Source organism: Streptomyces sp. NPDC008238 (assembly GCF_042956445.1).
Classification (GTDB): domain Bacteria; phylum Actinomycetota; class Actinomycetes; order Streptomycetales; family Streptomycetaceae; genus Actinacidiphila.
The window spans coordinates 517,512-632,371 of record NZ_JBIBGK010000001.1 but is presented as its reverse complement, the minus strand read 5'-3'; the positions used below and the strand labels follow the sequence as shown (position 1 = coordinate 632,371).

Annotated in this window: 94 protein-coding genes and 1 pseudogene (1 of these 95 only partly in view); 30 read left to right on the top strand and 65 right to left on the bottom strand. The window is 73.1% G+C overall.

Features of this window, described 5'->3' with window-relative positions:
- Both tap and ACFZAU_RS02860 read right to left on the bottom strand, forming a co-directional pair.
- Positions 1-2,007, bottom strand: the 5' portion of a protein-coding gene (gene tap, locus ACFZAU_RS02865; protein ID WP_500550769.1) for a telomere-associated protein Tap. It extends 75 nt beyond the left edge of the window; 2,007 of the gene's 2,082 nt are visible here — the first part of the coding sequence; the start codon lies at positions 2,005-2,007; its stop codon lies off the left edge, out of view.
- Positions 2,008-2,031: 24 nt separating this feature from the next.
- Complete coding sequence (locus tag ACFZAU_RS02860; RefSeq protein ID WP_500550768.1) at positions 2,032-2,388, bottom strand: hypothetical protein; 357 nt, start codon at positions 2,386-2,388, stop codon at positions 2,032-2,034.
- A 133-nt stretch (positions 2,389-2,521) separates the two neighbouring features.
- Between ACFZAU_RS02860 and ACFZAU_RS02855 the strand changes: the two genes are divergently transcribed.
- A complete protein-coding gene (locus ACFZAU_RS02855) occupies positions 2,522-2,845 on the top strand; it encodes a hypothetical protein (protein WP_500550767.1) in 324 nt (107 codons plus the stop codon).
- Between the two features lie 4 nt (positions 2,846-2,849).
- Here ACFZAU_RS02855 and ACFZAU_RS02850 read toward each other — a convergent pair whose 3' ends face one another.
- Complete coding sequence (locus ACFZAU_RS02850; RefSeq protein WP_500550766.1) at positions 2,850-3,827, bottom strand: AraC family transcriptional regulator; 978 nt, start codon at positions 3,825-3,827, stop codon at positions 2,850-2,852.
- Between the two features lie 71 nt (positions 3,828-3,898).
- On the opposite strand from ACFZAU_RS02850, the gene ACFZAU_RS02845 reads away from it, so the two are divergent.
- Both ACFZAU_RS02845 and ACFZAU_RS02840 read left to right on the top strand, forming a co-directional pair.
- Positions 3,899-5,272: an FAD-dependent oxidoreductase gene (locus ACFZAU_RS02845; protein WP_500550765.1), complete on the top strand. Its 1,374-nt coding sequence runs from the start codon at positions 3,899-3,901 to the stop codon at positions 5,270-5,272.
- Positions 5,273-5,393: 121 nt separating this feature from the next.
- Positions 5,394-6,251, top strand: a complete 858-nt coding sequence (locus ACFZAU_RS02840; RefSeq protein WP_500550764.1) for an alpha/beta fold hydrolase — start codon at positions 5,394-5,396, stop codon at positions 6,249-6,251.
- Positions 6,252-6,283: 32 nt separating this feature from the next.
- On the opposite strand, the gene ACFZAU_RS02835 is transcribed toward ACFZAU_RS02840, so the two are convergent.
- Entirely contained in the window at positions 6,284-7,378 is a 1,095-nt protein-coding gene (locus ACFZAU_RS02835; RefSeq protein ID WP_500550763.1) for a TDT family transporter, read from the bottom strand.
- 200 nt (positions 7,379-7,578) lie between these two features.
- On the opposite strand from ACFZAU_RS02835, the gene ACFZAU_RS02830 reads away from it, so the two are divergent.
- Positions 7,579-9,711 (top strand): SpoIIE family protein phosphatase, encoded by a 2,133-nt coding sequence (locus tag ACFZAU_RS02830; protein ID WP_500550762.1) that lies wholly within the window; start codon positions 7,579-7,581, stop codon positions 9,709-9,711.
- 20 nt (positions 9,712-9,731) lie between these two features.
- Here ACFZAU_RS02830 and ACFZAU_RS02825 read toward each other — a convergent pair whose 3' ends face one another.
- Entirely contained in the window at positions 9,732-10,082 is a 351-nt protein-coding gene (locus ACFZAU_RS02825) for a hypothetical protein (protein WP_500550761.1), read from the bottom strand.
- A 100-nt stretch (positions 10,083-10,182) separates the two neighbouring features.
- Entirely contained in the window at positions 10,183-11,019 is an 837-nt protein-coding gene (locus ACFZAU_RS02820) for a polysaccharide deacetylase family protein (RefSeq protein ID WP_500550760.1), read from the bottom strand.
- Between the two features lie 117 nt (positions 11,020-11,136).
- On the opposite strand from ACFZAU_RS02820, the gene ACFZAU_RS02815 reads away from it, so the two are divergent.
- Together ACFZAU_RS02815 and ACFZAU_RS02810 are read left to right on the top strand one after the other, a co-directional pair.
- Positions 11,137-11,661 (top strand): PadR family transcriptional regulator, encoded by a 525-nt coding sequence (locus tag ACFZAU_RS02815; RefSeq protein WP_499605278.1) that lies wholly within the window; start codon positions 11,137-11,139, stop codon positions 11,659-11,661.
- Complete coding sequence (locus ACFZAU_RS02810) at positions 11,658-12,344, top strand: ABC transporter ATP-binding protein (RefSeq protein ID WP_500550759.1); 687 nt, start codon at positions 11,658-11,660, stop codon at positions 12,342-12,344. The genes ACFZAU_RS02815 and ACFZAU_RS02810 overlap by 4 nt, the downstream gene beginning before the upstream one ends.
- Positions 12,345-12,411: 67 nt before the next feature.
- Here the strand turns inward: ACFZAU_RS02810 and ACFZAU_RS02805 are convergent, their stop codons facing one another.
- The 5 genes from ACFZAU_RS02805 to ACFZAU_RS02785 all read right to left on the bottom strand — a co-directional run bounded on the left by ACFZAU_RS02805 (position 12,412) and on the right by ACFZAU_RS02785 (position 18,939).
- The gene (locus tag ACFZAU_RS02805; protein ID WP_500550758.1) at positions 12,412-13,431 is read right to left on the bottom strand and encodes a LacI family DNA-binding transcriptional regulator; all 1,020 of its coding nucleotides are present in this window, start codon (positions 13,429-13,431) and stop codon (positions 12,412-12,414) included.
- A gap of 41 nt (positions 13,432-13,472) precedes the next feature.
- Entirely contained in the window at positions 13,473-15,749 is a 2,277-nt protein-coding gene (gene yicI / locus ACFZAU_RS02800; protein WP_500550757.1) for an alpha-xylosidase, read from the bottom strand.
- 177 nt (positions 15,750-15,926) lie between these two features.
- On the bottom strand, positions 15,927-16,712 hold the full coding sequence (locus tag ACFZAU_RS02795) for a carbohydrate ABC transporter permease (RefSeq protein WP_499605600.1): 786 nt from the start codon (positions 16,710-16,712) through the stop codon (positions 15,927-15,929).
- A gap of 32 nt (positions 16,713-16,744) precedes the next feature.
- Positions 16,745-17,647, bottom strand: coding sequence for a carbohydrate ABC transporter permease (locus ACFZAU_RS02790; RefSeq protein WP_499605287.1), 903 nt, complete (start codon positions 17,645-17,647; stop codon positions 16,745-16,747).
- Positions 17,644-18,939, bottom strand: coding sequence for an ABC transporter substrate-binding protein (locus tag ACFZAU_RS02785; protein ID WP_499605289.1), 1,296 nt, complete (start codon positions 18,937-18,939; stop codon positions 17,644-17,646). The genes ACFZAU_RS02790 and ACFZAU_RS02785 overlap by 4 nt, the downstream gene beginning before the upstream one ends.
- A gap of 719 nt (positions 18,940-19,658) precedes the next feature.
- Here ACFZAU_RS02785 and ACFZAU_RS02780 point away from each other — a divergent pair.
- Entirely contained in the window at positions 19,659-19,964 is a 306-nt protein-coding gene (locus ACFZAU_RS02780; protein WP_499605291.1) for a hypothetical protein, read from the top strand.
- Positions 19,965-20,244: 280 nt separating this feature from the next.
- On the opposite strand, the gene ACFZAU_RS02775 is transcribed toward ACFZAU_RS02780, so the two are convergent.
- Positions 20,245-20,712 (bottom strand): hypothetical protein, encoded by a 468-nt coding sequence (locus ACFZAU_RS02775; protein ID WP_500550756.1) that lies wholly within the window; start codon positions 20,710-20,712, stop codon positions 20,245-20,247.
- Between the two features lie 429 nt (positions 20,713-21,141).
- Between ACFZAU_RS02775 and ACFZAU_RS02770 the strand changes: the two genes are divergently transcribed.
- From ACFZAU_RS02770 to ACFZAU_RS02760, 3 genes are all read left to right on the top strand, one after another.
- The gene (locus ACFZAU_RS02770) at positions 21,142-21,474 is read left to right on the top strand and encodes a tetratricopeptide repeat protein (protein ID WP_179279764.1); all 333 of its coding nucleotides are present in this window, start codon (positions 21,142-21,144) and stop codon (positions 21,472-21,474) included.
- Between the two features lie 139 nt (positions 21,475-21,613).
- Positions 21,614-22,759 carry an alpha/beta hydrolase gene (locus ACFZAU_RS02765; RefSeq protein WP_500550755.1) on the top strand — a complete coding sequence of 382 codons (1,146 nt, stop codon included), beginning with the start codon at positions 21,614-21,616 and terminating at the stop codon, positions 22,757-22,759.
- A 114-nt stretch (positions 22,760-22,873) separates the two neighbouring features.
- The gene (locus ACFZAU_RS02760; RefSeq protein ID WP_500550754.1) at positions 22,874-23,578 is read left to right on the top strand and encodes a TetR/AcrR family transcriptional regulator; all 705 of its coding nucleotides are present in this window, start codon (positions 22,874-22,876) and stop codon (positions 23,576-23,578) included.
- A 116-nt stretch (positions 23,579-23,694) separates the two neighbouring features.
- Here the strand turns inward: ACFZAU_RS02760 and ACFZAU_RS02755 are convergent, their stop codons facing one another.
- From ACFZAU_RS02755 to ACFZAU_RS02660, 20 genes are all read right to left on the bottom strand, one after another.
- Positions 23,695-24,030 (bottom strand): nuclear transport factor 2 family protein, encoded by a 336-nt coding sequence (locus ACFZAU_RS02755; RefSeq protein WP_500550753.1) that lies wholly within the window; start codon positions 24,028-24,030, stop codon positions 23,695-23,697.
- A gap of 162 nt (positions 24,031-24,192) precedes the next feature.
- Positions 24,193-25,098 carry an SDR family NAD(P)-dependent oxidoreductase gene (locus ACFZAU_RS02750; protein ID WP_500550752.1) on the bottom strand — a complete coding sequence of 302 codons (906 nt, stop codon included), beginning with the start codon at positions 25,096-25,098 and terminating at the stop codon, positions 24,193-24,195.
- A gap of 225 nt (positions 25,099-25,323) precedes the next feature.
- Complete coding sequence (locus ACFZAU_RS02745; protein WP_500550751.1) at positions 25,324-26,070, bottom strand: SDR family oxidoreductase; 747 nt, start codon at positions 26,068-26,070, stop codon at positions 25,324-25,326.
- A gap of 237 nt (positions 26,071-26,307) precedes the next feature.
- Complete coding sequence (locus ACFZAU_RS02740) at positions 26,308-26,544, bottom strand: hypothetical protein (RefSeq protein WP_499605304.1); 237 nt, start codon at positions 26,542-26,544, stop codon at positions 26,308-26,310.
- A gap of 568 nt (positions 26,545-27,112) precedes the next feature.
- On the bottom strand, positions 27,113-28,108 hold the full coding sequence (locus ACFZAU_RS02735; RefSeq protein WP_500551112.1) for a sugar phosphate isomerase/epimerase family protein: 996 nt from the start codon (positions 28,106-28,108) through the stop codon (positions 27,113-27,115).
- A 100-nt stretch (positions 28,109-28,208) separates the two neighbouring features.
- Entirely contained in the window at positions 28,209-29,597 is a 1,389-nt protein-coding gene (locus ACFZAU_RS02730) for an alkaline phosphatase family protein (protein ID WP_500550750.1), read from the bottom strand.
- On the bottom strand, positions 29,594-30,763 hold the full coding sequence (eboE, locus tag ACFZAU_RS02725; protein WP_500550749.1) for a metabolite traffic protein EboE: 1,170 nt from the start codon (positions 30,761-30,763) through the stop codon (positions 29,594-29,596). Before eboE ends, ACFZAU_RS02730 begins: the two co-directional genes overlap by 4 nt.
- A 13-nt stretch (positions 30,764-30,776) precedes the next feature.
- Positions 30,777-31,625, bottom strand: coding sequence for a TatD family hydrolase (locus tag ACFZAU_RS02720; RefSeq protein WP_500550748.1), 849 nt, complete (start codon positions 31,623-31,625; stop codon positions 30,777-30,779).
- Entirely contained in the window at positions 31,625-32,260 is a 636-nt protein-coding gene (locus ACFZAU_RS02715; RefSeq protein ID WP_500550747.1) for an EboA domain-containing protein, read from the bottom strand. Before ACFZAU_RS02715 ends, ACFZAU_RS02720 begins: the two co-directional genes overlap by 1 nt.
- A complete protein-coding gene (locus ACFZAU_RS02710) occupies positions 32,257-33,114 on the bottom strand; it encodes a sugar phosphate isomerase/epimerase family protein (RefSeq protein WP_500550746.1) in 858 nt (285 codons plus the stop codon). Before ACFZAU_RS02710 ends, ACFZAU_RS02715 begins: the two co-directional genes overlap by 4 nt.
- Complete coding sequence (locus ACFZAU_RS02705) at positions 33,111-34,241, bottom strand: SCO3242 family prenyltransferase (RefSeq protein ID WP_500551111.1); 1,131 nt, start codon at positions 34,239-34,241, stop codon at positions 33,111-33,113. Before ACFZAU_RS02705 ends, ACFZAU_RS02710 begins: the two co-directional genes overlap by 4 nt.
- Before the next feature lie 113 nt (positions 34,242-34,354).
- Positions 34,355-35,509, bottom strand: a complete 1,155-nt coding sequence (locus tag ACFZAU_RS02700; protein WP_499605317.1) for an inositol-3-phosphate synthase — start codon at positions 35,507-35,509, stop codon at positions 34,355-34,357.
- A gap of 94 nt (positions 35,510-35,603) precedes the next feature.
- The gene (locus ACFZAU_RS02695; protein ID WP_500550745.1) at positions 35,604-39,323 is read right to left on the bottom strand and encodes a ThuA domain-containing protein; all 3,720 of its coding nucleotides are present in this window, start codon (positions 39,321-39,323) and stop codon (positions 35,604-35,606) included.
- Positions 39,324-39,622: 299 nt separating this feature from the next.
- Positions 39,623-40,627 (bottom strand): sugar phosphate isomerase/epimerase family protein, encoded by a 1,005-nt coding sequence (locus tag ACFZAU_RS02690; RefSeq protein WP_500550744.1) that lies wholly within the window; start codon positions 40,625-40,627, stop codon positions 39,623-39,625.
- A 28-nt stretch (positions 40,628-40,655) separates the two neighbouring features.
- Complete coding sequence (locus tag ACFZAU_RS02685; RefSeq protein WP_500550743.1) at positions 40,656-41,882, bottom strand: Gfo/Idh/MocA family protein; 1,227 nt, start codon at positions 41,880-41,882, stop codon at positions 40,656-40,658.
- Positions 41,883-41,931: 49 nt separating this feature from the next.
- A complete protein-coding gene (locus tag ACFZAU_RS02680; protein ID WP_499605322.1) occupies positions 41,932-42,978 on the bottom strand; it encodes a substrate-binding domain-containing protein in 1,047 nt (348 codons plus the stop codon).
- Positions 42,979-43,055: 77 nt separating this feature from the next.
- On the bottom strand, positions 43,056-44,093 hold the full coding sequence (locus ACFZAU_RS02675) for an ABC transporter permease (protein WP_499605324.1): 1,038 nt from the start codon (positions 44,091-44,093) through the stop codon (positions 43,056-43,058).
- Positions 44,090-45,637, bottom strand: a complete 1,548-nt coding sequence (locus ACFZAU_RS02670; RefSeq protein WP_500550742.1) for a sugar ABC transporter ATP-binding protein — start codon at positions 45,635-45,637, stop codon at positions 44,090-44,092. The genes ACFZAU_RS02675 and ACFZAU_RS02670 overlap by 4 nt, the downstream gene beginning before the upstream one ends.
- A gap of 102 nt (positions 45,638-45,739) precedes the next feature.
- Positions 45,740-46,921, bottom strand: a complete 1,182-nt coding sequence (locus ACFZAU_RS02665) for an ROK family protein (protein WP_500465746.1) — start codon at positions 46,919-46,921, stop codon at positions 45,740-45,742.
- 292 nt (positions 46,922-47,213) lie between these two features.
- Positions 47,214-48,395, bottom strand: coding sequence for an ROK family protein (locus ACFZAU_RS02660; RefSeq protein WP_500551110.1), 1,182 nt, complete (start codon positions 48,393-48,395; stop codon positions 47,214-47,216).
- Positions 48,396-48,616: 221 nt separating this feature from the next.
- On the opposite strand from ACFZAU_RS02660, the gene ACFZAU_RS02655 reads away from it, so the two are divergent.
- Positions 48,617-49,792, top strand: coding sequence for an alpha/beta fold hydrolase (locus ACFZAU_RS02655; RefSeq protein ID WP_500550741.1), 1,176 nt, complete (start codon positions 48,617-48,619; stop codon positions 49,790-49,792).
- A gap of 19 nt (positions 49,793-49,811) precedes the next feature.
- Positions 49,812-50,237, top strand: a complete 426-nt coding sequence (locus ACFZAU_RS02650; protein ID WP_500550740.1) for a nuclear transport factor 2 family protein — start codon at positions 49,812-49,814, stop codon at positions 50,235-50,237.
- 132 nt (positions 50,238-50,369) lie between these two features.
- Here the strand turns inward: ACFZAU_RS02650 and ACFZAU_RS02645 are convergent, their stop codons facing one another.
- From ACFZAU_RS02645 to ACFZAU_RS02600, 10 genes are all read right to left on the bottom strand, one after another.
- The gene (locus ACFZAU_RS02645; protein ID WP_500550739.1) at positions 50,370-50,726 is read right to left on the bottom strand and encodes a hypothetical protein; all 357 of its coding nucleotides are present in this window, start codon (positions 50,724-50,726) and stop codon (positions 50,370-50,372) included.
- Between the two features lie 64 nt (positions 50,727-50,790).
- Positions 50,791-51,483, bottom strand: coding sequence for a hypothetical protein (locus ACFZAU_RS02640; protein ID WP_500550738.1), 693 nt, complete (start codon positions 51,481-51,483; stop codon positions 50,791-50,793).
- A 70-nt stretch (positions 51,484-51,553) separates the two neighbouring features.
- Complete coding sequence (locus tag ACFZAU_RS02635; RefSeq protein ID WP_499605340.1) at positions 51,554-51,907, bottom strand: WhiB family transcriptional regulator; 354 nt, start codon at positions 51,905-51,907, stop codon at positions 51,554-51,556.
- A gap of 104 nt (positions 51,908-52,011) precedes the next feature.
- A complete protein-coding gene (locus ACFZAU_RS02630) occupies positions 52,012-52,887 on the bottom strand; it encodes a LysR family transcriptional regulator (protein ID WP_500550737.1) in 876 nt (291 codons plus the stop codon).
- Positions 52,888-52,964: 77 nt separating this feature from the next.
- Positions 52,965-53,831 carry an NAD-dependent epimerase/dehydratase family protein gene (locus ACFZAU_RS02625; RefSeq protein ID WP_500550736.1) on the bottom strand — a complete coding sequence of 289 codons (867 nt, stop codon included), beginning with the start codon at positions 53,829-53,831 and terminating at the stop codon, positions 52,965-52,967.
- 142 nt (positions 53,832-53,973) lie between these two features.
- Positions 53,974-54,786, bottom strand: a complete 813-nt coding sequence (locus ACFZAU_RS02620) for a Gfo/Idh/MocA family protein (protein ID WP_500551109.1) — start codon at positions 54,784-54,786, stop codon at positions 53,974-53,976.
- A 75-nt stretch (positions 54,787-54,861) separates the two neighbouring features.
- Positions 54,862-56,058, bottom strand: a complete 1,197-nt coding sequence (locus ACFZAU_RS02615) for an ROK family transcriptional regulator (RefSeq protein ID WP_500550735.1) — start codon at positions 56,056-56,058, stop codon at positions 54,862-54,864.
- A 35-nt stretch (positions 56,059-56,093) separates the two neighbouring features.
- Complete coding sequence (locus ACFZAU_RS02610; RefSeq protein ID WP_499605348.1) at positions 56,094-56,963, bottom strand: carbohydrate ABC transporter permease; 870 nt, start codon at positions 56,961-56,963, stop codon at positions 56,094-56,096.
- Positions 56,963-57,970 carry a carbohydrate ABC transporter permease gene (locus ACFZAU_RS02605; RefSeq protein ID WP_500550734.1) on the bottom strand — a complete coding sequence of 336 codons (1,008 nt, stop codon included), beginning with the start codon at positions 57,968-57,970 and terminating at the stop codon, positions 56,963-56,965. The genes ACFZAU_RS02610 and ACFZAU_RS02605 overlap by 1 nt, the downstream gene beginning before the upstream one ends.
- Before the next feature lie 34 nt (positions 57,971-58,004).
- A complete protein-coding gene (locus ACFZAU_RS02600; RefSeq protein ID WP_500550733.1) occupies positions 58,005-59,405 on the bottom strand; it encodes an ABC transporter substrate-binding protein in 1,401 nt (466 codons plus the stop codon).
- A gap of 152 nt (positions 59,406-59,557) precedes the next feature.
- Between ACFZAU_RS02600 and ACFZAU_RS02595 the strand changes: the two genes are divergently transcribed.
- Genes ACFZAU_RS02595 through ACFZAU_RS02580 form a run of 4 tightly spaced genes read left to right on the top strand, consistent with a single transcriptional unit; the run spans position 59,558 to position 64,738 of the window.
- The gene (locus tag ACFZAU_RS02595) at positions 59,558-60,604 is read left to right on the top strand and encodes a zinc-dependent alcohol dehydrogenase (RefSeq protein ID WP_500465758.1); all 1,047 of its coding nucleotides are present in this window, start codon (positions 59,558-59,560) and stop codon (positions 60,602-60,604) included.
- Positions 60,605-60,618: 14 nt separating this feature from the next.
- Complete coding sequence (locus ACFZAU_RS02590) at positions 60,619-61,419, top strand: sugar phosphate isomerase/epimerase family protein (protein WP_500550732.1); 801 nt, start codon at positions 60,619-60,621, stop codon at positions 61,417-61,419.
- Positions 61,416-62,786 (top strand): MGH1-like glycoside hydrolase domain-containing protein, encoded by a 1,371-nt coding sequence (locus ACFZAU_RS02585; protein WP_500550731.1) that lies wholly within the window; start codon positions 61,416-61,418, stop codon positions 62,784-62,786. The genes ACFZAU_RS02590 and ACFZAU_RS02585 overlap by 4 nt, the downstream gene beginning before the upstream one ends.
- The gene (locus ACFZAU_RS02580) at positions 62,783-64,738 is read left to right on the top strand and encodes an amylo-alpha-1,6-glucosidase (protein WP_500550730.1); all 1,956 of its coding nucleotides are present in this window, start codon (positions 62,783-62,785) and stop codon (positions 64,736-64,738) included. Before ACFZAU_RS02585 ends, ACFZAU_RS02580 begins: the two co-directional genes overlap by 4 nt.
- 96 nt (positions 64,739-64,834) lie before the next feature.
- Here ACFZAU_RS02580 and ACFZAU_RS02575 read toward each other — a convergent pair whose 3' ends face one another.
- The 8 genes and pseudogenes from ACFZAU_RS02575 to ACFZAU_RS02540 form a co-directional block, all read right to left on the bottom strand.
- Positions 64,835-65,668, bottom strand: a complete 834-nt coding sequence (locus ACFZAU_RS02575; protein WP_499605361.1) for an oxidoreductase — start codon at positions 65,666-65,668, stop codon at positions 64,835-64,837.
- A gap of 135 nt (positions 65,669-65,803) precedes the next feature.
- Positions 65,804-66,664 (bottom strand): helix-turn-helix transcriptional regulator, encoded by an 861-nt coding sequence (locus ACFZAU_RS02570; RefSeq protein WP_500550729.1) that lies wholly within the window; start codon positions 66,662-66,664, stop codon positions 65,804-65,806.
- Between the two features lie 166 nt (positions 66,665-66,830).
- Positions 66,831-69,194, bottom strand: coding sequence for a M4 family metallopeptidase (locus ACFZAU_RS02565; protein ID WP_500550728.1), 2,364 nt, complete (start codon positions 69,192-69,194; stop codon positions 66,831-66,833).
- A 599-nt stretch (positions 69,195-69,793) separates the two neighbouring features.
- On the bottom strand, positions 69,794-70,405 hold the full coding sequence (locus ACFZAU_RS02560; protein WP_500550727.1) for a DUF6461 domain-containing protein: 612 nt from the start codon (positions 70,403-70,405) through the stop codon (positions 69,794-69,796).
- A gap of 144 nt (positions 70,406-70,549) precedes the next feature.
- Positions 70,550-70,927, bottom strand: coding sequence for a cupin domain-containing protein (locus tag ACFZAU_RS02555; protein ID WP_499605368.1), 378 nt, complete (start codon positions 70,925-70,927; stop codon positions 70,550-70,552).
- Between the two features lie 67 nt (positions 70,928-70,994).
- Positions 70,995-71,555 (bottom strand): GNAT family N-acetyltransferase, encoded by a 561-nt coding sequence (locus ACFZAU_RS02550; protein ID WP_500550726.1) that lies wholly within the window; start codon positions 71,553-71,555, stop codon positions 70,995-70,997.
- A 94-nt stretch (positions 71,556-71,649) separates the two neighbouring features.
- Positions 71,650-72,245 (bottom strand): annotated as a pseudogene (locus ACFZAU_RS02545) (MBL fold metallo-hydrolase).
- Positions 72,246-72,399: 154 nt separating this feature from the next.
- The gene (locus ACFZAU_RS02540) at positions 72,400-73,611 is read right to left on the bottom strand and encodes a glycosyltransferase (RefSeq protein ID WP_500550725.1); all 1,212 of its coding nucleotides are present in this window, start codon (positions 73,609-73,611) and stop codon (positions 72,400-72,402) included.
- A gap of 211 nt (positions 73,612-73,822) precedes the next feature.
- Between ACFZAU_RS02540 and ACFZAU_RS02535 the strand changes: the two genes are divergently transcribed.
- The 5 genes from ACFZAU_RS02535 to ACFZAU_RS02515 all read left to right on the top strand — a co-directional run bounded on the left by ACFZAU_RS02535 (position 73,823) and on the right by ACFZAU_RS02515 (position 79,054).
- Positions 73,823-73,957: a hypothetical protein gene (locus ACFZAU_RS02535; RefSeq protein WP_500550724.1), complete on the top strand. Its 135-nt coding sequence runs from the start codon at positions 73,823-73,825 to the stop codon at positions 73,955-73,957.
- Between the two features lie 108 nt (positions 73,958-74,065).
- Positions 74,066-77,107 (top strand): glycosyl hydrolase, encoded by a 3,042-nt coding sequence (locus tag ACFZAU_RS02530; RefSeq protein WP_500550723.1) that lies wholly within the window; start codon positions 74,066-74,068, stop codon positions 77,105-77,107.
- 97 nt (positions 77,108-77,204) lie between these two features.
- Entirely contained in the window at positions 77,205-77,849 is a 645-nt protein-coding gene (locus ACFZAU_RS02525; protein WP_499605378.1) for a LysE family translocator, read from the top strand.
- Positions 77,850-78,049: 200 nt separating this feature from the next.
- The gene (locus tag ACFZAU_RS02520; protein WP_500550722.1) at positions 78,050-78,427 is read left to right on the top strand and encodes a VOC family protein; all 378 of its coding nucleotides are present in this window, start codon (positions 78,050-78,052) and stop codon (positions 78,425-78,427) included.
- Positions 78,428-78,478: 51 nt separating this feature from the next.
- Positions 78,479-79,054, top strand: a complete 576-nt coding sequence (locus ACFZAU_RS02515) for a class I SAM-dependent methyltransferase (RefSeq protein ID WP_500550721.1) — start codon at positions 78,479-78,481, stop codon at positions 79,052-79,054.
- A 12-nt stretch (positions 79,055-79,066) separates the two neighbouring features.
- On the opposite strand, the gene ACFZAU_RS02510 is transcribed toward ACFZAU_RS02515, so the two are convergent.
- A complete protein-coding gene (locus ACFZAU_RS02510; RefSeq protein WP_500550720.1) occupies positions 79,067-79,999 on the bottom strand; it encodes an aminoglycoside phosphotransferase family protein in 933 nt (310 codons plus the stop codon).
- A gap of 369 nt (positions 80,000-80,368) precedes the next feature.
- A complete protein-coding gene (locus tag ACFZAU_RS02505; protein WP_500550719.1) occupies positions 80,369-82,153 on the bottom strand; it encodes an FAD-binding dehydrogenase in 1,785 nt (594 codons plus the stop codon).
- Between the two features lie 183 nt (positions 82,154-82,336).
- Here ACFZAU_RS02505 and ACFZAU_RS02500 point away from each other — a divergent pair, with 183 nt between their 5' ends.
- A complete protein-coding gene (locus tag ACFZAU_RS02500; protein ID WP_500550718.1) occupies positions 82,337-83,509 on the top strand; it encodes a helix-turn-helix domain-containing protein in 1,173 nt (390 codons plus the stop codon).
- Here the strand turns inward: ACFZAU_RS02500 and ACFZAU_RS02495 are convergent.
- Positions 83,499-83,720: a DUF1427 family protein gene (locus ACFZAU_RS02495; protein ID WP_500550717.1), complete on the bottom strand. Its 222-nt coding sequence runs from the start codon at positions 83,718-83,720 to the stop codon at positions 83,499-83,501. The two genes, ACFZAU_RS02500 and ACFZAU_RS02495, sit on opposite strands and share 11 nt — an antisense overlap.
- Positions 83,717-83,866 (bottom strand): DUF1427 family protein, encoded by a 150-nt coding sequence (locus ACFZAU_RS02490; RefSeq protein ID WP_500550716.1) that lies wholly within the window; start codon positions 83,864-83,866, stop codon positions 83,717-83,719. Before ACFZAU_RS02490 ends, ACFZAU_RS02495 begins: the two co-directional genes overlap by 4 nt.
- 401 nt (positions 83,867-84,267) lie before the next feature.
- Between ACFZAU_RS02490 and ACFZAU_RS02485 the strand changes: the two genes are divergently transcribed.
- On the top strand, positions 84,268-87,975 hold the full coding sequence (locus ACFZAU_RS02485; RefSeq protein WP_500550715.1) for a S8 family serine peptidase: 3,708 nt from the start codon (positions 84,268-84,270) through the stop codon (positions 87,973-87,975).
- 59 nt (positions 87,976-88,034) lie between these two features.
- Here ACFZAU_RS02485 and ACFZAU_RS02480 read toward each other — a convergent pair whose 3' ends face one another.
- Positions 88,035-88,271: a hypothetical protein gene (locus ACFZAU_RS02480; protein WP_500550714.1), complete on the bottom strand. Its 237-nt coding sequence runs from the start codon at positions 88,269-88,271 to the stop codon at positions 88,035-88,037.
- A 347-nt stretch (positions 88,272-88,618) separates the two neighbouring features.
- Complete coding sequence (locus tag ACFZAU_RS02475) at positions 88,619-89,173, bottom strand: NAD(P)H-dependent oxidoreductase (protein WP_500461857.1); 555 nt, start codon at positions 89,171-89,173, stop codon at positions 88,619-88,621.
- Between the two features lie 104 nt (positions 89,174-89,277).
- Between ACFZAU_RS02475 and ACFZAU_RS02470 the strand changes: the two genes are divergently transcribed.
- Complete coding sequence (locus ACFZAU_RS02470; RefSeq protein WP_500550713.1) at positions 89,278-89,928, top strand: TetR/AcrR family transcriptional regulator; 651 nt, start codon at positions 89,278-89,280, stop codon at positions 89,926-89,928.
- Positions 89,929-89,993: 65 nt separating this feature from the next.
- On the opposite strand, the gene ACFZAU_RS02465 is transcribed toward ACFZAU_RS02470, so the two are convergent.
- Positions 89,994-90,476 (bottom strand): calcium-binding protein, encoded by a 483-nt coding sequence (locus tag ACFZAU_RS02465; RefSeq protein WP_500550712.1) that lies wholly within the window; start codon positions 90,474-90,476, stop codon positions 89,994-89,996.
- A 368-nt stretch (positions 90,477-90,844) separates the two neighbouring features.
- Here ACFZAU_RS02465 and ACFZAU_RS02460 point away from each other — a divergent pair, with 368 nt between their 5' ends.
- Complete coding sequence (locus tag ACFZAU_RS02460; protein WP_500550711.1) at positions 90,845-94,585, top strand: S8 family serine peptidase; 3,741 nt, start codon at positions 90,845-90,847, stop codon at positions 94,583-94,585.
- Between the two features lie 227 nt (positions 94,586-94,812).
- Positions 94,813-95,598, top strand: coding sequence for a hypothetical protein (locus ACFZAU_RS02455; protein WP_500550710.1), 786 nt, complete (start codon positions 94,813-94,815; stop codon positions 95,596-95,598).
- 77 nt (positions 95,599-95,675) lie between these two features.
- On the opposite strand, the gene ACFZAU_RS02450 is transcribed toward ACFZAU_RS02455, so the two are convergent.
- Positions 95,676-98,675, bottom strand: coding sequence for a S8 family peptidase (locus ACFZAU_RS02450; RefSeq protein WP_500550709.1), 3,000 nt, complete (start codon positions 98,673-98,675; stop codon positions 95,676-95,678).
- A gap of 206 nt (positions 98,676-98,881) precedes the next feature.
- Between ACFZAU_RS02450 and ACFZAU_RS02445 the strand changes: the two genes are divergently transcribed.
- The 3 genes from ACFZAU_RS02445 to ACFZAU_RS02435 all read left to right on the top strand — a co-directional run bounded on the left by ACFZAU_RS02445 (position 98,882) and on the right by ACFZAU_RS02435 (position 101,290).
- Positions 98,882-99,868: a LuxR C-terminal-related transcriptional regulator gene (locus ACFZAU_RS02445; RefSeq protein ID WP_500550708.1), complete on the top strand. Its 987-nt coding sequence runs from the start codon at positions 98,882-98,884 to the stop codon at positions 99,866-99,868.
- 85 nt (positions 99,869-99,953) lie between these two features.
- A complete protein-coding gene (locus ACFZAU_RS02440; protein WP_500550707.1) occupies positions 99,954-100,586 on the top strand; it encodes a hypothetical protein in 633 nt (210 codons plus the stop codon).
- A gap of 68 nt (positions 100,587-100,654) precedes the next feature.
- Entirely contained in the window at positions 100,655-101,290 is a 636-nt protein-coding gene (locus tag ACFZAU_RS02435; protein WP_500550706.1) for a DUF7003 family protein, read from the top strand.
- A 22-nt stretch (positions 101,291-101,312) separates the two neighbouring features.
- Here the strand turns inward: ACFZAU_RS02435 and ACFZAU_RS02430 are convergent, their stop codons facing one another.
- From ACFZAU_RS02430 to ACFZAU_RS02400, 7 genes are all read right to left on the bottom strand, one after another.
- The gene (locus tag ACFZAU_RS02430; protein WP_500550705.1) at positions 101,313-103,493 is read right to left on the bottom strand and encodes an alpha-galactosidase; all 2,181 of its coding nucleotides are present in this window, start codon (positions 103,491-103,493) and stop codon (positions 101,313-101,315) included.
- A 91-nt stretch (positions 103,494-103,584) separates the two neighbouring features.
- On the bottom strand, positions 103,585-104,934 hold the full coding sequence (locus ACFZAU_RS02425; RefSeq protein ID WP_500550704.1) for an ABC transporter substrate-binding protein: 1,350 nt from the start codon (positions 104,932-104,934) through the stop codon (positions 103,585-103,587).
- Positions 104,931-105,944 (bottom strand): acetylxylan esterase, encoded by a 1,014-nt coding sequence (locus tag ACFZAU_RS02420; protein WP_500550703.1) that lies wholly within the window; start codon positions 105,942-105,944, stop codon positions 104,931-104,933. Before ACFZAU_RS02420 ends, ACFZAU_RS02425 begins: the two co-directional genes overlap by 4 nt.
- Positions 105,938-108,367 carry a glycosyl hydrolase family 95 catalytic domain-containing protein gene (locus ACFZAU_RS02415; RefSeq protein ID WP_500550702.1) on the bottom strand — a complete coding sequence of 810 codons (2,430 nt, stop codon included), beginning with the start codon at positions 108,365-108,367 and terminating at the stop codon, positions 105,938-105,940. Before ACFZAU_RS02415 ends, ACFZAU_RS02420 begins: the two co-directional genes overlap by 7 nt.
- Positions 108,368-108,395: 28 nt before the next feature.
- Entirely contained in the window at positions 108,396-109,322 is a 927-nt protein-coding gene (locus ACFZAU_RS02410; protein WP_500550701.1) for a carbohydrate ABC transporter permease, read from the bottom strand.
- Between the two features lie 12 nt (positions 109,323-109,334).
- Entirely contained in the window at positions 109,335-110,378 is a 1,044-nt protein-coding gene (locus tag ACFZAU_RS02405; RefSeq protein WP_500550700.1) for a carbohydrate ABC transporter permease, read from the bottom strand.
- Between the two features lie 127 nt (positions 110,379-110,505).
- Entirely contained in the window at positions 110,506-112,599 is a 2,094-nt protein-coding gene (locus ACFZAU_RS02400; RefSeq protein WP_500551108.1) for a fibronectin type III domain-containing protein, read from the bottom strand.
- A gap of 433 nt (positions 112,600-113,032) precedes the next feature.
- Between ACFZAU_RS02400 and ACFZAU_RS02395 the strand changes: the two genes are divergently transcribed.
- Positions 113,033-114,187, top strand: coding sequence for an ROK family protein (locus ACFZAU_RS02395; protein WP_500550699.1), 1,155 nt, complete (start codon positions 113,033-113,035; stop codon positions 114,185-114,187).
- The last annotated feature ends 673 nt before the right edge of the window (positions 114,188-114,860 follow it).

Sequence of the window (114,860 nt, the reverse complement as noted above, 5' to 3'; positions counted from 1 at the left end):
GGCCCACATCAGGGACTGGGTGCCCTCGTGCTTGACCATGCCGGGTGAGACGCCGAGGCGGAAACCGCCCGGCAGCGGCTTGTCCTCCGGTGTGCGCGGCAGGAAGTCCAGCGGTCCCGGGCCGTCGGACAGGTACACGGCGCAGTCGGACAGCACGGCGACCGGGAAGAGGCCCGCGGCGGCGAACCTCACCATCTTGCGGTGCATGTTGACGCGCGCGGTCGCGATGACGGCGGCGCGGATGTCGGGACGCCACGTGGGCCGCTCGAGGGCGGGCCAGCGCTCCCCCGGACGGTAACCGGCGCCCTGGGGACGCTCGCGGAGCTTGCCGATGCCGCCCTTGACGGTGGCCTTGACGGCCGAGAGGAGGGCGGCGCGGGTCGGATCGGTCTCCTTGTGGTTTTCCATCGCGGCGAGGAAGTCGGCCTCCGGCATGCCGGCGACGACGCCGAGTTCGGCCATCGTGGCCAGGTAGGCGTCGCGCAGCCGGCCGTACCAGGCGTCGAGGTAGGCGCCGTGTTCGGGGCGGACGTACGCCTCGGCCGGACGCACCTCGTGCCCGAGTTCGACGGCGTAGGCCACGGTCGGGGTGGCGTACCAGGCGGGGCCCTCGGGGCGGGTGCCGGCCGGGGTGAACGGGTTCGGCAGCCGCGGGTCGACGTCGACGTGCGAGAGGTCGACGAGCCAGGAGCCGGGCAGCGACGTGTCGAACGCCGGGGCGCGTACGTGGACGGCGGCGCCCAGGCCGACGTTCAGCCGGTTCGCGGCCGCGGCGAACGCCATGTTGACGTCGATCCCGACCGCGTACTTCCGGGCGCACTCGTCGTCGGTGAGCAGTTGCGGGTCCCGGATCCACTCGAAGGCCTCCTCGTCGAGGACCTCCTCCGGGGTGCGGCGGTGCCCGCGCACGAACCGCGAGGCGACGACCGGGTGTTCGTCGGGGGCCTCGGGAGGTGCCGGGTCGACGGGCTCCACCAGCGCGCCGGGGTTCCGTCCGGAGACCCAGGCGCCGGTCGACTGGTCCCTGACGGCCCGGGTCGGCGGACGCAGGGCCGTCATCAGCTCCAGGCCGCTCACGGCGGTGGAGCCCCTGGGGGTGATGACGCGGTGCGCGTAGTCCGTGAGCAGCTGCGCCAGTTCGGGGGGCGGCAGGTGTTCCGCGTCGCCCCAGGAGCGGCTGTCGAGGGCGCCCCAGGGGAGGACGGCGAACTGCACGCACTGGCGCGTGCCGTCCTGCGCCGGGCGGTAGACGCGGGCCCATGGGCCGAATCCGCGGCGGGTGAGCTGCCATTTGGCGCGGGTGATCTGGCGGACGACCTTGTGGTCGGCCGGCAGGCGCAGGGCCCGGCGGTCCTCCAGGACGGCGGGCAGGCCGAGGCGTTCGGCGGCCTGGGCCGTCAGGACGACCAGCGGGTCGGCGTCCTTGCCGTTGCGGTGCAGCCGCGGCGCGCCGAGCTTCGCCTCGGCGAGTGTCCAGGTGACGAGCGACGGGAGGTCGGTCGCCGGGCACGGCAGCAGGAGGCCGCCCGCGCAGTGGGCGGTGCCGTCGCCGTCCAGCACGGCGAGCGGGCCGTGGGCGAAACGCGGATCCGGCGCGGCGGGTTCGGGCGCCGCTTCCCTGCGGGCGCGGGCCGGCGCCGGCCGCACGGGCGCGGGAGCCTGCACGGGCGCGGGGGCAGGGGCAGGGGCGGGCTCCGGCACGGGCGCTGGGGCGGGCGCAGGCCCGGGGGCGGGAGCCGAGACGGGGACAGGTTCCGGGGCCCCGAGTTGCGCGGCGATGCCGTCCAGCAGCTTGGCGTACGCCGCACGGGTGGCACCCTGCGGTTCGCTGCGGCCGGCCTCCCACCCGGCCACGGTCGTCCGGGTCACGTCCAGCGCCTCGGCGACCTCGGCCTGGGTCAGGCCGTACTCGGTGCGCAGCCGGGCGCGTTCGGCGGGCTCGGGCAGGCGGGTCCGCCGCGGCCCCGACTTCAGGAGGGCGTCGACGGGATCGGACGTGCTGGCCATGCGGCGGTGGGCTCCTTCGCTGCTTCAGTCCCGGCCGGTTCCGGCGGCGCGGTGGGGTTCCGCGTCGAGGAACTCGCGCAGGTGCTGCCCCGTGAGGATACGGGCCGGGTTGCGCCCCGGGGGCAGGGGCAGCCTGCGGCCCAGGGCCCAGCGGAAGCGCCGTGCGGGTGCCAGGTCGAAGACGTACCTGCCCCCGCTCAGGTCGTCGGAGCGGCTGCCGCGGATCTCGAAAGCGCCCACGCAGACCCCGCCGTCGACGAACGCCAGCAGAAAGTCCCCGTGCTGGGCGACCGTCCGGGCCGAAAAGCGCCACGCCCGGGCCGCGCTCTCCTCGACGGTGCGCCCGTCGCGCAGCGCCTGCCGTACGTCCACCGCCAGCACCCCCGGCCCCCCTTCCGCGCGTCCGTCCGCCCGCCGGCCCGTTCCTTCCCGGCTTCGACGCACTTTATCGGCCGATAAAACAACCGGCCGTGAGCGACGCGCCGGTGAGGGCGGCCGACGTACGCTGTGGCCCGTGGACGACCTCCTGGGCTGCCTGGCCCTCGCCGCCGTACTGGCCGTGGTCATGGGCGCGTTCGCCTGGCTCGCGCGGATGATCCGGCGCCGCGGAGTCGCCGGGCACGCGGTGACCGCCGCGCTCGCCTCCTACGAGGAGGCGTTCCGCGTCACGTCCTACGAGGCGCACCAGGAGATCCGCACCCAGGCCGAGCGCAAGCTGCCCGTGGAGTCGCCGGACGACCCGTGGCGCCCTGCCCGGGCGACCCTCGCGGCCCGCCCGGCCGCCCGCTCCGCGCGGGGCCCGCGCGGGTGGGTCCGCCGCCTGCGGCGCCGCCGCTGACCGGTCACGGCCCCTGCGCCGCCACGCCGTCGGCGTCGCGCAGACGCAGGACGGAGACGCCTTCGCCGGGTACGCCCTGGCGGGCCGCCCGGCGGAGCCGGGCAGGGGTGTCGCCCGCCGCGAGCCGGAAGGAGCGGCCGAAGGCGGACTCGGAGGCGTAGCCCACGGAGGCGGCGACGGCTGAGACCGGTTGCTCGGTCTCCGTGAGGAGTTCCGCGGCGAGGAGCATGCGCAGCCGCATCAGGAACTCCCCGGCGTTCATCCCGGTCTCCCGGCCGAAGTGCCGGATGAAGGTGGCCCGCGACATGGAGTTGAGCGCGGCGAACTTCTCGATGCCCCAGGCGTGGGCGGGGTCGCGCAGGACGGCGTCGGTGACGGTCCGTACGACACCCCGGGTGGAGGCGAGCCACGCCACCCGGCCCACGCCGGACACCCCGCGCAGGGCCAGCGTCAGCAGCACGTCGCAGAGGGAGTCGAGGACGGCCTCCGTGCCCGGCCCCGCCGTGCGGGCCTCGTCGCGCATGAAGGCGCTGAGCAGCGCCAGGGGGCTGCCCGGCCCGGCGCCGAGCGGCACGTGCAGCACCTCGGGCAGCATGCCCATGAGCACCTGGCCCGCGCCTCGCTCCCACGTGTAGTGGCCGCAGAAGAGGTCGACGGGCACCACGTCGCCGACCGGACCGGTCCCGCTCAGCAGGGCGTACGGGCCGACGTCGCGGTGCTCGACGGAGATCGCCGGGCCGGGGCCGTGCGTGTGGACGCGGTGCGCCGTGCCGTGCGGCAGGAGCACCATGTCGCCCGCCCGCAGGTCGATGCTCCGGTCCGGCAGTTCGAGGGTGCACTCCCCTTCCAGCAGCAGGTGGAAGGGGGAGCTGCCGGTGCCGCCCGCGGGGTTGTCCATGGTGTGGCTCCCGGCGATCAGGCAGCGGATGTCGACGCTGCCTCGCAGCCGGGCGAGGTGGACCACGCGGCTCAGGGTGTCCATGAGACTTTCTCGATAGAAATCGGTACTCACTGATCTTGGCATCTCGAACGGCGGGCGGCAAGGTGGTCGCCATGGAAAACATGCATGTCGATCTTCTCGTGATCGGATTCGGCAAGGGCGGCAAGACCCTGGCGGGGCGGATGGGCCGTCTCGGCCGGCGCGTCGCGATCGTCGAGCAGTCGGACTCGATGTACGGCGGCACCTGCATCAACGTGGGGTGCGTACCGACCAAGGCACTGATCCACCGGGCCGGCGAGCGCCGCCCGGACGATCCGCCGGAGGAGGGTTTCCGTGACGCCGTGCACAGCACGACCCGGCTGACGGACGCCCTCCGCGCGAAGAACTTCGAGATGCTCGACACCGTCGACTCCGTCACGGTCGTCACGGGCCGGGCCCGGTTCGTGGACGCGAAGACGGTGGAGGTCAGCGCCGGCGCCGACCGGCTGCTCGTCACCGCGGACACCGTCGTCGTCAACACCGGCGCCGAGCCGGTCGTCCCCGACGTCCCGGGGCTGCGCACCAGCGCGTACACCAGGACCAGCACCGACCTGGTGCGCGACCCGCGGCGTCCGGCCCGCATGCTGATCCTCGGCGCTGGCTACCTGGGACTGGAGTTCGCCGGGATGTACCGCGCGTTCGGCACCGAGGTGACCGTCCTGGAGGCGGGTGCCCGCGTGCTGCCGCGTGAGGACGAGGACGTCGCGGGCGCCGTGGCGTCCGTCCTGACCGAGGAGGGCGTCACCATCGTGACCGGCGCGACGGTCACGGGCGTCACGGACGCGGCGGACCACGCCACCGTGCACTACCGCGTCGACGGGCAGGAGCGGACGGCCGACGTCGACGCCGTGCTGGTCGCGGCCGGGCGCAGGCCCGCCACCGCGGGGCTCGGCCTCGAGGAGGCCGGCATCCTGACCACGGCGTCGGGTGCCGTCGCCGTGGACGAGTACCTGCGCTCCAGCCAGCCGCACGTCTTCGCCGTCGGTGACGTCAACGGCGGGCCCCAGTTCACCTACATCTCGCTCGACGACAGCCGGATCGTCCACGACCAGCTGGCCGGCGCCGGCACGCGCACCACCCGGGACCGCGAGGCCGTGCCGTACACCGTCTTCACCACGCCCCCGCTGTCCCGCGTCGGGCTCACGGAGCAGCAGGCACGCGAGCAGGGCTACGCGGTCGCGATCGCCGAGAAGGCGGTCGCCGAGATCGGCGCGATGCCCCGGGCCAAGATCGTCGGGGAGACGCGGGGGGTGATGAAGTTCGTCCTGGACACGGCGACGGACCGGGTGCTCGGCGCCGCCCTGTTCAGCGTGGACTCCCAGGAGCTGATCAACACCGTCGCGCTGGCGATGCGGCACGGGGTCACGGCGACCGAGCTGCGCGACGCGATCTACACGCACCCGAGCTCGACCGAGGCCTTCAACGAGGTGCTGGCCACCCTCCGGTGAGCCGGTGGGGCCCCGCCGTCGCCGGCGCCTTTTGAGGCGAACCGCACATTGCCGGACAATATCGGCAGGACGCGGTCACCGCACCGGCGGCAGCGGGGCCCACCGACCACGGGAGGGCGTCATGCCTTCGTACGTGCACACCACGGCACCCACCCGGTACGTCGAGGTGGACGGGGAGCGGTACGCCCACCGCCGGTTCGGCGCCGGGAGCGGCACGCCCCTGCTGATGCTGCCGCACTTCCGCGCGGGCATGGACCACTGGGACCCGCTCGTCACGGACGGTCTCGCCGCGGATCGACCGGTGATCCTCTTCGACAACGCCGGGGTGGGGAACTCCGGCGGCCGGACGCCGGAATCGGCGGAGGGCTTCGCCACGAACACCGCGGCCTTCCTGCGGGCGCTCGGCGTCCCCCGCGTCGACCTGCTGGGCTTCTCGCTGGGCGGCTACGTGGCCCAGGCGCTCGTCCTGGCCCGTCCCGAACTGGTGCGCCGACTGGTCCTGGCCGGGACGAAGCCGCGCGCGGGCGAGACGGCGGGCGTCGGCGAACGCGTCGCGGAGGTGTCCGCCCACGGGCTCCTGACGGAGGAGGACTACCTGTACCTCTTCTTCGACGACTCCCCCGGCAGCCGGCGGGCGGGCCGGGAGTTCTGGGCGCGCCGTCACGAACGGACCGTGGACGCCGACGCCGAGTCGGGACCGGAGAGCGTGCGGGCACAGCAGGCGGTACGGGCGGACTGGAACACCCCGCGGGGCGAGCGGTTCTCGGAGCTGCGACGCGTCACGCAGCCCACGCTCGTGGTCAACGGCAGCGACGACATCATGGTCCCGACCGTCAACTCATGGATCCTCGCGCGGACCATCCCGCACGCGCAGCTCGTCGTCTACCCGGACTCGGGTCACGGGGCGCTGTTCCAGTACCCCCGGCTCTTCTGCGCCCACGTCGCGCGCTTCCTGGACAGCGAGCCGCCCTTCACCTGAGGTCCCCGCGGACCCGGCGCCTTCGGCCGCGGCTACGCCTCGGCGACCGCCCGGTGCCGGCCGGCGGCGCGGACGGCGTAGCGGACGGTCGCCGCGTAGAGGGCGAGGAACGCCGCGCTGACCAGGGCGACGACCAGCCAGGCCAGCACCCGCCCGCCCGGGACGGCGGCGCCGTGCAGCCAGCGCACGAGGAAGTTGCCGCTGGCCGCCGCCGGGAAGGAGAAGACCCAGTAGCCGAGGTGGAAACCGTCCTGGCGGACGTGCGGCACCAGGAAGAGCACGATCAGGACGGTGAAGAGCACCAGCCCGGCGAAGCCCTGGCCCACGGCGTCGACCCGTCCGCCGTGCGCGGCGGTCCAGGCGAGGCCGCCCACGGCGGGCGGGATCGTGAGGACGGTCAGCGTGGGACGGGCGGGACCGGGCAGGCCGTTCGTGACGAGGCCGCCGAGGACGACGGCACCGAAGGCGAGCCAGTACACGACCCCGACCGCGAAGGCGGCCTCGGCCGCGGCCGGGAGCCGGACCGCGGAGCCGGTGGTGCCGGCGATGAAGGGCCCGGAGACCACCGGAAGCAGGTAACCGGGGTGGAGCGGCGCGGAACCGAGGCCGCCCGTCACCCAGTGGGCGAGCAGCCGGGCGGCGATCACGGCGGAGGCGAGGGCGAACAGCGCGTAGGGCCAGCGGGCGGCCTCGACGCCGAAGCGTGCGAAGTGGCCGGTGGCGAGCATGCCGATGATCGGGACGTACGCGAGGGCGAAGCCCTGACGGGGGTGGTGGAGATCGTCCAGGACGTTGCGCCGGCGGGTTCCGCCGTGCCGCAGGTACTGCGCCAGCAGCACCACCCACACCAGGCCGCTGACCACGAACAGGACGTCACTGACCCCGATCGGCGCGGACACCGTGGCCGCCGCCGACTGCCAGAGCCCGCCGAGCCCCGCCGTGCCGAGGGACACCGACATCAGCCCGATGCGGGTCGCCCGCCGGGCGGCTCCGCCGTTGCCGCCGACGGCGTGCGCGGGCCGCGACGACGTGACCGAAGGGGCCTCCGCCGGGACCTCCGAGGGGGTGCCCGGGAACGCTTCCGGGAGCGTGACGGTCACGGGTGCGTCCGGTGCGGCCGACTGCATGCGGGGTTCTCCTCCGGTTGGGTGGTTTCAACTTTAAACCAGATGACGCCGCTCCGGCACCGGCCGGGGCCGTGCCCGGCCGAGATGCCCCCACGTGTCGGCGGGGACTATGGTCCACATATGGGAGCGCCCCGCCCCGGACGGAACGGCGTTCCCCGGCGGCGACCGGCCCGTTGGGCACCGCGCGGGGCCGGTGGGTGATGGGCGGGAGCGCAGCGCCAGGCGCCGCGCCGCAGGAGGAGGCCGCACTCGACCAGGCTCTGGCGGAGGTGGCGAGAACCACCGGGTCCCATGCCGCCGGCGTCTTCCTGCTGGTGCCGCACGCCCAGGCGTTGCGGCTGGCGGTGGTGACGGGCCTGTCCGCCGGTGTGGTGCGGCCGTGGTCGCGGCTGGCGCTGGCCACCCCGGCCCCCGTCTCCACGGTGGCGCGTGACGGGCATCCGGTCTGGGTGCACGGGCACGACGAACTGGCCCGGCGGTTCCCGCGGACCGCCTTCGCCCTGCCCTACCGGGTGGCGATGTACGTCGTCCCGCTGCTCACCGGCACCACCGTGTCGGGCGTGCTGCAACTGCTGTGGCCCGACACGCGCCCCGACCGCCTCTCCCCGGACGAACGGGCCGCGGTCACCCGCTCTGCCGAGCGGATGAACGGGCTGCTGACGCAGGCCGCCGCCCGGGGGCGGCCGCTGCGGCCGGGCCCCGTACCGCGGGTGCTCGCGCCCGACCCTCCGCCACCCCTGCCGCCCGCCGAGGCCCAGGCCGCGGCGCAGCTGGCCGAGCGCCTGGACGAGGGGGTGCTCGCGCTCGACCTGGAGGGACGGGTGACCTTCCTCAACGGCAGGGCGGCCGAGCTGCTGGGCCAGGACAAACAGCGGCTGATGCACAACCGCCTCTGGGAGTGCCTTCCCTGGCTGATCGACCCGGCCTACGAGGACCCGTACCTGGCCGCCCTGTTCAGCCGCCTCCCGGCGGACTTCACCGCCCTGCGCCCCCCGGACGACTGGCTGTCCTTCCGGCTCTACCCGGACACCACCGGGATCAGCATCCGCCTGCGGCCCGCCCCCGCGCCGGCGGGCAACCGCCTCCCGCCCAGCACTCCCTCCGGGACGGCGCCGACCCGCGCCGGCGCGCTGTACCACCTGCTCTACATCGCCTCGTCCCTGACCGAGGCGGTCGGCGTCCGGGACGTGGCCGCGTCCGTCACGGAGCAGATCATGCCCGTCCTCGGGGCCGACGGCCTGTCGTTGCTGATCACGGACGAGGGACGGTTCCAGGACGTCGCCTCCCGCGGCTTCCCGCCGGCCCACAAGGACTTCTTCCGGGGCCTGTCGCTGACGGTCGACACGGCGGGCTCGCGCACCGTCGCCACGGGTACTCCGATGTTCTTCAGCGACGTCGACGCGATACGGCAGGCGTTCCCCCTCGTCACTTCGTACACGCGCATGGGCGCCTGGGCCTTCCTCCCGCTCAACGCCTCGGGCCGCACGATCGGCTGCCTCGTCCTGGCCTTCGCGCTCCCCCGCGCCTTCCCGCCCGACGAGCGCGCCGCCCTGACCTCGCTGGCCGGCATGATCGCCCAGGCGCTGGAGCGCGCCCGGCTGTACGACACCAAGAGCCAGGTCGCGCGCACCCTCCAGACGGCGCTGCTGCCGCACTCCCTGCCGCAGGTGCCCGGCCTGCGCGTCGCCGCCCGCTACCTCCCGGCCGCCAGCGGCATGGACATCGGCGGCGACTTCTACGACCTGATCCGCCTCGACGGCTCCGGGGCCGCGGCCGCGGTGATCGGCGACGTCCAGGGGCACAGCGTCAACGCGGCGGCGCTGATGGGCCAGATCCGCACGGCGGTGCACACCCACGCGAGCACCGGCGCGTCCCCGGACGACGTCCTCACCCGGATCAACCGCCTGTTCAGCGACTTCGACACGGACCTGTTCACCAGTTGCCTGTACGCACAGCTGGACGTGCCAGGGCACCGCGCGCTGCTGGCGAGCGCCGGCCACCTGCCGGCGCTGCTGCGCCACTCGTCGGGCCGGACGGAGATCCTCGAGGTGCCGCCGGGGCTCCTGCTCGGGGTGGACGTGGCCGCCGACTACCGGGCCGCGGAGGTGCGGATGCCGCCGGGAAGCGTGCTCGCCCTGTTCACCGACGGGCTGATCGAACGTCCCGGCACCGATCTGGAGACGGCGCTGCGGGAACTCGCCGAGCGGCTCTCCGTCGCGCCCGTCGGGTCGCTGGACGACCTCGCCGACGAACTCCTGCGGGAGGCGCAGCGGACCTCGGGGGGCCGGGACGACATCGCCCTGCTGCTCGTGGGCCCGCGGCCCGCGGAGTGAGGGGCGGGGGTACCGAGCGGTCAGCCCGGCCGCGCCGCGAGGCGGAACCGGCCGAGGGTGTCCCGCACCAGCCGGCGCACCTCGGCCCACGTGCCGTCGACGATCGCGTCGCCGCGCAGCAGCCGCTCCGCGGGCTGGGCCGCGTACCAGTGGGCCCGGTGCAGCGCGTCGACGCCGGCGGACATCCCGGCGACCACGTAGTAGTGGTGGACCAGCGCCCCCGAGCCGCCGCGATGACGCAGCCCCACCAGCCAGACCACCGCGCCCTCGTCACCGTGGCGCGGGGCCCCGTCCGGGCGCGCGTGCCGCCCGCCGGCCGGCCCGGGGGCGTCCGGCGGGTCGGCCGCACCGGGAAGGTGGGTGTTCGTCATGTCTCGCTCCCGCCGCGCGCTACCGCTTTGGCCCCTCCAGGGTCGCTCCGGCGGCGGTGCGGGGACCACGGCCATCCGGCCGGATGGCCCTCGGATCCGGTCAGGGGCGGTAGACGACGCCTGGCTGCGGGGTGCCCGGCGCGAGCAGCTGCGGAACGGTCACGAAGGTGAAGCCCCGCCGCTTGAGGGCGTCGATGATCCCGGGCACGGCCGGCAGGGTGCCCCGGTAGCCCTTGGCGTCCGGGCCGGGGACGACGTCGTGGAGCAGGATGATGCCGTCGCGGTCGGCCTGGTCCAGGACGCGCTTGGTGATCAGGGCGGGGTCGTTGGTCTCGTAGTCCTTGGCCGTGACGCTCCACAGCACCTCGGAGAGGCCCATCTCACGGGCGATCCCCTGGACGGTGTCGTCGGTGCGCCCCTGCGGCGGGCGCATGAGGGTGGGCTTTCGGCCCGTTATCCGCTCGATCGCGTCGTCGGGCCGGCTCAGCTCCTCGCGGATCTCCTCGGGGTCGATGTCCGTGAGGATCTTGTGCGACCAGGTGTGGCTGGCCACCTCGTGCCCCTCGGCCGCCATGCGCTTGACCATGTCCGGGTAGCGCTCGACGTGGTTCCTGCCGAGGAGGAAGAAGGTGGCGTGGACCTGCTTGTCCTTGAGGACGTCGAGCAGCTGCGCGGTGTTCTTGCTCGGTCCCGCGTCGAAGGTGAGCGCGATGCATTTGGCCTCGCGGCAGTCGACGCTGCCGAAGGTGCCCGTGCCGTTCTTGCCGGCCTCCTGACGCACGGTGCCGGGCGAGGTGGTCTCCACGCGGGTGCACCCGGTGAGCGCGAGGGCGATCGCGAGGGCGGCCACGGGGAGCGCCGCCCATCTGCGGGCGAACCGGGCGGGGGCGGCGTCAGGTCGGGCGGGCAGGCGGCGTCGAGGCCGGACATATCGCATGGTCGCGACTATACATAAGGGGTATACATGTCATTCATACCGGGGGTACCCCCCCGTCCACCCCGCGGCGACCCGCCGTCTACATGACGTGTATACCTCATGTGTATATTGACGCGCATGTCCATCGGCCACACCCTCCTGGGTCTCCTCGAATCGGGACCGCGCCACGGCTACGACCTCAAGCGCGCCTTCGACGAGCGATTCGGGCACGACCGCCCGCTGCACTACGGGCAGGTCTACTCCACGATGTCACGGCTGCTGAAGCACGGCCTGGTCGAGGTCGAGGCCATCGAGCCCGGCGAGGGCCCCGAGCGCAAGCGCTACGCGATCACGGAGGCGGGCGTCACCGACGTCGCGCAGTGGCTCGCGACGCCGGAGAAGCCGGAGCCGTACCTGCAGTCGACGCTCTACACCAAGGTCGTCCTCGCGCTCCTCACCCAGCGGGACGCCGCCGACATCCTCGACGTGCAGCGCGCCGAGCACCTGCGGCTGATGCGCGACCTGACCGAGCGCAAGCGCACCGGGGACCTCGCCGACCAGCTGATCTGCGACCACGCCCTCTTCCACCTGGAGGCCGACGTGCGCTGGCTGGAGCTGACGGCGGCGCGCCTCGACAGGCTGGCCCGGGAGGTCGGCGCATGACGGCCCCCGAGCCCCTGCTCACCGCCGAAGGCCTGCACAAGAGCTACGGCCCGACGACGGCGCTCGACGGCGCGGACTTCTCCGTGCACGCCGGTGAGGTCGTCGCCGTGCTGGGCCCCTCCGGCTCCGGGAAGTCCACCCTGCTGCACTGCCTCGCCGGGATCGTCGTCCCCGACGCCGGCACCATCACCTACCGCGGCGACGAGCTCTCCGCCATGAACGACGCCCGGCGCAGTGCGCTGCGGCGCGGCGAGTTCGGCTTCGTCTTCCAGTTCGGGCAGCTCGTACCCGAGCTGACCTGCGCGGAGAACGTCGCGCTGCCCCTGCGCCTGGGCGGCACCTCCCGCAAGGAGGCCGCGCGCACCGCCCTGGAATGGCTGCGCCGGCTGGAGGTCGACGACGTCGCGGGGCAACGCCCGGGGACGGTCTCCGGAGGACAGGGACAACGGGTGGCCGTCGCCCGCGCCCTGGTCACCGGCCCCCGCGTGGTGTTCGCCGACGAACCCACCGGCGCGCTGGACTCCCTCAACGGCGAACGGGTGATGCGCCTGCTCACCGACGCCGCCCGTGACACCGACGCCGCGGTCGTCCTGGTCACCCACGAGACGCGGGTGGCCGCGTACTCCGACCGCGAGGTCGTCGTACGCGACGGGAAGGCCCGCGACACCGCGCGCGTGGCATGAGGCCCGGCGGGACCCGGGGCCGCCGCCGGCCGGCGGCCTCGACCGGGCTCAGCCTTCGCGTGACCGGTCAGCCGGCCGTGTCCGCCGGTGGGGCGGTGGTGGCCCGGCGGGTCAGGACCGCGGACAGCACGGTCGTCTCCGGGACGTCGTCGCGGTCGGCGAGCTTGGCCATCAGGAGCTGGACGGCGCGGGTGCCGATCTCGGCGGAGGGTATCGAGACCGACGTGATGGGCACGGGTGCCTGCTCGGCGGTCTCGTCGGGGCAGATCGCGGCCACCGACAGGTCGTCCGGGACCCGCAGGCCCATGGCCTGGAAGGCCGCGATCAGGGGCTGCGTGATCGGCTCGTTGTGGACGACGACGCCGGACAGTCCCGGCTGCTCGCGCAGCAGTTGCTCCGCCATGTCCCGCGCGGCAGCCGGGGTCTCCGGGCACGGGTGGACGGACGAGCGCAGGCCGAGGCGGTCGGCGGCCGCCGTGAAGCCCGCGGCGACCCGGCGCGCGAAGCCGGTGCCGCGGACGTAGACCTCCGGCGGCGAGCCGACGAGGGCGACGGTGTGGTGGCCGAGCGCGGCGAGGTGCTCGACACATGCCTCGCCGGCGCCCGCGAAGTCCAGGTCGACGCAGGTCAGCCCGGCCGGGTCGGAGGGGAAACCGATGAGCACGGACGGCCGGTCCAGGGCGCGCAGCAACGGCAGCCGCCGGTCGTCCATCTCGACGTCCATGATGATGAAGGCGTCCGCCATCGCGCTCTGGGCGACCCGGTTGATGCCCTCCTCCCCCTCGTTCTGCGTGAGGAGGAGGACATCGTGGTCGTGCTCCCTGGCGGCGGTCAGCACGGAGGTGGCGAACTGCATGACCACGGGCACGTGGATGCCCTTCCGGAGGGGCAGCACGAGGCCGATCACCCGTGACCTGCTGCTGGCCAGGGACCGGGCCCCGGCGTGCGGCCGGTAGCCCAGTTCACGGATGCTGTCCTCGATGCGCCGCCGGGTCTCCGGGGAGATCGGCCGCTTGCCGCTGAGGGCGTAGCTGACGGTGCTCGGCGACACGTTGGCGTGCCGCGCGACGTCAGTGATCTTGACCATGCAACTCCCTTCCCCTACGTGCGTGCTGTGCCGTGCCGTCCTCAGGAGCCGGCGAGCTCCAGGGTGAGGACGGCGGTACCGGCCGCGGCACGCGCGGAGGGACCGCCGGCGACCTCGACGCCCCACGGCAGGGACGCGTCGGAGGTCTCGGCCCGCAGCGTGGAGCCCTCGCGCACGACGGTGATCTCGGCCGCGGCCGAGCCGTCCTCGCGGGGGATCCGCACGGTGGTGCGGGAGCCGTCGGCCGGCTCGAAGACCCGGACCGTCACGTCGTTGGCCCACACGTAGTCGGGGCGGTCGTCGACCGCGCCGACCGGGATCGCGGAACCGGGCCGGGCCAGCAGCGGGACGCTGAGGTAGTCGTGGGTCTCGCGGACCCAGCGCGGTCCGGTGACCTGCTCGCCGGTCGTGAAGTGGGTCCAGGTGCCCTCGGGCACGTAGTACGACACCTCGCCGTCCTCGGAGAACACCGGCGCGACCAGCAGGTCACCGCCGAGCATGTACTGGCGCTCCAGCGAGGCGCAGCCCGGGTCGTCCGGGAACTCCAGCACCATGGCGCGCATCATCGGGACGCCCTCGGTGTGCGCCTGGTGCGCGGCACCGTAGAGGTAGGGCATGAGGCTCAACTTGAGCTTGGTGAAGTGGCGGAGGACGTCCACCGCCTCCTCGTCGAACAGCCACGGCACGCGGTAGGAGGAGGAACCGTGCAGGCGGCTGTGCGAGGAGAGCATGCCGAAGGCGGTCCAGCGCTTGAACAGCCCGGCGTCGGGCAGGCCCTCGAAGCCGCCGATGTCGTGGCTCCAGTAGCCGAAGCCGGACAGGCCGAGGGAGAGGCCGCCGCGCAGCGACTCGGCCATCGACTCGTACGTGGACTCGCAGTCGCCACCCCAGTGCACGGGGAACTGCTGGCCGCCGGCCGTCGCGGAACGGGCGAAGAGCACCGCCTCGCCCTCGCCGCGGTGCTTGCGCAGCACGTCGAAGACGGTCTGGTTGTACAGCTGCGTGTAGTAGTTGTGCATGCGCTCCGGGTCGGAGCCGTCGAACCAGGCGACGTCGGTGGGGACGCGCTCGCCGAAGTCGGTCTTGAAGCAGTCGACGCCCATCTCCAGGAGGGCCTCGAGCTTGGACGCGTACCAGGCGCAGGCGTCGGGGTTGGTGAAGTCGACCAGGGCCATGCCGGGCTGCCACAGGTCCCACTGCCAGACGGCACCGTCGGGGCGCTTGAGCAGGTAACCGGCGGCCTTGCCCTCGGCGAAGAGCGGGGAGCGCTGGGCGATGTAGGGGTTGATCCACACGCAGATGTGCAGGTCGCGCTCCTTGAGCCGGCGCAGCATCCCCTCGGGGTCGGGGAAGACGCGCGGGTCCCACTCGAAGTCGCACCAGTTGAACTCGCGCATCCAGAAGCAGTCGAAGTGGAAGGCCGACAGCGGCAGGTCGCGCTCGGCCATCCCGTCGACGAACCCGGTGACGGTCTGCTCGTCGTAGGAGGTGGTGAAGGAGGTGGTCAGCCACAGCCCGAACGACCAGGCGGGCGGGAGCGCGGGCCGGCCGGTGAGCGCGGTGTACTTGCGCAGGATCTCCTTCGGCGTGGGGCCGTGGATGACGTAGTACTGCAACTGCTGGCGCTCGGCGCTGAACTGGACGCGCGAGACCTGCTCGGAGGCGACCTCGAAGGAGACCTTGCCGGGGTCGTCGACGAAGACGCCGTAGCCGGCGTCGGTCAGGTAGAACGGGATGTTCTTGTAGGACTGCTCGCTGCTCGTGCCGCCGTCGGCGTTCCAGATGTCGACGGTCTGGCCGTTCTTGACCAGCGGGCCGAAGCGCTCGCCGAGCCCGTAGACGGACGTGCCGACGGCCAGCCGGAGCTGCTCGCGGACGTGGTGCTCGCCCTCGGCGGTCTCCATCAGCGCCATGGCCTTGACGTCGCTGCTGGTGAGGGTGCGCCCGTCGGCCTGGAACTCCATCCGCCACTCGCCGTCGAGGCGGAAGCGGACGCTCAGGTCGCCGGAGGTGAGGACGGCCTGCTCCTCGTCGACGGTCACGACGGGCTCGTGCGGCTCGTGGTGCAGCTCGAAGTTCGGGCCGGTCTCGACCTCGCCCTCGAAGTGGGTGATGCGCACGCCGATCACACCGGGCATCGGCGCGGTGCAGTCGACGGTGACCAGCGGGCCCTTGAGCAGGTCGCCGCGGTGCCGGATGTGCTGCGTGGGCGCGTGCACCCGCAGGGTTCCGGGGCCCGGGACGGCATCGAGGACCTCGGCCGGATACGCCGCCGTGACGCCTTCGCGCAGCAGCCAGTACCCGTTGGTGAACTTCATGGTCGATGCCTTTCCCGGTGGGCGGCCACCGGCGTTCTCGGTACGTGTACGTGTGGGAGCAGGTGGGGGTGGCCCTGCCTCCTGCCCCGTGACGGGGGGAGGCAGAGCCGTGGGCGGGTCGGCGGGGTGGTCACCCGCCCGGGTGGGGGGCCTCGGACACAGGCGTCCGGGCGGCGGTCACTTCACGGCGCCGACGGCGATGCCCCGGGTGAGCGTCCGCTGGAAGAGCAGGAAGAACACGATGGCGGGGAGCGCGCCGAGCAGGCCGGCCGCGTTGGTCATCGTCGCGTCCATGAGGCGCTGGCCCTGGAGCACGCCGAGCGCCACCGAGACGGTCTGGTTGTCGTTCGACGGCAGCATGACCAGCGGGAGCAGGAACTCGTTCCAGGTCCAGATGAAGAAGAACACGAGCAGGACGCCGAGGGTGGGCCGGCTGACCGGGACCACCATCCGCCACAGGATCTGCCAGCTGTTGGCGCCGTCGATCCTGGCCGCCTCGATGATCTCCTTCGGGAAGGCCCCGAGCACGGAGGAGAGGAGGTACGTGCCGAAGGCCGCCTGCACGACGCTGAAGACGATGATCAGGCTCAGCCTGGTGTCGTACAGCCCCACCTGCTTGGACAGGTAGTACAGCGGGTAGACCAGGGCCTCCTGCGGCAGCACGTTGGCCAGCACGAAGAAGGCCAGGAAGTAGGCCTTGCCCTTGATCCTCCCGATGCCGATCGCGTAGGCGTTCAGCACCGAGAGGATGACGCCGAACACGGCCACCGAACCCGAGATCAGGATCGAGTTCAGCAGCGTGTGCCCGAAGTTGACCCGGGTCCAGAAGTCCGTCAGGCCGTCCAGGTGGATGCCGTGCGGCAGGGACAGCGGGCCGTGCGCGGAGTAGTCGGCGGGCGACTTCAGCGCGTTGATGAGCACGATCAGGAGCGGCAGCACCATGAAGATCGCGCCGAGGATCATCGCCACCAGCACCGGGTAGCGCTTGAGCGCCTTCACTGTGCGTCCTCCGATCGGGTCTGGAACCGCAGGCCGACCGTGGTCAGCGCCAGGATGATCAGGGTGAGGACCGTCGCGATCGCCGAGCCGTAGCCGACGTCGGTCTTCTCGAAGAAGGTCGAGAAGGAGAAGTAGGACGGCACGATGGTCGCGTCGGCCGGCCCGCCCTTGGTGAGGACGTAGACCGCGCCGAAGACCTTCAGGGCCGCGATGGTGCACCACAGCATCACCACGTAGATCTCGGGGCGGATCTGGGGCAGCGTCACGTGCCAGAAACGCTGCCACCAGTTCGTCCCGTCCAGCTCGGCCGCCTCGTAGAGCGAGGGATCGACCCGCTGGAGTCCCGCCATGAAGATCACGACGGGGAAGCCCAGCTGCACCCAGACCATGACGGCCATCACGCTGTAGAGCGCGAACTTCGGGTCACCCAGCCAGTCCTGCTGGAGCGAACCCAGGCCGACCGCCTTCAGCAGCTCGTTGAGCGAGCCGTTCTCGGGGGCGAGGATCCAGCTCCAGACGATGCCCGCAACGGTGATGGGCAGGACCTGGGGGAGGTAGAAGCAGGCACGCAGCACGCTGGCCAGCTTCGAACCGAAGTGCTTGCCGATGAAGTCGAACAGCGCCGCGGCCACCACGAGGCCGACGGCGGTGGGGATCACCGCCATCGCCAGGACCATGGCGACGCTGTGCCGGAAGGACTCCCAGAACCGCGAGTCCTTCATCAGCTCCTGGTAGTTCTCCAGCCCGGCCCAGGTGGGCGAGCCGACGCCCTGCCAGTGCGTGAGGCTGAAGTAGATGTTCATCCCGAACGGCACGATGACGACGGCCGTGAAGGCGATGACACCCGGGATCAGGTACAGCGCGTAGGGATTGCGCAGCCGGAGGGGTCGGGCGCTCATGACGTGGGCGCACCCGCGTCATAGGCCTTCTGCAGCTCGTCGAGGACGGCGTCCGGGCTCGCGCTGCCGGTGATCAGCTTCTGGGTGGCCGAGACCAGCACGTCGTAGAAGCCGGGGACCGGCCAGTCCGGGTAGAAGGCGAGACCGTCCTGGGACGAGACCTTGTTGAAGTTCTCGATCAGCTCCTTGGAGCTGGGGTCGGTGATCGCCGAGGGCTCGGCCGCGACGGGCACGCCGCCGTTGTTGCCGAGGGTGTTCTGGATCTCCTTCTTCATCGTGATGTTGATGAAGTCGTAGGCCAGCTGCTTGTTCTTGGCGTTCTTCGGGACGACCCAGAGGTTGCCGCCGGAGCCGAGGGTCATCTTCGACTCGGGGAAGAGGAACGAGCCCCACTGGAACTTGTTCTCGTCACGGAAGCGGCCGTACCACCAGCTGCCCGAGAAGAAGATCGGGGACTTGGCGCCGATGAAGGAGACGCCGGCGTCCTCGGCCTTGGCGCCGCTGCTGGTCTTGGCGATGTAGCCCTTCTTCACCCAGTCCGAGAGGGTGTTCGCGGCGTACGTCCAGGCGGCGTCGTGGAAGTCCGCCTTGCCCTTGTACAGCTCGAAGGAGTCGACCCAGCTGCGGTCGGCCTTGGTCAGGGCCAGCTGGTACAGGTACTGGTGGGCCGGGTACTCGGCGCCGCCGTTGGCGAGCGGGGTGATGCCCTTGGCCTTGAAGGCGGCGAGGGCCTGCTCGAACTCGGCGAAGGTGGTCGGGACCTTCACGCCGTTCTTCGCGAAGAGGTCCTTGTTGTAGTACACCATCGTGTACTCGCCGAAGTTCGGGACGCCGTACCAGTTGCCGGAGCCCATGACGCCCTTGGCGTCGTAGCGGCTGGTGGTGGTGACGCTGGGGCTGAGCAACTTGTCCCAGCCGTACTTGGTGACCTGCGGGGTGAGGTCGGTGAGCAGCCCCTGCTTGGCCAGCAGGCCGGCGGTGGCGTTGCCCTTGTTGTACTCCATGAGGTCGGGGGCGTTGCTGGAGTTCAGCACCATCGACGCGGTCTTCTGGATCTGCTCGAAGCCCTTGGCCTCGAACTCGACCTTGACGCCGGGGTGCGTCTTCTTGAACTCCTCTATCGCCTGGTTCCAGGCGATGCCCATGGCGCTGTTCGGGGCTTCGTAGTGCCAGAGCTTCAGCGTCTTGCCGTCGCCCTCCGCACCGCCGTCCGAGCTTCCGCACGAAGTGATGAGCATGGCGCCCGCAAGGGCAGCTGCTGCGAGAGCCAGCGGTCTGCGCACCTTCAACATTGAAGTGACCTCCACCTGGGCCGAACGAGTGAGGCGCCCATCGAATGGTTTCGATGCGACGCGTCGAAGCGCTTCGACGCAGGACCGTATGCAGCGGGCGCAGATATGTCAATGGTGTTAACAAATTGCCGACCAGCGATTTTTGAAGTGTTACCGACGCTCAACGAGTGCGTGACATGCGACGGATGCCCGGAGTGACCGGGCATGGACGCAGCGGCGTCGCTCACGGGGCGGAAGCGCTTGACATCGAAGCGGATTCACCGCTTCCGAATTCCGACGGGATGTTCCTTTGGGCACCATCGAACCCTCACGCCCCTTCCGTCACATTTGCCACACCAGCCTCTACGGGCGCACGGTCAGGGATGCGGGAGGGGTTGCTGCGCGACGTCAACCTCCGCACGCGGACTTGCAGTTGGGCCGCCGCTGACGCAACGGAACCTTCGCGGCACGCACGGTTGACAGGGCGTCACTGCAGAGTAAAAGATACCAATATGCACTTTTTGCCGGATCCCTTTGACGGGCGGCACAAAACATGCCTACCGTGCATATAGGGACGTCTTCAACTACAGACCTCTGTTCCGGCGTTCCACGTCCGTGAGGTGCGTTCCGCGCCCGGTCGTCCGCACCCCAACCCGCCGGGATCACGCACGTTCCCGCGCGGACGGTGGTCGGCCCCGCGCGGACCGAGACCCGAAGTCCACATCCCCGAAGGGGGAGTCATGCGAAGGCTTACCATCCGCAGGATCGCCGCCGCTGTCGTGGTGGCGCCCCTGCTCGCATTCGCCGGAGCCACCGCGGCCAGCGCGGCGACGCCACAGACAGCACCCGCGACCGCGCAGTCCGTCGTCGACCACGGCGGCGGCTGGGGCGGCGGGCACGGCGGCCACGGCGGCCACGGCGGCTGGGGCTGGGGCAACGGCTACGGTTACGGCGGCTACGGCTGGGGCGGTTACGGCGGCTACGGAGGTTACGGCGGCTACTACGGCTACTACCCCGGCTTCTACGGCTTCTACGGAGGCTTCTAGCGCTGACGCCTCGGCGCCGGCACCGGTGACGTGCCGGCCCGCCCGATGACGTCCCCACCGCGACCGTCACCACCCGGTCCCCCCGGGCCCGGACGGTGACGGCTCACGGTGAGGAGGTCGGGCAGGGCGCCTGCAGCGGCCCTTGCGCGGCGGTGACGGCACCACACCGAGCCCGACAGAAACACACAGCGGCCCCCGTGAAGCGGGGGCCGCGGGCGTGTCCCGCACCGTCCCCGGAGCGGGACACGCCCGCGGTGCCGTCACGCGACCCGGGGGCCGCTCAGTCCCACAGTTCGCGGACGGGGTCGTGCGGCCAGGACGGCTCGGTGTCGGGGTAGGTGATCGTGAGCTTGGTGAAGTGCCGCAGGTGCGGGTCGCCGGGCCAGGGCTTGCTCTCGGAGAGCCTGACCTTGACCGGGAAGGTGTGGAAGTGTCCCGCCGCGCAGTACGGATCGCAGTCGTTGGCCTCCTCGTAACCGGTCCCCTCGGCCGAGTCGCTTCCCCAGCGGGACCAGTACAGACCGCCCAGCCGGTCGTTCCCGTCCCCGCAGGCCAGCAGGAAGTCGGGGGGCATGACGAGTCCGCGGCCGAAACAGGTGACCAGGACCGTGGCGTAGGTGGGGGCCGTCGCGCCGGACGCGGCCCCGGCCGCCGGGGCACCGGCGCCCGCCGAGGCGGGGGCGGCCACGACGACGGTCGCGAGGGCGGCGGAGGCGACGGTCAGGGCGAGGTTGCGGAGGAGTGGCATCGCGGTCTGCCTTCCTGGCCGCTGCCGGGGTGGTGGCGGTCGTGGACGAGATGCGGTCCGGAGTGCCGCTGCAACGGTCGCGGGAGCGGGGGCAGGACGGTCGGCGTCCCGGCGGGGGCCGCCGAGCGGCGGATCGGCGGAGAGACGGAGAGGCGGAGCGGAGGGGCGGGGAGCGAGCGAAGGGGCGGCAGGCTTCCTCGGGCGGAACGGCCGTACGGCCTCGAAGTCACGTTCCTCCAGGAGGGTGAGGCGCGCAACCCGGCAGGGCGTGCGTTCGGGCCCGGCCGGCACGCTCGGTGACGGCACGGGAGCGGAGGGAATCAATCAGATTTACCGGGCGGCGTGGAACAAATCCGACACTTACCCCGGTTGAAGCCCCCATCAGGGAGTTACCCGTTCCACCGAGGTGATGCAGCAGTGGGCACCGACATGAGCAGTCCGACCACGGAGACGTTCAAGCGCGCCGTGCTCTTCTTCAACCGGCAGCGCTACGCCGCCGCGGCCCGGACGCTCGCGTCCATCGTGGACGTGGCCCCCCGCAACATGGCGGTGCGCATGCTGCTGGCCAGGTCGTACTACTTCTCCGCGCAGCTCTCGCGGGCGGAGGCGGAGCTGCGTGACCTGCTGCGTGCCGAGCCGCAGGACGCGCACGCGCACCTCCTCCTCGGCCGCACCCTCGAGCGTCAGGGGCGGCTCGCCGAGGCGGCCCCCCACCTGCGGCTCGCCGACGCGATGACGGCCTGGGACCTCGTCGTCGTCTGACCCTCCCGGCCCGGGAAGGCCGTGCGGCGCCCGGCGCCCGCGGGCCACTCCCCCGGCCCATCCCCGGTTGTCCGGACCGTACCGCCTCCGCAGGCTGCTCACGTGGGGGCCAACGACCGACCACGGTTCGGAGACCGCAATGACCTGTCCGCACGTCCGGTCCATAACGCGACGCAAGGCGCGCTACGCCGTCGCAGTCCTCCTCGCGGCCGCCGCGAGCCTCACCGCCTGCGGTGAAAGGACGACGAGCGCCATGCGCGTCGACAACGCGGTGCCCGCCGACACGCCCGCACCGAAGGTGCCCTGCGGCAACCCGCCCGTGCGGCTGGACCCGCAGGCCCAGGACTTCCTCGACCAGCTGGCGGCAGCGGACGGCCCGCCGCTGTACACGCTCTCGCCCACGGGCGCCCGCCAGGTCCTGGACAAGCTACAGGCGGGACCGGTGGACATGCTCCCGGCGCAGGTCAGCGAGCGGACCGTGCCCGGCGGACCGACCGGCCCGGTGTCGGTGCACGTCGTACGGCCCGAAGGCGCCAAGGGGGACCTGCCCGGGATCGTCTACATCCACGGCGGCGGCTGGGTGCTGGGCAACTTCAAGACCCACGAGCGCCTGGTGCGCGAGATCGCCAACGGCGCGCAGGCAGCGGTGGTCTTCGTCGACTACACCCCCTCGCCCGAGGCCCGGTTCCCTGTGGCGATCGAGCAGGCGTACGCCGTGGCCAAGTGGGTCGCCGGCAACGGCGGACAGATCGGCGTGGACCCCTCGCGCCTGGCCGTGGCCGGCGACTCGGTGGGCGGCGACATGACGGCCGCCGTGACGATGATGGCCAAGCAGCGCGGCGGACCCGACTTCCGGCACCAGGTGATGATGTACCCGGTCACCGACGCGAACTTCGACACCGACTCCTACAACCGCTTCGCGGAGAACTGCTGGCTGGCCAAGCCCGCGATGAAGTGGTTCTGGGACGCCTACGCCCCGCAGTCCAAGGACCGGCAGAACCCGCTGGCCGCCCCGCTGCGCGCCACGGTCGACGAGGTGCGCGGGCTGCCGCCGGCGTTGGTGATCACGGATTCGGACGTGCTCTACGACGAGGGCACCGCGTACGCGGAGAAGCTTCGGGAGGCCGGTGTGGCCGTCCGGTTGACGCACTACCCCGAGATCACGCACGACTTCATGATGCTCAACGCCCTCCGCGACACGGAGTCCAACAAGAGGGCGGTGGCCGAGGTCACCACGGCGCTGCGCGAAGCACTGCACGGGGCGGATTCCGGCCCTGCCAAGTAAGCCCCTGGCCCACCGGGCGGGAAGGGCGGCGGGTTCACCTGGCCGCCCCTCCTTGTTCACGACTCCCCGGCGGGGAAGTTTCCCTTGGTAACAGATTTCTGTTATCGTTGATTCATGGATGAGAGGGCGACCACCAGAGAGCGGATCATGTCCGCCGCCGCCACCCTGCTTGCCGAGGGCGGCCGCGACGCGGTCTCGACCCGGTCGGTCAGCAAGGCGGCGGCCGTCCAGCCGCCGACCATCTACCGGCAGTTCGGCGACATGCGGGGCCTGCTCGACGCCGTCGCGGCGGAGGGCTTCGCCGACTACCTGCACCGCAAGACCGACCGGACGCGGGCCGCGGATCCGGTCGAGGACCTGCGCTGGGGCTGGGATCTGCACATCGAGTTCGGCGTGGCCAACCCGGAGATATACCAGCTGATGTTCGGTCAGCCCAAGCCCGGGGTCGAACCGGCGGCCGTCACGGAGTCCTTCAACGTGCTCCGCGGCCTGGTGACCCGGGTCGCGGAGGCCGGCCGGCTGAGCGTGGACGTGGAACGCGCCATGCTGATGATCCACGCGGCGGGCTGCGGGGTCGTCCTGACACTGATCGCCACGCTGCCGGAGGCCCGCGACCCGGAGCTGTCACCGCGGACGCGAGAGGCCGTTCTCGCCGCCATCACGACCGCGGAGCCCGAGGAGGCCACCGCGGAAGAGCGCCGGACGATCACCCGTACCGTCGCCTTCAAGGCCGTGCTCCCCGAGATCGGGGAGATCCTCACGCCCGGTGAACGCATCCTGCTGAACGAGTTGCTGGACCGCATCACGCACTCCGCCTGAGCGCCCTCCGGTGTGCGCGGCCACGGCCCCGCACACCGGAAACGCCCGGTGGGGAACCGTCGTACGACGGTTCCCCACCGGGCGTTTCCGTGTTCCGGCGTCCCGGCACCCGCCGGTCAGCCGGTGATCTTCATCAGGGCGATCCCGTCACCCTCGACCGTGAAGGCGAAGTCCGACGGGCCGTTGAACCCGTTGCCCCCGACCTGGGCGGACACGATCACCTGGCCGGCGCGCCGGGTCACCCCGGTGACCTTCAGCGAGACCTTGACCCCGATGAACTCACGGTCGCTCCACCCCTCGACGGCCTCGCGGCCCTCGAAGCGGCGGCCCCAGTCGTCCACCGCGCCGTGCTCGGTGAACTGGTCGAGGAACGCCTCGGTGTCATGGGCGTTCGCCGCCGCGACGGCGCGGCTGACCGGCTCGGGAAGCTCGGGAAACTCGGAAGTGGTCATGGCGGTTCTCCTTGTCGGTTTCGGGCGGCGCACCGGGCCCCGAAGGGACCGGTGCGCGCGGGCCGGAGGTCGGTGGCCGTGACTGGTGATGGTGATGGTGATGGTGCCCGGTGGTGGGCGGGACGGATCGGGCGGCCGGGGGTCAGCCTGCCTCCGCCGCCGTCAGACTCCCGCGCGGGGGCTGAGCAGGTCTTCCAGGCCGATCCGGTGGTAGAAGTCCCCACGGATCCGGTCGGCGACCACGGAGACGGCCTCCGAGCCGTCGTCGGCGGGGTCGATGTGGGTGCGGAAGGGCCGCTCGCCCGCGGGCATCCCGACGACGCGGACGATCTCACGCGCCACCTCCGCGACGTCGGCGTCCTCGGGGGTGATGGCCGCCAGGGCCCGGCCCACCTGCTCGGTCAGGCCCGCGTAGCGGGTCTCGTAGGCCGCGACGGTGTCGGTGTCGGCGGGGTGGCCCGCGTTGGCGAAATGGTTCGTGCCGGAGGTGAAGGCACCGGGGACGATGATGGAGGTGTCGATGCCGAAGCGGGCCACCTCGGCGGCGTAGCTGACGGCAACCGCGTCCATGGCCGCCTTCGCGGCGAAGTAGGGGGCGAGGTAGGGCGGGGTGCCGCCGCGGGTGCTGCTGGAACCGACCCAGAGCAGCAGACCGTGCCCCTGGGCCCGCAGATGGGGCAGGGCGGCGCGGTTCACCCGCTGGGTGCCCAGCACATTGGTGTCGTAGACGGCGGCCATCTCCTCCGGGGTGAAGGCCTCGGCGGGGCCGAGCACCATGTGGCCCGCGTTGTGGACCAGGACGTCCAGCCGGCCGGCCTCCCGCAGGACGGTGGCGACGGCGCGGTCCGCGCTGTCCTGGGACAGCACGTCGAGTTCGATGACCCGCAGGTCGATGCCCTCGCGAGCGGCCCGGTCCCGTACCTCAGCGGCACGTTCGGCGTTGCGGCCGGATATGTCACGCATGCTCGCGTAGACGGTGTGACCCGCGGCGGCGAGTGCGTGGGCGGCCAGGGCGCCGAATCCGGAGCTCGCACCGGTGACCAGGACGACGGAAGACACAGGGGACATGACGGATCTCCTTGCACTGCTGGGGCCGGGCCGGCGCGTGGCGTCCGGGTCCGGATGGGATGGGTGGCGCGAGGTACGGGATCTGCCCGGGGGCAGGGTGATGCCGGGCTCGAGGTACGGAGTGGGTGCGGTAGAGAGGAGCCGAGGGGTCCGGGCGCCGGGGTCCGGCGGGCGGGCCGGCGGCCCGGTGCCCGGAGGGGCCGCGCGAGGGGCGCGGCGCGTGGGTCAGGCCACTCCGCCGTTGGCGAAGATCGTCTGGCCGTTGATCCAGCGACCGGGGCCGGCCAGGAAGGAGACGACCGCGGAGATGTCCTCGGGGGACCCGAGGCGCTCGAGGGGGTTCATTTTCGCGAACCGCTCGATCGTCTCCTCGTCCTTGCCGTTGAGGAACAGGTCGGTGGCGACGGGGCCGGGCGCGACGGCGTTCACGGTGATGTCGCGGCCCCGCAGCTCCCGCGCCAGGATCAGGCTGATGGCCTCGACCGCGCCCTTCGACGCGGCGTACGCGGCGTAGGTGGGTGTGGCGATCCGTGTCTGGGACGAGGACACGTTGATCACGGCACCGCCGTTGCGGAGCCTGCGGGCGGCCTGCTGGTTGACCACGAAGGTGCCGCGGATGTTGGTGCGGTGCATGCGGTCCAGGGCGTCGAGGTCGAAGTCCGCCACGGTGTTCAGGATCATCAGGCCGGCCGAGTTGACCACCACGTCCACGCCGCCGAACTCCTGCTCCGCGGTGTCGAAGAGCACCTCGACCGCCTTCTCGTCGGCGACGTCGGCCCGCACCGCTATCGCGGAACCGCCGCCCTCGGCGATCTGCGCGACGGTCGCGTCGGCGTCGGCCTGGTTGCCTGCGTAGACCACGACGACCGCCTGGCCGTCGGCGGCGAGGCGCAGCGCGACCTCACGGCCGATGCCGCGGGAACCGCCCGTGACGATCGCGACGCGGCGGGCGGTGTTGGTGGTCTCGGTCATGGCGGTCTCCTCATGCGAGGGGGGCGACTCCTTCCGTCGCCCCGCTTCCGTCGATAACAGTGCCACGTTATCGACGGAAACGCAAGCACCGATAACGCCGGCTTGTTATCGACGTTCACCTACGGGTCCGCGGCGTGCGCCGCCTCCCGCACGCGCCCGGGCCGCCACCCCTCGTGCGGGGGTGGCGGCCCGGGAATCGACGGCCGTCACGCGCGGAGCGTTCAGGCCGGGCGGAGGTCAGCGGAAGCGACCGCCGAAGAAGAAGGGGTCGAAGAGGTAGGGCCCGAACAGGTACGAGCCGAAGAAGCCGCGGTCGAAGCGGTAGGAGTCACGGTGGTGGCCGCGACCGCCGTGACCGCGGTCGTACCCGCCGCGACCGTGGTCGCCCGTGACGTGGGTTCCCTTGGCGCTCGCGAGGTCCGGGGTGGCGGCGCCGGCAGCAGTGGCACCACCCAACAGAACGACAGAGGCCACACCGACAGCGGCCACAAAACGGGAAACGCGCATACTGACTCTCCTGTCTCGGCGGGCACCGTGGCGGTGACCGCAGGGTTCCGACAAGGAAGAGCCTGCGTCGAGGACATCCACGCCGCACCACGGAATCCCGTCACGCTCCGTCACGCGACGACGCGTCAGCTACGACGAACGGTGGACTCCGAACCCGGCCCAGGACGGCGAAGGCCTGATGATCACGGGTCCGAGGGGGCCTCAACCGTGCGACCACGGACCGTAATCACGAACGGTCACGTCCGGGCCTCCCGATGGGTGAATCCTCGTCACCGACCGCGCCCGGCTTCGGCCCGGCACGGCCCCGGGACATCGCGCGGGCGGCGCGTCCCGGGCCGTGGGGAACCGCTGCCGCCCTGGTCACGGCCTCGCACGCCGCCGCGACGTGGGGACTGCCCGAAGTCACCGTGTGGCGCAAGCCCGGCCCTTCTCGGGAAGACGAAGGGCCCCGGCCCGCCCGAGCGGCGGGCACGGGGCCCCGACGGCACGCCGAGCGGCGTGCCGGACGGAACGTCAGATGACCGCCGACACGACGTCAGCAGTCCTTCTCACGCAGCGAGTGCAGGTACGCGCTCGACCTGCGGGCGAAGCTGAGGGAGTCCGGCGGCGTGTCGTGCTCGGTCTGCCAGTGGTGGTCGAGCCGGCCGCCGTGCGTGCGCGTCACGGCCGAGATGAACCGCTGGTAGTCGATGTCGCCGTCCCCGACGTCGACCATGCGGTAGCCGTCGGGGTTGGTCTCGTCGTGCTCACCGTCCTTGACGTGGAACAGGGGATAGCGGTCGGGCTGCTTCAGGACGTAGCGCAGCGGGTCGAAGGGCGCCGGGGTGCCGTCCGCCCGCTGGGAGAAGCGGAACTGGCCGGCGTAGGCCCAGTAGATGTCCATCTCCAGGTAGACCAGGTCGGGGTCGGTCTCCGCGAGGAGGACGTCGTACAGCCGCACGTTCGGACGGTCGGTCGCGAAGGAGAACTCCTCCGCGTGGTTGTGCTGGTAGAACTTCATGCCCCGGGCCTTGGCCGCGGCGCCGTACTCGTTGAACTCCTCCGCGCAGCGCTTCCACCCGTCGACGGTGCTCCCGTACCGCCACGGACCCGACGCGGTCCCGATGTGCTTCAGCCCGAGGGCCTGGGCATCGTCGAGGACCTTCGTCAGGTTCTGGGCGAAGGTGTAGGCGCCCGGGTTGCCGTCGTCGTAGTAGCCGACGTGGCTTCCGATGGCGCGCAGCCCGTGGTCGCGGGCGAGCCGGCGCAGCTGGGCGAGGGTGATGGCGCCCGCGGAGCCCTGGGTGTACCCGGCGTACTCGATCTCGTCGTAGCCGTACTTCTCGAGTTCGGCGAAGACGGGGGCGAAGCCGAGCGTGGAGACCTTGTCGCGCAGTGAGTACAGCTGGATGCCGAGGCGACCGGGGGGCAGGACGGGGCGGCCGTGGCCCTTGCCGTGCGGCTTGTCGTGGGACTTGCCGTGGGCGGCGGCGGTGGGGGCGGTCGCCCCGAGCAGCGCGGCGGCGGTGGCCCCGGCGGCGACACCGAGCATGCCCCTTCTGCTGAGCTTGCGGCTGAGCTCCGGGTCGGGGGTGCTGTTACGACGCGTGCTGGTCACTGTGGATAACTCCTTGGCGTCGGTGACGTGTGGTTCAGTGGAGTCCTGCCAGGCGCAGAAGCAGGGACTTCACTTCGGTGGCCGCGACGCGGCCACCGACGGCACGGGGGACTGAGCAGATGATGAGCGGACCTTCCTCGTCGCTCGCCGGGAGGCGGCCGTGGCTGCCGCGAATAGGCGAGGGATCGAGCGGCACGACCGCCATGCGGTAGCGCATGCCGAGCTTCTTGCGGGCCAGGGCCGTGGCGGCCTTGACCCGGACGTAGGGGTCCTCGGGGTCCATGAACAGTTCGACGGGGTCGTAACCGGGCTTGCGGTGGATCTCCACGAGCCGGGCGAAGTCGGGTGCCCTGTCGTCGTCGAGCCAGTAGTAGTACGTGAACCAGGCGTCCGGGTCCGCCACCGCGACGAGTTCGCCGGAGCGCGGATGGTCCAGGCCGTGGCGCTTCTTGCCCTCGTCGTCGAGGAGTTCGGCGACGCCGGGCAGGGCGGCGAGGATTTTGCGGGTGGCCTCGAGGTCCTCGGGCCGGCGCACGTACACGTGGGCGATCTGGTGGTCGGCGACCGCGAACGCACGGGAGGCCATCGGGTCGAGGTACTCCATGCCGTCCTGGGTGTGCACCTCCAGCAGGCCGGCGCGCCGCAGCTCCCGGTTGATGTCGACGGGCCGGCTGACCGGGGTGATGGCGTACTCGGAGAGCGCCACGACCGTGCGGCCCTCCCGGCGGGCGTCGTCCAGGAGCGGGGCCAGTGCCTCGTCGAGGTCGGTGGCGGCACGGCGGGAGCGGGGGTCGTCGGGGCCGAAGCGCTGGAGGTCGTAGTCGAGGTGCGGGAGGTAGCAGAGGGCGAGGTCGGGTGTACGGGTGCGCAGGATGTGCCGGGTGGCGTCGACGATCCAGCGGCTGGAGACGATGTCGGCGCCCGGGCCCCAGAAACGGAAGAGGGGGAAGGTTCCGAGGAGGTCGGTGAGCTCGTCGTGGAGCTCGGGGGGCCGGGTGTAGCAGTCGGGTTCCTTGCGGCCGTCGGCGTAGTAGACGGGGCGCGGGGTGACCGTGACATCGGTGTCGGCGCCCATGGCGTACCACCAGCAGATGTTGGCCACGGTGTAGCCCGGGTGCGCACGGCGGGCGGCGTCCCAGAGCTTGTCGCCGGCGACGAGACCGTTGTGCTGACGCCACAGCAGGACGTCGCCGAGGTCGCGGAAGTACCAGCCGTTGCCGACGATGCCGTGCCCGGCAGGCGGGGCGCCGGTGAGGAAGGTGGACTGGGCGGCGCAGGTCACCGCGGGCAGGACGGTGCCGAGCGGGGCCCGGGATCCGGTGTCGGCGAGCCGCTTCAGGCGCGGCATGTGCTCCAGGAGCCGCGGGGTGAGGCCGACGACGTCGAGGACGAGGAGGGGGGCCGGCCCGGCGGTGTCGGTCATGGCAGTTCCTTCAGGCCGAGGTCGTGGAGGAGGTCGCGGGCGAGGCCGAGTTCCGCGGCGATGCCGTCGGCGAGCTGCGCTCGGGTGCGCGGGCGCAGCTCGGCGGGGAGGGCCTGCCAGGTGTAGGTCTCGACCTCGAGGTGGTGGGTGAGCGGCGTCGGGCCGCCGACGAGACGGGCGAGGACGTCCTTCAGGACGGGGACGGTGGAGGTGAGCGGGGGCGCGGGCGGAGCATGCAGCGGCACGTGGAAGTGGGCGCGCCAGGGGGCGCCGGTGGGAAGCGGCCCCTCGGTCAGCGCCTGGTGGAGGTCGTCGGTGCCGTGCAGGCCGTCGGCGGTGCGGGCGCGCGTCTGGTGGAGGAAGCGGGGTTCGGAGAAGGCGGCGAGCGCGTCGCGTACGTCCTGCAGGTGCGGGTGTTCGGCGTGCAGGGCGGCGGAGAGCTGGACCTTGGGAATGGCGATGCCCGCCGCGGTCAGCGCGTCCAGCGCGGCGGCGGGTTCCTCGAAGGAGGTGGCGAGGTGGCAGGTGTCGACGCACACGCCGATGCGTGGGTGGGCGATGGCGGTGAGGGGCGCGATCGCGTCCGCGGTGGTCTCGACGATGCAGCCGGGTTCGGGTTCCAGGGCGATCCTGATGGACTTGCCGGTGAGTTCGGCCAGTGCGTCGAGCCGTCCGGCGAGGGTGGTCAGGGCGGTCCTGGCGGTCCGCGCGGCGCGGTCGTCCCAGAGGGTGCGCCAGGCGAGCGGGAGGGTGGAGATCGACCCTTCGGTGACGTCGGCGGGGAGCAGGGCGGCGAGGAGGTCGGCGAGGCCGCTGGTGTAGGCGAGCCGTTCCGGTTCGGTCCAGTCCGGCCGGTAGACCCGGTACTTGACCTCGGCGGCGCCGAAGCCCTGGTAGGGGAAGCCGTTGAGGGTGACGACCTCCAGGCCGCGGCGGTCCAGTGCGGTGCGCAGGCCCCGCAGCGCCGCCGGATCGGTGTGGAGGGCGTGGGCGGCGTCCTTGGCGAGCCACAGCCCGATGCCGAGGCGGTCCCGGCCGAGGCGTTTGCGGACCGGTTCGCAGTGGTCGCGGAGCTGGGAGAGGACCCCCTCGAGCGTCTCCGCGGGATGGACGTTGGTGCAGTAGGCCAGGTGGACGACCGAGCCGTCGGGGTGCCGGAAGCGCATGGGTGCCGCCTCCTCATTCCCCGCCGCGGAGGATGGAGTTGCCCTCGTGCAGGTCCCCCGGTGCGGGGACGTCGAGCTGCAGCTTTCCGCTGCTGCCGTAGAAGGCGACGGGGTTGCGCCACAGGACCTGGTCGACGTCGTCCGCGGTGAAGCCGGCGGCGAGCATCGCGTCGGCGGTCCTGCGGGTCTTGAGGGGGTCGCTCTTCCCCCAGTCGGCCGCCGAGTTGACCAGCATCTTCTCGGTGCCGCGGGCCTTGAGCACGGCGACCATGCGGTCCTCGTCCATCTTGGTGTCGGGGTAGATCGAGAAGCCGAGCCAGCAGCCGCTGTCGGCGGCCTCCTTGACCGTGGTCTCGTTCAGGTGGTCCAGCAGGACGCGCTCGGGGTCGAGCGCCGACTCGCGGACGACGTCGATGGTGCGGCGCATCCCGGCGAGCTTGTCGCGGTGCGGGGTGTGGACGAGGGCGGGCAGTCCGTGGTCGGCGGCTAGCTGGAGCTGGGTGGCGAGTGCGGTGTCCTCGGCGGGGGTCATCGAGTCGTAGCCGATCTCGCCGACCGCGACGACGTTGTCCTTGACGAGGAAGCGGGGCAGCTCGTCGAGGACGGGGAGGCAGCGCGGGTCGTTCGCCTCCTTGGGGTTCAGGGCGACGGTGCAGTGGTGGGCGATGCCGTACTGCGCGGCGCGGAAGGGTTCCCAGCCCAGGAGGGAGTCGAAGTAGTCGAAGAAGGACTCGGGGCAGGTGCGGGGCTGACCGAGCCAGAAGGAGGGTTCGACCAGGGCCCGGACACCGGCGGCGTACATGGCCTCGTAGTCGTCCGTGGTGCGGGAGGTCATGTGGATGTGGGGGTCGAAGATGCGCATCAGGACTCCTCCGTCCGGGACGTCAGGGCGAGCACGCGGTGGAGGTCCGCGGGAACGGGCCGGCCCGCGGCGGTGCGTTCCGCGGCGTAGTCGCCGAGCATGCGGGCCAGTTCGGCGTCGCCGTGCGCCCGCTGTCCGAGCCGGGCGGCCGCGTCCACCGGCACACCGGTGAAGAGGCACTTGAGGAGGGCGTGCCGCCAGGTGTGCGCGTCGAGGTGCGCCGCGGCGTAGGGGCCGACGGCGGCGGCGACCAGCCGTGTGTCGTTGGTGCGCAAGGCGTCCTCGACGAGGGGGAGCCCGTCGGCGGGGTCCGGCTCGAGGTGGGGCAGGGCGAGGAGGACGGCGCGGCGCTCGGCGGCGGTGCCCTGCCGGTACAGCCGGGTCAGGGTGGCGGCGTCGGCACGGGCCTCGCGCAGGAGCAGCACGCGGGCGGCGTCGGCGTGTTCCTGTCCGCAGTGGCGGCCGGCGGCGGCGAAGTGCCGTTCCCAGGCGGGAGGGGAGGAGGGTGCGGTGGGGGTGTCGTCGTCCGCGGCCGCGCCGGGGGCGGCTCCGGCTTCGGCGAGGGCCGCGTCGAGCCAGGCGCGGGCGGCGTCGCCCAGCCGGCCGTGGAGGCCCTCGCGGGTGGGTGTCGTCATGCCGTGGCTCCGTTCGCGGGGGTGTGGGAGCGCAGGAAGTCGAGGGAGGTGCGGGCGAGTTCGGGTCCGGCGTGGGAGTGGCGGGGAAGTTCGACGACGGTCAGGCCCTGGTAGCCGGTCTCCGCCAGGGCCCTCAGGACGGGCGGGAAGTCGATCTCCCCGTCGCCGAAGGGGAGGTGTTCGTGGACGCCGCGGCGCATGTCCTCGATCTGGACGTGGCGCAGCCAGGGAGCGGCCTGCTTGACGCAGTCGGCGGGAGGCGCCGGCTCCAGGCACTGGCAGTGGCCGATGTCGAGGGTGAGTCCGAGGGGTTCGGGGTCGCCGAGCAGGCCGCGCAGGTGGTGGAAGTCGTCCAGGCAGGCGAGGAGGTGACCGGGTTCGGGCTCGACGGCGAGCGGGACCCCCGCGGACGAGGAGGCGTCCAGGACGGGTGCGAGGGCGCCTTGGAGCCGCTGCCAGGCGATGGCGGGCGACGTGCCGGCGGGCGTGATCCCGCTGAAGCAGTGCACGGCGTGGGCGCCGAGGTCGGCGGCCACCTGGACGGCGCGTTCGAGGAGCCGGGTGCGGGCGGCCCGGGAGTCGGGGTCCGGGTCGAGGAGGGAGGGTCCGTGCTTGCGGCGCGGGTCGAGGACGTAGCGGGCGCCGGTCTCGACGGTGACCTCGAGGCCGAGCGCGGACAGCCGCTGCGCCAGGCGGCGGGTACGGGCGCCCAGGTCGGGAGCGAGGGGGTCGAGGTGCATGTGGTCGAGGGTGAGTCCGACGCCGTCGTAGCCGAGGTCGGCCAGGAGGGCGAGGGCGTCGTCGAGGCGGAGGTCGGTGAGGCCGTTGGTTCCGTAGCCGAGGCGCAGGCTCATGTGGGGCTCACCTTCCTGGCGACCCGGCGGGCGACGGGGCCGAGGGCGAGGACTGCCACCGCCGACGCCGGGGAGCCGGAGCGGGCCGCCAGGGCGGCCTGCAGCGGGATCATCGCGCGGATCCCGCCGCCGACCGCGTGCTGGGTGAGCGGTGGGGACGGGTTGAGGACCGCGTGGAGGAAGGGGGTGAGCGCGGTGCCCGCGTAGGCGGCGGAGGCCAGTGCCGTCAAGGCGTGGGGCAGGGCCGCCGGACGCTCGGTGCCCGGGACCGGTCGCCCGCGTCGGCCACCGCCCGCCCCGTGACGGGCGGTGGGCGACGGCGGGCGTGCGGAGGCGCGCGCCCGGCGCAGCGTCCGGGCGGCGTCGCCGGTGACGGCGGCGATCGCCGTGGTGGTGAGCAGCGCGGCGAGTGGTGCCGTGCTGGAGCCGCCCTGTGTCTCGTTGCGGGAAACGGTGGTGACGGCGTAGGTGTGCGCGCCGAGCAGGGCTGCGTGGGGCAGCGCGGCGGCGACCGCCCGGGGGCGGGTGGCCGTCGCGCCGAGCACGAGGTCGAGGGCGCGTGCCGTCGCCATGGCGGCCGGTCCCGCCGCCGTGTGCTTCAGGCGCAGGTCGTACGCCCAGACCGTCGCGGCGAGGATCGTGGCGAGGGCGAGCGGGGCGCGGCCCGCGCGGGCGGCCAGCGACAAACCGGCCCCGGTGAGCGCCGCGGCGGCCGTCAGCGCGGCGGCCGGGCTGATCCGGCCCGACGGCAGGGGGCGGTGGGGGCGGTCGACGGCGTCCTCGTCGCGGTCGGCCCAGTCGTTGAGGGCCATGCCCGCGTGGTAGAGGCACAGCGAGCTGCCGATGGCGAGGAAGGTGCCGCGACCGGGGCCCCGTCCGGTCGCGGCGGCGCCCGCGAGCGCGTCACCCGGGACGGTGAACAGCGCGGAGACGCGGAGGAGTTCGGCCCAGTCCCACAGCCTCGCGCCCGGCGCGGGCCGTTGCGCCCCGGCGGAGCCCACGGCGCCCACGGCGTCCGCGGCGTCCCCCGTGCCGGCGGCACCGGCCGGGGCGGCGTCGGCGTGCGCCCCCGGGGCGGCCCCCTCCTCCGCCCCGGGCCGACGGGTGCCGCCCGCGCCGCCCGGCAGGGCGACGCAGTCCTGCGCCGTACCGCGCGGTGGGCGGCGCGCGGCGAAGGCGGTCAGGACTCCGAGAGCCGCCACGACGGCGAGGGCCCGCAGCCCACGTGCTCCCGGAACGCTCACCGGGACTCCCCCAGCCTGGCGGCGAGGTCGAGCAACTCGCCGTACTGCTCGGACAGCGCCGCGGGGGCGCCGGCATCGGGGTCCTTGAAGTAGAAGCCCAGTTGCGGGAGGGGACCGCTCAAACCCACCTCGTGGGCGCGGGCCGCGAAGCGGGCGAGGTCGATGACGAGCGGGGCGGCGAGGGCGGAGTCGCAGCCCTGCCAGGTGGTCTGCAAGACCATACGGGTGCCGAGGAAGCCGTCGAAGGCGATGTGGTCCCAGGCCGTCTTCCAGTCGCCGAGGGCCGGGACGTCGTCGATGTGGACCTCGCCCTCGGGGGCGGCGCCGAGGGCGTCGGCGAGGACGCGTTCCTTGCCGGCGTTCTTCGCCGCGGCCGCCGCGGGGTCGGCCAGGACCGCCCCGTCGCCGCCGCCGAGCAGGTTGGTGCCGGACCAGGCCCGTACCGTCAGGGCGCGTTGCACGAACATCGGGGCGAGGACGGAGCGCAGGAGGGTCTGCCCCGTCTTGCCGTCCCGTCCCGCGTGGGGCAGGCCGCGGGCGGAGGCCGCCTCGGCGAGGGCCGGGGTCCTCATCCCGGTGGAGGGGGTGAAGTTCACGTAGGCGCATCCGGCCTCGACGGCCGCCGCCGCGTAGAGGGAGCTCGCGGGCATGCGGTCGCTGCCGGGCCCGGGGACGGGCTCGGTGGAGGCGACGTTGACGACCACGGTCCGGGCCAGGCCGTGGCGCCGGGTGAAGTCGGTGATGTCCGCCGCGAACGCGGCGATCAGTTCCGCGTCGCCGCGGGTGTCGCCGGGGAGCGGGCCGCCGGTGCGGATCTCCCGGTCGGCGGCCGCGAGTTCGGCGCGGAGTGCGGTCGGCAGGCCGTGCGGCAGCACGCCGCCCTCCGCGAGTTGTTCGGCCCGCTTGCCCAGCGGGCAGGCGGCCGTGTCGTGGCCGCCGAAGACCAGGGAGGGCAGGGGTGGGAGCCCGGCCGCCGCGAAGGGCGCGGTCTCGCTCACCATGCCCGTCGCCGGGTGGAGCCCTGCGGTGACCGCCGCGCATCCCGCGACGGCGGTGGTGGCGACGGAGCCGCGGGCTCCGATCAGCCACACCCCGGTGCGCGGGGGCGACTGGTTGTCCGATGCCGGTGCCGGGGCGGGCGGGTTCGTCACGGCTGCCTCCCTGGTGCGAGTGGTGGGGGGCGGCGGGCGGGGGCACGGCGTCTCCCCGCCCGCCGCCGGCTCGTGGGTGCCGGCAGGACCCGCCCTACGAGGAGGGCAGTTCCTTGATCTTGACGTTCCGGAAGGACACCTGGTCTGCGGCCCCGTGGTTCTGCAGGCCGATGTAGCCGTCCTTCAGACTGCGGACCGGGTCGGTGTTGGTGAAGTCGTTGATCTTCACTCCGTTGAGGAAGACCTGGAGCCGTTCACCCTGGACCTTGATCTCGTAGCTGTTCCACTGACCCGGCGGACGCAGCACCTGGTCGCGGGCCTTGAGGTTGGCCGACTTGAAGCTGTAGACGGAGCCGGTGGTCCGGTCGGGGGCGTCCGAGGCGTCGATCTGGATCTCGTAGCCCTTGTCGACCGCGGACCACGGGTCGTCGGAGGCCGGGAAGCCCACGAAGACACCGGAGTTGTCGTCGCCGTCCATCTTCCAGTCGAGCGTCAGCGAGTACGAGCCGAACTGCTTGGCCTGGTACCACAGCAGGCCCATGCCGCCCTCGGTGCGCAGTTCACCGTCGACGACGTTGAACTTGCCGGGGCCCGCCTGCTTCCAGCCCTCCAGGGTGTGCCCGTTGAACAGGTCGCGGTAGCCCGTCTGCGGCTTGCAGTCGGCCTTGACCTGCCCGACGGCGTAGCGCAGTCCGCCCAGGAGGTGCTGGCGGAAGGCCGGCTCGGCGTAGGACTCCTTGGTGTGCCCGAGACCGGTGTAGAAGGAGCGGCCGGACTGGTAGGTCTGGCACCACGCGATGGGGTGGTCGCCCTTCATCGTGCCGCCCTGGTAGGTGGTCTCGTCCAGGGTGGCGAGGACGCGGGCCTGACCGCGCGGGTTGGTGCGGTAGTTGTACCACTCGTCGGTGCGCTCCCAGCCGGCCTCGTCGAGGTGCGCGGTGGCCGGGTGGTCGTGGTCCTCGGCACGGACGGTGGCCTTCTGGATCTGCGGGTGCCCCTGGAAGTAGGCGCCGACGAGGCCGCCGTAGAAGGGCCAGTCGTACTCGGTGTCGGCCGCGGCGTGGACACCCATGTAGGCGCCCCCGCCCTTGACGTAGTTCTCGAACGCCGTCTGCTGCTCGGCGTTGAGGACGTCACCGGTGGTCGACAGGAAGACCACCGCGTCGTAGCGCGCCAGGTTGTTGCTGGTGAACTGGCGCGGTTCCTCGGTGGCGTCGACGGTGATGTTGGCGGTGGCGCCGAGTTCCTTCAGCGCGGCGATCCCGGTGGGGATGGCGTCGTGACGGAAGCCGGCGGTCCTGGAGAAGACCAGCACGCGCTTGGCGGCGCGGTCGGCCGGGACGTCGGAGAGCTCGAAGTCGTCCATGTCGTAGAGCGCTCCGGAGCCGCCCTTGAAGACCAGGAAGAGCTCGGTGGTCTTCTTCGGCACGGCGCGCAGCGGTACGTCGATCTCCTGGAAGGTCTCCCAGCTGCCGGTCACCGGAACGGGGGCGGAACCCAGGATCGGACCGGTCGCCGAGCCGGTGCGCACCTCGAGGAAGCCGCCCGCGCCGCCGGAGGAGACCCGGGCGGTCAGCCGGACGGAGCCGGTGAGGTTGTACGGCGTGAAGGAGATCCAGTCGCCGTTGTCGATGTTGCCGACCGTGCGGCCGCCGTGGGCCTCGGCCTTGTCGAAGGGGTCCACGCCGGACGAGGAGGTGAAGTGCTCGGCCTGCCGGTGGCGCGGCTGCAGCTGCGCCTGGTCGTGGCCGGCGAGCGCCTCCTGGCCGCCGCCCCCGCCGTCGGTGTACTCGGCGTCGATGACGCCGAAGATGTTGGCGTTGGGGTCGTGGCCGCCGTCGGCGGAGGTCTTGATGGTGCCGGAGCAGCCGTTGACGGAGGTCACGGGGTGGCCGTGGCTGTCGTGGCCGAGGATGTAGGTGACCTTGACCTTGGAGCAGTCGACGGTGCCGTCCTCGGGATCGGTGACGGTCACCTTGAACGGGATCTCGTCGCCGAAGCTGAACAGGGCTCCCTCGGCGGGCAGGTCCAGGGTCACCTTGGGCGCGGTGTTGCCGACGACGACCTGGACGCTCGCGGTCGCGGTGCGCCCGGTCGGGTCCTTCACCGTGAGGGTCGCTGTGTAGGTGCCGTTCTTGCGGTAGGTGTGCGCGGGGTTCGCCGCGGTGGAGGTGCCGCCGTCGCCGAAGTCCCAGCTGTAGGCGAGCGTGTCGCCGTCGGGGTCGGTGGTGCCGGCCGAGGAGAAGGTGACCTTCAGCGGTGCGACGCCCGAGGTCTTGTTGGCGGACGCCTCGGCGGTCGGGGAGCGGCCGTCGGTGGCGTTCTCGATCCGGTAGAGGGCGGAGTGCTCGTCGCCGCCGAACCAGGCGGTGCCGTAGTCCAGGACGTAGAGCGCGCCGTCCGGCCCGAACGCCATGTCCATGATCTGCGTGCCGGTCCAGGGGACGTCGTTGATCGACTGGACGGTGCCGTCCCCGCCCTGCTCGATGCGCTTGATCCAGCGGCGCCCGAACTCGCCGGCGAAGAAGTCGCCGTCGTAGGCCTCGGGGAACTTCACCGGGGAGTCCAGCTCGGGGTCGTACCGGTAGACCGGGCCGCCCATCGGGGACTCGGAGCCGGAGCCGAACTCGGGCACGGAGCCGCCGTCGTAGGGGAGCCATGCGGCCTGCGCGGGCGGCAGGTCGGTGAGGCCCGTGTTGTACGGCGAGTCGTTCTTCGGGGCGGCGCAGTCGAAGGCCGCGCCGGACTGCCCGGTGGCGAAGTCGTAGTCGACGTACGGGTCGTTGTCCCCGGTGCAGAACGGCCATCCGAAGTTGCCGGCCTCCGTCACGCGGGCGAACTCGACCTGGCCGCCGGGGCCGCGCCCGGGGTCGGCCGCGCCGGCGTCGGGACCGTAGTCGCCGACGTAGGCGATGCCGGTCGCCTTGTCCACGCTGAAGCGGAACGGGTTGCGGAAGCCCATGGCGTAGATCTCGGGGCGGGTCCTGTCCGTGCCCGGGGCGAAGAGGTTGCCCTCGGGGATGGTGTACGACCCGTCGTCGGCGACCTTGATCCGCAGCAGCTTGCCGCGCAGGTCGTTGGTGTTGCCGGAGGTGCGGCGGGCGTCGTAGGCGGGGTTGCGGCCCGGGCGGTCGTCGATGGGCGTGAAGCCGTCGGACGCGAAGGGGTTGGAGTCGTCGCCGGTCGACAGGTACAGGTTGCCCTGGGCGTCGAAGTCGATGTCACCGCCGACGTGGCAGCAGATGCCGCGGGTGGTGGAGACGTCGAGGACCTTCTTCTCGCTGGCGAGGTCGAGGGTCCAGTCGGCGTTCAGTGTGAAGCGCGAGAGGCGGTTGACGCCGTCGAACTTGGCGAAGTCGGCCTCGGTGCCCTGGTCGGGGGCGTCGCCCGCGGGGGTGTCGAGCGGGGGCGCGTAGTAGAGGAAGATCGCCCGGTTCTCGTCGAAGTCCGGGTCGATGCCGACGCCTTGCAGGCCCTCCTCGTCGTGCGTGTAGACGGGGACGGTGCCGATGACGGTGGTGTCGCCGGCGGCGTCGGTCCTGCGCAGCTCGCCGTCCCGCGAGGTGTGCAGCACGCTGCGGTCGGGCAGGACCGCGAGCGACATGGGCTCGCCGGTCTCGGGCTCCCCCTTGGCGAGGGTGACCTGCTGGAACTCCTCCGCCGCCGCGGCCGCGGGCTCCGTGTCGAGAGGTCGGGCCGAGGCGCCTAATGGGGCGGAGACGACGAGGGACGTGGCGGCGAGGAGGCCGCCGGTGAGGAGCGCGAGCCCCTGACGGAATCGGGTTCTGGGTGCTCCGGGCCGTTTTCTGTGCACGTGTGTCCTCCGGGAAGGTCGTACGGGCGGATGCAGCTGCCGTGCGGAAGATCCGGGGACCGGCGTGCGCCGTCACGCTGGTCGGGGGTGCCACGTCAGGACCGGCCTCGTGTTTCAGGCCCGTGTCCTGTACACCTCAGGGACGGTAGCCGGGTTCGTCCGGGACCGAAAGCCCTTGTGCGGCAGATAAGTTGAACTTTCTCCAGGCTCAGGACAAAGAGGTGTCCGGACAGCCCGACAGGCCCGGCGGCGGTGAGCCGCCGGGCTGTGGACTGTCTGCTGTGACCTGCGGTGACGCCCTAGTCGTTGCCTCCGAACGCGGCGTCGAAGGAAGCCGTCGGCGGGTCGAAGTCGTACCGCTTCAGGAGAGAAAGCGCTTCCGGCGCACCGGCGAGGCGGTCCATCCCGGCGTCCTCCCACTCGACCGAGATCGGGCCGTCGTATCCGATCGACCGCAGCATCCGGAACACGTCCTCCCACGGCACGTCGCCGTGCCCGGCCGAGACGAAGTCCCAGCCGCGCCGCGGGTCGCCCCACGGCAGGTGGGAGCCCATGCGCCCGTTACGGCCGTCGAGGCGCTTGCGGGCCTCCTTGCAGTCGACGTGGTAGATGCGGTCCTTGAAGTCCCACAGGAACCCGACGGGGTCGAGGTCCTGCCACACGAAGTGGCTCGGGTCGAAGTTCAGCCCGAAGGCCGGCCGGTGGCCGACGGCCTCCAGCGCGCGGTGGGTGGTCCAGTAGTCGTAGGCGATCTCGGCCGGGTGGACCTCGTGGGCGAAGCGGACCCCTTCGGCGTCGAAGACGTCGAGGACCGGGTTCCACCGCTCGGCGAAGTCCTCGAAGCCGCGCTCGATCATCCGCTCCGGGACCGGCGGGAACATGGCGACCAGGTGCCAGATCGACGATCCGGTGAAGCCGATGACGGTGCGCACCCCGAAGGCCGCCGCGGCGCGCGCGGTGTCGGCCAGCTCCCGCGCGGCGCGCTGCCGCACGCCCTCCGGCTCACCGTCGCCCCAGATGCGGGCGGGCAGGATCCCCTTGTGGCGCTCGTCGATCGGGTTGTCGCAGACGGCCTGGCCGACCAGGTGGTTGGAGACGGCCCAGCACTTCAGTCCGTACTTGTCGAGCAGTGCCCGCCGCCCGTCCAGGTACGCGGGGTCGGCGAGGGCCTTGTCGACCTCGAAGTGGTCGCCCCAGCAGGCGAGTTCGAGCCCGTCGTAACCGAAGTCACGGGCGAGCCGGCAGACCTCCTCCAGGGGCAGGTCGGCCCACTGGCCGGTGAAGAGGGTGAAGGGTCGTGGCACGGCGAGGACCTCCTCGATGCGGGCGTGGTCAGGACGGGACAGGGGTGTGGACGGGGGTGTAGACGGCGTTCTTCTCGGCGCTCTCCTCCACCGCCGCCAGGACGCGCTGCACCTGCAGGCCGTCGGCGAAGGAGGGCGCCGGGGCGACCCCCTCCGCGATGCCGACGACGAGGTCGCGCGCCTGGTGGGTGAAGGTGTGCTCGTAGCCGAGCGCGTGGCCGGGCGGCCACCAGGCCTCAAGGTACGGATGCCCCGGCTCGGTGACCAGGATCCGCCGGAAGCCGGCCGATTCGGCGGGCTCGGTGTGGTCGTGGAACGACAGCTCGTTCAGCCGCTCCAGGTCGAAGGCGAGTGAGCCGCGCTCGCCGTTGATCTCCAGCCGCAGGGCGTTCTTGCGCCCCGACGCCATCCGGGTGGCCTCGAACGAGGCGAGCGCCCCCGAGGTGAGGCGCCCGGTGAACAGCGCCGCGTCGTCGACCGTCACGGGTCCCCGCCGTCCGCCCCCGGAGGCCGACAGCCCCGACGAGGCGCCGTCCAGCTCGGGCCGGTCCCGCACGAAGGTCTCGGTGAGCGCCGAGACGCCCACCAGGAGCTCCCCCGCCAGGTACTGGGCCAGGTCGACGGCGTGCGCGCCGAGGTCCCCCAGCGCCCCCGAACCCGCGTACTCGCGCTTCAGCCGCCAGGTCAGCGGGAAGTCCGGGTCGACCAGCCAGTCCTGGAGGTAGGTCACCCGCACGTGGCGGATCGCGCCGACCCTCCCGTCCGCGATGAGCCGGCGGGCGTAGGCGACCGCCGGCACCCGCCGGTAGTTGAAGCCGACCATGGCCACCTGGCCGCGGGCGGCGGCCCGTTCGGCCGCCGCGGCCATGACCTCGGCCTCGGCGACCGAATTGGCCAGCGGCTTCTCGCACAGCACGTGCTTGCCCGCCTCGAGCGCCGCGACGGCGATCTCGGCGTGGCTGTCACCGGGGGTGCACACGTCCACCAGCTGGACGTCGTCCCGGTCCACCAGGGCCCGCCAGTCCGTCTCCGCGGCCGCCCAGCCGTGCCGGGCGGCCGCGGCCCGGACGGCCCCCTCGTCCCGGCCGCCGATCGCGGCCAGGACGGGCCTCATCGGCAGGTCGAACACGTGGCCCACGGTGCGCCACGCGTGGGAGTGGGTGGCGCCCATGAAGGCGTAGCCGACCATGCCGATGCCGAGCGCCGGCGAAGCGGCCCCTGCCTCACTGTCTTCGTTGCCGGCCATATCAGCCATGCCGTTGCTCCTCGTCGGTTGCTCGGTTCGGACGGGCGGGGCGGATCCGTTAAATGAAGCCCGTCGGCAGGTACTCGTCGACGTTCTCCTTGGTGACGACGGCGGAGTACAGGGTGATCGACGCGGGGATCTCCAGCTCCGCCATCCCGCCGACGCCCTTCTTCTGGCCGAGCGCGCGGGCCAGGTCGATGGCGGAGGCGGCCATGGTGGGCGGGTAGAGGACGGTGGCCTTCAGCACGCCGTTGTCGGCCTTGATGGCGTCCATCGCCGCCTTGGAACCGGCGCCGCCGACCATGAAGAAGTCGTCGCGGCCCGCCTGCGCGATGGCGCGCAGGGCGCCGACGCCCTGGTCGTCGTCGTGGTTCCACAGCGCGTCGAACTGCTTCTGCGCCTGCAGCAGCTGGGCCATCTTGGCCTGGCCGGTCTCGACGGTGAACTCGGCGGCCTGCCGGGCCACCTTCTTGATGTTGGGGTAGTTCTTCAGGGCGTCGTCGAAGCCCTGGGTGCGTTGCCGGGTGAGCTCCAGGTTGTCGATGCCGGCGAGCTCGACGACCTTGGCGTCCGGCTTGTCCTTGAGCTGCTCGCCGATGTAGCGGCCGGCGTTGAGCCCCATGCCGTAGTTGTCGCCGCCGATCCAGCAGCGGTACGCCTGCGGGGAGGCGAAGATCCGGTCCAGGTTGATCACCGGGATGCCGGCCTTCATGGCCTGCAGGCCCACCTGGGTGAGGGCCTTGCCGTCGGCCGGCAGGATGACCAGGACGTCGACCTTCTTGTTGATCAGGGTCTGGATCTGCCCGATCTGGGCGGCGGTGTCGTTGGAGCCCTCGGTGATCTCCAGCGTCACCTCGGAGTACTTCGCGGCACGGTCCTTGGCGTTCTGGTTGATGGCGTTGAGCCAGCCGTGGTCGGCCTGCGGGCCGGCGAAGCCGATCGTGACCGGCGTGCCGGGCTTGTCGTCGGCGGCGGCCGCCGTGGTGGCGGCCGTGCCGGCCTTCTTCGGCTCGTTGCTGGTGCAGGCGGTGAGGGCCGCTCCGGCGGAGACGGCGGCGGCGCCGAAGAGCAGTCCTCTGCGGCTGGTGACCGGGATTCGTGGCATGGCGGTGAAACCCTCCGGGATAGGGCGGTGCGGGGCGCGTGCGGGTTGTCGGGTGGAGCGGGGTGCGACGGGCCTTGTCAGCCGTCGCCGTTGCGCACGGTGCTGCGCTGGACCAGGACGGCGGCCACGATGATCGCTCCCTTGGCGATCTGCTGGACGGCGCTCTCCAGGTTGTTGAGGGCGAAGATGTTCTGGATGGTGATGAACACCAGCACGCCCAGGACGGAGCCGACGATCGTGCCGCGGCCGCCGCTGAGCAGCGTGCCGCCGATGATCGCCGCGGCGATGGCGTCGAGTTCGTAGAGGTTGCCGTTGGTGTTCTGGCCCGAGCCGGACAGGATGATCAGCATGAAGGCCGCGATGCCGCAGCACAGCCCGGACAGCAGGTAGAGGTAGAGCCGCTGCCGGCGGACGTCGATGCCGGCCAGGCGGGCCGCCTCCGCGTTGCCGCCGACGGCCACCGTCCTGCGTCCGAAGGTCGTCCGGTTCAGCACCAGCCAGCCGACGACGGTGACCGCGGCGAAGACCAGCACCAGCGGCGGGACGCCGAGGACGTAGCTGTCGGGAAGGCCGAGGTCGAGCACCGAGGACACGGTGACGATCTGCGTCTTGCCGTCGGTGAGGTACAGGGCGAGCCCGCGCGCCGAGGCGAGCATGGCCAGGGTCGCGATGAACGGCACCATGCCGCCGTAGGCGATGAGCACCCCGTTGACCAGCCCGCAGCCGACGCCGACGACGACCGCGGTGAACAGGATGCCGGTGAAGCCGTACTCCTGGGTGGCGAGCGTCGTCGCCCACACGGAGGCGAGGGCGACGATCGCGCCCACGGACAGGTCGATGCCCCCGCTGGTGATCACGAAGGTCATGCCGACGGTGACGACACCGATGACGGACGCCTGGGTGAGGACCAGTTGGAGGTTGGAGACGTCCAGGAAACTGTCGGGCTGCGTGATGCCTCCGACGAGGACGAGGGCGGCGAGGACGCCGAGCAGGGACAGGTTCCGGAGGTCGGCGTGGAACCCCAGCGCCGGGCGCCGGTCGCCGCCCTTCGTGACGGGAGGCGCTTCCGCGGGCGGCTTCGGTGCCTGCGGGGCCTCGGAGGCGGGCTGCGTCATCGGCTCGGGCTCCCTTCCATGACGAGGTCGAGTACGCGGTGTTCGTCCAGCTCCGTCGCGGGCGCCGCGTGCACGACGCGTCCCTCGCGGAGCACCAGCACCCGGTCCGCGAGCCCCAGGACCTCGGGGACCTCGCTGGACACGAGCAGTACGGCCAGGCCGTCGTCGGCGAGCCTGCGGATCACCGCGTAGAGCTCGGCGCGGGCACCCACGTCGACGCCGCGGGTCGGCTCGTCGAGCAGCAGGACGCGGCAGCCGCGCAGCAGCCAGCGGGCCAGCACGGCCTTCTGCTGGTTGCCTCCGGACAGGGTGCGCACCCGGGCGTCCGGATTGTCGGGCCGCAGCGACAGCGACCGGGTGGACTCCCGGGCGGCCCGCCGTTCCTCCTTGCGGTCCAGCCAGCCGGCCCGGGAGAAGCGGGCGAGGGTGGAGACCGACACGTTGCGCGTGACGGACTCCAGCATCAGCAGCGCCTGGGCCTTGCGCTCCTCGGGTGCCAGTCCCAGCCCGGCGCGGACGGCCGACCGGACGCTGCCGGGCTTGAGCGGACGGCCGTCGACGGTGACCCGGCCGGCGGTGGGCTTCCGGGCGCCGTAGAGCGTCTCGAGGATCTCCGAGCGTCCGGAGCCCACGAGTCCGGCGAGCCCGACGATCTCGCCCGGGCGCACCTCCAGGTCGACGGCGGCGAACTCGCCGTCCCTGGCGAGCCCTTCGACCCGCAGCACGGGGTCGCCGGAGCGCGGTCCCGCCGGGCGCGGCGGGAAGACGTACTCGACGTCGCGGCCCGTCATGAGCGCCACGATGTCCCGTGTCGGCATGGACTTGGCGGGGAGCCCCCCGGCGACCGCGCGGCCGTCCTTGAGGACGGTGACCCGGTCGCCGACGCGGCGGATCTCCTCGAGCCGGTGGGAGATGTAGACGACCGCGACGCCGTCGGCGGTCAGCTGCCCGACGATGCGGAGCAGGTTGTCGGTCTCCTCCGGGTCGAGCGCGGCGGACGGCTCGTCCATGACGATGAGGCGCACGTCGTGGGAGAGCGCGCGGGCCATCGAGACGATCTGCTGCTGGGCGGCCGAGAGGTCGCCGACGTGGCGGGCCGGGTCGATCTCGGCGTGGCCGAGCCGGCGCAGCAGGACGGCGGCCTCCCGGCGGGCGTCACCCCCGCGCACGACGAACCCGGCGGTGGTCGGCTCGTGGCCGAGGAAGACGTTCTCGGCCACCGACAGCCCCTCGACCAGGTCGAGTTCCTGGTAGATGGTGGCGATGCCGAGCCGCATGGCGGCGATCGGCGACTTCAGCGCCACCGGTTCCCCGCGCCAGGTGATCTCGCCGCCGTCGGGCTGGTGGGCCCCGGCGAGCACCTTGATCAGGGTGGACTTCCCCGCGCCGTTCTGGCCGAGGAGGCAGTGCACCTCGCCGGCCTGGACGTCCAGGTCGACGCCGTCCAGGGCGCGGACGCCGGGGAAGGACTTGGTGATGCCGGACATGGTGAGCAGCGGCGCTGCTGTCGGGGGCGGCGGCGGTGCCGGTGGTTCAGGTGCCATGACGATCCCCTCGGCGGGTGCGGGTGACACGTGCGCGTGCGGAGCGTGCAGGTGGAGCCGGTGGTGCCGTGGTGCCGGTGGAGCGTGCGGCCGGTGGGGGGATCAGGCCGGGGAGAACACGTGGTCGCTGATGAGCCGGGCCGCGCCGATCACACCGGCGGTGGGACCCAGTTCACCCAGGACGATGGGCAGGTTGCCGGTCGCGAGCGGCAGCGACTGGCGGTAGACCTGGCTGCGGATGCTGGCGAGCAGCGTGTGGCCGAGGCCGGTGACGCCGCCGCCGATCACGACCAGCGCGGGGTTGAAGAAGCTGACGAGTCCGGCGATGACCTGCCCGACGCGGTTGCCCCCCTCGCGGATGAGTTCCAGCGCCGCCGCATCGCCCACCGCGGCCGCCGCGGCGACGTCGACGGCGGAGAGCTGCCCGGCCGCCTCGAGGCGGGCGGCGAGGGCGGCGGACCGTCCCGTCCTGGCCGCCTCCAGGGCGTCCTGGGCGAGCGCGGCGCCGCTGAAGTGGGCCTCCAGGCAGCCCTTGTTGCCGCAGGCGCAGGCACGCCCGTCGGCTTCGACCCGGATGTGGCCGATGTCGCCGGCGCTGCCCGTCACACCGCGGTGCACCTCACCGCCGACGACGATGCCGCAGCCGATGCCGGTGCCGATCTTGACGCAGAGGAAGTCGCCGACGGAGCGGGCGACCCCGGCGTGCTGCTCCCCCATGGCCATCAGGTTCACGTCGTTGTCGACCATGACGGGGCAGCCCAGTTCCTGGCTGAGTGCCTCGCGGACCGGGAAGCCGTCCCAGCCGGGCATGATCGGCGGGGCGACGGGGACGCCCTCGGGGAAGCGCACCGGTCCCGGCACCCCGATCCCCGCCCCGTCGAAGCCCTCGGCAAGGCCGGCGGCGCGGAGTTTGGCGGCCATCTCGAGGATCCGCTCGAAGACGGCGACCGGTCCTTCGCGCACGTCCATCGGGTGGTTGAGGTGGCCGAGCACCTCCAGTTCGGCGTTGGTGACGGCGACGTCCACCGAGGTGGCGCCGATGTCGACGCCGAGGAAGCGCAGTGAGGGCGCGAGCCTGATGTTGTGCGAACGCCGTCCGCCGCGCGAGGCGGCGAGTCCGTCCGCGACGACGAGGCCCGTCTCCAGCAGCCGGTCGACCTCGACGGCGAGCTTGGAACGGGACAGGTCGATCTGGTCCCCCATCTGGGCACGGGAGTTGGGCCCGCCGTCGCGGAGCAGCCGCAGGAGCCGCGCCTGGTGCGCGTTGGCGGGTCGAGCTGTCATGCGTCTCACGTGCCCCTCACCTCCCCCGGCCGCGGCATGGGGATACCGGACCGGCATCGGCCGGTCCCGCTCCGTCAGGCTTTCGATGGGAAAGTAGCAGCGCCCGCCCAGTGGGGGAAGAAGTTGCGCAGGAATCGGGAAGGTCTTTTTCCGGTTCCAGGACAAAGTCTTGAGGCGTGCCAACTCACCTGCGACGCAAGGGAAGTGGACACGGGGGGCGCCCAACGCGGGGCAGCGCCGTGGCGAACGGCGGGCGACGTCCCCGCGTACCGGCGGGCGGTGCCGCCGGGGGTCACACCGGCGAGAAGACGTGGTCGCTGATCAGACGGGTGGCGCCGACCACGCCTGCGGCCGGGCCGAGTTCGCTGAGGACGATCGGCAGGTTGCCGGTCGCGAGCGGCAGCGACTGGCCGTACACCTGGCTGCGGATGCTCGCCAGCAGCGTGTGCCCCAGGCCGGTGAGCCCACCGCCGATCACGACGAGTCCGGGGTTGAAGAAGCTCACCAGGCCGGCGATCACCTGGCCGGTGCGGTTGCCGCCCTGCCGGATGAGGTCGAGTGCCACTCCGTCCCCGCCCGCCGCGGCGGCCGCCACGTCGGCGGAGGTCAGGGTGCCCGCCGAGGCCAGCCGCTCGGCGAGCGACGCCGACTCCCCGACGGCGGCCGAGGCGGCGGCGTCCCGGGCCAGGGCGCTGCCCCCGAAGTAGGCCTCCAGGCAGCCGTGGTTGCCGCAGGCGCAGGGGAGCCCGCCCGGCACCACCTGGATGTGGCCGATGTCCCCGGCGCTGCCGGTGACACCCCGGTGGACCTGACCGCCCACGACGATGCCGCAGCCGATCCCGGTGCCGATCTTGACGAAGAGGAAGTCCCGCACGGAACGGGCGACCCCGGCGTGCTGCTCCCCCAGCGCCATCAGGTTCACGTCGTTGTCGACGAGGACGGGACACCCGAGTTCCTGGCTCATCGCCTCCCGGACGGGGAATCCGTCCCAGCCGGGCATGATCGGCGGGGCGACCGGCACGCCGTCGGGGAAGCGCACCGGACCGGGCACCCCGATCCCCGCCCCGTCGAAGCTCTCCGCGGCGCCGGCGGCGCGCAGTTCGGCCGCCATGGCCAGGACCTGCTCGAACACGGCGACCGGTCCCTCACGCACGTCGAACCGCGCGGCACGGTGGCCGAGCACCTCCAGCTCGGCGTTGGTGACGGCGACGTCCACCGAGGTGGCGCCGATGTCGACGCCGAGGAAGCGCAGCGAGGGCGCGAGGCGCAGGTTGTGGGAGGGCCGTCCGCCGCGGGAGGCGGCGAGTCCGTCGGGGACCACGAGCCCCGTCTCCAGAAGGCGTTCGACCTCGACGGCCAGCTTGGACCGGGAGAGCTCCACCTGGTCGCCGAGCACGGCCCGCGACTGCGGGCCGGCGTCGCGCAGCAGGCGCAGCACCCGCGCCTGATGGCCGTTGGCCGGACGGGCCGTCATCCGTCTCACGTCGCGCTTCTCCCTCGCCGGTCGTCCTCGGGTGCGTCTCGTCACCCTCCGGACGGGGCCACGACTGGACCGGACCGTACCACCGGGGTGGGTGCCCGGGAAGAAACCGCCGAAAGGCACCCGGAGGCCGCTTTCGCGAGCGGCCCCGGGAGGTGTCGTTTGCGGGCGGACGCCGCGTCCGGCAGGGTGCGGGACGACGGAGGGGGTTGTCGATGACGTGGTCCCGGATGACGGTGGTCCGCGAGGGCGTACGGCTGGAGTGCCGCGTGCGGCCGGGTCCGGAGCCGTCGGTGGTGCTGCTGCACGGCCGGGCGGGGCACGCGGGCGAATGGGACGACACCGCGCGGTGGCTGAGCCCGTGTCATCGCGTGGTCGCCGTGGACCAGCGGGGGCACGGCGCCTCCGAACGGCGCCCCGGGGACGTATCCCGCGCGGCCTACGTGGACGACGCCGTGGCCGTCGCCGAGGCGTCGGGCACCGGGCCGGTGATCCTGGTGGGCCAGTCGCTCGGCGGCCACACGGCGATGCTGACGGCCGCGGCCCGCCCGGATCTGGTCCGCGCCCTGGTGCTGGTCGAGGCGGGACCCGGAGGACCGAACCCGAGTGTTCCCGCGGACATCGGGGCGTGGCTGGACTCCTGGCCGGTGCCCTTCCCCTCGGTGGAGTCCGCCGCCGCGTTCCTCGGCGGCGGCCCGGTCGGCCGGGGCTGGGCGGAGGGCCTGGAGCGGCGCGAGGACGGCTGGTGGCCACGCTTCGGAGGCCGAGGAGATGTGCCGCCGGCAGCCGCGGGCGGTGGCCGTCTGCGTACCGGGGACCGGCCACGACCTGCACCTGGAGCGCCCGGACGCGCTGCGCCAGGCGATGGCCGCATTCCTCGACGGGCTCGGCTGACGCGCCCCGCCCGAAGGCCGCGCGCGGCCCGGTGGGCGCGCCGCGGCCGGGCCGTTCCCCGGCCGGGCCGTACATCACCATGGCCGTCGCGCTGCCCGACGGCGCGTTCCGGCTGCGCCAGTTCAGCCGGCCTGTCGTCGGCGCCTGTCGCTCTTCCCGCACGAGCACCTGGGGCTCGGGGTCACCGTCCGGATGTCACGCCGTACGGCGAGGTGGTCCCCGACGACGACCGCACCTCGTGGACGCATCCGCTGCGCTGCGAGGCGGAGGAGTGCGTGCGGCGGCTCGGCGGGCGGCCGCACGTCCGGTACGAGGACCCGGCCGGGGTGGCTCCCGCGGCGATCCGCCACGAGGTGTTCGGTCCTGACCCGTGGCACGCCCCGAGCGGGCCACGGAACGTGTGCCGGGTCCCGCCCTTCGGACCGTCCGGCGAAGGAACCCCCGATTCCCCTATGCTCGCCTACGATCCGACAACCTTCCCAACAGTTGATCCTTGAATCACCTCAGGAGATCGCCATGCCCGAGACGCCAGGATCCGGGAGCGCGGCCCCACAGGAGGTCGCCGAGGCGATGTACGACGCCATGCTGCGGTCCGACCGGGACACCCTGGCCGCCATCGCCTCCCCGGGGATCCGGATCCGGGTGACGGACGCACTGCCTGCCGGTGGCGCGGACCCCGGACTCGCCGGTTTCGCGGCGTTATTCAAGAGGACGTTCCACATGATCGAGAGCCGCATCGAGATCGACCGGCTCTTCGAGGAGGGCGGCCAGGTCGTCGCCGTGGGACGCACGCAGGGCGCGGGCCGAGGGACCGGCGGGCCCTTCGACTCCGCGGTCGTTCACGTCTTCACGGTCGAGGAGGGAAGGATCGTCGGGTTCGACGCGTACGGCGAGGGCGGGCCCGTCGCCACGGCGATCGACGGCACTGGCGCGCCGGACTGACACGGGCGCATGACCGAGCGGGAGTTGACCGGCGGTGACGCCCGCGCCCCTACGCCGTCCAGCAGTGGAGGCGGTGGCCGTCCCACCCGCCGATGTCGCGGGCCAGCCGGGCGAGACCGCCCAGGATCTCGGTCACGATCTCGTGGTCGAGCACCTCCCCTTCCGCCGCCCGCTGCCGGATCCACGCTTCGCCGATCTCGGCGAGCCGGGACGCGTCGGCGGCGGCGAGCGCGTCCTGAAGGACTCGGGAAACGGCGAGGACGACGGGACCCTCCCAGTCGCCGGCGGCGGCGACGGCTCTGGCACACCGGCGTCGACGAGTTCGCCGAAGCTCCGGCCGGTGACGATGCCCTCCCACTCGATCAGCGCTTCCTCGGCGTCGAAGTTGCCGTACTTCAGCGACTCGAACGCCCCGCCGGGGCCGCCGACCACGACCGCGGCCGCCGTCTCGTCACCCGGCGCCACGAAGAACTCGACGATGGCGCTCACCGGGCCATGGTGCCCGATCGCCCGGCCCGGTTGCGTCCGGCGCCCTCGAACGGCCCGGCGGTGATCAGGACTCGCACACGGAGGCCAGCGGGTACTGGCCCGCGTCGAAGGCCTCCTGGCACACGGAGATCCCGAAGGCGATCTCCAGTCCCTTGAGGAACCGCTCCCGCCAGTCGGTGATCCGGCCTTCGTCCTCGAAGACCGGGCGCCCGGCGGCGTAGCGGACCTCGGGACGGCATCCCGCGTCGTGCATGGCCCAGTTGAGGAAGGACATCTCCGGCGCATGGTCGAAGTAGTGTCCGCCGTCCGGTCCGGCCGCGCCGGCGAAGCGGCCGTGGATCTCGCCGCTCCACACCTGGCGGCCGTCCTCGAAGTAGGCCATGCAGTACATGCCCTTTGCGGCGATGTTGTAGAGGAGGACCGCCCGGCCCGTCCCCCGGGGCAGCGCGAAGCCCTCCCGGAAGTGGACCAGGTAGTCGAAGGCCCCGGCGAGGAAGGACCAGTCCCCTTCCTTCCCGTAGGCGGTGAGGCGGGGTTCGTCGGGAACCCGGATGCGGGGGTGGGTCCTCTCGTGGACGGCCTTGGCCTCGGCGCCGACGGGCTCGGGGATCTCCCAGGGGACGGCGCCGAAGACCACCGCGAGGTCCTGCGGCGCGACGTGCTCCGCGAACACGAGACCGGCCTGCACCGCCAGGAGGGGGTCGTCTGAATCCGGCCAGCGCCCGCCGATCCACGCGATTCCATCGTCCGCCGCCATGGCAGGTGACCGTAACAGCGTGGTCCGACAACGCTGCTGGGGCCTGCCGCCGCCGGTGTGCGGCCGCGCTTCAGGCGGAGGCCCGCTGCGGTCCCCGCTCGTAGGCCTGGCGTGCCGTCCGCAGCAGGGTGCGCCAGGACGTGACGGTGGGGCGGCGGCGCAGCAGAGCGCGGCGCTCACGCTCCGTCATGCCGCCCCAGATCCCGAACTCGGTACGGTTGTCGAGGGCGTCGGCCAGGCACTCGGTGCGCACGGGGCAACCGCCGCACACCGCCTTGACCCGCTTCTGGGCGGCCCCCTGGACGAACAGCACGTCCGGGTCCTCCATCCGGCACATGGCCTGCGCTCCCCAGTTCTCCACCCAGACGTCGGCCTCGCCGCCGGCACCCGTCGGCCCCGGCTCCCCCACCACGTCAAGATTCATCGGCGTCTCTCTCCCGCTCCGCCACCCCGTCGCGCCTTCGCGCGGGGCCTCTCCTCTCGTCCCCGTGCCCTCAGTACGGACCGGGTGCGGAAACCGTTCAGCGGTCAGGCGGACGAGTCGGCGCGGGCGACGGCGATGTCGGCGAACTCCTCGATCAGCGGGTCGTGCCGGTTGCCGTCCCAGGCCAGGAACACCCGGTTGGGGCCGATGTCCTCGATCTCGACGTGGGCGATGTCGGCACGGGTGTAGTACGTCGCGGTGGAGAGCGGCAGCACGACGACCCCGCGCCCCGCCGCCACGCTCTCGAGCTTCTCCTCGACGGAGCGGAAGACCGGTACGTCCGGCCGGCGTCCCGGACCGGCGGGTTCCCGGGCGACGTCCCGCCACTCGGGCACGGCGGCCGGGTCCTGCAGGAGGTGCTCGCCGGCGAGGTCCGCGATGCCGAGGACGGGCTTGCCGGCACAGGGGTGGTCCGCGGGCAGGACGGCGACGCGGGGCTCGGCGAGGAGGCTGCGGGTCGCCAGGCCCCGGGTGTCGACGGGCATCCTGACGTAGCCGATGTCGACGCGCCCGTCGAGGATGACCTCCGTCTGGTCGTCCCAGCCCGTCCTGACGACCTCGACCGACAGGTCCGGGTGCCGGCCGGAGAACTCCCGCACGGCACCCGTGACGATCAGCCCCGGCATGAATCCCACGGTGAAGGAGGCGTGGCCCCGGGCAGCACGGGTGACGCGCCGCCGGGTGGCGTCGGCGGCCGCCAGGAGCGGTCCGGCGTCGGAGAGGAGCTGCGTGCCGGCGGCGGTCAGCTCGGTGCTGCGGCGGTCGCGGGAGAACAGCCGCACCTTGAGTTCGTCCTCCAGCGCCCTGATCTGCCGCGACAGCACGGGCTGCGCGATGTGCAGGCGTTCCGCGGCCCTGCCGAAGTGCAGTTCCTCGGCCACCGCGACGAAGTACCGCAGCTTGCGGAGATCGAGGTCCACGGGCCCCTCCTCGTTCCTCGCCGGGACGGACACATCCGAGCGTATCCGCCCGGACCGCGCTTCTGAGGGGAGCGGGCTCACGGGCGGGCGAGGTCGGCCGCCAGGTCGCGCCGGGTGGGCCGCCAGCCCAGCTCGCGGCGGGCCCGGGCACCGGTGAGCCGCTGGTCGAGGGCGAAGGCCTCCGCGATGGGGCCCATCCGCTGCTCGGCCTCCGCCTCCGTCAGGTGCCGGACGGGTCCGGGCCGGCCGATCGCCCGGCTGACCGCGTGGGCGACCTCGGCCTGCGTCGGGTGGAGGTCGTCGACCCCGGCGTAGACGGAGCCGGGCGCGGCGTCGAGGGCCAGCACGTAGAGCTCGGCGACGTCGTCGACGTGGACGGTCGACCAGTGGTTGGCCCCGTCGCCGACGCAGGGCACGGAACCGGTCTCACGGCCCGGGGCCGCGTAGAACGTCTCGACGAGCCCGCCCGAGCGGCCGTGGACCAGGCCGGGCATGACCAGGACGGGCCGCTCGCCGGTCGCGGCGCGGGCCAGGACGCGCTTCTCGTTCTCCCTCCGCCAGGCGGTGATGCGCGGCGGGGAGAGCGGGGCGTCCTCGTCCGCCACGCCGTCGGTGTCGCCGTAGACCCACACCCCGCCGGTGTGGACGTAGGGACGCGGCCCGGCGCCGTCCTGCAGTGCCTCGGCCGCCGCACGGTCGACCTCGGCGGTGTCGGGACCGTAGTGCTGGCCCAGGTGGACGACCCCGTCGGCGGCGCGTGCGGCGGCCCGCAGCACGTTCGTCGCGGTCAGGTCCCCCGGTACGGGGACGGCCCCGAGGTCGCGGACGGTCCGGGCCGAGTCCTCGCTGCGCGCCAGGGCGGCGACCTGGACGCCCCGGCGCACCAGGGCCTCGATGGTGGCCCGCCCGACGTAGCCGGAGCCTCCGGTGAGGAAGACCTTCATGACGTTCGCCCTTCTCGTGGTGTGCTGTGACACCTCCGAGTCTTCCGGCGGGGCGGGCGGCGCGTCCAAGACCTGTTCCCGGCCCTGTGATGCCCGCCGGGTATCAGCGCCAGTCGTCACCGCAGGACGTCACCGCCGGACGTCACCGCAGGGCCGCGTCGATCAGCTCCTGCAGGCGCAGTCCGCGCCGCGCGTCGAGCTCGCCCGCGCGGCCGGAGCGGACGGCGGCGGCGAACTCGGCGCGCAGGACGGGCCAGCCCTCCTCGTGGTCGATGACGGAGGTGTCGTACACGAGCTCTCCGCCCGGGCCGAGGAGTTCGATGCGGGTCCGGGGCTTCGGCAGCCGGACGCTGCCGGAGAGGGAGGCCTGGCTGACCGCGCCGTTCTCGTGCTCGCAGGTGACCTCGACCCACTTCCGGGGGTCGCCGGTGGCACGGATGGAGGTGATGGGGCCGACGGCGGCGTCGAGCAGGTCGATCAGGTGCGGGCCGAGGTCGAGCAGGGCGCCCTGTTCCAGGCGCCAGCCGGTGGCGAACTCCCCGCCCAGGAAGGCCCCGTGCAAGTAGCAGGACCGCGCGCCGGTGATCTCGGCCTCCTGTGCGCGGCGCAGGAAGTCGCGGGTCTCGGCCTGGTAGCGCTTGGTCAGCACCATCTGGGAGACGACGCCGGCCTCCGCGACGGCGTCGGCGACCGCGCGTGCCGAGGCCAGGTCGGGGCCGAGCGGCTTCTCCAGCAGCAGGGCCTTGCCGGCCTTGGCGGCGCATACGGCGAGTTCGGCCTGGACGGCGGGCGGCACGGCGAACGCCACCGCCTCGCAGCGGTCGAAGAGTTCCTCCGGGCTGCCGGCCGTCACCGCGCCGTAGGTGTCGGCGATCTCGCGGGCGGCCTCGGTCCGCCGGGCCCAGACGGCGGTGAGCCGGGTCTCGGGTCCGGCGGCCAGGATCCGCGCGTGCATCGTGCGGGCCCAGGGGCCGGCGCCGATCAGTCCGACCTCGACGGGGGCAGGGGTGTTCACGGTGGTGCTCCAGGGTCAGTTGGGGGCCGCGGCGGCCAGCCGTTCGTTGGCCTGGTCCGGGGCGTAGAGGTACTCGACCACCATGGCGGTGGCGCCGGCGAGGGCGGCGCGGTGACCGAGGCGGGAGGTCACGACCTGCAGGTTGCGGGTGGCCCGGGGCAGGGCGCGCTGGTACAGCAGTTCGCGCACCCCGGTGACGAAGTGGGTCTCGGCGAGGTCTCCGGCGATCATCAGGACACCGGGATTGAGCAGGGTGACGACCGTGACCAGCACCTCGCCGCAGCGCCGGCCGGCCTCGCGGGCGAGGCGCACCGCGTCGGGGTGGCCAGCGTCGAGGTGCTCGCGCACCTGCGCGGCGGAGCCGGCCGGTACGCCGAGGGCGCTGAGCTGCCCGGCCAGCGCGCGGCCGCTGGCGACGGCGGCGAGGCAGCCGTGGGAGCCGCACATGCACAGGGCGTCGGACGCGTCGTGCAGGCGGATGTGCCCGAGGTCGCCCGCGCCGCCGTCGATCCCGCGGAAGGCGGTGCCGTCGATGACGACGCCCGCGCCGATGCCAGTGGAGACCTTGACCAGGACGAAGGCCGAGCAGTCGCGCCAGGAGTCGCGCTGTTCGCCCAGGGCCATCAGGTTGGCGTCGTTGTCGACGAGGACCGGCACCGAGGCGGGCAGGCCGGCGTGGCGGGCCAGCGCCTCCTGCATGCGGGCGGGGACGGGGTACCCGTCCCAGCCGGGCATGATCGGCGGCCGGACCACCACGCCGGTGGTCCAGTCGACGGGGCCGGGCACCGACAGCCCGACGCCGCACACGGTGGCCGCCGGGACGCCGGCGGCCACGACGAGCTTGGCGAACCAGCGGCCGAGCTCGTCCAGCACCCGGTCCGGGCCCTGGTCGAGCAGCAACTCCCCGGTGTGCTCGGCCAGTACCCGGCCGGACAGGTCCAGCACCGCCGCGCGGGCGGAGGTGGTGTCCAGGTCGGCGGCGAGCACGGCGGCGTGCCCGGCGTCGAACTGCAGGTGCGTGGAGGGCCGTCCGCCGGTGGACTGCCCGCCGGGTACGGTCCGCAGCCAGCCGGCGGCGAAGAGCTGGTCCAGCCGCTGGCCGACGGTGGAGCGCGAGAGGCCCGTCACGCGCTGGAGTTCCCCACGGGTGGTCGCCTGTCCGGTCCTGATCAGTTCCAGCAGGTGTCCGGCGGTGCTCCAGGGCGTAGCCATCCGTGCTCGCTCCCCCTCGTGTCGGGCCATGGTGCTCAGCTCTTGTCCGCGCCGCTGGTCAGGCCCTCGGTGAGGAGCCGTTCGGCCGCGTAGAAAAGGAGTACCACGGGAATCGTCAGCACGACGGAGCCTGCCATGAGGACGGTCTTCGGCACCTCGATGCCGTTGGCGAGCTGCTGGAGTCCCAGGGACACCGTCCACTTGTCCGGATCGGCGGCCAGGAAGAGCAGCGCGAAGAGGAACTCGTTCCAGGCGATCATGAAGACGTACAGCCCGGTGGCCATCAACGAGGGTGCGGCCAGCGGCAGGACGACCCGCCGGACGGTCTGCAGCCGCGAGGCGCCGTCGAGGGCGGCGGCCTCCTCGATGCTCTCCGGGATGGTGATGAAGTAGTTCTTGAGCATGTAGATGGACACCGGCACGGTCTGCGCGATGTACACGATCGCGAGGCCGAACAGGCTGCCCTGCAGGCCGATGCGGGCGAACACGACGAACAGCGGCACCGCGAGCAGCGTCGCGGGGAAGAGGTAGACCGCCAGGAACAGCGCGCTGACCTGCCGGCCGCCGAAGAACCTCAGCCGGGTGATGGCGTAGGCGCCGGGGACGGACACCAGCAGGGTCAGCAGCATCGAGCCGAGTGCCACCAAGGCGGAGTTGCCGAGCATCCGCAGGAAGCCCTGGCCGCCGTCGTCCACCGACTTGAGGACGGTGCGGTAGGTGTCGAGGGTGAACTCGGAGGTGCCGACCCACAGCTTGCCGGGGTCGAGCAGCAGCTGGTCGATCGGCTTCACCGAGAGCAGCAGCATGTAGTAGAAGGGGAAGATCGTGATGACGGCCAGTCCGGCGATCACCACCCAGCGCAGGACGGCGAAGGTGCGGTCCTCGATCTGTGCACGACTGGCCATCACGCCTCCTCCTGAACCTTCTTGGCGAAGAACTTGAAGTAGATGCCGAGCAGCACGGCGAGGATCGCGGCGAGGACGAGGGCCTGGGCCGCGGCGGCGCCCACGTCGTAGCGGGCGGTGAGGAAGTCGTAGACGCGCACGGCGACCACGTCGGTGCCGGAGCCGCCGCCCGTGAGCAGGTAGATGTCGTCGAACTTGTTGAAGGTGAGGATGAAGCGCAGCACCGCCAGCAGCGCGATGACCGGCATGAGCTGGGGCAGCAGGATGTGGCGGAAGCGCTGGGTGATGGTGGCACCGTCGACGACGGCGGCCTCCTCCAGGCCCTCCGGGACGGCCTGCAGCCGGGCCATCAGGAAGAGGAAGGCGAAGGGGAAGTAGCGCCAGGTCTCGAAGGCGATCACGGTGAACAGGGCCAGCGGCACGTGGACGTGCCAGCCGAGGAGGGAGATCTCCTGGGACCGGGTCGACAGGAAGGCGACCGGTTCGTCCCAGCCGAACAGCTTGGTGCCCACCTCGTTGACGATGCCGAACTGCGGGCTGAGCGCGATCTCCCAGACGAACGTCACGGCGACGACGGGCGCCACGTACGGCAGCAGCATGGTGCCGCGGAGCAGGGCCCGGCCGCGGAAGGGACGGCGCAGCGCGAGGGCCGCGATCAGGCCGAGGACGATGGAGCCGGCGGTGGCGCCGACGGTGTAGACCAGGGTGGTCCACAGGGAGGTCCAGAAGCCGGGCGAGGTGAAGACCTCGCTGAAGTTGCTCCAGGTCCAGTTGGACAGGAAGCCCATGCCCTGGATGTCGACCAGGCGGGCGTGCTGGAAGGCCAGCAGGACGGTCCAGGCGATCGGCAGGACCACGACGACCAGGACGACCAGGAGGGTGGGCGAGACGAAAGCCAGTCCGGCCCGGTTCTCCCGCTGGGCCAGGGTCAGTTGGCGCCGGGGCTTGGTGTTCGCGGTATCCGCCTCCGGCGTTCTCCGCTGCTGTGTGCTCTGTGCGGTGCTCATCACTGCTTCCTTGAAGGACGAGGCCGGGGGCGGCTCACTGGAGGGACTTCTGCAGGGACGCGACTTCCTCGTCGGCCTCCTCGGCCGCCTCCTGGGGGGAGGTCTGGCCGGTGGTCATGTCGCCCACCGCCTTGGGGATGGGCAGTTCGCCGATGGTGGCGCCCACGAGTGCGCCCTGGCCCTGGGTGATGCCCCAGCGCTTCATGTTGCTGACCCCGGCGATGAGTTCGTCGAGCAGCTGCGGGGAGAAGACCTCTTCCATGGACTTCTTCGTGTCCACGCCCATGTCGCTGGCCCGCCAGGCCTTGAGGTACTTCTGCGGGTCGTCGGCGGTTCCGGACCGGACCGGGATCTTGCCCTCGGGGGCCATGCCGAACCAGCCCTGGTAGCCGTCGCCCATCATGTACTCGATGAACTTCTCCGAGGCCGCGGTCTCCGCGGTCTTGGTCACCACCCAGGAGGAGACCTCGCCGAACTGGGCGGGCTTGGCGGCGTCGGGACCGCTCAGCGCGGTGACGATCCCGCTGTTGTCCGAGAGGTACTGCGGGTCCTTCTTGCACTGGGCGCAGCTGGGCAGTGCGTCGCCTCGCAGGCCGGCCAGCTCGTCGAGGAGGAAGGTGGACCAGACGATCATGGAGGAGCGCCCGGCGAAGTAGACGGCCCGGGTGGTGTCCACGGTCTGGGTTCCGGGGGCGCCGTAGTCGCCGGCGAGCTTGGCGTAGGCGTCGAAGGCGCGGTCGCACTGCGGGCTGTCGAGGGTGACGTCGCCCTTGGCGTCTGCGAGTTCGCAGCCGTTGGCGAGGGCGATGTCCTCGAAGCTCTGCTGGGTGAAGACGTCACTGGGGTCGGTGGAGAGCGAGATGCCGCTGGTGCCACCGCTGTTGAGCTTCCGCGCGGCCTTGAGCATCGCGTCGTAGCTGTCGGGGGCGGCGAGACCTGCCTTGGCGAAGAGGTCCTTGCGGTAGACGAGGATCTGCATCCAGGCGTCGCTGGGCACGCCGAGGCGGGTGGCGCCGTCGCCGGTCAGCTTGAGGGCGTTGCCGTTGAAGGTACCGGACCCCAGGTCGTCGACGATCTTCTTCGTGGCGGCGGTGTTCAGCAGGCCGTTGCTGTACATCTGCCAGACCGGCGCGAGGGGTATGCCGCCGATGACGTCGGGAAGGGTGCCCGCGGCGGCGGCCGACATGATCAGCTGAGGCAGCTGGCCCTCGTCGACCCCGACGAGGTTCACCTTGACCCCGGACTCCTTCTCGAAGGCGGAGACGACCTTCTTCGTCGCCTCGACGCGGTCGGTGAGGTTCTCCAGGCTCCAGACGGTGATCTTGTTGTCGGGTTTCCCGTTGTCCTGCGCCGCGCAGCCGGACATCACCCCGATTCCCACTACGGCGGCCAAGCCGCTCGCCAGCGCCCTCGACCGTCGGGACCACATGCGCATCAACCGTCCTCATCGTCAGCCTTGCGTTACGTACGCGTTGCATCAGAGCACCACTTTTGCTTGTTGACAAGACTTAAGTCTCGGATATCTTCGACGTAAGTCAGCCGTCGATGGCTGAACGGACCGCATAACCGATCTTTCCGGAGTCCCCTGTGGAACGCGTAGTCCAGTTCACCGGCCCCCGTCAGGTGGAGGTCGCCCCGAGCGAGTCAGTCCCCCTGCCCCCTGGCCATCTGCGCGTACGAACCCGCTACTCCGGCATCTCGGCGGGCACCGAACTCACCGCGTACCGCGGGACCAACCCGTACCTGACCCGCACCTGGGACCCGGAGGCCCGCCTGTTCCGCGACGGCGCGGCGGGCATCGAGTACCCCGTGGCGGGCTGGGGGTACTCCGAGGTCGGCGAGGTGACGGAAGTCTCACCGGAACTCACGGACGTGCCCGGCATGCCGGCCGTCGGCGAACTGGTCTGGGGCATCTGGGGCCACCGCAGCGAGGGCGTCGTGCCTGCCGAGCGCATGGCCGGGCATGTGCTGCCGGCCGGCCTGGAGCCGCTGGCCGGGGCCTTCGCCCGCGTCGGCGCGATCGCCTACAACGCCGTCCTCGGCGCCGACGTCCACCTCGGCGAGGACGTCGCCGTCTTCGGCCAGGGCGTCATCGGACTGCTCACCACCCGCCTCGCCCAGCTGAACGGCGCCCGCGTCACCGCCGTCGACGCGCTCGACGTCCGCCTCGCCAAGGCCGCGGAGTACGGCGCGACGACCACCCTCAACGCCCGTACGGACGCGGTCGCCGAGCGGATCCGCACCGCCACCGACGGCCGCGGCGCCGACGTCGCCATCGAGATCAGCGGCGCCTACCCGGCCCTGCACGACGCCCTGCGCTCGGTCGCGGTCGGCGGCCGGGTCGTGGCCTCCGGCTTCTACCAGGGCGACGGTGTGGGCCTGCGGCTCGGTGACGAGTTCCACCACAACCGCGTCCAGCTGATCTGCTCCCAGATCGGCGGGGTCCCGCCGCAGCTCTCCGGGCGCTGGAGCGTCGAGCGCCTGCAGCAGACCTTCCTGCGGCTGGTCGCCGAGGGGCACGTCGACGTGCGGTCCCTCGTCAGTCATGTCGTCCCGGTCGCCGACGCGGCCGAAGCCTACGTCCTGCTGGATGAGCGTCCCGCCGACGCGCTCCAGGTCGTCCTGGAGTTCTGAGAGGCCCCTCGATCATGTTCAAGACCGCTTGCCAGGAACAGTTGCTGCCCGGTGACACCCTCCAGCAGAAGTGGGAGTTCGCCCAGGAGGCCGGCTACGACGCCGTCGAACTGCGCGGGAAGGGCGACTTCCACTTCCGCGACCGGCTGCCCGAGCTGCGCAGGGCGCAGGCCGACGGCGTCGTCATGCCGACGGTCTGCGTCGACATGCTGCACTTCTTCGGCGCCTTCGACCCCGACCTGCGGCGTGACGCCGTCGCACAGATGAAGTCGCAGCTCAGCGTCATCGCCGAACTCGGCGGGCTGGGCGCCCAGACCCCCGCCTCCTACGGCATGTTCTCCCGCCGGCTGCCGCCCTTCGAGCCGCCGCGCAGCGAGGAGGAGGACCGCGAGGTGCTCCTGACGGGGCTGACGGAACTGGGCGAGCACGCCCGCGCCGAGGGGGTCACGCTGTTCCTCGAGCCCCTCAACCGCTACGAGGACCACATGGTCAACCGGCTGGAGCAGGCCGCCGACCTGATCCGCACCGTCGGTCTGGACTCGGTGCGCATCGGGATCGACAGCTACCACATGAACATCGAGGAGACCGATCCGGCGGCGGCCATCCTGGCCGCGGCACCGCTGATCGGCCACGCCCAGGTCAGCGACTCCAACCGCTTCCAGCCCGGCGCGGGCCACCTGGACTGGCCCGCCTGGCTCGGAGCGCTGGACGCCGCCGGTTACGACGGCTACCTGGCCGCGGAGTGCCGCCTGACCGGCGACCCCGTCGACGCCGTGCGCTCGGTCCCCGCCTTCCTGCACCGGGCCACCGGATGACGGCCGTCCTCGAACCGGCCCTGCGGTCCGCAGGTCCCGAGGAGGACCGGGACGCCGCGCTGCGCCGGGCCGCGGCCCGCGTGCTGCTGTCCAACTGGACGGGCGCGGCGACCGTCCCCTCGCGCACCCTCTACCCGCACCAGTGGAGCTGGGACTCGGCCTTCATCGCCATCGGGCTGGCCCGGCTCGCCCCGCGCAGGGCCCAGCGGGAGCTGGAGACCCTGCTCGGGGCGCAGTGGCGGGACGGCCGGATCCCGCACATCGTCTTCAACCCCTCGGTGCCCCTGGACGCGTACTTCCCGAGCCCCGACTTCTGGCGCAGCTCGTCTGCGGGCGCGGCGTCGGGCGCGCCCGCGGACATCGAGACCTCCGGTATCGTCCAGCCGCCGGTGCACGCGCTCGCCGCCTGGCAGGTCCACCTCGCGGACCCGGCCGAGTCCCGGCGGCGCGGCTTCCTGCGGCGGATGTACCCCCGGCTGGCCGCCTGGCACCGCTACCTCGCCGGCTCGCGCGACCTGGGCGGCGGCGGGCTGGCGGCCGTGGTGCACCCCTGGGAGCCGGGGCTGGACAACAGCCCGGTGTGGGACGCGGCGCTCGCCCGGGTCGAACCGGCGCCGCCGGAGTCCTTCCGCAGGGCGGACCTCGACCACAGCGCGGCCGCCGAGCGCCCCACCGACCTCGACTACGGCCGCTACGTCCGGCTCGCCGCCGACTACCGCGACCACGGCTACGACGACGCGCGCACCCCGCACGCCTTCGCCCTCGAGGACCCCTGCTTCAACGCCCTGTCGATCGCGTCCGAGCACGCCCTCGCCGAGATCGCCGCGGCGACCGGCGCGGACCCCGCGCCGCACCGCCGCAGGGCGGCCGAGGCCACGTCCGCCCTGGTGGAGCGGCTGTGGGACCCCACCGCGGGCATCTTCCTCGCCCGTGACCTGACGACCGGCGGGACGGTCGGCGGCCACAGCGTCGCGGGCCTGGTGCCGCTGGTCGTGCCCGGCCTCCCGCAGGACGTCGCGCGGTCGCTGATCGCGACGGCGCACGGCGAGCGCTTCGGGCTCGGCCGGGTGCACCTGGTGCCGAGCTACGACCTCACCGCCCCCGAGTACGACGGCAACCGCTACTGGCGGGGCCCCAGCTGGTTCAACACCGCCTGGCTGGTCGAGCGCGGGCTGCGGCAGCACGGCGCGGACCGGGCGGCCGACGCCCTGCGCGACCAGGCGCTCGACGACGCCCGCCGCACCGGGTTCGCCGAGTACGTCGAACCGCACGGCGGCCAGGGCCGCGGCATCCGCCGCTTCAGCTGGACCGCCGCCCTGGCCCTGGACCTGCTGCACCGGACACCGCAAGGAGAGCACGCCCGATGACCGTCGAACGTCTGCTGGTCCACCGCGGCACCTTCGCCTCCACCAGCCGCTCCGGCGACATCACCGGACGGCGCGGGGACACCCCGGACGGCCTCTTCATCCGCGACGCCCGGCACCTGAGCCGCTGGCGGCTCACCGCGGACGGTGTCGTGCCGTCCCTGCTGACCTCCTCCGACGACGGTTTCGTCCTCACCCCCGAGGGCGGCCGGGACGAACCGCCGGCGTACTCGCTCTTCCGCCGGCAGGCCGTCGAGGCGGGCGCGCTCACCGAGCGCGTCCGTGTGGTCAGCAACCGCGCGGAGCCGGTCACGGTGGAGATCGCACTGGAGGTGGACGCCGACTTCGCGGACCAGTTCGAGCTGCGCGGCGACCACCGGCGCTACGACAAGGCGGACGGCCGGCGCACCGCCGAGGACCGTCCGGACGGTGTCACCTTCCGCTACCGGCGCGGCGAGGACTGGGACGCCCGGACCACCGTCACCGCCTCCCCCGCCCCCGCGGCCGTCCGCCGGACGGAGCCCGCGGGCACCGCGCGCCTGCTGACCTGGCGGCTGCCGCTGCCCGGCCACGGCGCCGCCGAGCTCGCCCTGAGCGTCCGGGCGGTGCCCCACGGCGCGGCCGAACCGGCCGCTCCCCCGGACCCGGAGTCGGTCCGCAACCGGCACGCCGCCGAGGAGGACGGCTTCGTCCAGGCACGGCCGCGGCCGCGTTCGCTGACCAACTGGGACGAACTCGCGCGCGCCTGCGCGGCGGGCCTGGCCGACCTGGCCCGGCTGCGCGTGCCGGCGACCGGCCCGGCCGGCGAGCCGCTGCTGGTACCCGCGGCCGGCATCCCCTGGTTCCTCACCCTCTTCGGCCGCGACTCCCTGCTGACCTCGCTGTTCGCGCTGCCGTACCGGCCGGAGCTGGCCGCGGACACGCTGCTGGCCCTCGCCGCGGCCCAGGGCACCCGGCACGACGCGGCCCGCCTCGAGCAGCCGGGCCGGATCGTGCACGAGGTCCGGCACGGCGAGCTGGCCCACTTCCGGCAGGTGCCGTACGGCCGCTACTACGGCAGCGTCGACGCCACGCCGCTGTTCCTGGTGCTGCTGGAGGCGCACAGCGCGGCGACCGGCGACCCCGGGCTCGCGCGGCGCCTGGAGCCGCACGCGCGTGCCGCGGTGGAGTGGATGTTCCGCGACGGCGGGCTCGGCGCGGGCGGCTACCTCCGCTACACCTCCGACGCGGCGCGCGGCGGGCTGGCGCACCAGAACTGGAAGGACTCCGAAGGCGCCATCTGCTTCGCCGACGGCCGCCGCCCCGAGGGCGCGCTCGCCGTGGCCGAGGTCCAGGGCTACGCCTACGACGCCCTGGTCCGCACCGCCCGCCTGGCCCGTACCGTCTGGGGTGACGCCGAGGAGGCGGACCGGCTCGAGAAGGCCGCGGCCGACCTGCGGGAGCGGTTCCGCCGGGACTTCTGGATGAGCGGCCGGGACTTCCCCGCCCTCGCCCTGGACGGCGAGGACCGGCAGGTGGACGCGCTGGCCTCGGACGCCGGGCACCTGCTGTGGTCCGGCATCCTCGACCCGGCCGACGCGCGGACGGTGGGCCGGCGGCTGCTGCAGCCGGACTTCTTCTCCGGCTGGGGCGTGCGCACGCTCGCCGCGGGCCAGGCCCCGTACCACCCGCTGTCGTACCACCGCGGCAGCATCTGGCCGCACGACAACGCGGTCGTCGTGCTGGGGCTCGCGCGCAGCGGTCTGGCGGAGGAGGCCTCGCAGATCGCCCACGGGCTGGTCCAGGCCGCCGCCGCCCACGACTGGCGCCTGCCGGAGGTGATGGCGGGGTACGGCCGGGACGAGCACCCGGTCCCCGTGCCGTACCCGCACTCCTGCTCGCCCCAGGCGTGGGCCGCGGCCACTCCCCTGGCCCTGCTCACCGCACTCAACGGGGGCCCGGACGCATTGCGTTGAGGCCCTTCCGCCAAGGCGGTGCACCGAAGGCCCCGGGTCCCCGGCCGTGACGGCGGGGGACCCGGGGCCTTCACGCGGCCGAGGGGCCGGCCTGGATCACGAGGTGAAGTCGGTGGACAGGGCGAGCTCCCGCCACGTCCCGATCTCGCGGGCCACACCGGCGAGCTTCGCCTCCACGTCGGCGACGCTGGCCTTGCCCAGCGGGATGCGGGCCGGCATCTCCTCCGCCCCGGCGACGGTGATGATGGCGGCCGCCGCCTTCACGGGGTCGCCGTCCTGGGCGTGGTTGCTGTCGTCGGCCCAGGCGCGCATGCCGCCCGCGCTGTCCTGGTAGTCCTCGATGACCCGCTCGGTGCGGTGCAGGGAGGAGGAGTCCAGGAAGTCCGTACGGAACGGGCCGGGCTCGACCGCGGTCGCCTGGATGCCGAGCGGCGCGAGCTCCAGGCGCAGGGACTCGGTGACCGCCTCGACCGAGAACTTGGTCGCGCAGTACAGGCCCCAGCCCGCCCAGCCGACGAAGCCGCCGACGGAGCTGAGGTTGACGATCCGCCCCGACCGCCGGGCCCGCATGACGGGCAGGACGGCACGCGTCACGGTCAGCAGTCCGAAGACGTTCGTGTCGAACACCGCGCGCGCCTCGGCGTCGCTGGTCTCCTCCACCGCGCCGAGCAGGCCGCGGCCGGCGTTGTTGACGAGGACGTCGATGGTGCCGAACCGCTCCACCGCGGCCTCGACGGCGGCCCGCGCCTGCTCCTCGTCGTTCACGTCGAGCGGTACGGCCAGCAGCCGGTCGGCGTGGGCCGCGAGCGCGTCCTCCACGGCGCGGGGGGTGCGGGCGGTGGCCACGACGTTGTCGCCCCGTTCGAGGGCCTGCCGGGCGATCTCCAGACCGAACCCGCGGGATGCGCCGGTGATGAACCACGTCGTCATGTGATGTGCTCCTGATGATCACTGGGGGTCGTTGTGCCGACGTGCCCCAGCGTCGGCCCGCGGTGGAGGGCGGGCCAGAGAAGGATCATCCGTAGGCGACGGCTTCCTGGGACCGGCGGTACCAGTCGGAACCGGTCAGGGGCGGACGGCCGCGGGGCTCGCCGACCACGTGGCCAGGAAGCGCAGCGCCTCGTGGGCGGGTGTGCCGGGCTGCGCGGTGTAGACGAAGACGGTCTGGTCCGGGTCGTCGCCCACGACGAGGCTCTGGAAGTCCAGCGTCATCGTGCCGGCCACCGGGTGCCGGAAGGTCTTCTCGCCCGCGGCCCGGGTCCGCACCCGGTGGTCGGACCACCAACGGCGGAAGTCGGCGTCGGCGTCGGAGAGTTCCGCCACCAGTGCTTTCAGCCGCGGGTCCTGCGGGTCCCGCGCCGCGCCCATGCGGAGGTAGGCGACGCATTCGCGGGCGACGGTCCGCCAGTCCACGTACAGCTCGCGGAAGGCCGGGTCCAGGAACGCCATGCGCACCAGGTTGCGCCGCGGCTCCGGCACGGCGGCGAAGTCCGTCAGCAGCGCCGCGCCCAGCGCGTTCCAGCCCAGCACGTCCAGCCGGTGGCTCAGCACCAGGGCCGGGTACTCCTGCAGCCCGTCGAGCAGGGTCTGCGTCTGCGGCCGGATGCGGCCCGGCGCCGGGGCGAGCGGTTCGGCGCCGGCCGCGGCGACCCGCAGCAGGTAGTCGCGCTCGTCGGGCCGCAGGCGCAGCGCCCGCGCCAGCGACTCCAGCACCGCCGTGGAGACGTGCACCGTGCGGCCCTGCTCCAGGCGCACCACGTAGTCCACGCTCACGTTGGCCAGCTGCGCCAGCTCCTCCCGGCGAAGGCCCGGGACCCGGCGGTGGCGCCCGTCGTCCGGGAGGCCGACGTCCCCGGGGTTCACCCGGGAACGGCACGCCCGCAGGAAGTCACCCAGTGTGGTGTTCGAAGCGTTGCGCTGACTCATATGTCGATTATCGACGTTCCGGGACGGTACCGGGGGCGCGGGCGGCCGAAGGCCCGCGGCGGCCTCCCGGGCGGGGGCCGACGCGGCCCGCCTCGGCGCGGGAACGGCGGCGCAGCCGGTGCCGTGGCGGCACCGGCTGCGCCGGGGGTCAGCGGGACCGGCGGGATCAGAAGGTCAGGCTCCAGCGGTCGAGGTAGCCGGGGTCGACGGTGAAGATGCCGGGGGTGTTGTCGGTGACCCGCAGCTTCCACGTGCCGTTGGCGGGGACCGCCGAGGCGTCCACGGTGTAGGTGGCGTGCAGCTCGCCCTCGCCGGTGTCCCAGTACCAGGGCTTCACCGGGATCTCCGTCCCGTTCTCGCTCACCAGGGTGACGATCTGGCCGCCGACCCACGGGTGGACGAGGTCGACCGTCACCTTGAGGTCACTGGGCGCCTTGCCCTTGCGGCCCGTCACGATCAGCGGGGACTCGATCGTCTTCCAGTTGGGGATGTCGAAGCGGGCGGGGTTGACGAAGAAGCGTCCGCCGGAGGCCAGGACGGGCCAGGCGAAGCGCACCGTGCGCTTGGCCTTGTGCTGGGCGGTGTTCTCGACGGTGACGGCCGTCTTGTAGGTGCCGGCCTTCTTCGGCGTGCCGCTGATGAGGCCGGTGCGCGCGTTGATGGACAGGCCCTTGGGGAGCCCGTGCGCGGAGTAGGCGAGCCGGCCGGGGCTGGAGCCCACCGCCTCGATCTGACGGGTCATCGGCTGACCGACGGCCACGGGGCGGGTGGAGGGCGTCGTCACGGCGATGTGGTTGACGTAGCGCGCGCCGACGTTGACCGCGGCCCAGGCGTTGCCGACGGCCTCGTAGGTGTCGCTGCCCTGCCCGAACAGGTCGGCGGCCGCCTGGAGGGTGGCGGTGCGGGCGCCGGCGTAGTCGGTGCTGCTGGTCATGTACGTGGTCAGGGCCCGGTACCAGATGTCGATCGCGTTGTGCTGCCCGATCCCGGCGACCGGAAGGCCGTCGTAGGTGGGGCTGTCGTAGGCGACGCCGTTGATCGTCTTCTTCCCGCTGCCCTCGGAGAGGAGGTAGAAGAAGTGGTTCGCCGGGCCCGAGCTGTGGTGGACGTCCTCCTTCTTCAGCTCCGGCGACCAGTAGTCCAGCGACGTGCCCTTGACGGGGTCGGCGTCCTTGGACGGCTGGTCCATGTACCGCAGCGGCTTGCCGGAGCCGCGGACGTCGGCGAGCTCGCCCAGCATGTAGTCGGGGACGTCGGCGGGGTTGTCGGCGAAGAACTCCACGGCCGTGGCCATGATGTCGCTGGTCGCCTCGTTGAGGCCGCCGGACTCCTTCTCGTAGGTCAGGTTGGCGGTGGCGTAGGTGACGCCGTGCGTCATCTCGTGGGCGGCGATGTCGAGTTCCGTGAGCGGGTGCTCGTTGCCGCGGCCGTCGCCGTACGTCATGCAGAAGCAGCCGTCGTCCCAGAAGGCGTTGGCGTAGTTGTCGCCGTAGTGGACGCGGGAGAAGGCCCCGACGCCGTTGTCGGCGATGCCGTTGCGGCCGAAGCGCTCCTTGTAGAAGTCCCAGGTCTCGCGCTGGCCGTAGGCGGCGTCCACGGCGGCGGTCTGGCGGTCGGCGATGGTGCCGTCGCCCCAGACGTCGTCGTCGTCGGTGAGCAGGTTGCCGATGCCGCCGACACCGGTCAGGTCGTACGTCTTGTGCCCGCCGCGCTCCGGGTCGGTCAGCTCGAAGACGCCGCCGTTGTTCACGGTGCCGATCTGCACCTGCCCGCTGTACTGGCTGTTGCCGGTGCCGGAACGGATCTCCTCGACGCTCTGGAGTTCCTTGCCGGTCGCGGCGTCGGTGACGACGTTCAGCCGGCTCGGGGTGCCGTCCTTCTGGGTGCCGGTGACGTGCGACTGCCAGGCGAGGACCGGCTTGCCGTCGGCGAGGAAGACGACCAGGCGGGGCGCGCCTTCCGTGGCCGGGCCCTGGGTCCGCTCGGCGCGGGCCGCGGCGAGGGCGGACTCCTTCGCCTTGGCGGCGCTGGTCGCGGCCTTCGTCGTGGGCACCGCGACCGGCGCGGACGAGGCCTTGCTGACGGTGCGGGTGCCCGCCCGCTCGTGGACGACCATGTCGCCGCCGATGACGGGGAGTCCGGCGTAGGTGCGCTCGTAGCGCGTGTGCACCGTTCCGTCGGCGTCCTTGATGACGTCCTTGGGTATCAGCGCCTCCTTGTCGCCCAGCCGCAGGGCCCGGGCGGTGGTGGCGCGGCCGGCGGTGGCGGCCTTGAGCAACTGCTTGCGCTGCGCGGCGGAGAGGGCGACGGAGCGCGCCCCGGGACGGGCCTCCGCAACGATCTTGCGCGGCGCCGTCCCGTCCCCCTCGGACGCGGCGGCGGCGCCGGTGGCCGGGAGGAGGGGGGTCAGCAGTGCGGCGAGCGTGACAGCGGCGGTCGCCGCGACACGGCCGCGCGCGGCGCGCGCACGGCGGTTGGGGGAGGGATTCGGCGGTGAACTGGCACCCGTGACAGCGGGATGGTTCGTCACTCGTGGAGCTCCTTGGCCGGCCGCTGGAACGGCCGCTGGGGACGGGAACATTGGAGGCCGGTGAGGCCTCCGCGAGGTGACGTGCGAGTGATGCTCGCGCGACGTCGTGGATCGTTTCAGCATGTTCGCGCCCTGTCATCACTGCGGAGATCATTGTCCGAAAGTCGGTCGGGCCCTCACCGTGGGAGCGGTCCCACGCCGAGCCGACCACGTGCGGATTTACGAGGCGGCAACAGTGAGGTGACGCCGGCGAGCGAAAAGATCCAGCCACGGCGGCGGACACGTCACCCCGTCCGAATGATGCGGATCTGGCGGTCTTTTGCCTGATAAACAAGGGGTCGTCGACGCGTTCGACGGCCCCCGACGGCCCGGTTGGGCGACGACGGCGCCAGTTTCGAGCCAGCGCCCACGGGCCGCCCGGCGGTCCCGGATTCCGGACGTCGCGGCCAACTCACGTTGGCGTGGCGGAGGTTGGCGCTGACACGGCCGGACGGAACCCCGCGCTCGACGAGGGGCACGGCGCCGGGCGGACGGCGAAATCCGACGGGCCGGCCGCCGGCACCGGTGGGAGCGCCGGCGGCGGGCCCGGTGGATCGCGGTTACGCGCGGGGCACCCGCGCGACTCCGGCGACGAACTCCGCGGACGCGAAGAGCTCCGGTGTCAGACGGACACCCGTGACGCGGTGCGCCAGCGCGAAGGCGGCGTCGTTGTGCTCGTCGAAGTTCCGGTCGTCCGCTTCGCTGAGGTCGAAGCCCGACGCCCGCATGGCCGTGACCAGTTCGTCCGGATGGGTCCCCACGCGGAAGTAGGGGAAGAGCGGTTCGAAATGCAGGCGGAGCGTGCCGTCCTGGTACCAGCAGAAATGGTCCACCGCATTGACGTTGCGGAAGTGCGAGACCACGGTGCGCCCTCGCGACAACGGAAGCATCGCCTCGTCGGTGACACCCAGGTAGCCGTTGTACTCGACCATCAGTGACCAGTGGCCGAGGGAAGCGGCGCCCACGAACAGCTCGTCGTGGACGCCCAGCCGGAACGAGGGTTCACTCAGCCCGGCCACACCCGCGATCCGCGACGTGGACTCGACTCCGAGCGCCGCGAGCAGCTCCTCGGGGGCGAGCCCTTGGACCAGGGTGATGCAGTACGCCTCCATCAGCTCCTCGTACTGCTCACTGAACCATGCGTAGTCGGCGGCTGTGGTCATGTCGGTCATGTGCGCAGCATCGCAGGGGCCACCGACAGGGCCCCTCCCCGAGGCATGTGCCCTCGGGCGCCGCCCGCAAGGGGCCCGGGCGACGCGGGCCCGGTCGCTCGGGCGGGTCGGCAGAGCGGCACTACCGAGGCGCCGGAACGGGCCCTACGCGTCCTCGGGAGCCGGGAGCGCGTAGCCCGCCACGGACGGCCAGCGGACGGTCAGCACCGTCGAGTCCTCCTCCGCCACCCACGAGTGGTCCACGCCCTTGCCCCACACGACGTAGTCGCCCTGACGGGCCAGCACCACCGACCGCCCTGGGAACTCGACCCGGAACCGTCCGCTGATGAGGACCTGCAGCGCCGTCCGCTCCTCGCCGCGGACCCACTCCCCGCGCTCGTCCCCCGCCGGGTGGACGCCCCACTTGATCTCCACGGCGTCGCTGTGCCGCGGGTCGCCCGCCTCCTTGAAGTGCCCCAGCAGCCAGCCCCGGTCGAGCGGCGCGTCCGCACCGGCATTGCCCACGTAAACGCTGTCTTCCATGACCCGGACGCTAACAGCGCGGCCGGGCCCTTCCCGTCCGCCCGGCCGGACGCCCGCCCGGGCGGCCTCAGTCGCCCCCGCGGGGCTCACCGAGCGCCGTCTCCACCGTCATGGCCCACCGTTCGTGGCCGCGCCAGGCACCGTCCAGGTACTGGAAGCGCGGTGAGTACCCCTCGCGCTCGAACCCCAGCCGTTCCACCAGCCTGATCGACGCGACGTTCGCGGGCTGGATGTTCGCCTCCAGCCGGTGCAGGCCGAGGTCGTCGAAGGCGTACACCGTCACCAGGCGCAGCCCCTCGGTCATGTAGCCGCGGCCCGTGGTCGCCGCGTACGCGACGTAGCCCAGCGCACCACTCTGAATGGTGCCCCTGACGATGTCGTTGATGTTGACCCCGCCGACGATGGCACCCGTCTCGTGGAGGCAGATCACGAAGCCCTCGTGCGTCGGCCGGTCGAAGCGCTCCACGTAGGCGGCGAAGGACTCGGGGGTGTGCTCCCACCGGGGCACCCAGGGCGCGTGCAATGCGGCGCTGGCCCGGGCGAGCGCGCCGATCTCATCGTGGTCCCGGACGGTGATCCGCCGGATGGCCACCCGGGGACCGTGGGCGAGGAAGGTGTCGTCAGCCATCGCGCGATCGTAGTGCGCCCGGCTCCCGCGGTACCGCCTCCCGACGAACGGTGTTCACCCCTGGGTCATCCGCAATTGGGGCGCGGGCGGCACGTCAGAGCGAGCAGCCGGGCCGGAGGTAGCGGTAGCCGTGGTCCGTCCGATCCTCGAGCCAGGCGTTGACGCCGGCGAGGCCGCGTTCGTCGATCTGGCCGTCGTGGATCCCGAACGCCCGGTACGGTGCCACGGCGTTGACGAAGTCGATCGCCTCGGTCGTCTTCAGCCAGGAGGCCTGCAGCGGGACCAGCAGCGTCTCGACCGGCCGCTCGGGCACGTGCAGCGCGTCACCGGGGTGATAGAGGGCGTCGTCGACGACGTAGCCGAGGTTCACGCAGCCGGGCAGGCCGGCGTGGACGGGCGCGTGGCGGCCGCCGACCGCCCGCACGCGGAAGCCGGCGGCGGTGAAGTCCGAACCGGCGGTGACCCGGACCGCCTCCAGCCGCGGGAGGTCCGCCCCGGCGGGGGCGTGGACCGGCACGCCGAGCCCGGCCAGGCGCAGGACGTCGACGTGGTCGGCGTGCTCGTGCGTGACGAGTACGGCGTCCGCCCCGGTGAGCGCCGCCGGCTCGCTCCACGTCCCGGGTCGATGACGAGCACGCGCCCCTCGTGCTCGACGCGCACGCAGGCACGGGTGTACTTGGTGATCCGCATGGCCGTGAACATAACGCCGGGGCGCCGCCCGGGGCAGGGGCCGGGAGGCGCGGTGCCGCACGCCGGGAGTCGCTGTGCGCGCTCCCGGAACGGGACGTCCCGGCGGATGCGGCAAGCGCGTTCTCCACGGGCGGGCGGCGGCGGCGCCCGTCCGCTAGACCACCTCGACCAGGCGCCGGGCGGCGGTCCGCGCGCCGTCCGTGCGAACCGCCGCGGCGACGGAGCGGGCCCGGGCCGCCACCTCCGGGGCGAGGGCGGCGCTCAGGGTCGCGTGCAGCGACCGCGCGTCGGGGGCGCCGGCGGGGAGGGCGCTGCCGATGCCGAGCCGGGACACGCGGTCGGCGAAGTAGAACTGGTCGAACATCTGCGGGAGGACGACCTGGGGCGCCCCCGCGGCCGTGGCCGCGGTGGTCGTGCCGGCGCCGCCGTGGTGCACGACCGCGACGACGCGGGGGAAGAGCGCCCGCTGGTTCACCTCGCCGATCGTCAGGCAGTCGGGTCCGTCGTCGAGGGGCGCCAGACCGGCCCAGCCCCGCGCGAGGATGACGCGCCGTCCGAGTGCGCGGGCGGTGTCGATCAGCGTCCTCGCGGCGTCGTCCGGTGCGCGCGTGCTGCCGAACCCGCAGTAGACCGGTGGCTCCCCGGCGTCGAGGAACGCCTCCACCTCCGGGGAGAGCGGCCGGTCGTCCGGGAGCAGCCAGGCGCCGGTCTGGAGGACGTCGAGTGACGGTGACGGCCGGGGCCAGGGGGCCAGCGCCGGGTCCGCCGCCAGCCAGGGGGAGGCGGTGAAGATGTGGTCGCGTACGTCCTGGACCGGGGGCAGTCCGGCGCCGGCGCGGCGGGCGTTCAGGGGCGCGGCCCACAGGGCGTTCCAGCGTGCGGCGTCGTCGGCCCACAGCGCCTCGTTGCCGGTGTCCCCGTCCCCGGGCTTCTGCCCGAGCAGGCCGAAGACGGGCGGCGCGTGGTGCGCCGACGGCAGGGTGACGGGGGCGAACGCCGCGTACACGTAGCGGATACCCCGCAGTTCGGCCACCGAGCGGGCGGCGACGGCCAGGGCGCCGCCCGCCACGACGGCGTCGCAGCCCTCGGCGGCCGCGCCCACGGCCCCGAACTGCGCCGCGACCGTGCCCTCGATCATCAGCCGGCGTTGCTCCGGTGTCGGGATCGCTCCGGAACCCTGCTTCGCCGTCCCGCGGAGTTCGGGCCCGACGGGCACGTAGGTCATCCCCAGGGACGCGGCCCCTCCACGGAAGTCGGGGGGCCCGCACACCACGGCGTCATGGCCCGTGGCCTTCAGTTCCCTCGCCAGCGCGACCAGCGGCTGGACTTCTCCACGTGTTCCGATCGTGGACAGCAGAAAACGCATCTCGCTCCCGTCCCGCGCCGTTCCCCGGCGCGTGAGGAGCGACTTTCACCCCGTATGGGGGCCTTGTGGCAAGGCCCCCCGTGCGCTATACGGTGGAACCGCGGGAACGGACGCCGGGCGTCCCGGATCCCGGCGGCTCCCGGCCGCACGAGGACCGGCCCCCAGTCGGTGACTCCCCCCGGCGGAACCCTCTCTGAAACGTTCTCATCCCGTGGACGACACCCGCCGGAACGCCTGGCCCGGACCCGCCGGCACCCCCTCCCCGGACGCCGTGAACGCCACCCCCACCACGCCCGTCGAGGTCGAATCCGCCGGGACCTTGCCCCCGCCCGGGGCCGCGCTGTAGCCTCCGCGGAGATTGAAACGGTTCAATACCCCCAGCGCGCTGCATCCCGGCACTGATCACCCCGGGATGAAAGGCACCTCCTCCTCTCACTCCGGGAGCCACGGAACCATGCACGACGACAGCAACCGCCCCGAGGACGGCGGCGTTTCCCGCCGCAGCCTCCTCATCGCCACCGCCGTCGCGGGCACCGCGGCCGCCCTCGCCCCCGCACTGCCCGCTGCCGCCGGCACGCGATCCGGAACCGGAACCGGCGCGCGGACCGGCGGCCGGCCCGCGGGCGGTGCGGCCGGCACCTTCGCCGAGCCGGGCAGCGCGGTGCGGCCCAAGTTCCGCTGGTGGTGGCCGGACGGGCTGGTGGACCCCGACGAGATCAGACGCGAGGTCGACCAGATCGCCGACGCGGGGTTCGGCGGCGCCGAGATCGCGGCCGTCCACCACAGCGTGAAGGACACCTCCGTCCTGGACACCGAGCACCACGGCTGGGGCAGCCCCGCCTGGGTCGCCGGCGTCCATGCCGCCCTGGACCAGGCCCGCCGACGAGGCGTCACCATCGACCTCACGGTCGGCCCCAGCTGGCCCGCGGCCGTCCCCGGGATCACCCCCGACAGCGAGGCCGCGGTGCAGGAACTCGCCCTCGGCGCCGTCACCGTGGCCGCGGGCACGGCCTACACGGGACCCGTGCCGCCGCCCTCCGCGGCCCCCGCGTCCGGGGTCACCCGGCAGCGGCTGCTGGGCCTGCTGGCCACCCGGATCGCGCCGGAGAACGCCACCCGCAAGGAGACCGGCCTGGACCGGGCGAGCGTCCGGGACCTCACCGCGCGGGTCGTCGACGGCGCCGTGGACTGGACCGCCCCCGCCGAGGGCGACTGGGTGCTGACCGCCTTCTGGCAGCGCGGCACCGGGCAGACCCCCGAGGGCGGCCCGCACACCTCGCCCACCGCCTACGTCGTGGACCACTTCAGCGCGGCGGGCACCGCGGCGGTCACCGGCTTCTGGGAGCGCAACCTCCTCACCAAGGAGATCCGGGGACTCCTCAAGAGCGCCGGCAGCGTCCTGTTCGAGGACTCCCTGGAGATCGAGACCAAGGCGCTGCCCTGGACCCCGGGACTCCCCGCCGCCTTCGAGAAGCGCAACGGCTACCAACTGCTGCCCGTCCTCCCCGCGATAGCGATGAGCGGCGGCAACCAGGTCTACGTCTACGACGCCGTCGCGACCCGCCAGATACGGCACGACTTCTGGGACACCGTCAGCGACCTGTACCACACCCACCACCTCACGGCGCTCCGCGACTGGGCGCACGCGCTGGGCCTGGGGATGCGCGCCCAGCCGTACGGGCTGCAGACCGACGCGATCCTGTCGGCCGCGCTGCTGGACATCCCCGAGGGCGAGTCGCTGGGCTTCAAGAACCTCGACGACTACCGCTGCCTGGCCGGCGGCCGGGACATGGCGGGCCACACGGTGCTGTCCTGCGAGTCCGGCGCCTACACCGGCTCCGCGTACAGCACCACGTGGGAAAAGTTCCTGCGCACCATGGGCGGCGCCTACGCGGCCGGCGTCAACCAGACCGTCGTGCACGGCTTCTCGTACGCCACGCTGCCCGGCGTGAAGTGGCCCGGCTACGCGGCCTTCACCCCGTACAACGGCACCGTCGGCTACGGCGAGTCCTGGGGTCCGCGGCACCCGACCTGGCGGCACGTCGGCGACGTGGCCGGCTACCTGTCGCGGGTGCACCACGCCATGCAGCGCGGCACCTCGCGGATCGACGTCGCCGTCTTCCGGCAGACCGGGTACACCGCGACGGGGATCGGCGCCTCCTGGTTCACCTCGACGGGCGTGCCCCTGGGCTGGACCCACCAGTTCGTCAGCGGTCCCCTGCTGGACCTGCCGTCGGCGAAGGTCCGCGGCGGGCGGCTGGCCCCCGACGGCCCCGCCTACCGGGCCCTGTTCGTCGAGGGCGACTTCTTCTCCGGCTCCGCGGTTACCCTCACCGTCACGGACGCGCGCCACCTGCTGCGCCTGACGCGGGCCGGGCTGCCGGTCGTCCTGCTCGGCGACTGGACGACGGTCACGACGCCCGGCGTGACGGACGACGCGCGGCTGCAGCAGGTCCGCTCCCTCGTCGCCGAGTTGCTGGCGCAGCCGCGGGTCCGGCAGGTCACCGACAAGACGGCGGTGGGCCAGGCCCTCGCGGACCTCGGTCTGGTGCCCGACGTCAGCTACGCCGTGCCCTCCACGCTGCTGACGATGCACCGCTTCGACGAGGGCGTCGACTGGTTCTACCTCGTCAACGGCAAGCACGCCGAGACCGTCAAGCCCCCCGTCGCCGCGATCGACCACGCCGTCACGGTGCGCCGCACCCGCTCGGGCGCGGTGCCGTACCTGCTCGACCCGTGGACGGGTGAGGCCCGGCCGCTCGCGCTGTACGGGCAGGACGGCGACCTGTTCACCTTCCGGGTGGCGCTGCAGCCGTCCGAGTCGATGGTCGTGGCGTTCGCGCCGCCGGGACGGTTCCACGGCGAGCCCGGCCGTACGCACGCCGTCAGTACGGACGCGGACGACGTGCGCTTCGAGGACGGGCGGCTCGTCCTGCGCGCCCGCGCGGCCGGCACCTACACCACGGCGCTGTCGCGCGGGGGGTCGGCCGGCACGGTGGTCGGGGAGGTGCCCGCGCCGCGGGAGCTCACCTCGTGGAGCCTGGACGCCGAGGACTGGCGCCCCGGCGCCGACCCGGACCGCACCACCGTCGTTCGGCACCGGATCGCCCTCGACGCCCTGGCGCCGTGGAACGCCATCCCCGACATCAAGGACGCCGCGGGCATCGGCCGTTACCGCACGACGGTCGAGCTCGACGGGTCCTGGAGCGGCGGATTCGGAGCGGTGCTCGACCTCGGCGAGGTGACCGACACCTTCCGGGTCAGCGTCAACGGGCGGCCGGCACCGGTCACCAGCCACGTCGACCCCGTGGTGGACCTCGGCGGGCTGCTGCGCCGCGGCAGCAACACGATCGAGGTCGAGGTGGCCACGCCGCTGATCAACCGGCTGCGCGTCAGCGACCCGTCGGTCTACGGCGGTGCCGCCTCGCAGCGCACCGGGCTCGTCGGGCCGGTCCGGCTGATCCCGTACGGCGAGGCCGTGGTGGGCCGGGACTGACGGTCCCGGGTCCGTCCCCGGACTCCCCCGCCGGTCGCCGCACGACCGGCGGGGGGACCCCCGGCACCTGCTTCAATGGCCGCGGAGGTGATGGACCATGGTGTCCACGGACCGGCTGCTCGCGTTCGCCGCGATGTCCCTGCTCGTCATCGTCATTCCCGGGCCCAGCGTGCTCTTCGTCATCGGCCGCGCCCTGGCCCACGGCCGGCGCACCGCCCTCGCGTCGGTGCTGGGCAACTTCATCGGCTCCTACCTGCTGGTGGTGGCCGTGGCGTTCGGTCTGGGCTCGCTGTTCGAGCGGTCGATGACGCTCTTCCTCACGGTGAAACTGGCCGGGGCCGCCTACCTGGTCCTCCTCGGCGTGAAGGCGTTCCGGCACCGCCGGCAGCTCACGGTGGGCGCGATGGACGGCCCCGCGCGGCCCGCCCGCGGTGACCTGCGCACCGTCGCGGACGGCCTGGCGGTCGGGGTCACCAACCCCAAGGGCATCGTCTTCTTCGCCGCCGTGCTCCCCCAGTTCGTGGACCACTCGGCCGGGTCGCTGCCGGCGCAGATGCTGCTCCTGGGCCTCGTCCCGATGGGCATCGGCCTGGTCAGCGACACCCTGTGGGGTCTGACCGCCTCCGCTGCCCGCGTGTGGCTGGGCCGCTCCGACCGGCGCCTCTCCGCGATCGGCGGCGCGGGTGGGCTGGCCATGATCGGCCTCGGCGTCACGGTGGCCGCGACGGGCCGCACGGACTGACGTTCGTAGCGCGGTACGTCCCGTGCCGGCTGACCTCGGTCCCGACGTCGGGTCCATCGGCATCGCCGGGTTCCGGAGCGGCGGCCGGCGCGGTGGTCCCCCGCCCGCGGGACCGGACGGGGGAACGCCCGAAGGCCCGTCCGGTGCCGCCGGCACAACCGCGTTGCCCCGTCCTCCGCGGTGGACCAGAATCCGTCCCCATGACCTCCGCAATGCGCCACATCACGATCGACAGCTCCGACGCCCACCGCCTGGCGAGCTTCTGGTCCCTCGTCCTGGACCGCCCGCTCCACGCGGACGACGAACCGGGTGACGAGGAGGTCCTGATCGAGGTCGACGGCGGCCCCGGGATCCTCTTCGTGACCGTCCCGGACGCCAAGACCGTCAAGAACCGCGTGCACCTCGACGTCCAGCCGCAGGACCGCACCCGGGACGAGGAGGTCGAGCGCCTGCTGCTGCTCGGCGCGACGCAGGTGGACGACCGCCGCCGCCCCGACGGCACGGGCTGGGTCGTGCTCGCCGACCCGGAGGGCAACGAGTTCTGCGTCGAGCGCAGCGCGGCGGAGCGCGCGGGCTGAACCTGCCGACGCACCCGCCCCGCCCGTACCCCCGCGAGAAGGAGTGGTCCCTTGCCGTACCCGACCCGGAGCGCATGGGACGAGCACTACGCCGGGGGCAGGGGCTTCCGCCGTCTCACCGCCTCGGAGCGCGAACTGCTCGCCCAGCACGTGCCGGCCGGCAGCGGTTCCCGGGCGCTGGACGTGGGCTGCGGCACGGGTGAACTCGCCGTCCACCTGGCGGGACTCGGGTACGCGGTGGACGGCGTCGACTTCGCCGAGAGCGCTCTGGAGCGGGCCGGGAAGCGGGCGCCCGCCCGCGGGTCGGTGCGCTGGTTGTGCGGCGACGTCGAGGACGGATGGCCCGCCGAGCTGGGCGATGCCGGCTACGACCTCGTCACGCTGCGCCTGGTGGTCGCGTTCTTCCGCGACCGCTCCGATGTGCTGCGCCGTCTCGCGGCCCGGCTGCGGCCCGGGGGCGCGCTGGTGGTGATCACGCCCCTGGCCGCGAACACCCCCGCCGAACGCAGGGGCATCGCCCTGGACGAGGACGAGATCGGCGTCCTCGTGGGCGCGTGGGGCACGGTGGACCGGTTCGACGCCGAAGGGCTCGCCCTGCTCGTGCTGCGCGGTCCGCGCCCGGCCTGACGGTGGCGGGGCTCACCCTGCCGCGGCGGCGCCCGCCCGCGCGAACCGGTCGTGGTCGTCGAGGACTTCGGCGATGACGCGGCGGTCGGCCCCGGCGCGGGCCGGGTCGGTGGTGAGGGAGCCGGTGAGCACCAGCAGTGACTTCCACAGGGCCCAGCCGCGGGCGCGGGCCCAGGTGGCGGGGTCCTGGCGGACGGTGCGGCGGAACGCCTCACGGGCGGCGCCGGAGAACATGGTCCAGGCGATGACCAGGTCGCAGGCGGGGTCGCCGACGCCCGAGGTGCCGAAGTCGATGACGGCGGAGAGTTCGCCGCCGTGGACGAGGAGGTTGCCGGAGGCGATGTCGCCGTGGAACCAGACGGGCCGGCCGTGCCACGGGGCGGCGAGGGCGGCGTCCCAGACGGCACGGGCCCGGGCGGTGTCGACGTGGCCTTCGAGGAGGGCCAGGCAACGGCGGGTCTCCTCGTCGTAGTGGGCGGGCGAGGCACCCCGGTACCAGCTGTGCTGCCCGGCGGCCGGGCCGCCGGTGGGGTCGCAGCCCTGGAGGGCGAGGAGGAACCCGCCGAGGTCTCGGGCGAACCGGGGGAGGTCCGCGATGCGTTCGGGGGCGGCCGTACCGCCGGGCAGCCAGCCGCGCACGGACCAGGGGAAGGGGTAGCCCTCGCCCGGGACACCCATGCCGAGGACGGACGGGACGGCGACGGGGAGCGAGGGCGCCAGCCGCGGCAGCCACTCGTTCTCCTTGGCGACCGCGGGAACGTAGCCCTCGGCGGTGGGCAGACGGACCGTCATGGCGTGGCCGAGGCGGTAGGTGCGGTTGTCCCAGCCGTCGACCTCCACCGGGGTGACGGGCAGGTGGGCCCACTGCGGGAACTGCGCCGCGAGCAGGCGCGTGACCAGTGAGGCGTCGATCCCGGCGCGGCCGTCGGGCGGGGTGGTGGGCATCCGGCGATGATCACCCGCGAGGTCGGTCGGGGGCAACGGATTATCGGCGGTGCGGGGCGCCGGCGGGCCGGGAGGGGGGTGGCCCGGCCCGCCGGCGGAGCGGAGTGTGGTCCGCTGCGGGGTGGTGGTCCGGTTGTCGCTGGAGCAGATGCCGGGCACGACGGCGTCGCGGGCATCGGGCTTGCGGGTCCGGTCGCGCCCCGAGGGGCCGACGCTTTCCGTGTTCGACCGGGTACACAGCGTGACAGACGGAAGGGGGTGCTGTCATGGCGTCGGCACGTCCTGTCCGAAACCGATCAGCGTTCCGCCGCTTCCCGGACACCCTGTCCGCTGCGGGCCGGGTCCGGCCCGCAGCCGACGGGGTGTGCGTCAGGTCGCGGTGGCGGCCGCCGCCGCCCGACCGGCCTGGTGGCCGGAGAAGAGGCAGCCGCCGAGGAACGTGCCCTCCAGGGAGCGGTAGCCGTGGACACCGCCGCCGCCGAAGCCGGCGACCTCCCCGGCGGCGTACAGACCCGGCACCGGTGTCCCCTCCGCGTCCAGGACCCGGCCGGACAGGTCGGTCTGGAGGCCGCCGAGCGTCTTGCGCGTGAGGATGTTCAGGCGCACCGCGATCAGCGGCCCCGCGGCCGGGTCCATGATCTTGTGTGCCGTGGCGGTGCGGCTGAGGAAGTCGCCGGGGTAGGCGAGGGCGTTGCGGATCCCCATCACCTGGACGTCCTTGGTGTAGGGGTTGTCGATCTCGCGGTCCCGGGCGTCGATCTGCCGCCTGAGGTCGGCCGGGTCGATGAGGCCGTCGCCGGTGAGCCTGTTCATCCCGGCCACGAGCGCGGGCAGCGAGGAGGCGACCACGAAGTCGGCGCCGTTCTTCTTGAACCGTTCGATGGGTTCCGGGGTCTGCCACAGCCGGGAGAGGGTGAGCGGGATGTCCTTGTTGGTGAGGTCCGGGTTCTGCTCGGAACCGGAGAGGGCGAACTCCTTGGCCAGGATCTTCTGGGTGGTCACGAACCACGAGTAGTCGTAACCGGTGCGGGTGATGGCCCCCAGCGTGCTGAGGGTGTCGTAGCCGGGGAGGTCGGGCGCGGGGAAGCGCCGGCCGGTGGCGTCGAGCCAGAGCGAGGACGGGCCGGGGAGGATGCGGATGCCGTGCCCGGCCCAGATCGGGGCGTAGTTCCGCAGGCCTTCGGTGTAGTGCCACATGCGGTCCGGGTTGACGATCCGTCCGCCGGCCCGCTCGGTGATGGCGAGCATCCGGCCGTCCACGTGCTCGGGCACGCCGGAGATCATGTTCCGCGGCGGGTCGCCGAGCCGGGCCGGCCAGTTCTGCCGCACCAGGTCGTGGTTGGCGCCGATGCCGCCCGAGGTCACGATCACCACCGGGGCCCGCAGTTCGAAGTCGCCGACGACGGTGCGAGAGCTGCGGGTGCCCCGCGGGGCGTTGCTCGGCTCCAGGACGGCGCCGCGGACCCCGGTGACGGCACCGCCGGTGCGCACGATCTCATCGACACGGTGCCGGAACGCGAAGCTCACCCGTCCCTTCGCGGCCGCCGCCCGTACGCGCTTCTCGAAGGGCTCCACGACGGCCGGGCCGGTCCCCCAGGTGACGTGGAAGCGGGGCACCGAGTTGCCGTGCCCGTCGGCGAGACCGCCGCCGCGCTCGGCCCAGCCGACGATCGGGAACCAGCGGACGCCCTGCTGGTGGAGCCAGGACCGCTTCTCCCCCGCGGCGAAGTCCACGTACGCCTCGGCCCACTTGTACGCCCAGTGGTCCTGGCCGCGGGGGTCGGCGACGTCGCGGTCGAAGCCGGCCGCGCCCTGCCAGTCCTGCCACGCCAGGTCGCGGGAGTCCTTGATGCCCATCAGCCGCTGCTCGGCGGAGTCGACGAGGAACAGCCCGCCGAAGGACCAGAACGCCTGGCCGCCCATGTTGGTCTCCGGTTCCTGGTCGAGCAGGAGCACCTTGCGCCCCCTGTCGGCCAGTTCGGCGGTCGCGACCAGGCCGGCCAGGCCGTGGCCGACGACGATCACGTCGGCGTCCTGGGAGGCGGCGTGGGCGGGGACCGCCTGCGCGAGGGCGCTCGCCCCGGCGATCGCGCCTCCCGCCGCCGCCAGCAGGCGGCGCCGGCTGGGCATGGCGGGGTCTGTCACTGTCTCCATGGCGTGCCTTCCGGAGGATGCGGGGGGATGCACGAAGGGTGTTGCCAGGATGACCTTGCTGTTACCTTCGGTAGCCGACAGGTAATCAGGTGGTCGTCACGATGCGGTAGTCGCCGGCAGCCAACGCGCGCGCACCCGGTTGTCGCCCGGCCACAGCGTCCGGTCGTGGAAGGGGCGAGGCTCTTGACGGTCACCCACCGGCCCGAGCCGGTGGCCGGCATCCTGCGGGACATGGCCGGCGACTCCGACGTGCGGGGCCAGCTCGTCCACGCCGCCCGGACCCACTCCCCCGACGTCGCCCGGCTCGGCGAGGCGGAGACCCGGCGGCACGTCACGGCCATCGTCGCCGCGGCCGGGCCGTGGCTCGGCACCTTCGGCCGCGTGGACGGGCAGGACTTCGCCGCCGCCCTGCTGCTCGGCACCGACCGGGCCGAACAGGGCGTCCCCATCACCTCGGTGCTGCACGGCGTCCAGGCGGCCCTCACCCGCACGGTGGAGATCGCCGTCGACCGCAGCCGGTCGGCCGGGGTGCCCGACGGCGTGCTGCTCTCGGCGGTGCTGCGACTCAAGGAGTACGGCGACGCCGTCGAACGCCATGTGGTGAACGGCTACCGCGCGGCCGAGCAGCAACTGCCGCCCGTCTCCGACGGCCCGCGAGGGCGGCTGCTGCGCCGGCTCCTGACCGGAGGCGCCCCGCCGGCCGCCGCGGACCTGGCGCGGGCCGGCCTGCGGCCCGACGGCAGGTACCACTGCCTCGTCGCGGACGGCCTCGACGCCGCCGGGACCCGGGGGCTCGCGGAGCGGATCGACGCGCTGCGGGGGATCAGCGGACGGGTCGAGGGCAGGCCGGCGGGCCTGCTGCCGCGGATGCCGGCAAGCGGCGGACTCGGGACGCAGGCGGGGGCGCTCGTCGTGCTCTCCCCCGCCGTCGCGCCGTCCGGGCTGCCGCCCGTCCACCGGCTCTGCGTCCGCGCGCTGGCCGCCGGGAGCCGGCGCGGACGGCGCGGCGTGCGGGAGCTGACGGAGTTCGCCGGCGAGATCGCGACCGCCGAGCAACCGCTGCTGGGCTCGTTCCTGGCGGGCAGGCTCCTGGGCGCCCTCGATCCTTCGGACGCCTTCCACCGCCAACTGGCGCTCACCGCACTCACGTTCCTGGAGCACGGACGGCGCCTGGACCAGACGGCGGCGGCGCTGTTCACCCACCCCAACACGGTGCGCTACCGGCTCGGCCGGCTGCGGCAGATCACCGGCGAGCCGCCCGCGGACGCCACCGCGGGCCCGCTGGACGCGCTCCACTGGTGGTGGGCGCTGACGACGTGGCTGGCGACGGACCGTGAGACGCCCCTCAGGGAGTAGCGGGGGGCGGATCCTCCGCGGGGCCGGCGGGCGGTTTCCGGCGGAGCGCCAGTAGGCGCCGGGTCGCGGTCTCGCCGGCGAGGATGCCGAGCAGTCCGGTGAGCGAGATCCACGGCGGGGCCGGCGACACGACGCCCATCAGCCAGTACAGGGCACCCGCCAGGGCCCCCACGGAGAAGGCGAGGGCGCCCCGGGAGAGCAGTCGCCTCACGCGAACCGCTCCAGGACGGAGTAGCCGACGAGGAGGCCGGACAGGCCGAGCAGACAGACCAACGGCGGCGCGGGCGACTGCACCCTGAGCAGGCCGTACATGATGCCGACGACCAGGCCGGCTCCGAAGGACGCCGCGTAGTCCACCCGGACCCCTTTCCTGTTTGTCCTATATGTGAATTCCCTTCCCTTTCTAGCAGTACGGATGGCGCAGGACCGCGCAGCGCGGCGCCGGGCGGCCCGATCCGTACGTCCCGGCCCGTGGCGCCCGGCCCTCCCGCCCGGGTGCCCGGACGGGCCGGGACGGTGCGCCGCCGAAGCCGTCGGCCGTACGACTCCCGCACGTGGGAGGGGGCTTGACGCCCCCAAACCTGCCTGGTCACGCTGCGGACGTGGTGAAGATCACCGTGCACGCCCGGGCTCCGTCCGCGGGTTTTGGGGCCAGGATGCGACCCGCCCCCACCGGGGCAGTCCGAACCGTTCGGGGCCGACCCGGCCCCACGGAGCAGCCAGGGAATCCCTTGAGACCATCACCAGGACGCTGGGGCGTGTTCGCCGCCGCCGGCGCCGCCCTCCTGTCATTGGCGCAGCCCGCCGCCGTCTCCGCCGCCCACGCGGCCTCGCCCGCGAACTCCGGGACCGACGCCGAGGCGGCCCGGAGCAACGTGCCCCCGGGTGTCCACACGGTCACCCTGATCACCGGTGACATCGTTATCACCCGGCAGTCGGGAGCCGCCGGGGGCACCGTCGAGGTACGCGGCGCCGACGGCGCCAAGGCCCGCGCGCACATCATGGAGTCCCGCGGCGACCTGTACGTCTATCCCGAGTCGGCCCTCCCCTACGTGGCGGCGGGCACGCTGGACCGGCGCCTGTTCAACATCAGCGAGCTGGTCGCGGACGGCTACGACGACGCGCACCGCGACGACCTGCCGCTGATCGTCTCCTACGACTCCGCCTCCGCCGGCCTGCGCACCACCGCGCCCCAGGGCGCCACCCGGGTCAGGGACCTCAGCAGCGTCCAGGGGGCCGCCCTCTCCGAGGACAGGGACCGGTCCGCCGACTTCTGGCGGTCCGTCACCTCCGGGTCCGGGACCGCCGCGCGGGCCGCCAAGGCCACCTCCGCCGCCCCCTCCTTCGGCTCCGGGATCGCGCGCATCTGGCTCGACGGCAAGGTCGAGGCCGACCTGGCCGACACCACCTCACAGATCGGCGCCCCGCAGGCGTGGTCGGCCGGCGACACGGGCAAGGGCGTGGACGTCGCCGTCCTCGACACCGGCGTCGACACCGGGCACCCCGACCTCGCGGGCCGCGTCACGGCCGCGCGCAGCTTCGTCCCGGACCAGGAGGTGACGGACCGCAACGGCCACGGCACCCACGTCGCTTCCACCATCGCCGGCACCGGGGCCGCCTCGGACGGCAAGGAGAAGGGCGTCGCCCCCGGCGCGGACCTCCACGTCGGCAAGGTGCTGGCCGACTCGGGTTCCGGCCAGGACTCCTGGGTGCTGGCCGGCATGGAGTGGGCCGCGGTGGACCAGGACGCGGACATCGTGAGCATGAGCCTCGGCTCCGAGAACCCCTCCGACGGGACGGACCCGCTCAGCGCGGCGGTCGACCGCCTGAGCGCGCAGACCGGGGCGCTGTTCGTGATCGCCGCGGGCAACATGGGCACGCCCGGCAGCGTCGGCGCACCGGGTGCGGCGGACGCCGCCCTGACCGTGGGAGCCGTCGACTCCGCCGACGAGGTCGCCTGGTTCTCCAGCCAGGGTCCGCGGGTCGGCGACGGCGGCCTCAAGCCGGAGATCACCGCCCCCGGCGTGGACGTCCTGGCCGCCCGCTCGCAATACGCGCCGGAGGGCGAGGGCAGCTACCAGACCCTCAGCGGCACCTCGATGGCCACCCCGCACGTCGCGGGCGCGGCCGCCCTGCTCGCGGCCGCGCGGCCCGGGCTGACCGGCGCCCAGCTCAAGGACCTGCTGGTGAGCAGCTCGAAGCGGACGCCGCAGTACGACGCCTTCCAGGCGGGCAGCGGCCGGGTGGACGTCCCGTCGGCGCTCGGCGCTGAGGTGTTCGCCTCGGCGACCGCGTTCGCCGGCCAGGCCGAGGCGGCCGGCGGCACGGCCGCGGTGCGGCGCCCGGTGACGTACACCAACACCGGGGACGCCCCGGTGACGCTCGCCCTGTCCGTCGACGCCCCGAACGCCCCCGCGGGCCTGTTCGCGCTGTCCGCGTCGCGGGTCGTCGTGCCCGCGCACGGCACGGCCGAGGTGACCGTCGCCATCGACGGTTCGAAGGCGACGGGCAACGGCCGCTGGTCCGGCCAGGTCGTCGCGGCCGACCCGGCGGGCAGGACGGTCGCCCACACGGCGGTGTCGCTGGGCGACGCCGCCCACAAGCTGACCCTGGTCCTCAAGGACGGCGACGGCAAGCCCATGTCCGGCGTCGTCCAGGTGCTGCGCTCCGGCGACTTCGACCCGGCGTTCTACCTCGTCGACCAGACCGGACGGCTGGAGGCCTGGCTGCCGGACGACGTCTACTCGGCGCTGTCCTTCAAGGACGTGCGCGGGGTGCACGGCGCGCACTCGATGGGCATGGCGCTCCTCGGCGACCCCGAGGTCGTCATGGACCGCGACCGGACGGTGACCCTGGACGCGACGAAGCTCAAGCGCGTCGACATGACGACACCGCAGCCGACCGAGACCACCTACCAGCGCCTGGAGTACAACCGCGCCATGGGCGGCGGCAGCTGGCGCGACTACATGGAGACCCAGACCAGCTACGACAGCCTCTGGGCCCAGCCCACCACGCACAAGGTCACCCACGGCGACTTCCATCTCGGCGCCCGCTGGCGCAAGGAGCAGCCCGCGCTGTCGGTGACGACCCGCGACGACGAGTTCACCGACGTCCTGCGGCAGGAGGACGTCACCGCGCTCCCCCAGGGCGACTACTCGTTCCCGCTGGTGGCCGCCGGTGACGGCGCGAGCGCGGACTACGCCGGGCTCTCCGCCCGCGGCAAGGCCGTGGTCGTGCGCCGCAACGGGAACGTGAGCGACGCCGAGCAGGCCGCGGCGGCGGTCGCGGCGGGCGCCCGGCTCCTGCTCGTCGTGAACGACCAGCCGGGACGCCAGCTGCGCAGCTACACCGGCGATCCCTTCCTCCCGCCCGCCGCCATCGACGTCGCGCTGCTCAGCACCGACGAGGGCGAGCGGCTCATGCGCCGCGCGTCGGCGCGGGGCGCCGTGCTGAAGGTCGGCTCGCAGCCGGTCAGCCCGTACGTCTACGACCTCATGTGGACCTGGCACAACGAGATCCCCGGCGACCTCGTCGTCAAGGGCGGCACGAAGAACCTGGCGCGGGTCGACGTCACCTTCGACAGCCCCGACCCGGCCAAGGGCGGCGGCGAGTTCCGCTTCGACTGGCCTGTGTACTCCAACTGGGGCATCGGCCTGACGATGCGGGAGCCGGTGAACTCCCACCGGGTCGACTGGGTCTCCACCGGTCCGGGGTACTCCTGGGGCCAGGAGGCGTACGTCGACGGCCTGCTCTACGAGATCGAGCCGCGCACCACGTACCGGGCGGGCAGCCGGCACACCCAGGAGTGGTTCAAGCCGGTCGAGCGGCCGTACCTCAACAACAACTACAAGCTGCCGACGCGCAGCGGGAGCTGGCTGGCCCTCGACATCCCCGCCTGGGGCGGTGCGGACCACGTCGGCATGTCGATGGACTACGACCGCACGCAGCAGACGCTGACGCTCTATCAGGGCGGCACGCGCCTGGGCCAGAGCACGACCAACACCAGCATGGGGGGCACCGCCCCGGCCCCGGGCAAGCGGCCCTACCGCCTGGTGCTGGACGCGAGCCGTGACGCGTCGGTGAGCCCGTACTCCTCGACCACGCACACCGAGTGGGAGTTCATGTCCAAGGCGCCGTCGGGCGACGACGCCGCGGTGCTGCCGCTGCCGCAGCTCGACTACGGCGTGGCCACGGACGCGGAGGGCAGGGCCGCCCGCAACGGCACGCTGTCCGTGACGGCCGCGCACCTGCCGGGCGCGGTGGGTGCGGGCTCGCTGTCGGCCGTCTCCCTGGAGGTGTCCTACGACGACGGACGCACCTGGCGGAAGACCGCCTGCGGGCACGACGGCCGCTTCGGGCTGTCCGCGCCGAAGCAGGCCCGGTTCGTCTCGCTGCGTGCGCGTGCGCACGACTCCGCGGGCAACGCGGTCACCCAGACCGTGATGCGGGCCTTCGGCCTCCGCTGACGCGAAGCCGTCACATCCCACGGTGCGGGCGGGCCCTCCAGGGCCCGCCCGCACCGCCGTCAGCGCCCTCGTGCGGCGGACGCGGTGAGCGCGGCGGCCGGTATGCCCTGTGCCGCCAACCGCGCCAGGAGTTCCGACTCCTGTGCCCGCGTGAGGGCGATCCACAGGGCGCCCCCGTCATCGGCGGTGAAGACCGTCCGCCCCGCGCACCGGCCCTCGGCGTGGATGCTGTAGGGGGCCAGGTCGAGCAACAGCCCGAACTGCGCGTCGTCCCGTGTGTCGATGTCGATCCCCATCCCGGGGTCGTCACGCCGCGAGCGCGTCCCGGCGGCCGCCGCTTCCCGGGCCAGTGCGAGCAGGCTCGCGTACGAGGACTGGACCTCCTCCGGCCACGCGCCGTCGGTGTACGCGTCGAGGTGCGCGCTGTCGAGGTCGGGGCGCAGGACGCGCGCGCCTCACGGTGGAGGGACACGAGGTCCGCGGGGCTCGAGCCGCCGGCGGGCACGAATGCGCGGCGTGGGCCATGGTCGTCGTCGATCACGACGACGACCCTGTCATGCGCCGCGCCTCCGCGTGACGAGGGGCCGCACGGAACACGGGGACCCCGCGGGCAACGGCCCGCGGGGTCCCGGTGCCGAGGGGGTCAGGCCGCGGCGCCGGCCTCGGTGAGCTGCCGGATGACCTGGGTCAGGCCGTCGACGACCTCGGAGTCGTCGGCCGGGTGGGTCTCGGCAAAGCGGTTCACGGAGCCCGGGATGGAGAGCTTGGCGTCGCCGAGGACCGTGGCGCCGGCGATGCCGGCGGCCTTGCGGGCCTCGTCCTGCGCCCAGATCCCGCCGTACTGGCCCAGGGAGGTGCCGACGACGGCGACCGGCTTGCCGATCAGCGCCCCGGCGCCGTAGGGGCGGGACATCCAGTCGATGGCGTTCTTGAGGGCGGCCGGGATGGTGCCGTTGTACTCGGGCGAGAAGAGCAGGAGCGCGTCGCTCGCGGCGGCGGTGGCCCGCAGGCGTGCGGCGGCCTCGGGCAGCGCGCCCTCGACGTCGATGTCCTCGTTGTAGAAGGGGACCTCCGCCAGGCCCTCGTAGAGGGTGATCTCGACACCTTCGGGGGCGTGCTTCACGGCGGCTTCGGCGAGCTGGCGGTTGTGCGAACCGGCGCGGAGGCTGCCGACGAGAGCGAGGATGCGGACGGACATGGGGGATCTCCTTCTGGGAACCGGAAGCGGACCGTGGTCCGGTTACCTGTCTACCAGCTAAACGGACCACGGTCCACTTCCATTCCCGCCGCTACGCTGTGGCCATGACCGAGCCGCCCCGCGCCGCCCTTCCCGCGCGCGACGCCTCCGCCGGACCCGTGAACCTCTCGCTCACACCGGTGGGCGAGCCGCCACGGCTGCGTGCCGACGCCGCACGGAACCGCAAGCGCCTGCTGGAGGTCGCGGCCGAACTCGCCGCCGAGCGCGGGGCGGCGAACGTGACGATGGAGGCCGTCGCCGCCGCGGCCGAGGTCGGCAAGGGGACGGTGTTCCGGCGCTTCGGCGACCGCGCGGGGCTGATGCTCTCGCTGCTCGACCACATCGAGCAGCAGATCCAGGCGGCCTTCCTCACCGGCCCGCCGCCTCTCGGACCGGACGCCCCGCCGCTGGAACGGCTGCACGCCTTCGGCCCCGCCGTGATCCGCCACGAACACGCCCACCGCGACCTGTACATGGCCGCACGCCGCGGACTGAGCCGCCGCTTCCACCCGTCGTACCAGCTCAGGCACACGCACCTGACGCTGCTGCTCCGGCAGGCCGGGGCCCCCGGCGACGTCGAACTGACCGGGCACACCCTGCAGGCCTACCTCGACACCGTGCTCATGGAGTACCTGCTCACGGCCCGGGGCATGCCCGTCGAGCGGCTGGACGCCGGCTGGCACGACCTGGTCGACCGCCTCGGCGCACCGCGGTAGCGCCGTCCAGCGCCGTCGCCGGGGCCGACCGGGCCGCCGTGGCGACGCCCCGGGCCGGTGAGCGGTCAGGGGTTGCAGCCGGGACCGGTGGCCGGGCTGGTGCAGACGTCGGTGCCGGGTCCGCCGTCGTTGGCGTTGCTGCCGGGACCGCCGGAGAGGACGTCGTTGCCGGCGTCGCCGAAGAGGGTGTCGTCGCCGTCACCGCCGGTCAGGGCGTCGTTTCCGTCACCGCCTTCGACACGGTCGTTGCCGGTGCCGCCGGTCAGGGTGTCGTTGCCGGCCCCGCCGCAGATCAGGTCGTTGCCGCCGCGGCCGTCCACGACGTCGTTGCCGCCCCGGGCGAAGATCACGTCATCGGACCGGCGGCCAGGAGCCCCGCGACCGCGAGCCGCCCGGATCGGCGGGAGCCCCGTCCCGGCCGTATTCGGCCACGGCTCCCCCAGGGGTGCCGGACCCTGGCGGACGAGGGACGCGATCCATGGTGACGGGACAGCAGAAGTGCGAACAAGTGTGCTCCCGGTGATCGGACGGCCGAGGCCATGACTCATATCCAGTCAAATTGGCCATATCGGGAAGATCGTAACTACGGGCAAGGTCGGCGACCTTCGGCCGATCCCCTCGTTGGGCCGTCCGTGGCCCCGCGGGGTACGGCCGCCGCCCCCGCACGAGGACCCCGGGCACGCGCCCGAGGCGCGGATCGCCGAACCGGCCACCCCCGCACGACGGCCCCGAACCCGGGCGGAGCGAACCACCCCCGGTCGAGCGGGGGTTCGCACGGCCCGGGTCCGCCCCCTGTCGTGATCCCGACAGGGGGCGGAAAGACGCCGCTGTTCGTCTCTCGTTTACCGGTCCGTTGAATCGTTTAACTCGCTAGCATGCGGCGGACATTGGATGGATCTAACGTGAAGGATCCCCTGTGAGACCGCTCTTCCCGGGCCGAACCGGCCTCCCGATCGTCGCGGGTGTCGCGGCACTGCTGATGGCGATCCCACCGGCAGCTGCCAGTGACCACGCCACGGCCTCCCCCTCGCCCGACGACGTGGTCGTGACCGGCGGCGCACCCGCGGGCTCCACCCCGCGCACCGTCACCCTCATCACGGGCGACCGGGTCACCGTCACGCCCGGCGGCGACGGCCGTGCCTCCGTGACCGTCGAGGGCCCCCGCGGCCACCGCGCGGACGCCCGCATCACCACCCAGCACGGCGACACCTACGTCTACCCGTTCGCCGCCGAACGGTACGTGGCGGCCGGGCTGCTCGACACCGACCTCTTCAACGTCACGCGGCTGATCGCCGACGGTTACGACGACGCCCGGTCCAAGGGCCTGCCCGTCATCCTGACCTACTCCTCCGACTCCCGCCGGAGGCTCGCGGCGCCGTCGCTGCCCGAAGGGGCCACCGGCGCACGGGCGTTGACCAGCATCGACAGCACCGCCACCACGCAGGACCACGACCAGGCGGCGGAGTTCTGGGACGACCTGACCGGCCAGGGCGCCGCGCCGCAGGCGGCCGCGAGGGCCGTGGCGAGCGGCCCGGCACTGACCGGCGGCGTACGCAAGGTGTGGCTCGACGGCAAGGTCAAGGCCGACCTCGCGGACAGCGTGGCGCAGATCGGCGCCCCCGAGGTCTGGGCCGGTGGCGACACCGGTCAGGGCGTGGACGTCGCGGTCCTCGACACCGGTTACGACCCCGGGCACCCCGACCTCGACGGCGTCGTCACCGACTCCCGCAGCTTCGTGCCCGGCGAGGACATCGACGACCACCACGGCCACGGCACCCACGTGGCGTCCACCATCGCCGGCAACGGCGCCGCGTCCGGCGGCAAGGAGAAGGGTGTCGCCCCCGGCGTGCGCCTGCACGTGGGCAAGGTGCTCAGCAACGCGGGCAGCGGCTCCGACTCCTGGATCATCAGCGGCATGGAGTGGGCCGCCCGCGAGGCCGGGGCCCGCGTGGTCAGCATGAGCCTCGGCAGCGACCAGCCCACCGACGGCACCGACCCGATGAGCCAGGCCGTCAACGAACTCAGCGCCGAGACGGGCGCGCTGTTCACCATAGCCGCCGGCAACTCGGGCCCCTACGAGGGCACCGTGGCCGCGCCCGGCGCCGCGGACGCGGCGCTCACCGTCGGCGCCGTCGACTCCTCCGACGCCATCGCCGACTTCTCCAGCCGCGGCCCCCGCTTCCGGGACGACGCGATGAAGCCGGAGATCACCGCCCCCGGCGTCGACATCCTGGCGGCCCGCTCGCAGTGGGCGCCCTTCGGGACCGGCTCGTACGCCACCCTCAGCGGCACCTCGATGGCCACCCCGCACGTCGCGGGCGTCGCCGCCCTGGTGGCGGCGAAGCACCCGGACTGGAACGGGGCCCGGATCAAGGACGCCCTGGTCTCCACCTCCGTCGCGACGCCGGACATCCCCGCCGACTCGGGCGGCAACGGACGCGTGGACGCGGTCGCCGCCACCAGCAGCACCCTCGTGGCCACCGCCACCGCGGACTCCGGCATCCACCCCCCGGGCGGCGCGTCCGGCGGGACCGTGACCCGGACCGTGGAGTGGGCCAACTCCGGTGACACCGCCGTCACCGTGACCCCGCGCCTGGACACCCCGGGCGTCCCCGAGGGCCTGTTCACCGTGACGGACCGTCAGCTCACCGTCCCCGCCCACGGTACCGCCTCCACCACCGTGACCACCACGCTCGACCGGGCCCCCGCGGGGTCGCGCTTCACCGGGCACGTCGAGGGCGTCGTCGACGGCAAGGCCGTCACGCGCACCCTGCTCGCGGTCAGCACCCGCGACGAGTACCACCACCTGCGCGTGCACGTCACCGACCGGGCCGGCGACCCGATGGTCGGCCTGGTGATGTACCAGCGCAAGGGCGACGAGTACGCGCAGGCCCTCTACACCGACCTCGACGGCGTGCTCGACACCGTCGTCCCGCCGGGCACGTACACCGTCTGGACCTGGGGCGCCGTGCGCGGCGTCCACGGCGAGTCCTCCTACGGGCGGGCCCTGCTGGCGAGGACCGGCGTCGTGGTCGGCAACGCCGACACCGACACGGCGCTGGACGGGACGAAGCTGCGCAGGACCGAGGTCGTCACCCCGAAGACCTCGACCGACAGCGACATCCGGATGGACTTCACCCAGTCCTTCAAGGACGGCTCGCCGGCGATCACGGACACCGCGACCGTCGGCGACGGCTTCGACAGCGTGTGGGCGCTGCCCATGCCGACGGCCTCCGGCGGCGACCTGGCGTACACGGTCCGCTGGCGCATGCAGCAGCCGCTGCTGGCGCTGTCCTCCGGCAACCAGGTCTTCGACGACCTGTGGCTGCAGCCCGGTTCCGGCCGTCCCGCCGAGAGCACCAGGACGCTGCCCGCCATCTTCGCCGGCAAGGGCACCGCGGCCGAGTACGCGGCCGCCGGCGCCAAGGACAAGGTGGCCGTGGTCCGCTACACGGGGGACGACGACCAGATCACCGACGCGCAGAAGGCGGGCGTCGCCCTGCTGGTCGTGGTGAACGACCTGGACGGCCGGCTGCGCGAACCCGTGCGCCGCACCGCCCTCGTCGTCGCCGGCGTCTCCCGCACCGAGGGCGAGGCCCTGATCGGCCGCATCCAGGACAGCCGTTCCGGCTCGGTGCCGATGCGGGTCACCGGCCACGCCGAGACGGACTACCTGTACGACCTGGTGCACACCTGGCACGGCACGGTCCCGCAGACCCAGCGCTACGCGCCGGCCGAGCACCGGCTCGCCCGGGTCGACGTCGGCTTCCGCAACGAACCCGGCACGGAGGTCGACGAGTTCCGCTACGACATCCAGCCGTACCTCGGGGTCAAGGTCGGCGGCACCCGGCTGTCGACGGCGGGCGCCGAGCGCACCGACTGGGTCACCCCGTCGGACGAGGCGACCTGGATGGAGGAGGCCGCCAACGGCATCCGCTCGATCCAGTTCTCCGGGCTGGTCGGCTACCCGGCGGGGCGCACCACCGACGTCCAGTGGTTCGGGCCCGTCGAGCACCCGCGGATGAACGAGAGCCAGTGGCTGCCGCAGCGCAACGGTGACGTCCTCGACGTGACCATCCCGGCCTGGGGCGACGGTGGCCGCGACCACGCGGGCGTGGTCGGCCCGGGCACCACCTCCCAGGTGAACGAGCTCTACCGGGGCGGCGACCTGGTCACCCGCACCGAGGGCGGCTGGCTGGGCGGGGACGTCCCGGCGGCGTCGGGCCGGTACCGGCTGGTGACGGCCACCGAGCGGACGGAGGGGTACCCGTACTCCACCGCCACCCGGACCGAGTGGGGCTTCTCCTCGGCGACGGCGGCCGCGGACGACCCGCAGGTGCTGCCGCTCCTGCAGCTCGACTACGGGATCCGCACCGACGCGGGCGGCGCCGCGCGACGTGACGCCGAACTCACGGTGAGTGCCTCCGCGTTGCCGGGCACGCCGGCCTCGCGGGTCCGCACCGACGCGGTGGAGGTCTCGTACGACGACGGCCGCACGTGGCACAAGCCGGCACTGCGCGGCGCGGACGACGGCGCCGCCCGGGTCCGTCTGGACGCGCCGCGGCGGGCGGAGTTCCTCTCGCTGCGCGTGCGTGCCTCGGACAAGCGGGGCAACACCGTGACGCAGACGGTGATCCGGGCCACCGGCCTGGCCTGATCCGCGGAAGAACACTGCGCGGACGAACACAGCGCGGACGAACACAGCGCGGCCGGTCCCCTCGGGGGCCGGCCGCGCTGCCGTTCCCCGGCGCTCCCCCGTTGCCCCGAACCGGCAAGGGGGCGGGGTCGTCCGCTGCCGGCAGCGGACCTGGCCGGCGCTCGGCCCGGCATGATCGGATGCGAGGTGCGGGGGGCGTACTCGGGTGGGGAGACACGGTGGAACGGGTGGAACGGAACAGGTCGTCGGTCGTGGTGTGGCTGCTGATCGCCGTGACGGCGCTGGCCGTCGGGGTGGCGATGGTCTTCCTCACGCGTGACGCGCTGGAACGGGAACGGGAGTTCCGCGCCGCTCCGCCGTGCGCCTCGGTACCGGTCGAGGTGTCGGAGTGCCGGTGGGAACAGCGGTTCACCGTACGGTCGGTGGACACCCACAGCGGCAGGCGGAAGTCGCCCGAGGCGGACTTCCTGCTGCCCTCCGGAAAACCGTGGCACCTGACCTTCCGCCGGACGGGCCCGGTGCTCTCGCAACTGGAGCCGGACGACAAGGTCGTCGGCCTCATCTGGCGGGGGCGGGTCGTCGAGGTGTGGGACACCGCGGGAACCTGGCAGGAGACGAGCGACGGGCCCCTGGAGTGGCCGGAGGACCGCCTCGGCGGCGCGCTCGCCGGACTCTCGACCGGCCTGATGGCCCTTGTCGGCGCGTTGTGGGCGCTCTTCACGCGGGGGCCGCGGCACGCACGCGCGGCGAGGGTGGTGCGGTGGCACGGCGTCCCGATGGGCGTGGCGGCGATCGTGACGCTCTGGGCGCAGGCGGCCGGCGAGTGGCCGATGTGGTCGATCCCGGCCATCTGGGGGCCGATCGCTGCGGTGCTGCTGACCTCGGCGGTCGCCTTCGCCCTGGCGGCGCTCCGCGGCGACCTCGACGACGACGCCCCGTCCGCCGCGCGGTCCCCCGGGGCCCCGGGAGGTCTGCCGGGCGGCGCCTCCGGACCGGGCGCCGTACGCCTTTGACAACGCTGCCCTCTCGGGGAACGCGGCGGTGCCGGCCCCCTCGTGGCGAGGGGGCCGGCACCGTCGCGCGGGGCCCGTCAGCCGATGGTGACGAGGGTGCCCGCGGCGTTGGGGTAGCCGATGTAGGCGGTGGCGGGACGGTCGGAGGGGACGCCGCTCCACGAGGCGGTCAGCGTCAGGGGGACGCCGGGCTTCGTGACGGGGTTCCGCGGCGTCACGGTGAACGTGCCCTGTGCCGGCGGGCTGTCCGGGCCGATCAGGTTGGTCTGGAAGGAGAACGGGAAGTCCGTCAGCTCCGGCTGGCCGCCCAGCGTCATGACCATGGCCAGGTACTTCCCCGGCTTCATGCTCGGCAGGCTCACCACCGGCCGCGTCTGGTCGAGAGCGAGGTCCCCGACGATGTACGGGAGCTGGCCGTCGCCCGGGTCGTACGCGAGCAGCAGGCTCAGCCTGGCCTCCGGGTTGTCGGGCGTGACGAAGAACTGCCCGGCCTGCGTGCCCTCCGGCACCGTGAACGTGAAGTCCTGCTCAGGCTTGTCGTTGGAGACCTCGTTGCGGACGGGCGTGCCCGCGACCGGGCCGCGCGGGGCCGGCGCGAGCGAGGTGGTGCCCGGCGTCACCTGGAAGGAGACGCTGCCGCCGCCCGCGGGGCCGGACACCTGGTCGGGGGCGATCAGGCTCCACGGGGTCAGGACGACCGGACTGCGCACGCCGGTGCGGCCGTGCCGCCAGGTGAGGTCACCGGTGACGGTCTCGCCGGACCGCCCGGTCGTCAGCTCGAAGCTGACGCTGAACCGCGCCTTCTGACCGGCCTTGCTGAAGTGCAGCACGGACGGGTGCACGGTGGCCTTGACCCCGGGTACCGAGATCGAGGCCCGGTAGGTGCCGGCCGCAACGGCGGTGACGGTGCGGGTCACGGTCTGCGAGCCGACCATGCGGCCGATGGCGATCGACGGGTAGTTGAGGTCGCTGGGGTCGACGGCCCGCACCCCGGTGCCGGTGTCGACGCCGAGGCCCTCCAGGTAGCCCAGCCAGTCCTTCTCGGTGGAGTCGTAGACCAGGCCCGGTGCGAACATGTCCGCCGGGCGCACCTCACCGGCGCCCTGCGCGAACAGGTCGGTGTTCTTCCCGCCGGTCGCGGTCCTGGTGTCGACGGCGGTCGTCATCATCGCGGACTTCACGGCCATCGGCGACCACGAGGGGTGCTCGGCCAGGTAGAGCGCGGCGAGGCCCGCGATGTGCGGGGTCGCCATCGACGTGCCGGTCATGAAGTCGTAGTCGTGGCCGAAGTTGGAGGCGGGCGCGACGGCCGCGAGGATGCCGACGCCCGGCGCGGCGATGTCGGGCTTGAGCAGGTCGCCGTTGTTCGTCGTGGACGGGCCGCGCGACGAGAACGGCGCGATCTGCGGGTACGGCTGACCGGTCGTGCCGCCCGGGAGCAGGCTCGCCTCGGCCCCGGCGCCGGCGGCGTACGCCCGGACGTCGGCGGCACCGGGGGTGTTGAGGTGCACCGTGGGCACGGCGTGCAGGTCGCCGTCGGTGTCGAGGTCGCTGACGTTGACCAGGACCATGCCGACGCCGCCGGCCCGCTGCACCTCGTGCGACTTGTCGACGCGCGGGTTGACGCCCCGGTCGCAGACGACGATCGCGCCGGAGACCTTCGCCGGGTCGAGCGTGCCGTCCTGGCACAGCGCGGCGTCGGAGGTCGAGGCGCCGGGGTTCTTCACCTTCTCGGCCAGCACGAGGGGCTCGGGGCCGAGCGGGGCGTCCACGGTGGTGCTGCCGCCGACGTAGGTGTCCCCGTTGCCGAGGCGCACGGTGGCCTCGTAGGGCGCCAGGGTGCTCGCGGCCACCGTGGTCGTCCACGGGGCGACGTTGTCGGCGGAGGAGACCTCGGGGCCGGAGTTGCCGGCGGCGGTGGCGACGAAGACGCCCGCGGCCGCGGCGGTGCGGAAGGCCGCCTGGACCGGGGAGTCCGGGGCCGTCTCGATCACCGATCCGGCCGAGTAGTTGAGGACGTCGACGCCGTCGGCGACGGCCTGGTCGACGGCGGCGACGATGTCGGAGGTCATGCCGCCGCTGTCGCCGGTCGCCTTGCCCGTCCAGAACGCCTTGTAGACGGCGATCGCGGCGCCCGGTGCGACGCCGGAGACCTTGCCGAGGTGCCGGCCGTCGACGGTGACGTCGACCCCGCTGTTGCCCGCCGCGGTGGACGCGGTGTGCGTGCCGTGGCCCTCGCCGTCCCGTGCGGAGACGTAGTCCGCGCGGCGCTCCGGCGGCACCCGGTCCAGCCAGGCGTCGCCGAACCAACGGGCGCTGATCAGCTTGCCGTTGCAGGCGCCGGCGGTGAACTCCTCGCCCGCCTGGCAGCTTCCGGTGAAGGTGCCGCCGTCCGCCTTCCGCATGACAACCTTGTCACCCTTGCGGTAGGGACGGTACGGGTCCTTCGACGTGGGCCGCGCGGTGCCCAGCGGGGCGGCCGCGAAGGAGCGGCTCTCCGGCCAGACGCCGGTGTCGATGTCACCGACGACGACACCGCGGCCGGCCTTCTCGGCACCGCCGAGGGCGGACCAGAGCCCGTGCCGCCCGGTGAGGCCGAGGAAGTCCTGGGAGTTGCGGTCGTCGGAGACCTTGTTGAGGGTGTCGGGTGCGACCGACAGCACCCCGGGGGTCTTCGACAGCGCCGCCACCTGCGCGGCGGACAGGTCCGCGGTGAAGCCGTTGGTGACCACGGAGTACCCGCGCTCGATCCGCGCGCCGACCGAGGCGGCCGCGGCGCGCTGGGCCCCGGTGAGGTGGGCGCGGTAGCGCACGGCGCCGGGGGCGGCGAGGTCGACCTTGGCGCCCGGCGCGGGGGCGGTGCCGGGTATGCCGTCGACCCCGCCCCGGTAGGCGGCGATCGGCCGGTCGGCGAGGGTGACGACGTAGCGGCCCGCGGCGAGGTGGCCGGCCACCGGGACCGGCTTCGGGCCGGCCGCGGGGGCGGCCTGGGCGGGGACGGCGGACGACAGGGCCAGTGCGACGGCGGCGGCCGCCATCAGGGCGGCCGGTCTGGTGCTGCGTGACGTCGAGGTCACGTTCGGTCCTCCAGAAGGGAAGAGGCCAGGGGCGTCACCGCGCGTCCGGGCGCGGCGGGGTGCGCGGGGGCGGCCGGCGGACCGCCGCTCCCGGTGGGGGTGTTGGGACGATTCAAAAGTGAACGGCCCACGACCGGTCGATGTCCAGATAATCTTGTGGCGTCTTCGGACAGCTGGCGGACCACGCCATCACGAGGAGCGCGTACGTGCTGCAGGCCCTGGGTATCAGCGAGTTCGACGAGGGCGTCTACCGGGCCTTCCTCACCCGGGCCGGCTTCGGCACCGAGGAGTACGCCGCGACCGCCGGGGTCCCCCCGGACCACGTCCGCGGGGCCGTCGCCCGGCTGGCCGGGCTCGGTCTGCTGCGCCGCGACGGCAGCGGCGAGTACCGCCCCGTGGGTCCCGGCACCGCGCTCACCGCCCTGCTCGACCAGCGGCGGCTGGAGACCGAGGCCGCGTTCGCCGGGGTGCGGTCGGTCGTCGACGACCTCGCCGAGGAGTACCGGGCCGCGCGGCTGCGCAGCGATCCGGGCAGCCTGGTGGAGGTGCTGTCGGGACGCGACGTCGTCGCGCCGCGCATCGACGAGCTCAACCGCTCGGTGCGCACGCACATCTGGATCCTCGACAAACCGCCCTACCTCGACCGCGCGGACGGCCTGCCCCACACCAACGAGGCCGAGAAGGCGTCGACCGCCGCCTGGGCGCGCCGCGGCGTGGACATCCGCTCGGTCTACTGCCCGGAGTCCATGGAGCGGCCCGGCCGCTTCGAGACGGTGCTGGAGATGGCCGCGCTCGGCGAGCAGGCCCGGATGCTGCCGAGCCTCCCCTTCAAGCTGCACGTCATCGACCGCCGCGTGGCCCTCGTCCCGCTGGTCGGCGGGGTCTACGACAGCCTGGCCGTCGTGCACCCCTCCGGCCTGCTGGACGCCCTCATCGAGCTGTACGAGGCGTACTGGGCACGCGCCGAGCCGATCGGCGCCCCGGCCCCCGCGGCCGGCGAGGAGGGTCCCACCGCCGAGGAGGTCGCGCTGCTGACGATGCTGCGCGCCGGTCTCAAGGACCAGGCGATCGCCCGTCAGCTGGGGCTGAGCGCACGGACGGCGACGCGACGCATCGCCGCCCTCATGGCACGGCTCGACGCGACGACGCGTTTCCAGGCAGGGGTGGAGGCCGGCGCACGTGGCTGGATCTGATCCTTCCTGACGGCACATCGCACCGAATCCGATCACAAGCGGTCAAGTGCACCTGGAGCGGGCCGAGACGGGCCAGGATCGGTCCATGAACCCATCCGCGACCGCCGCACTCACCCCGCTCCCCGACGGAGTACGGTCCACCCTCACCGCCGCCCGCGAGGCGTACCGCGCCGCCGTCCCGGCCGCGTACGACGAGGTGCTGACGGAGATCGCGGAGCGGGCCCGGGACACCGGCAGCCTGGGCAAGGCGGACATCGCCGCGCTGGTGGTGTGGAAGCGGCTGCAGGCGAGCACCGCGTGGGTCGTCGAGCTGATGAACCTGCGCGACGCGGAGGTCAGGGCCGTCACGGCCGCGGCGGTGCGCGCGGTCCGTGACCCGCACACCCCGCGCGGCGGCGCCGCCCGCGAGGGCCGCAGGGCCCTGCTCCCCCTCCCCGGCTGCCGCACCGGCGACGCGCTGGCCTCGGCGCTGCTCACCGCCGCCGCGCCGGACCGGATGGCCGTCTACGACCGCCGCGCGCAGTTCGGCCTGGAGCGGCTGGGCTACCAACTGACCCCGGCCCCCGGCCGTTACGGCCGCTACATGGACCTCCTCGACGACCTCCTCGCCCGCTCCGGCCCCGACACGGACGGCTGGACCGCCCGGGACGTCGACACGGCGCTGTACTGGCTCGGCCGCCAGGGAGCGGCGACGCCGGGTGACGCCGAGGAGGAGTAGGCGGGGTCCCGCCGGCGCTTCGGCCGCCCGGTCCGCTGTCGGTGGCCGGCCCTACCGTGTGGCGGGTGATGACCACCTCTTCCGTCCTCGGGCAGTTCGACCTGTGCGCGGACCGGGCCGAGTTCCCCGATCTGCTGAACGGCTACTTCCACCCGGTCGACACCCGGATCCATCTGTTCGGCGACACGACCCGCTGGGCGATGGTCGCCGAACTGCTGGGGTACTCCCCGCGCGCCGGCAACCTCACCGACGTCGTCCACCGGTTCGGCAACTGCCTCACCGTCGGCGAGCCCGGAATCGGCGCCCTCCTCGACCGGGTGGAGAACATGGAGGAGATCGTCCTCGGCGACGACGAGGTGTACGCCGGAGGGGTTCCGGTGAGGGTGCGCGGGCAGGCGCTTCCGGTCGACGCCCCCGCCGGCACACCGCTGGAGGACGTCTTCCGTCAGCTGGTGCCCGCGCACCGCGCGCTCTTCCTGGCCGACGGCGCCGAACTGCGCGCCGGCGTCCCCGGCGACCTGCCGGTACTGCTGCGGCTGGACGAATGGCACCAGCCGGAGGACCTGGGAGAGGTCACGCCCGCGGGATGCGAGGCGTTCCGGATGATGGCCGAGGTCGTGGACTCCGGGGACCCGTCCCGCTACCGGCCGACGCTTCCCCCGAACACCCACTGGTCCCACTGGCCCGACGCCGGGACGCTGTAGCCCGCCGGGGTTTCCCCACCGCTCACGCGTCCCGGCACACCTCGATCAACAGAGCCTGTTCGGGGTCGAGTTGTGGCATCGGGAGGCCGGCGGCGGAGAGCAGCGCGCCGGGGAGGGTGAGGCGGTCGTCGATCGCCTCCGGGAGCCAGGCCGGGCCGCTTCGCTGGTGGAAGGAGGGCAGGCCGAGGTCGGTGCGGACGCGCACGCGGTAGCGCGCGGCGGGGTCGAGGCCGGGCAGCGGCACCCGGCCGGCCTGGCCCTCAGGGGAGGTCGCCACCCGGGCCCAGCAGTAGAACGCGGCCGCGCTGTCGTGGGCGACGACGCCGTGCAGCAGCGTTTCCCCGCCCGGGAGGTCGGCGCGGACGGTGCGCCCGCCGTGCAGCAGCGGGCGCAGTTCCCGGTACAGGGCGGTCCAGGCGGTGAGCCGGGCCAGTTCCTCGGGGGTGCAGCGGGTGAGGTCCTGCTCGATGCCGGGGTGGCCGAAGAGCGCGGTGGCCAGCCGGAAGGTGTCGGAGCTGACGCGTGCGGTGGTGTGGCTGGGCGTGGGGCCCACGTGGGCGCCGACGAGTTCGGGGGGCAGGAGTTGTCCCGTCCACCGCTGGATGGACTGACGTTCCACCGGGTCGTTGCAGTCCGAGGCCCACACGCGGTCGGTCCTGGCGAGGATGCCGAGGTCGACGCGGCCGCCGCCGCTGGCGCAGCTCTCGATCTCCAGGGCCGGGTGGCGCTGCCGGAGGGTGTCCAGCAGCCGGTAGAGCGCCTCGACCTGGGCGCGCGCCGCGGGGCGGTCGGCCGGGCCGCTCACGGCCTCGTGCACCTCGCGGTTGTGGTCCCACTTGAGGTAGGCGATGCCGTACTCCTCGACGAGGGCGTCCAGCGCCCCCAGCAGGTGGGCGGCGACGCCGGGGTGGGAGAGGTCGAGGACGTGCTGCTGGCGGGCCGCGGGGCCGGCGCCGCTCGTGGGTGCGAGGACCCAGTCGGGGTGCTCGCGGGCGAGGTCCGAGTCGAGGTTGACCATCTCGGGTTCGACCCACAGGCCGAACTCCATGCCCAGGGAGCGCACGTGGTCGGCGAGCGGGGCCAGCCCGGCGGGCCACACCTCCCGGTCGACCGTCCAGTCGCCGAGGCCCGCGCGGTCGGAGCGGCGGCCGCGGAACCAGCCGTCGTCCAGGACGAAGCGCTCCACACCGACCTCGGCCGCCCGGTCGGCCAGCCGCAGCAGGCGTTCCCGGTCGTGGTCGAAGTAGACCGCCTCCCAGCTGTTGAGGATGACCGGGCGCGGGCGGCGCGGGTGGACCGGGCGGTCCCGGAGCAGGGTGTGGAACCGGTCGGCGAGCCCGTCGAGCCCGGCGCCGGACCAGGCGTAGTGGCAGACGGGGGTGCGGTGGGTGTCGCCCGGCGCGAGCCGGACCTCGCCGGCGCGCAGCAGTTCCCCGCCGCCGAGGACGGCGGCGTGGACGCCCGCGCCCTCGGGCAGCTGCTCGACGAGGTAGCGCTGGTCGCCGCTCCAGGCGACGTGCAGGCCCCACACCTCGCCCTCGCGGAAGCCGAAGCCGGGAACGCCGACGGCGACGAGGTACGGCGAGTCCAGTCCGGGCTTGCCGCGCCGGACGTCGCGGGCGTGGGTGCCGTGGGTGAGGGGACGGCGCTGCGGGGAGCGCTCGCGGCTCCACTTGCCGGTGAAGTCGAGGATCTCGCCGGCCCGGCGGGGCAGCGGGAGCAGCGCGGTGACCTGCGCGAGGTCGTACGGGGCCGGGTCCGCCGTCCGCTGCCGGGCGATCTCGCCGTGGACGGCGAGCACGCCGGAGGGCTCCAGCCGGTAGGTGATCGTGATGTCGAGCCCCGCGGCGGCGTCGGTGAGGGCCACGTTGAGTTCGCCGCCCTCGGCGTCCTGGCGGACGGAGGTCGCGGTCGTGGTCAGCCGGGGGGCGGCGGCGCCGCCGTCGAGGTGCCCGTGGTGCGCGGGGGTGCCCGCCCAGCCGTCCGCCTCGGTGGGCCAGACGGTGAAGCGGCGCGGCGTGTCGAGGGAGTTGTTGAGGACCGCGGGCTCCGCGGTCAGGCTGAGGGCGGCGAGGTCGGCGGCGGACAGCGGCCCGAGGTCGGCCCCCCAGTGGAGCACCCTGGGCACCGGCTCGGTCAGTTCGACGACGAACGCGGTGCCGGCCGCGCGCAGCGGGACGATCCGCGCGGTGCTGTCTGCCATGGGGGGATTCCTTTCGGGTGTGCCCCGCCGCCGGACGGCCCCGGTTCGGGGCGTCGTCCGGCGGCGGGTGCGTCGGTTCGCTTCCGGTGGCTCAGTTCTTCGCGAGGAGGGTCTTGCTCTGGTCCTGCATGTCCGCGAAGACGGAGTCGTCCTTCTGGCCGGCGAAGTAGCCCTCGAAGAGCGGGTTCAGGGCGTCCTGCACGGCGGCGCCGTTGCCGTAGACCGGGGACGGGTAGAGGACCTTGTCCTTCAGCATGCTGGTGAACACCGACAGGTCGACGCCGTCGGCGGCCAGCGCCTTGGTCGCGGCGTCCATCGAGGCGGGGATGGACGGGAAGAACGAGCCGGTGCTCGCCGCCTTGGACTGGCAGGCCTCGGAGCCCATGTAGGACACCCACTTCCAGGTCTGCTCGGGGTTCTTGGTGCCCGCCCAGATGTTGTTGCCGTTGGAGTTGCTCATCACCGCACGGGTCTTGCCGTCGGGGCCGTACGGGGGCGCGGCGATGCCGGCCTTGACGCCGGGGATCTTGGCGAAGGTGGACGCCGACCAGGAACCGCCGATCTCCATGGCCACCTTGTGGGAGGAGAGCAGGTCGACGTCGCTGACGCTGGAGGTGAACTCGCCGAGCTTGGGCGCGTAGCCCTTCTCCGTCAGGGAGCGGGCCCAGTTCAGTGTCTTCACCAGGCGGGGGTCGCCGTAGTTGAAGACGGTCGGCCAGCTCTCCTTGTCGCCGAGCCGCCACCCGGTGCTGGAGGCGAAGGGGCTCCAGGAAGTCTGGCCGATGAAGTCCTTGGCCGCGATCTGGCCGAAGCCGAAGGTCTTGACGTGGGCCTTGTCGAAGCCGCGCTCGTCGCCGCGGCGTCCCTTCTCGTCGATCGTGAGGTGGGCGATCATCTTGCCGAACTCGCCGCCGTCGTCGGGGTTCCAGGTCGCGGAGTCGACGTCGGCCTTGCTGTAGCCCGCCTTGGTGAGTGCGTCCTGGTCGTAGTAGAGGCCGGCCGCGGCCCAGTCCAGCGGCAGCGCGTACTGCTTGCCGTCGGTGAACTTCCAGGCGTTCACGCCGACGGAGAAGCGGGAGAGGTCGAAGTTGTCCTTGGCGATGAAGTCGTCCATCGGCAGGAGCTGGTGCTGGCTCGCGTACGCCTGGAAGAACTGCACGCTGTTCTGGAAGGCGTCGGGGGCGTTGCCCGCGACGAAGCCCGCGGTCAGCTTGGTGAAGTAGTCGTCGACGTTGTACTGCGAGATCTTGACGGTCGTGCCGGGGTTGGCCTTCTCGAAGTCCGCGGCGCAGGTCTTGTACGCGGCGGCCTGCTTGTCGTCCCAGGTCCACCAGTTCACGGTCTTCGAACCGCCCGCGGAGTCCGAGCCGGAGGAGCAGGCGGACAGCACCGCGGCGAGGGTGAGCGTGGCCCCCAGCGCGACGACTCTGCGAATTCTCATGATTCCTTCTTTCGGGACGTTTCCTGGTGAGGGTGGTGGGACGACGTCTTGAGGAGCGCGCGGAAGGCGCTCAGGGTCATGACCAGGTCCTCGGGGCCGCCGGCGTCGTGGCCGTTGAACTCCCACAGCCGCATCTGCTTCGGCCCGCCGTAGCGGTGGTAGGCGGCGAGGGTGGTGGCCGGCGGGCAGACCTCGTCGCGCAGTCCGGCGGAGAACCAGGCGGGCGCGGTGGCGCGGCGGGCGAAGGCGAGGCCGTCGAAGTAGCCGAGGGTGCGGAAGGTCTGCTCGACCCGGTCCCGGCGGGCGGCGAGGTAGCCGACGAGTTCGGCGTACGGCTGCTCGCCGGTGAGCCGGGTGGCCTGCCGGATGTCGCAGAGGAACGGCGCCTGGAAGTGGGCGGCGCGGAGGTCCGGGACGAGTCCGGCGACGGCCAGGGCGATGCCGCCGCCCTGGCTGGGGCCGGTCACCGCGACGCGGTCGGGGTCGGCGTGCGGCGAGGTGCGCAGGGCGTCGACGGCGCGGACGGCGTCGGTGAAGACCCGGCGGTAGACGTAGGTGTCCTTGTCCTCGATGCCGCGGGTGAGGAACCCGGGGTGCGAGGGGCCGCTGCCGACCGGGTCGCCGGTGGCGCCGCCGCCCGCCCAGGCTCCGCCCTGCCCGCGGGTGTCGACCAGCAGGTGGGCGTAGCCGGCGGAGGCCCACAGCAGGTCCTCGACGGGGGCGCCGCGTCCGCTGCCGTAGCCGTGGAACTGCACGACCGCGGGCAGGGGTCCGCTGCGGTGGCGCGGCAGCCGCAGCCAGCCGTGGACCGGGTGACCGCCGAAGCCGGGGAGGACCGCGTCGTAGACGTCCACGGTCTCCAGGCCGGTGTCGACCGGGGTGAGCTCGAGCCGTGGCTCGTGGACGCGGGCGGCGTCGAGGGTGTCCTTCCAGAAGGCGTCGAAGTCGGCGGGCTCGCGGTATGCGCTGCGGTAGGCCCACAGTTCGGGGACGTCGTCCTCGGTCAGCACGGCCGGGCCTCCTCGTACGGGGTGAGGGCGGCGTCGAGGGTGACGGCGGTGCCGGTGACGACGCGTACCAGGGCGGTGCGGTCGCGGTGGCGGACCGTCACCGGCTCGGTGTCGTCGCCGGCGTGCCGGCGCAGGGTGACGGCGGTGAGGGCGCCGTCCTGCCAGGTGAGGTCGGCCGCCAGGCCGCCGCGGCAGCGCAGGCCGGAGGCGTCGCCCTCGGTCCACTGCGCGGGGAGGGCGGGCAGCAGGTGGACGGTGCCGTCGTGGCTCTGCAGCACCATCTCGGTGACCGCGGCCATGAGGCCGTAGTTGCCGTCGATCTGGAACGGCGGGTGGGTGGAGAACAGGTTGGGGAGCAGGCCGCCCCACTCCGAGCCGTCGACGGGGGCGTCGGTGTCCGGGTCGGCGGTCAGCGGGCGGCTCGCCTCCAGCAGGAGCGTGCGGGCCGTCGCGGCGTCGCGCAGCCGGGCGCGCAGGGCGGTCTTCCAGGCCCATGACCAGCCCATCGCGCCGGGACCGCGCCGGTCCAGCAGTGCCGTGGCGGCGGCCGCGAGTTCCGGGGTGCGGTCCGGGTCGACCTGGCCGAGCGGGTGGACGGCGACCAGCGGGGAGAGGTGGCGGTGGTGGGGGTCGTGCTCGGGGAGGTCGTCGTCCCACTCCTGGAGCCGGCCGTCCGGGGCGATCCGCAGGGGTCGCAGCCGCGGCAGGGTGGCGGCGATACGGCCGGTCAGCGGGGTGTCGACGCCGAGGAGCGCGGCGACGCGCAGGGTGCGTTCCAGGACGGCCCGGGTGAGTGCGGTGTCCATGGTGGCGGAGCGGGTGAGCGAGGCCGTGGAGCCGCCGGCGGTGAGGTAGAGGTTCTCGGGCGAGGTGGAGGGGAGGGTGTCCAGCCGGCCGCTGCCCGTGCCGTCGTCGACCAGCCAGTCGAGGAGGAACTCGGCGCAGCCGCTGAGCAGCGGCCAGGCGCGTTCGCGCAGGAACGCGGTGTCCTGGCTGAACTCCCAGTGGTCCCACAGGTGCTGGACGAGCCAGGCGCCGCCCATCTGCCAGATCGCCCAGGACGCGGCGCCGTGGCCCATGCCGACGGGCAGCGCCCAGCCCCACATGTCGGTGTTGTGGTGGGCGACCCAGCCGCGGGCGCCGTACAGCTGCCGGGCGACGTCCCGGCCGTGTGCGGCGACGCGGTCGAGGAGGTCGAACAGCGGCTCGTGGCAGGGGCCGAGGCCCGCGGCCTCGGCGCCCCAGTAGTTCATCTGGGTGTTGATGTTGATCGTGTAGTTGGACGACCAGGCGGGGCGCAGGTCGGCGTTCCAGATGCCCTGGAGATTGGCGGGCGGTCCGGCCTGCGGGCGGGAGGCGGCGGCCAGCAGGTGGCGGCCGAACTGGAACAGCACGGTGGCGGTGAGGAGTTCGTCCTCGCCCGAGAGGATGTCGCGGGCCACGTCGTGGGTACCGGTGCGGCGCGGTCCGATGCGCAGCGAGGTGCCGCCGAGGAGGGCGCGCAGGTCGGTCTCGTGGGCCTTGAGCAGGTCGTCGGTGCCGCGTTGCGCGGCGCGGGCGGCGCTGTCGGCGGCGGCGTCGAGGTGCGCGGGCCGGCCGTTCGGGGTGTCGAGGCCGCGCCAGTGGCGCAGCGCCTCGGTGGAGCTCGCCACGACGGCCAGGAGGTGGGTGGCGCCGGTGACACGGAGCGCTCCCCCGTCAGCGGTGAGCTCTCCGTCGGTGGCCACGCGCAGGGCGAGCGCGCCGAAGGGGTCGTAGCCGTCGACGGGGCCGTCCGCGTACCGCAGCGGCTCCGGGACGTCCGGTTCGTGGGCGGGGGCCCCGTCGACGGGGATCTCCACACCGAGGACGACCCCCTCGGGGCCGGCGGCGCGGTGCACCTCCCGCAGCGGGGTGGTGAGCTCCAGGCGCAGGTCCACGGTGCCGCCCCGCGCCGTCATGTCGGTGCACAGCGTCCCGGTGGTGGCGTCGGCCCAGGTCCGGCGGGCGACCGAGGTGCCGGAGCGCAACTCGAAGGCGTCCTCGGCGACGCCGCTGTCGAGGTTGAGGGTGCGGCCCCGGTAGGTGGCGTCCTGGGCGCCGGACACCGTCAGCCACAGGTCGGCGTAGGGCAGGTACTCCTGGCTGTACGGGCCCTCGAAGGCCATCAGGAGGTCCTCGGCGCGGTGCGGGTCCCCGGCACGGAGCGCGTCACGCACCTCCGCGAGGCGCTCCGGGCCGGCCCCGGCGGCGAGGACGTCGGCGAGCGCCTTCGCCGGGCCGCCGGGGGTGCCGGACCACACGGTGGAGTCGTTGATCTGGATCCGGGCGCGGTGGGCGCCGCCGAAGACCATCGCGCCGAGCCGGCCGTTGCCGACCGGTGCGGCCTCGTTCCAGCCGGCCGCGGGCGCGGGCCAGCCGAGCAGCAGGTCAGTGGGGTTCATGGGGTGCCGTCCTGGTGCGCGGGCGCGCTCACTTGAGCCCGGAGAAGCCGATGGAGTTGACGATCCGCTTGCCGAAGGCGAGGAACAGCAGCAGCATCGGCAGCGCCGCGATGAGGGCGGCGGCCATCAGCCCCGCCCAGTCGGGCGCGGCCTGCGGCGAGGACTGCTTGAACACGCCGAGGGCGAGCGTCAGCGGCTGCACACCGGGGTCGTTGGTGACCAGCAGCGGCCACATGTAGTCGTTCCAGGCGTTGACGAACATCAGCAGTGACACGGTCGCGATCGGCGCCGCCGACATCGGCAGGATGATGCGGTAGAAGATCCGCAGCGGGCCCGCGCCGTCGATGATCGCGGCCTCCTCGATCTCGCTGCTCAGGCCGAGCATGAACTGCCGCAGGAAGAACACCGTGAAGGCCTGGAAGAGCCCGCCGGGCAGGATGAGGCCGGCGAAGGTGTTGGTGAGTCCGACGTCCTTGATGAAGACGAAGTTCGGCAGCAGCGTGAAGACGCTCGGCACCATCAGCGCGCTGATGAGGACGCCGAACACCAGGTTGCGGCCGCGCCAGTGCAGGCGCGCGAAGGCGTAGGCCGCGCAGGCGGAGAACAGCACGATGAGCACGGTCTGCACCGACGCGTAGATCAGCGAGTTGCGCAGGTAGAGCGCGATGTCGAGGGAGGCGCCCGAGCCGCCCTGGGCCTGGGCCTCGGCGAGGGAGGCCAGGCCCAGCGCCCGCTTGAAGGCGCCGAAGGTGAAACCGACCGGCAGCGGCGAGGAGGGGTCGGTGGCCAGCCGGTAGTTGTTGGACAGCGCGGTGCGCAGGATCCAGTAGAAGGGGAAGAGGGTGACCAGCGCGACGAGGCCGAGGTAGGCCCAGGCCACGATCCTGCCGGGGGTCGCCCTGCGGGTGCGGGGGCGCCGCACGCTCGTCGTACGGGGCGCGAGGGGGAGCGTCATCGGGGGCCTCCTTCAGTTCAGGTCGGATTCGTCGGCCCGCGCGAGCCGGAGCTGGGTGAAGGTGACCGTGATGAGCAGGACGAACAGGGCCAGCGACATGGTCGCCGCGTAGCCGAAGTCGAACTGGCGGAAGGCCTTGTCGTAGATGTACATCTGCAGCACGTTCGAGGCGTTCGCGGGGCCGCCCCTGGTGGTGACGGCGACGATGTCGAAGACCTGGAAGGCGTTGATCACCGTCAGGACGACCACCATCACGAGGATCGGCCGCAGCAGCGGCACGGTGAGGCGGCGGAACATCTGGAACTCGCTCGCGCCGTCCACCCGGCCGGCCTCGTAGATGGTGGACGGGATGGTCTGCAGCCCCGCGAAGATCAGCAGGGAGTAGTAGCCCATCCACTTCCAGACGCTGATCGCGGCGAGCGAGGGGATCGCCCACGGGCCGCTGCCGAGGAAGAGGACCGGGTGGCCGATGACGTGGTCGAGCACGATGTTGATGACCCCGAGGTGCGGGTCGAGCATCCACTGCCACACCAGCGCGGCGATCACGTTGGAGATCAGAAACGGGAGCAGCATCACGCCGCGCAGCGCGGAGGAGTCGGTGACGCGGTGCAGGACCACCGCGGTCACCAGGGAGACCAGGGTGCCGAAGACGACGGACAGGACGACGAACCAGAGGGTGACGAGGAGCGAGTGCCAGAAGACCCCGTCCCCGAACATCTCGTGGAAGTTGGCCAGTCCCACCCAGCGCGGCGGGGTGAGGACGTGGAACTCGGTGAAGCCCAGGTAGATGCCGCGCAGGGTCGGGTAGGCGTAGAAGATCGCGAACCCGACGACGGCGGGCAGGATCAGCAGCAGCGCGACCGGCAGGTCCCGCCGCCGGGCCGCCGCCGACCGGGTCGCGGTCGCGCGCCGGGGCCGGCGGCGGCCGGTGTCCTTGCGGACCTTCAGGGGTCCGCGGGCCCTCGGGGTCGAAGAGGCCGTGGTGGCCCCCGCACCGGCTGCGCCGGACGGTGGTGCCACCGGCGTCGTGTGGTTGTCCTGCGATGTGACCACCACGGCACTCTCCTTCACGTGCGTCGGGTCGAACGGGTGGGGCGGGTCGAGCGGTTGGCAGGGCTGGGTTGGTCAGGGCTGGGGCGGTCAGGGCGGCCGGGACGGTGTCCGCTGCCGCCCTGACCGCCGGTCAGACGGTGATCCGGTCGACGTCGGACACGTAGTCGGACGGGTTGCCGAAGGCGATCGTGTTGGCGCCCGCCTTCAGTCGGACGGGCACGGTGACCGAGCGCGGGCGGCCCCAGTCGTTGTCGTTGCCGCCGTGCAATGGCAGCTGGAAGGCGGTGCCGTTGACGGTGACCACGGCGGTGCGGCCCGAGGAGCCGTCGGTGAAGTCCAGCTTCATCAGGTAGGTGCCGTCCTTCGGCGCCGTCACGTCCTTGATCGTCACGGAGGCGTCGACGCCCAGGTTGCCGACCTTCTTGCCGCCGGAGCACGCCGAGCAGTCGCTGACGCTCGCGTTGCCGGTACGCGGGTTCCCGGAGGCCTCCGCCTCGTAGGCGGTGGGTCCTGCGGCGGCGGGGGTGGTGACGGAGAAGGCGTTGCTCGGTGCGGACGTGCGGCCCCGGGCGTCGTGGGCGGCCACGGTGAACGCGTGGCCGGTGGCGGCGTGCAGGCCGGTGACGGTGGCGGAGGTGCCGTCCACGGTGGCGACCTTGGCGCCGTCGGCGTACACGTCGTAGCCGGTGGTGGCGGTACCGGTGTTCACCTCGTCCCAGGCGAGCGAGACGCTGCCGGCCGTGGCGGCGGTGGCGTGGACGCCGAGCGGCACGCCGGGCCTGCCGGTCACGTTCGCCGGGGTGACGCGCAGCAGCCGGGAGCCGTGCGGGGGCAGGTTGTCGGTGAAGCCGCCGTCGACCTTGCCGAGGTTCCTGCGGCTCCACAGGTCGCGGACGGCGGGCTTGCCGCTGATGCCCAGCTCGCTCCAGTCGGCGGTGACGTCGGAGTACCCCTTGCCGAGGTTGAACAGGGCCACCGTGTAGCTGCCGTCGGCGTTGCGGGCGTACCAGACCTGCTGCGGGGTGTCCTGGCTGAGCGGCCTGGCGGGGTTGCCGGCCTGGTCGACGGCGATGACCTCGTCGTTGGTGAGCAGCGACAGGCCGTACGCGTCGAGCTTGGTGAGGTCGTCGCCGATGTAGAGCGGCGCGCTCTCGATGGCCCACAGCGTCATGTGGCTCTGCCGCTCGACCTCGTTGAGGCCGTCGAGCGGGCCGGCGCCGACGTCGAGGGAGTCGAGGTTGTTCCAGTGCCCGGGCCCGGCGTCGTCGATCCAGGGGACGACGTCGTTCCACCGCTGCTTGACCGAGTTGTTCCAGGTCACCAGGGTGTCGCAGTAGCACTCGACGTCGGTGTCCACGCGCCAGCCGTTGGAGTTCTCCTTCCAGACGTCCACCTTGTCGTGGCTGAGCGACCAGGACAGGATGAACTGGATGGGCCGGCCGGTCCGCTCCAGCGCGGCGTGCCAGGTCTTGATGTCGGGGACGTTGTCGTGCGCCGCGTCACCCTGGTTGGAGCCGGGGCCGACACCGTCGATCTTCAGGAAGTCCACTCCCCAGCCGGCCAGTTCGTCGGCCACGGACTGGATGTACTTCTCGGTGCACGGGCTGGCGAAGTTCAGCTGGTAGGAGACGTTGTCCCAGCCGCTGGTCTTGCGGAGGTCGGGGTAGACGATGTCCTTGGTCGTGCACCCCGGCGCGCCGTGGATCGGCGTCCTGCCGTCGTTGTACGTGTCGATGTACAGGCCGACGGCCAGGTAGAGCCCGAACTTCAGGCCCTTGGCGTGCAACTGGTCGCCGAGCCACTTCATGCCGTGCGGGAACTTGACGGGGTCCGCGACGGGGCGGCCGTACTCGTCGGAGAGGCTCTTGTTCGTCGCGCTGCCGACGTTCCAGCCGGCGTCCACGTTGACGTACTCGTAGCCGTGCCGCTTCAGCTTCGAGGCCAGGATGTCGGCCTGTTGCAGCACGTGCGGTTCGGTGAGCCAGGAGCCGCCGTAGCCCGGGAAGTTGGTCGACTCCAGACTCCAGCTGCTCCAGCCCATGTAGGGCTTGGCGGCCACGACGGGGTCGGCCCCGGAGCCGGCGGCCCCGGCCCGGGACGCGGCGGCGACGGACGACGCCGTGGACGACGCCGACGCGGGGGCGGCGGGCGACGCCGCGGCGGGCACCGCCAGGGCCGTGGCGAGCGCGGTGGCGACGAGCGCGGGCACGGCGGCCCTGCCCATGCCGCCGCGTCTGCGGGTCACGGGCCATCTGAGACGTGCGAGTAGAGCTGAACGGGCCATGGGGGCACTCCATCCCGGCGCGACGGCGTCCGCTTCGAGTGGGCAGGGGGTACGGCAGGCAAGGCGCGTCCCTCGGTGGCGGTCGTCCCGGAACACCACCGAGGGCGGACGTGCTGCGACCGGGGGAGGCTCCGGTCGCACGCCTCGGCCGGGCGCACTTCGTCCGCTCCGGGCGAGGAGTGCGGCGAATGTAGCCAGGCTTTCCTTCCACCGTCAACATATTCCGCGGCAAAAATCGGATGTCTGTCCGGCCGAGCCGACGACCTTCACCGGAAAACCTGGGCCGCAACCCCTCCCCTGCTGGAAAAGATGGGATGAGTGGGTGCGACCGAGCCCCTTCCTTACTTTCCCTTGGAAAGGTATGGTCCGGGACATGAGCCTCGCCGACCAGCCCCCCGCCGCCGTCCTGGTCTTCCAGACCTTGCTCGTCCACGGCCCCCTCACCCGGGCCGAGACCGGGCGGCGCACGGGACTCTCGGCGGGCGCGGTGACCAAGGCCGCGACTCCCCTCCTGGCGGACGGCTGGATCACCGAACTCGGCAGGCCGGCCGGGGAGCGGGCCAGCGGCCGGCCCGCCACGCCCATGGCCGTGCGCGCCGACCGCGCGCGGTTCGTCGGCGTCAAGGTGACCGGCGACGAACTCATCGGTGTGCTCACCGACCTGACCGCCCGGCCGCTGGCCTCCCGGCGCGCCGCACTCGACTCCCGGGACGTCGGGACCGTGGTGCTGGCGATCGCCCGGCTCATCGGGCAGCTGCGCACCGACGCGGGGGCGGAGGAGGACGGCGCCGTCCACAGCGTCGGCGTCACGATCTCGGGCGACGTGGACGGGCAGACCGGCACCGTGCAGTACTCACCGTTCCTCGACTGGCGCCGCGTGCCGCTCGCGCAGCTGGTCGAGTCGGCCTCCGGCATCCCGGCGGTGATCGAGAACGACGTGCGCGCACTGACCGTCGCCGAGCAGTGGTTCGGCGCCGGCGTGGGGCTGTCCTCGTTCGCCCTCGTCACGGTCGGCGCGGGCATCGGCTGCGGGCTGTCCATCGGCGGCCGGGTGGTGTCGGGGGCGCACGGGGTGTCGGGCGAGGTGGGCCACCTGCCGGTGGGCGGCACCGACCGCACCTGCACCTGCGGCAACACCGGGTGCGTCGAGACGGTGGCCTCCACGCACGCCATCACCGAGCAGGCCCGGCAGGCCACCGGCGACCCCGCGCTCACCATGGAGGAGGCGGTGCGGCTGGCGCACGCCGACAACACCGCCGTCCGCGCGGTCTTCTCCCGGGCGGGGCACGTGATGGGCCTGGCGATGGCCTCGGTGGCCAACCTCATCGGCCCGGAACGCATCATCATCTCCGGCGAGGGCGTGGCCTCCTACGACCTGTTCGCCGACCAGATCCGGCAGACCTTCGCCGACCACGCCTTCGGTGCGGCGGCCGACTGCGACCTCGTCGTACGTCCGCTGCCCTTCGAGGAATGGGCACGCGGCGGCGCGGCCGTCGCCGCGCAGCGGGTCTTCGCCCCGGCGAAGTGAGGTCCGCCGCGCGGGCGCTCGGCGCGGGGCGCCGGGAGCAGGGGCGGCCCCCACCCTCCCGCCCTCCCCCAGCCTTCGGCCGGGGGGACCCCCATCCGGCGCGATTGGTGCGGGCCTGCGCAAGTTCGTCTGGGGTCGGCGCCGCGCCGGCGCACTCCCCCAACCTTCGGCCGGGGGGCCCACCCCGCCACACCCCCTACCGAGGTATGGGCGCATGACGGCCGGTGAGGGGTCAGTAAGGCAACCGGGGTGCCCCGGACCGCTTCCTCGGGCGGTGATCGTCGTGCAGCCCGTGCTGGAGACCGGAACCACGGACGGCTTCACCCTCTGGCCGGTGGCCGAGTGGGGGCCGTTCACCTTCATGCCGCTGCACGGCGGGCTGTCGGCGGCCGAGTTGGGCGCGGCCGTCGCCGCGCAGCGGGTCTTCGCCCCCGCGACGTCCGCCGCGCGGGGCGCCGGAAAACAGGAGGCGGCCCGGCCTCGCGCCGGTGCAGACTCGGGCGGTGATCGTCGTGCAGCCCGTGCTGGAGACCGGAACCACGGACGGCTTCACCCTCTGGCCGGTGGCCGAGTGGGAGCCGTTCACCTTCATGCCGCTGCACGGCGGGCTGTCGGCGGCCGAGTTGGGCGCGGCCGTCGCCGCGCAGCGGGTCTTCGCCCCCGCGACGTCCGC

Excerpts from the sequence above, each read along its gene's own strand:
- ACFZAU_RS02590 (WP_500550732.1), top strand. The coding sequence starts at position 60,619 with ATGTTCAAGACCGCTTGCCAGGAACAGTTGCTGCCCGGTGACACCCTC.
- ACFZAU_RS02430 (WP_500550705.1), bottom strand. The coding sequence starts at position 103,493 with ATGGCAGACAGCACCGCGCGGATCGTCCCGCTGCGCGCGGCCGGCACC.
- ACFZAU_RS02560 (WP_500550727.1), bottom strand. The coding sequence starts at position 70,405 with ATGACCGACATGACCACAGCCGCCGACTACGCATGGTTCAGTGAGCAG.
- ACFZAU_RS02760 (WP_500550754.1), top strand. The coding sequence starts at position 22,874 with ATGGATGAGAGGGCGACCACCAGAGAGCGGATCATGTCCGCCGCCGCC.
- ACFZAU_RS02480 (WP_500550714.1), bottom strand. The coding sequence starts at position 88,271 with ATGGGGATCGACATCGACACACGGGACGACGCGCAGTTCGGGCTGTTG.
- ACFZAU_RS02470 (WP_500550713.1), top strand. The coding sequence starts at position 89,278 with ATGACCGAGCCGCCCCGCGCCGCCCTTCCCGCGCGCGACGCCTCCGCC.
- ACFZAU_RS02675 (WP_499605324.1), bottom strand. The coding sequence starts at position 44,093 with ATGACGCAGCCCGCCTCCGAGGCCCCGCAGGCACCGAAGCCGCCCGCG.
- ACFZAU_RS02785 (WP_499605289.1), bottom strand. The coding sequence starts at position 18,939 with ATGTTGAAGGTGCGCAGACCGCTGGCTCTCGCAGCAGCTGCCCTTGCG.
- ACFZAU_RS02555 (WP_499605368.1), bottom strand. The coding sequence starts at position 70,927 with ATGGAAGACAGCGTTTACGTGGGCAATGCCGGTGCGGACGCGCCGCTC.
- ACFZAU_RS02770 (WP_179279764.1), top strand. The coding sequence starts at position 21,142 with ATGAGCAGTCCGACCACGGAGACGTTCAAGCGCGCCGTGCTCTTCTTC.
- ACFZAU_RS02850 (WP_500550766.1), bottom strand. The coding sequence starts at position 3,827 with ATGGACACCCTGAGCCGCGTGGTCCACCTCGCCCGGCTGCGAGGCAGC.
- ACFZAU_RS02655 (WP_500550741.1), top strand. The coding sequence starts at position 48,617 with ATGACGTGGTCCCGGATGACGGTGGTCCGCGAGGGCGTACGGCTGGAG.
- ACFZAU_RS02395 (WP_500550699.1), top strand. The coding sequence starts at position 113,033 with ATGAGCCTCGCCGACCAGCCCCCCGCCGCCGTCCTGGTCTTCCAGACC.
- ACFZAU_RS02750 (WP_500550752.1), bottom strand. The coding sequence starts at position 25,098 with ATGTCCCCTGTGTCTTCCGTCGTCCTGGTCACCGGTGCGAGCTCCGGA.
- ACFZAU_RS02730 (WP_500550750.1), bottom strand. The coding sequence starts at position 29,597 with ATGACCGACACCGCCGGGCCGGCCCCCCTCCTCGTCCTCGACGTCGTC.
- eboE (WP_500550749.1), bottom strand. The coding sequence starts at position 30,763 with ATGCGCTTCCGGCACCCCGACGGCTCGGTCGTCCACCTGGCCTACTGC.
- ACFZAU_RS02820 (WP_500550760.1), bottom strand. The coding sequence starts at position 11,019 with ATGCGATATGTCCGGCCTCGACGCCGCCTGCCCGCCCGACCTGACGCC.
- ACFZAU_RS02575 (WP_499605361.1), bottom strand. The coding sequence starts at position 65,668 with ATGACGACGTGGTTCATCACCGGCGCATCCCGCGGGTTCGGTCTGGAG.
- ACFZAU_RS02665 (WP_500465746.1), bottom strand. The coding sequence starts at position 46,921 with ATGACAGCTCGACCCGCCAACGCGCACCAGGCGCGGCTCCTGCGGCTG.
- ACFZAU_RS02550 (WP_500550726.1), bottom strand. The coding sequence starts at position 71,555 with ATGGCTGACGACACCTTCCTCGCCCACGGTCCCCGGGTGGCCATCCGG.
- ACFZAU_RS02580 (WP_500550730.1), top strand. The coding sequence starts at position 62,783 with ATGACCGTCGAACGTCTGCTGGTCCACCGCGGCACCTTCGCCTCCACC.
- ACFZAU_RS02585 (WP_500550731.1), top strand. The coding sequence starts at position 61,416 with ATGACGGCCGTCCTCGAACCGGCCCTGCGGTCCGCAGGTCCCGAGGAG.
- ACFZAU_RS02840 (WP_500550764.1), top strand. The coding sequence starts at position 5,394 with ATGCCTTCGTACGTGCACACCACGGCACCCACCCGGTACGTCGAGGTG.
- ACFZAU_RS02415 (WP_500550702.1), bottom strand. The coding sequence starts at position 108,367 with ATGAACCCCACTGACCTGCTGCTCGGCTGGCCCGCGCCCGCGGCCGGC.
- ACFZAU_RS02775 (WP_500550756.1), bottom strand. The coding sequence starts at position 20,712 with ATGCCACTCCTCCGCAACCTCGCCCTGACCGTCGCCTCCGCCGCCCTC.
- ACFZAU_RS02795 (WP_499605600.1), bottom strand. The coding sequence starts at position 16,712 with ATGATCCTCGGCGCGATCTTCATGGTGCTGCCGCTCCTGATCGTGCTC.
- ACFZAU_RS02615 (WP_500550735.1), bottom strand. The coding sequence starts at position 56,058 with ATGGCTACGCCCTGGAGCACCGCCGGACACCTGCTGGAACTGATCAGG.
- ACFZAU_RS02660 (WP_500551110.1), bottom strand. The coding sequence starts at position 48,395 with ATGACGGCCCGTCCGGCCAACGGCCATCAGGCGCGGGTGCTGCGCCTG.
- ACFZAU_RS02620 (WP_500551109.1), bottom strand. The coding sequence starts at position 54,786 with ATGCACGCGCGGATCCTGGCCGCCGGACCCGAGACCCGGCTCACCGCC.
- ACFZAU_RS02815 (WP_499605278.1), top strand. The coding sequence starts at position 11,137 with ATGTCCATCGGCCACACCCTCCTGGGTCTCCTCGAATCGGGACCGCGC.
- ACFZAU_RS02745 (WP_500550751.1), bottom strand. The coding sequence starts at position 26,070 with ATGACCGAGACCACCAACACCGCCCGCCGCGTCGCGATCGTCACGGGC.
- ACFZAU_RS02845 (WP_500550765.1), top strand. The coding sequence starts at position 3,899 with ATGGAAAACATGCATGTCGATCTTCTCGTGATCGGATTCGGCAAGGGC.
- yicI (WP_500550757.1), bottom strand. The coding sequence starts at position 15,749 with ATGAAGTTCACCAACGGGTACTGGCTGCTGCGCGAAGGCGTCACGGCG.
- ACFZAU_RS02685 (WP_500550743.1), bottom strand. The coding sequence starts at position 41,882 with ATGGCTGATATGGCCGGCAACGAAGACAGTGAGGCAGGGGCCGCTTCG.
- ACFZAU_RS02440 (WP_500550707.1), top strand. The coding sequence starts at position 99,954 with ATGAACCCATCCGCGACCGCCGCACTCACCCCGCTCCCCGACGGAGTA.
- ACFZAU_RS02735 (WP_500551112.1), bottom strand. The coding sequence starts at position 28,108 with ATGCTCGGTGTCGCCGCCGGGGCCACCGCCGCCGCGCTGCTCGGGGCG.
- ACFZAU_RS02435 (WP_500550706.1), top strand. The coding sequence starts at position 100,655 with ATGACCACCTCTTCCGTCCTCGGGCAGTTCGACCTGTGCGCGGACCGG.
- ACFZAU_RS02505 (WP_500550719.1), bottom strand. The coding sequence starts at position 82,153 with ATGGAGACAGTGACAGACCCCGCCATGCCCAGCCGGCGCCGCCTGCTG.
- ACFZAU_RS02830 (WP_500550762.1), top strand. The coding sequence starts at position 7,579 with ATGGGCGGGAGCGCAGCGCCAGGCGCCGCGCCGCAGGAGGAGGCCGCA.
- ACFZAU_RS02530 (WP_500550723.1), top strand. The coding sequence starts at position 74,066 with ATGCACGACGACAGCAACCGCCCCGAGGACGGCGGCGTTTCCCGCCGC.
- ACFZAU_RS02425 (WP_500550704.1), bottom strand. The coding sequence starts at position 104,934 with ATGAGAATTCGCAGAGTCGTCGCGCTGGGGGCCACGCTCACCCTCGCC.
- ACFZAU_RS02780 (WP_499605291.1), top strand. The coding sequence starts at position 19,659 with ATGCGAAGGCTTACCATCCGCAGGATCGCCGCCGCTGTCGTGGTGGCG.
- ACFZAU_RS02680 (WP_499605322.1), bottom strand. The coding sequence starts at position 42,978 with ATGCCACGAATCCCGGTCACCAGCCGCAGAGGACTGCTCTTCGGCGCC.
- ACFZAU_RS02400 (WP_500551108.1), bottom strand. The coding sequence starts at position 112,599 with ATGGGCAGGGCCGCCGTGCCCGCGCTCGTCGCCACCGCGCTCGCCACG.
- ACFZAU_RS02715 (WP_500550747.1), bottom strand. The coding sequence starts at position 32,260 with ATGACGACACCCACCCGCGAGGGCCTCCACGGCCGGCTGGGCGACGCC.
- ACFZAU_RS02825 (WP_500550761.1), bottom strand. The coding sequence starts at position 10,082 with ATGACGAACACCCACCTTCCCGGTGCGGCCGACCCGCCGGACGCCCCC.
- ACFZAU_RS02765 (WP_500550755.1), top strand. The coding sequence starts at position 21,614 with ATGACCTGTCCGCACGTCCGGTCCATAACGCGACGCAAGGCGCGCTAC.
- ACFZAU_RS02625 (WP_500550736.1), bottom strand. The coding sequence starts at position 53,831 with ATGAAGGTCTTCCTCACCGGAGGCTCCGGCTACGTCGGGCGGGCCACC.
- ACFZAU_RS02605 (WP_500550734.1), bottom strand. The coding sequence starts at position 57,970 with ATGAGCACCGCACAGAGCACACAGCAGCGGAGAACGCCGGAGGCGGAT.
- ACFZAU_RS02640 (WP_500550738.1), bottom strand. The coding sequence starts at position 51,483 with ATGGCGGCGGACGATGGAATCGCGTGGATCGGCGGGCGCTGGCCGGAT.
- ACFZAU_RS02570 (WP_500550729.1), bottom strand. The coding sequence starts at position 66,664 with ATGAGTCAGCGCAACGCTTCGAACACCACACTGGGTGACTTCCTGCGG.
- ACFZAU_RS02835 (WP_500550763.1), bottom strand. The coding sequence starts at position 7,378 with ATGCAGTCGGCCGCACCGGACGCACCCGTGACCGTCACGCTCCCGGAA.
- ACFZAU_RS02520 (WP_500550722.1), top strand. The coding sequence starts at position 78,050 with ATGACCTCCGCAATGCGCCACATCACGATCGACAGCTCCGACGCCCAC.
- ACFZAU_RS02710 (WP_500550746.1), bottom strand. The coding sequence starts at position 33,114 with ATGAGCCTGCGCCTCGGCTACGGAACCAACGGCCTCACCGACCTCCGC.
- ACFZAU_RS02635 (WP_499605340.1), bottom strand. The coding sequence starts at position 51,907 with ATGAATCTTGACGTGGTGGGGGAGCCGGGGCCGACGGGTGCCGGCGGC.
- ACFZAU_RS02600 (WP_500550733.1), bottom strand. The coding sequence starts at position 59,405 with ATGCGCATGTGGTCCCGACGGTCGAGGGCGCTGGCGAGCGGCTTGGCC.
- ACFZAU_RS02465 (WP_500550712.1), bottom strand. The coding sequence starts at position 90,476 with ATGAGTCATGGCCTCGGCCGTCCGATCACCGGGAGCACACTTGTTCGC.
- ACFZAU_RS02410 (WP_500550701.1), bottom strand. The coding sequence starts at position 109,322 with ATGACGCTCCCCCTCGCGCCCCGTACGACGAGCGTGCGGCGCCCCCGC.
- ACFZAU_RS02805 (WP_500550758.1), bottom strand. The coding sequence starts at position 13,431 with ATGGTCAAGATCACTGACGTCGCGCGGCACGCCAACGTGTCGCCGAGC.
- ACFZAU_RS02475 (WP_500461857.1), bottom strand. The coding sequence starts at position 89,173 with ATGTCCGTCCGCATCCTCGCTCTCGTCGGCAGCCTCCGCGCCGGTTCG.
- ACFZAU_RS02540 (WP_500550725.1), bottom strand. The coding sequence starts at position 73,611 with ATGCGTTTTCTGCTGTCCACGATCGGAACACGTGGAGAAGTCCAGCCG.
- ACFZAU_RS02755 (WP_500550753.1), bottom strand. The coding sequence starts at position 24,030 with ATGACCACTTCCGAGTTTCCCGAGCTTCCCGAGCCGGTCAGCCGCGCC.
- ACFZAU_RS02510 (WP_500550720.1), bottom strand. The coding sequence starts at position 79,999 with ATGCCCACCACCCCGCCCGACGGCCGCGCCGGGATCGACGCCTCACTG.
- ACFZAU_RS02525 (WP_499605378.1), top strand. The coding sequence starts at position 77,205 with ATGGTGTCCACGGACCGGCTGCTCGCGTTCGCCGCGATGTCCCTGCTC.
- ACFZAU_RS02670 (WP_500550742.1), bottom strand. The coding sequence starts at position 45,637 with ATGGCACCTGAACCACCGGCACCGCCGCCGCCCCCGACAGCAGCGCCG.
- ACFZAU_RS02810 (WP_500550759.1), top strand. The coding sequence starts at position 11,658 with ATGACGGCCCCCGAGCCCCTGCTCACCGCCGAAGGCCTGCACAAGAGC.
- ACFZAU_RS02790 (WP_499605287.1), bottom strand. The coding sequence starts at position 17,647 with ATGAGCGCCCGACCCCTCCGGCTGCGCAATCCCTACGCGCTGTACCTG.
- ACFZAU_RS02720 (WP_500550748.1), bottom strand. The coding sequence starts at position 31,625 with ATGCGCATCTTCGACCCCCACATCCACATGACCTCCCGCACCACGGAC.
- ACFZAU_RS02610 (WP_499605348.1), bottom strand. The coding sequence starts at position 56,963 with ATGGCCAGTCGTGCACAGATCGAGGACCGCACCTTCGCCGTCCTGCGC.
- ACFZAU_RS02650 (WP_500550740.1), top strand. The coding sequence starts at position 49,812 with ATGCCCGAGACGCCAGGATCCGGGAGCGCGGCCCCACAGGAGGTCGCC.